The sequence below is a fragment of the Streptomyces sp. NPDC051064 genome, from assembly GCF_044455985.1.
In the GTDB taxonomy this organism is placed as follows: Bacteria; Actinomycetota; Actinomycetes; order Streptomycetales; family Streptomycetaceae; genus Streptomyces.
Window position 1 is genome coordinate 1 of sequence record NZ_JBITFK010000015.1, and the last position, 100040, is coordinate 100040.

General features: G+C 71.3%; 72 protein-coding genes, 1 other RNA gene and 1 pseudogene. 43 read left to right on the forward strand and 31 right to left on the reverse strand.

Translation table 11 applies throughout. From position 1 onward, the window contains the following. Window positions 1-159: 159 nt before the first annotated feature. Genes ACIBCU_RS36185 through ACIBCU_RS36205 form a run of 5 tightly spaced genes read right to left on the reverse strand, consistent with a single transcriptional unit; the run spans window position 160 to window position 5631 of the window. On the reverse strand, window positions 160-1473 hold the full coding sequence (locus ACIBCU_RS36185) for a DUF58 domain-containing protein (protein ID WP_399236742.1): 1314 nt from the start codon (window positions 1471-1473) through the stop codon (window positions 160-162). Between the two features lie 10 nt (window positions 1474-1483). After that, a complete protein-coding gene (locus tag ACIBCU_RS36190) occupies window positions 1484-2503 on the reverse strand; it encodes an AAA family ATPase (protein ID WP_399236744.1) in 1020 nt (339 codons plus the stop codon). After that, window positions 2500-3729, reverse strand: coding sequence for a DUF4350 domain-containing protein (locus ACIBCU_RS36195; protein WP_399236746.1), 1230 nt, complete (start codon window positions 3727-3729; stop codon window positions 2500-2502). Before ACIBCU_RS36195 ends, ACIBCU_RS36190 begins: the two co-directional genes overlap by 4 nt. Then, complete coding sequence (locus ACIBCU_RS36200; protein ID WP_362927062.1) at window positions 3726-4418, reverse strand: DUF4129 domain-containing protein; 693 nt, start codon at window positions 4416-4418, stop codon at window positions 3726-3728. The genes ACIBCU_RS36195 and ACIBCU_RS36200 overlap by 4 nt, the downstream gene beginning before the upstream one ends. Before the next feature lie 4 nt (window positions 4419-4422). Continuing rightward, window positions 4423-5631 carry a glycerophosphoryl diester phosphodiesterase membrane domain-containing protein gene (locus ACIBCU_RS36205; RefSeq protein ID WP_362927061.1) on the reverse strand — a complete coding sequence of 403 codons (1209 nt, stop codon included), beginning with the start codon at window positions 5629-5631 and terminating at the stop codon, window positions 4423-4425. Window positions 5632-5771: 140 nt separating this feature from the next. Between ACIBCU_RS36205 and mtnA the strand changes: the two genes are divergently transcribed. The 7 genes from mtnA (at window position 5772) to ACIBCU_RS36240 (ending at window position 14290) form a co-directional block, all read left to right on the forward strand. Further along, on the forward strand, window positions 5772-6920 hold the full coding sequence (gene mtnA / locus ACIBCU_RS36210; protein WP_399236748.1) for an S-methyl-5-thioribose-1-phosphate isomerase: 1149 nt from the start codon (window positions 5772-5774) through the stop codon (window positions 6918-6920). 4 nt (window positions 6921-6924) lie between these two features. After that, window positions 6925-7614 (forward strand): two-component system response regulator MtrA, encoded by a 690-nt coding sequence (gene mtrA / locus ACIBCU_RS36215; protein WP_187281934.1) that lies wholly within the window; start codon window positions 6925-6927, stop codon window positions 7612-7614. A gap of 1 nt (window position 7615) precedes the next feature. Next, window positions 7616-9649, forward strand: coding sequence for an MtrAB system histidine kinase MtrB (gene mtrB, locus ACIBCU_RS36220; RefSeq protein WP_362927059.1), 2034 nt, complete (start codon window positions 7616-7618; stop codon window positions 9647-9649). Then, on the forward strand, window positions 9639-11498 hold the full coding sequence (locus ACIBCU_RS36225) for an LpqB family beta-propeller domain-containing protein (protein WP_399236751.1): 1860 nt from the start codon (window positions 9639-9641) through the stop codon (window positions 11496-11498). The genes mtrB and ACIBCU_RS36225 overlap by 11 nt, the downstream gene beginning before the upstream one ends. A 109-nt stretch (window positions 11499-11607) precedes the next feature. Further along, window positions 11608-12324 carry a ComF family protein gene (locus ACIBCU_RS36230; RefSeq protein WP_399236753.1) on the forward strand — a complete coding sequence of 239 codons (717 nt, stop codon included), beginning with the start codon at window positions 11608-11610 and terminating at the stop codon, window positions 12322-12324. 329 nt (window positions 12325-12653) lie between these two features. Then, window positions 12654-13343: a ribosome hibernation-promoting factor, HPF/YfiA family gene (gene hpf / locus ACIBCU_RS36235; RefSeq protein WP_362927056.1), complete on the forward strand. Its 690-nt coding sequence runs from the start codon at window positions 12654-12656 to the stop codon at window positions 13341-13343. 194 nt (window positions 13344-13537) lie between these two features. Then, window positions 13538-14290, forward strand: a complete 753-nt coding sequence (locus tag ACIBCU_RS36240; protein WP_399236755.1) for a response regulator — start codon at window positions 13538-13540, stop codon at window positions 14288-14290. Window positions 14291-14313: 23 nt separating this feature from the next. Here the strand turns inward: ACIBCU_RS36240 and ACIBCU_RS36245 are convergent, their stop codons facing one another. Both ACIBCU_RS36245 and ACIBCU_RS36250 read right to left on the reverse strand, forming a co-directional pair. Next, window positions 14314-15489: a winged helix-turn-helix domain-containing protein gene (locus tag ACIBCU_RS36245; RefSeq protein WP_399236757.1), complete on the reverse strand. Its 1176-nt coding sequence runs from the start codon at window positions 15487-15489 to the stop codon at window positions 14314-14316. A 10-nt stretch (window positions 15490-15499) separates the two neighbouring features. Next, the gene (locus ACIBCU_RS36250; RefSeq protein ID WP_399236759.1) at window positions 15500-16090 is read right to left on the reverse strand and encodes a GNAT family N-acetyltransferase; all 591 of its coding nucleotides are present in this window, start codon (window positions 16088-16090) and stop codon (window positions 15500-15502) included. Window positions 16091-16331: 241 nt separating this feature from the next. Between ACIBCU_RS36250 and secA the strand changes: the two genes are divergently transcribed. Beyond that, window positions 16332-19148 (forward strand): preprotein translocase subunit SecA, encoded by a 2817-nt coding sequence (secA, locus tag ACIBCU_RS36255; protein WP_362927052.1) that lies wholly within the window; start codon window positions 16332-16334, stop codon window positions 19146-19148. Between the two features lie 248 nt (window positions 19149-19396). On the opposite strand, the gene ACIBCU_RS36260 is transcribed toward secA, so the two are convergent. Next, window positions 19397-19813 carry an Rv3235 family protein gene (locus ACIBCU_RS36260; protein ID WP_362927051.1) on the reverse strand — a complete coding sequence of 139 codons (417 nt, stop codon included), beginning with the start codon at window positions 19811-19813 and terminating at the stop codon, window positions 19397-19399. 280 nt (window positions 19814-20093) lie between these two features. On the opposite strand from ACIBCU_RS36260, the gene ACIBCU_RS36265 reads away from it, so the two are divergent. The 3 genes from ACIBCU_RS36265 to ACIBCU_RS36275 all read left to right on the forward strand — a co-directional run bounded on the left by ACIBCU_RS36265 (window position 20094) and on the right by ACIBCU_RS36275 (window position 26750). Further along, window positions 20094-20600 (forward strand): DUF6912 family protein, encoded by a 507-nt coding sequence (locus ACIBCU_RS36265; protein WP_362927050.1) that lies wholly within the window; start codon window positions 20094-20096, stop codon window positions 20598-20600. 63 nt (window positions 20601-20663) lie between these two features. Next, window positions 20664-21335: an HAD family hydrolase gene (locus ACIBCU_RS36270; RefSeq protein ID WP_362927049.1), complete on the forward strand. Its 672-nt coding sequence runs from the start codon at window positions 20664-20666 to the stop codon at window positions 21333-21335. 384 nt (window positions 21336-21719) lie between these two features. Next, entirely contained in the window at window positions 21720-26750 is a 5031-nt protein-coding gene (locus ACIBCU_RS36275; protein WP_362927048.1) for an NAD-glutamate dehydrogenase, read from the forward strand. A gap of 86 nt (window positions 26751-26836) precedes the next feature. On the opposite strand, the gene ACIBCU_RS36280 is transcribed toward ACIBCU_RS36275, so the two are convergent. Together ACIBCU_RS36280 and ACIBCU_RS36285 are read right to left on the reverse strand one after the other, a co-directional pair. Continuing rightward, the gene (locus ACIBCU_RS36280; RefSeq protein WP_362927047.1) at window positions 26837-27634 is read right to left on the reverse strand and encodes an ABC transporter ATP-binding protein; all 798 of its coding nucleotides are present in this window, start codon (window positions 27632-27634) and stop codon (window positions 26837-26839) included. Beyond that, entirely contained in the window at window positions 27627-28568 is a 942-nt protein-coding gene (locus tag ACIBCU_RS36285; RefSeq protein ID WP_399236763.1) for an ABC transporter permease, read from the reverse strand. Before ACIBCU_RS36285 ends, ACIBCU_RS36280 begins: the two co-directional genes overlap by 8 nt. A 145-nt stretch (window positions 28569-28713) precedes the next feature. On the opposite strand from ACIBCU_RS36285, the gene ACIBCU_RS36290 reads away from it, so the two are divergent. Beyond that, window positions 28714-29319, forward strand: coding sequence for a TetR/AcrR family transcriptional regulator (locus ACIBCU_RS36290; RefSeq protein WP_356708762.1), 606 nt, complete (start codon window positions 28714-28716; stop codon window positions 29317-29319). 32 nt (window positions 29320-29351) lie between these two features. Here ACIBCU_RS36290 and ACIBCU_RS36295 read toward each other — a convergent pair whose 3' ends face one another. After that, window positions 29352-32783 carry a CDP-glycerol glycerophosphotransferase family protein gene (locus ACIBCU_RS36295; RefSeq protein ID WP_399236766.1) on the reverse strand — a complete coding sequence of 1144 codons (3432 nt, stop codon included), beginning with the start codon at window positions 32781-32783 and terminating at the stop codon, window positions 29352-29354. 100 nt (window positions 32784-32883) lie between these two features. Between ACIBCU_RS36295 and ACIBCU_RS36300 the strand changes: the two genes are divergently transcribed. From ACIBCU_RS36300 to ACIBCU_RS36325, 6 genes are all read left to right on the forward strand, one after another. Further along, window positions 32884-34893 carry a CDP-glycerol glycerophosphotransferase family protein gene (locus ACIBCU_RS36300; RefSeq protein ID WP_399236768.1) on the forward strand — a complete coding sequence of 670 codons (2010 nt, stop codon included), beginning with the start codon at window positions 32884-32886 and terminating at the stop codon, window positions 34891-34893. A gap of 91 nt (window positions 34894-34984) precedes the next feature. Then, on the forward strand, window positions 34985-35719 hold the full coding sequence (locus ACIBCU_RS36305; RefSeq protein ID WP_393765691.1) for a methyltransferase domain-containing protein: 735 nt from the start codon (window positions 34985-34987) through the stop codon (window positions 35717-35719). An 11-nt stretch (window positions 35720-35730) separates the two neighbouring features. Then, the gene (locus ACIBCU_RS36310) at window positions 35731-36600 is read left to right on the forward strand and encodes a TylF/MycF/NovP-related O-methyltransferase (RefSeq protein ID WP_399236770.1); all 870 of its coding nucleotides are present in this window, start codon (window positions 35731-35733) and stop codon (window positions 36598-36600) included. Window positions 36601-36699: 99 nt separating this feature from the next. Continuing rightward, window positions 36700-40152 carry a CDP-glycerol glycerophosphotransferase family protein gene (locus ACIBCU_RS36315; protein WP_399236772.1) on the forward strand — a complete coding sequence of 1151 codons (3453 nt, stop codon included), beginning with the start codon at window positions 36700-36702 and terminating at the stop codon, window positions 40150-40152. Then, window positions 40149-42995: a CDP-glycerol glycerophosphotransferase family protein gene (locus ACIBCU_RS36320; protein ID WP_399236773.1), complete on the forward strand. Its 2847-nt coding sequence runs from the start codon at window positions 40149-40151 to the stop codon at window positions 42993-42995. The genes ACIBCU_RS36315 and ACIBCU_RS36320 overlap by 4 nt, the downstream gene beginning before the upstream one ends. Then, the gene (locus tag ACIBCU_RS36325) at window positions 42992-44140 is read left to right on the forward strand and encodes a glycosyltransferase (RefSeq protein ID WP_399236775.1); all 1149 of its coding nucleotides are present in this window, start codon (window positions 42992-42994) and stop codon (window positions 44138-44140) included. The genes ACIBCU_RS36320 and ACIBCU_RS36325 overlap by 4 nt, the downstream gene beginning before the upstream one ends. A gap of 35 nt (window positions 44141-44175) precedes the next feature. Here ACIBCU_RS36325 and ACIBCU_RS36330 read toward each other — a convergent pair whose 3' ends face one another. The 5 genes from ACIBCU_RS36330 to ACIBCU_RS36350 all read right to left on the reverse strand — a co-directional run bounded on the left by ACIBCU_RS36330 (window position 44176) and on the right by ACIBCU_RS36350 (window position 53886). Further along, window positions 44176-46410 carry a CDP-glycerol glycerophosphotransferase family protein gene (locus ACIBCU_RS36330; RefSeq protein ID WP_399236777.1) on the reverse strand — a complete coding sequence of 745 codons (2235 nt, stop codon included), beginning with the start codon at window positions 46408-46410 and terminating at the stop codon, window positions 44176-44178. 180 nt (window positions 46411-46590) lie between these two features. After that, on the reverse strand, window positions 46591-47505 hold the full coding sequence (locus ACIBCU_RS36335) for a carbohydrate ABC transporter permease (protein ID WP_362927038.1): 915 nt from the start codon (window positions 47503-47505) through the stop codon (window positions 46591-46593). A 100-nt stretch (window positions 47506-47605) separates the two neighbouring features. After that, window positions 47606-48985 (reverse strand): carbohydrate ABC transporter permease, encoded by a 1380-nt coding sequence (locus tag ACIBCU_RS36340; RefSeq protein ID WP_399236779.1) that lies wholly within the window; start codon window positions 48983-48985, stop codon window positions 47606-47608. Between the two features lie 4 nt (window positions 48986-48989). Beyond that, window positions 48990-50321, reverse strand: a complete 1332-nt coding sequence (locus ACIBCU_RS36345) for an ABC transporter substrate-binding protein (RefSeq protein WP_399236827.1) — start codon at window positions 50319-50321, stop codon at window positions 48990-48992. Between the two features lie 241 nt (window positions 50322-50562). Beyond that, window positions 50563-53886 carry an FHA domain-containing protein gene (locus ACIBCU_RS36350; protein ID WP_399236781.1) on the reverse strand — a complete coding sequence of 1108 codons (3324 nt, stop codon included), beginning with the start codon at window positions 53884-53886 and terminating at the stop codon, window positions 50563-50565. Between the two features lie 419 nt (window positions 53887-54305). On the opposite strand from ACIBCU_RS36350, the gene ACIBCU_RS36355 reads away from it, so the two are divergent. The 4 genes from ACIBCU_RS36355 to ACIBCU_RS36370 all read left to right on the forward strand — a co-directional run bounded on the left by ACIBCU_RS36355 (window position 54306) and on the right by ACIBCU_RS36370 (window position 59505). Continuing rightward, the gene (locus ACIBCU_RS36355; protein ID WP_399236783.1) at window positions 54306-55937 is read left to right on the forward strand and encodes a serine/threonine-protein kinase; all 1632 of its coding nucleotides are present in this window, start codon (window positions 54306-54308) and stop codon (window positions 55935-55937) included. A gap of 146 nt (window positions 55938-56083) precedes the next feature. Then, window positions 56084-57322 (forward strand): serine/threonine-protein kinase, encoded by a 1239-nt coding sequence (locus ACIBCU_RS36360; protein WP_399236785.1) that lies wholly within the window; start codon window positions 56084-56086, stop codon window positions 57320-57322. Between the two features lie 69 nt (window positions 57323-57391). After that, a complete protein-coding gene (prfB, locus tag ACIBCU_RS36365) occupies window positions 57392-58498 on the forward strand; it encodes a peptide chain release factor 2 (RefSeq protein WP_399236787.1) in 1107 nt (368 codons plus the stop codon). Between the two features lie 359 nt (window positions 58499-58857). Beyond that, window positions 58858-59505 (forward strand): LPXTG cell wall anchor domain-containing protein, encoded by a 648-nt coding sequence (locus ACIBCU_RS36370; RefSeq protein ID WP_362927030.1) that lies wholly within the window; start codon window positions 58858-58860, stop codon window positions 59503-59505. A gap of 103 nt (window positions 59506-59608) precedes the next feature. Here the strand turns inward: ACIBCU_RS36370 and ACIBCU_RS36375 are convergent, their stop codons facing one another. The 11 genes from ACIBCU_RS36375 to ACIBCU_RS36425 are packed head-to-tail and all read right to left on the reverse strand — an operon-like array spanning window position 59609 to window position 71243. Continuing rightward, on the reverse strand, window positions 59609-60892 hold the full coding sequence (locus ACIBCU_RS36375) for an MFS transporter (RefSeq protein WP_399236790.1): 1284 nt from the start codon (window positions 60890-60892) through the stop codon (window positions 59609-59611). After that, entirely contained in the window at window positions 60889-62199 is a 1311-nt protein-coding gene (locus tag ACIBCU_RS36380; RefSeq protein WP_362927028.1) for a hydrolase, read from the reverse strand. The genes ACIBCU_RS36375 and ACIBCU_RS36380 overlap by 4 nt, the downstream gene beginning before the upstream one ends. Beyond that, entirely contained in the window at window positions 62199-63452 is a 1254-nt protein-coding gene (locus tag ACIBCU_RS36385; protein ID WP_399236792.1) for an ATP-grasp domain-containing protein, read from the reverse strand. Before ACIBCU_RS36385 ends, ACIBCU_RS36380 begins: the two co-directional genes overlap by 1 nt. A 53-nt stretch (window positions 63453-63505) precedes the next feature. After that, complete coding sequence (locus tag ACIBCU_RS36390) at window positions 63506-64453, reverse strand: transketolase (RefSeq protein ID WP_362927025.1); 948 nt, start codon at window positions 64451-64453, stop codon at window positions 63506-63508. Then, a complete protein-coding gene (locus tag ACIBCU_RS36395; protein WP_399236795.1) occupies window positions 64450-65295 on the reverse strand; it encodes a thiamine pyrophosphate-dependent enzyme in 846 nt (281 codons plus the stop codon). Before ACIBCU_RS36395 ends, ACIBCU_RS36390 begins: the two co-directional genes overlap by 4 nt. Next, a complete protein-coding gene (locus tag ACIBCU_RS36400) occupies window positions 65295-67148 on the reverse strand; it encodes a M20/M25/M40 family metallo-hydrolase (protein ID WP_399236797.1) in 1854 nt (617 codons plus the stop codon). Before ACIBCU_RS36400 ends, ACIBCU_RS36395 begins: the two co-directional genes overlap by 1 nt. Next, window positions 67145-68218: an N-acetyl-gamma-glutamyl-phosphate reductase gene (gene argC, locus ACIBCU_RS36405; protein WP_362927022.1), complete on the reverse strand. Its 1074-nt coding sequence runs from the start codon at window positions 68216-68218 to the stop codon at window positions 67145-67147. The genes ACIBCU_RS36400 and argC overlap by 4 nt, the downstream gene beginning before the upstream one ends. After that, on the reverse strand, window positions 68211-69530 hold the full coding sequence (locus ACIBCU_RS36410) for a DegT/DnrJ/EryC1/StrS family aminotransferase (RefSeq protein ID WP_399236799.1): 1320 nt from the start codon (window positions 69528-69530) through the stop codon (window positions 68211-68213). Before ACIBCU_RS36410 ends, argC begins: the two co-directional genes overlap by 8 nt. Continuing rightward, complete coding sequence (locus ACIBCU_RS36415) at window positions 69527-70156, reverse strand: DegT/DnrJ/EryC1/StrS family aminotransferase (protein ID WP_362927020.1); 630 nt, start codon at window positions 70154-70156, stop codon at window positions 69527-69529. The genes ACIBCU_RS36410 and ACIBCU_RS36415 overlap by 4 nt, the downstream gene beginning before the upstream one ends. A gap of 20 nt (window positions 70157-70176) precedes the next feature. Continuing rightward, entirely contained in the window at window positions 70177-71058 is an 882-nt protein-coding gene (locus ACIBCU_RS36420; RefSeq protein ID WP_362927019.1) for a RimK family alpha-L-glutamate ligase, read from the reverse strand. Next, window positions 71055-71243, reverse strand: a complete 189-nt coding sequence (locus ACIBCU_RS36425; RefSeq protein WP_356708712.1) for a lysine biosynthesis protein LysW — start codon at window positions 71241-71243, stop codon at window positions 71055-71057. Before ACIBCU_RS36425 ends, ACIBCU_RS36420 begins: the two co-directional genes overlap by 4 nt. A gap of 230 nt (window positions 71244-71473) precedes the next feature. Between ACIBCU_RS36425 and ACIBCU_RS36430 the strand changes: the two genes are divergently transcribed. Next, window positions 71474-72403, forward strand: a complete 930-nt coding sequence (locus ACIBCU_RS36430; RefSeq protein ID WP_362927018.1) for a hypothetical protein — start codon at window positions 71474-71476, stop codon at window positions 72401-72403. Between the two features lie 36 nt (window positions 72404-72439). Here ACIBCU_RS36430 and ACIBCU_RS36435 read toward each other — a convergent pair whose 3' ends face one another. Next, complete coding sequence (locus ACIBCU_RS36435; RefSeq protein WP_399236802.1) at window positions 72440-73129, reverse strand: methyltransferase; 690 nt, start codon at window positions 73127-73129, stop codon at window positions 72440-72442. Between the two features lie 432 nt (window positions 73130-73561). Here ACIBCU_RS36435 and ACIBCU_RS36440 point away from each other — a divergent pair, with 432 nt between their 5' ends. Continuing rightward, complete coding sequence (locus tag ACIBCU_RS36440) at window positions 73562-75418, forward strand: helix-turn-helix domain-containing protein (protein ID WP_362927016.1); 1857 nt, start codon at window positions 73562-73564, stop codon at window positions 75416-75418. Here the strand turns inward: ACIBCU_RS36440 and ACIBCU_RS36445 are convergent. Next, the gene (locus ACIBCU_RS36445; protein WP_362927015.1) at window positions 75394-76764 is read right to left on the reverse strand and encodes a transposase; all 1371 of its coding nucleotides are present in this window, start codon (window positions 76762-76764) and stop codon (window positions 75394-75396) included. The genes ACIBCU_RS36440 and ACIBCU_RS36445 overlap by 25 nt on opposite strands. Before the next feature lie 308 nt (window positions 76765-77072). Here ACIBCU_RS36445 and ACIBCU_RS36450 point away from each other — a divergent pair, with 308 nt between their 5' ends. Further along, window positions 77073-78608, forward strand: coding sequence for an arginine decarboxylase (locus tag ACIBCU_RS36450; protein ID WP_362927014.1), 1536 nt, complete (start codon window positions 77073-77075; stop codon window positions 78606-78608). Between the two features lie 4 nt (window positions 78609-78612). Further along, window positions 78613-80172, forward strand: a complete 1560-nt coding sequence (locus ACIBCU_RS36455; protein ID WP_399236805.1) for a class I adenylate-forming enzyme family protein — start codon at window positions 78613-78615, stop codon at window positions 80170-80172. Window positions 80173-80203: 31 nt separating this feature from the next. Here ACIBCU_RS36455 and ACIBCU_RS36460 read toward each other — a convergent pair whose 3' ends face one another. Beyond that, on the reverse strand, window positions 80204-80395 hold the full coding sequence (locus ACIBCU_RS36460) for a hypothetical protein (RefSeq protein ID WP_362927012.1): 192 nt from the start codon (window positions 80393-80395) through the stop codon (window positions 80204-80206). Window positions 80396-80665: 270 nt separating this feature from the next. Between ACIBCU_RS36460 and ftsE the strand changes: the two genes are divergently transcribed. From ftsE to ssrA, 5 genes are all read left to right on the forward strand, one after another. Next, on the forward strand, window positions 80666-81355 hold the full coding sequence (gene ftsE / locus ACIBCU_RS36465) for a cell division ATP-binding protein FtsE (RefSeq protein ID WP_031100680.1): 690 nt from the start codon (window positions 80666-80668) through the stop codon (window positions 81353-81355). A 23-nt stretch (window positions 81356-81378) separates the two neighbouring features. Beyond that, window positions 81379-82299 (forward strand): permease-like cell division protein FtsX, encoded by a 921-nt coding sequence (ftsX, locus tag ACIBCU_RS36470; RefSeq protein WP_356708698.1) that lies wholly within the window; start codon window positions 81379-81381, stop codon window positions 82297-82299. A 68-nt stretch (window positions 82300-82367) separates the two neighbouring features. Then, window positions 82368-83555: a S41 family peptidase gene (locus ACIBCU_RS36475; protein ID WP_362927009.1), complete on the forward strand. Its 1188-nt coding sequence runs from the start codon at window positions 82368-82370 to the stop codon at window positions 83553-83555. Window positions 83556-83573: 18 nt separating this feature from the next. Further along, entirely contained in the window at window positions 83574-84062 is a 489-nt protein-coding gene (gene smpB, locus ACIBCU_RS36480) for an SsrA-binding protein SmpB (RefSeq protein ID WP_362927008.1), read from the forward strand. Between the two features lie 132 nt (window positions 84063-84194). Next, window positions 84195-84582, forward strand: a transfer-messenger RNA (tmRNA) gene (gene ssrA / locus ACIBCU_RS36485). A 65-nt stretch (window positions 84583-84647) separates the two neighbouring features. On the opposite strand, the gene ACIBCU_RS36490 is transcribed toward ssrA, so the two are convergent. Further along, complete coding sequence (locus ACIBCU_RS36490) at window positions 84648-85838, reverse strand: MFS transporter (RefSeq protein ID WP_399236809.1); 1191 nt, start codon at window positions 85836-85838, stop codon at window positions 84648-84650. Between the two features lie 83 nt (window positions 85839-85921). On the opposite strand from ACIBCU_RS36490, the gene ACIBCU_RS36495 reads away from it, so the two are divergent. The 12 genes and pseudogenes from ACIBCU_RS36495 to ACIBCU_RS36550 form a co-directional block, all read left to right on the forward strand. Then, window positions 85922-86893, forward strand: coding sequence for a LysR family transcriptional regulator (locus ACIBCU_RS36495; protein ID WP_362927006.1), 972 nt, complete (start codon window positions 85922-85924; stop codon window positions 86891-86893). Window positions 86894-87059: 166 nt separating this feature from the next. After that, window positions 87060-87713, forward strand: a complete 654-nt coding sequence (locus ACIBCU_RS36500; protein ID WP_399236811.1) for a hypothetical protein — start codon at window positions 87060-87062, stop codon at window positions 87711-87713. A gap of 69 nt (window positions 87714-87782) precedes the next feature. Further along, a complete protein-coding gene (locus ACIBCU_RS36505) occupies window positions 87783-89912 on the forward strand; it encodes a bifunctional polysaccharide deacetylase/glycosyltransferase family 2 protein (RefSeq protein ID WP_399236813.1) in 2130 nt (709 codons plus the stop codon). Continuing rightward, window positions 89909-91180, forward strand: a complete 1272-nt coding sequence (locus tag ACIBCU_RS36510) for an acyltransferase (RefSeq protein WP_399236815.1) — start codon at window positions 89909-89911, stop codon at window positions 91178-91180. The genes ACIBCU_RS36505 and ACIBCU_RS36510 overlap by 4 nt, the downstream gene beginning before the upstream one ends. 154 nt (window positions 91181-91334) lie before the next feature. After that, a complete protein-coding gene (locus tag ACIBCU_RS36515; protein WP_399236817.1) occupies window positions 91335-92666 on the forward strand; it encodes a nitrate/nitrite transporter in 1332 nt (443 codons plus the stop codon). Between the two features lie 130 nt (window positions 92667-92796). Next, window positions 92797-93942, forward strand: a complete 1146-nt coding sequence (locus ACIBCU_RS36520; protein ID WP_362927001.1) for a uroporphyrinogen-III synthase — start codon at window positions 92797-92799, stop codon at window positions 93940-93942. A gap of 20 nt (window positions 93943-93962) precedes the next feature. Beyond that, on the forward strand, window positions 93963-94526 hold the full coding sequence (locus tag ACIBCU_RS36525) for a GNAT family N-acetyltransferase (protein ID WP_399236819.1): 564 nt from the start codon (window positions 93963-93965) through the stop codon (window positions 94524-94526). A gap of 195 nt (window positions 94527-94721) precedes the next feature. After that, window positions 94722-95309, forward strand: coding sequence for a CGNR zinc finger domain-containing protein (locus ACIBCU_RS36530; RefSeq protein ID WP_399236821.1), 588 nt, complete (start codon window positions 94722-94724; stop codon window positions 95307-95309). A gap of 121 nt (window positions 95310-95430) precedes the next feature. Further along, window positions 95431-96018: a sigma-70 family RNA polymerase sigma factor gene (locus tag ACIBCU_RS36535; protein WP_399236823.1), complete on the forward strand. Its 588-nt coding sequence runs from the start codon at window positions 95431-95433 to the stop codon at window positions 96016-96018. After that, a complete protein-coding gene (locus ACIBCU_RS36540) occupies window positions 96015-96875 on the forward strand; it encodes an anti-sigma factor family protein (protein ID WP_399236825.1) in 861 nt (286 codons plus the stop codon). The genes ACIBCU_RS36535 and ACIBCU_RS36540 overlap by 4 nt, the downstream gene beginning before the upstream one ends. 104 nt (window positions 96876-96979) lie before the next feature. Continuing rightward, a complete protein-coding gene (locus ACIBCU_RS36545; protein WP_362926996.1) occupies window positions 96980-99349 on the forward strand; it encodes a UvrD-helicase domain-containing protein in 2370 nt (789 codons plus the stop codon). Between the two features lie 407 nt (window positions 99350-99756). Then, window positions 99757-100040: pseudogene (locus tag ACIBCU_RS36550) on the forward strand (NAD-dependent malic enzyme); the annotation flags it as partial.

Below are 100040 nucleotides of genomic sequence, written 5' to 3' on the forward strand. Positions count from 1 at the left end.
GCAGGGGGGACCCTGTGGGAGAGTAGGACGCCGCCGAACAATTATTCCGGGAAAGCCCCGTGCCCTTGTGGCACGGGGCTTTTCTGCGTTCACGGACTGAATCAGAGTTGGCAGGCGGCCCTCCGCTCCGCGGATTGGAGGGCCGCCTGCCCGTACCTTCTACAGTCGGCCGGCCGCTTTCAGCGCGAGGTAGGCATCAGCCAGGGCGGGGGCGAGGTCGTTGGGTGCGGCATCGACGACCGTGACGCCATGACGCCGGAGCTGGTCCGCGGTGCGGCGGCGCTGAGCTTGTGCCTGCGTGCCCGCGGCGGCCTCGTAGATCGCGTCCACTGTGCCTCGCGCGTGGGTCATCACTTCGACGTGGGGGTCCGCCACCGCTGCGACCAGAACCGTGTGTCGCTGGGTGAGTTGCGGGAGAACGGGCAGGAGGCCCTCCTCGATAGGTGCGGCGTCCAGACTCGTCAGGAGGACGATCAGGGAGCGGCGGGGAGCGCTCGCCAGTGCGGCCGTGCTGAGACCACGCGCGTCGGTCTCCACGAGTTCGGGCTCCAGAGTGGCCAGGGTGCTGACGAGAGTCGACAGGACGTCCCCTCTCGCTGTTCTCCCCTGTACCTGGGCCCGGACACGCCGGTCGTAGGCGATCAGGTTCACACGGTCGCCGGCGCGGGTGGCGAGCGCGGTGAGGAGGAGGGTCGCGTCCATGGCTGCGTCGAGTCGCGGCACGTCACCTACCCGGCCCGCCGATGTGCGGCCGGTGTCGAGGACGACGAGGATGTGGCGGTCGCGTTCAGGGCGCCAGGTGCGGACAGCGACCGCGGACTGGCGGGCAGTGGCCCGCCAGTCGATGGAACGGGTGTCGTCTCCCGGGACATAGGCGCGCAGGCTGTCGAACTCCGTGCCTTCTCCACGTGTGAGAACGCTGGTCCGGCCGTCGAGTTCACGAAGCCGGGCCAGACGCGAGGGCAGGTGCTTCCGGCTCGCGAAGGGTGGCAGCACGCGGACCGTCCAGGGGACGCGGTGGTATCCCTGCCGGGCCGCGAGACCGAGGGGACCGAACGACCGGACAGTGACGCGGTCGGCCTGGCGGTCTCCACGCCGCGACGGATGCAGGAAGGTGGTCAGGCGGTGGCGTTCCCCGGCGGGTACGCCGAACTGATGGCGGGACGAAGCCTGTTCGGACTCCGAGGTCCAGCTGCTGGGGGGCCACGCATCGCGGAGGTGGGCTCGGAGCCGGCGCCGGGACGGATTGGTCACTGTGAGTTGCACTGCTGCGGTGTCGCCGAGTCGAACGGATGTATCACCGGATCGGGTGAACTGCAGCGTACGCACTGGCGCAGCAAGGGCGTAGTCGCACAGAATTGCCAGTGAGAGCGGGACATTGACCGCGAGCATGCCCGTCCAACTAGGGGCCAGGATGCCTACGGGGAGTGACCCCAGAGCCGCCACCAGGGCGGCCCGTCCGGTGAGGGCCATGGTCACCGCCTCACCGGGGGACGGGGACGTGGGCGAGGACAGAGGTGATGACGGAGTCCGGGGTGACTCCCTCCATCTCCGCTTCCGGCCGCAGCTGTATGCGATGACGAAGTGTGGGCAGAGCGAGGGCTTTCACATCGTCCGGGGTGACGTAGTCCCGGCCCGTGAGCCAGGCCCATGCCCGTGCGGTGGAGAGCAGTGCGGTGGCTCCTCGGGGGGAGGCCCCGAGGGTGAGTGAGGGGGATTCACGCGTGGCACGACAGATATCCACGACGTAGGCAGCGATCTCGGGGGAGACCGAGGTCCTGGCAACGGCGGCGCGTGCGGCTTCGAGGTCGGCGGGGCCGGCGACGGGCTGTATGCCTGCTGCCTTGAGGTCACGTGGGTTGAACCCGTCCGCGTGGCGAGTGAGCACGTTGATCTCGTCCTCGCGTGAGGGAAGGGGGACTGTCAGTTTGAGGAGGAAGCGGTCCAGCTGAGCCTCGGGCAGCGGGTAGGTGCCCTCGTATTCGACAGGGTTCTGGGTGGCCGCCACCAGGAAGGGGTCGGGCAGCGGCCGTGGGGACCCGTCGATGGTGACCTGACGTTCCTCCATGGCCTCCAGCAGGGAGGACTGCGTCTTGGGAGGGGTTCGGTTGATTTCGTCGGCGAGCAGGAGATTGGTGAACACCGGTCCGGGCTGGAAGGAGAACTCGGCGGTCCGGGCGTCGTAGACGAGTGAGCCCGTGACGTCGCTCGGCATGAGGTCGGGGGTGAACTGGACGCGCTTGGTGTCCAGTTCGAGCGAGGCGGCAAGTGCGCGGACCAGGAGGGTTTTCGCTACTCCGGGCACGCCCTCCAGGAGGACGTGGCCTCGGCAGAGGAGAGCGACGACCAGTCCGGTGACGGCCGGGTCCTGGCCGACCACGGCCTTGGCGATCTCGGAACGGAGGGCTTCCAGGGATGCGCGGGCGCTGTCGGAGTTCGCCGGGGCCACAGGGGCCCCGGCGGTTGCCGCAAGCTCGGCGGTCTCCGGGGTCGGGGCGCTCATGACGTGCGTACCTCTCTTTCGAGGGCGTCGAGTTGATCGGTCAGAAGGACGAGCGCGGCGTCATCAGCCGGCGCAGGGCCGAAGAGGAGGTCGCCGAGGTCGCTGCCCGGGTTGCTCAGGCGTGTGGCGACGGCGGGAAGGAGTACCGCGCGGGAATCGGCGTCATGGGGGGACACACCGAGGAGGGCGGAGATGCGGGTTCGGGTGGCGGAGCGCAGTTCGGCCGCGGCGCGGTCGCGGGCGTCGGCCTTGCGGTAGAGGCGGGCCCGTCCTTCAGCGGATTCGGAGGCCCGGATGGCCACAGGCAGGTGCTCGGTGACCAGAGGGCCGAGGCGACGGGCGCGCCAGACAGCGGCGAGCACGGCGGCGAGGGCCAGTTGGAGGGTGCCCCAGAGCCAGCCGGAGGGGATGAGGCCGAGGAAGCCGCTCTCTCCTTCGGTTCCGCCGTCACTGTCGTCGTCCCGGCCGGCCGCGCCGCCTTCGGCTGCGGAGGGATCGTCGAGCGAGGGGAGGTACCAGACGAGATGCGTGCGGGAGCCGAGGAGTTGCAGGCCCAGCGAGGCGTTGCCCTGCTGGTCGAGCCGGTCGTTGTAGAGGAGGTCGGGGGAGCCGAGCAGCACGGTGTCGCCGGCGTTCTGCCCCGGCAGGAGGAGGAGGGAGGCGAGCCCGTCGTCCGGGTAGCAGGCGGTGGCTCGGCGTGCGTCCGTCGCGTAGTGGATGCCGCCCATGTCGGTGGTCCCCGCAGTGCGGGCCGCGGGGAGTTCGCAGCGTGGGGGGCGTGCGGTGACCGGTCCGTGGGCTTCCGGGTGGACGCCGGGGGCGAGCCGGGCCACGGAGGGGGTGCCAGGGGCGACGAGGACGGTGCGGCCCCCGGAGCCGGCGGTCGCCGCGTGGAGGCGCCGCTGCTGGTGTGCGGTGAGCACGTTGGGTCCGGCGACGAGCAGGGTGGTGTCGGGGCCCACAGCACCTGTGGCCTCGTCGAGGGTGGTGGCGACCTCGACGGATACGCCGCGGTCCTTGAGGAGTTCGGCGACGGCCCGGCTGCCGTAAGGGTCCGCGGAGCGGGGATCGAGCCGGCCGTGCTGGCCGCCGGAGCGGACGGCGGCAAGGGCGACCCCGGCGATGACGAGGATGAGGAGGGCGAGCAGCAGCCCCCGGACGCGCTGCCAGATCTGTTGGGGGCTGCGGGATTCCGAGGTGGTGGGAACGGCCGCGACGGCGGTCATCCGGCGGCCCCTCGGGCCGTGCCGGTGGTCAGCAAGGGCTTGGCGGCCTCGATTTCGAGGTCGAGGGTGCACAGGGTCAGGTATGCGGCCTCGTCGGCGGTGCGGCCCCCGTATGTGACGTCGTCGAAGACGCGGGCGGCGGCGCGGAGCCGGTGGGCGTGTGCGGGCATCAGCCGGCCCGCCTCGGCGGCCGCCTCGTCCGCGGTCCGGCCGGGGCGTGGATCGAGCACGGCCCGGTCCTCCAGGGAGCGCACGAGGGCGCGCATCCGTTCCTGGACGGCTGAGGTCCAGCGCCGGGCTTCGGCGTGCGCGGCGGCGGCGGTGCGGTGGTCGGCCGCGCTGCGGGTGGTGCTGTCGAAGAGCGTCTCAGGGGAACGGGGAGCGCGCCGCGGTGTGCCGAGCCTCCACCACAGGGCGGCCCCCAGGCCGACCACGGCCAGAGCAAGCACGACGAGTCCCAGCGGGCCGCCGGGGGCGGCGTCGGCGGCGCCGGCGAAGAGGTCACCGATCCAGTCCCAGAAGCGGTCGAGGCCGCGTTCGAGGAGGTTCGGGTCGTGCTCGTGGTACATCGGGTCGGACAGTTCGTCCTGCGCCGCCTCGCGGGCGGGGAGGCGTGAAGTGTCCACGGGTATGTCCTCGCCCGCCCGGATGAGTCGTACTGCTGCGGTGGTGCCCCCCGCCCCCGTCACCGCATCAGCTCCTGGGGGTGTCGTAGCCGGGCACGCCCGCGGCCCGGGCCAGTTCGAGGTCGAGGGCTTCGCGGCGGATGCGCTGGTCGACGTAGAGCAGGGCCATCACTCCGGCGGTGAAGGGGTACGCGAGTGTCGAGACGATCACTTCGCCGATGCCCGTGATGATGAGGAAGGGCCAGCCGAAGTCCGTCGAGCTGCTGTTGAGGAACTCGCTCAGGCCGTCGCTGTCCACCGTCACCGCGATGATGCCGAACGGAATCGCGATGATCAAGGTCAGGACGACGACCAGCAGGTAGGTGAGGGCCAGGATGCCGAACGTCCGCCACCAGTTCCCTCTGACCAGCTTGGCGGACCGGCGGAGCGAAGTGATCACGGACTGTCGTTCCAGCATCAGCGCCGGCGCCGCGAGCGTGAAGCGGATCATCAGCCAAAGAACGACGCCGCAGGAGACGAGGAAGCCGAGGAAGGTCAGGGCGAGTCCGCCCGCACCGCCGCCGAGAGCCAGGCCGGGAAGCAGGCCCACCGCCATGATCGCGGCGCTCATCAGGCTCAGCAGAAGGGTCAGCCCGAGGAGCGGGAGGAGCCGGGGGCGAGCTTCGGCCCATGCCTCGGAGAGCGTCAGGCTCCGGCCGAGCACGGAGCGGCTGATCACCACGGTGAGGACCGAGGTCGTGATGAGCGTGGCGATCATCGCGACGATCGTGCCGGGGGCGCTGTTGATCAGCTGGGACTGTGCCGAGTCGGCGGCCTGGCGGAGCGCCTCCGCCCCGGTCGCGTTCGGGTCGACCGACTCCTGCTCGGGCAGCACATAGCGCTGCAGGAGGATGATCACGATCTCGGCGATCACGGAGACGGTGAGGCTGATGCCCAGCACCGTGCGCCAGTGGGTGCGCATGGTGGACACCGCGCCGTCGAGGATCTCGCCGACCCCCAGGGGGCGGAGCGGGATGACGCCGGGCTTCGCAGCCATGGGCGGGCGGCCCCACCCGGATCCCTGCGGCATGCCGCCCCAGCCCGGAGCGGGCGGTGGCGCGCCCGGGCCGGTGCCGGGGGCGCTCGGCGGCGACCACTGCCCCGGAGGCGGCTGTGCGGGAGACCACTGTCCGGCGGGCCCGCTTCCGTCGACGGGAGCGGAGGGTTTGGGAATGCCCGTCTCCTGGCCGTCGGAGGGGGCGGATCCGGGCGAAGCCCAGCCCGGAGAGTCGTTCATCGTCGCTCCTTCACAGTCCTGTCCGCTCATCGGGGCGGCAGGTTGCCAGCCATCGTGCCACGCGTCGGTCCGGTGCGGGTCTGGCGCTGTATCTCCTTCTTGCCTTCGTGCACGGGCGGTTCAGCGGGCAGACTGGGCAGATGGCTGATCAGGACGCGCAATCGCCGGTGGGTATCGAGCCTCCGGCCCTCTCCGTACTCCGCTGGGACGAGCCCCCGGAAGGTCCTGCGGTGGTGCTCCTCGACCAGACGCGGCTGCCGGCCGAGGAGGCCGAGCTGGTGTGTGCCGATGTGCCCGCGCTGGTGCGGGCGATCCGGACTCTCGCGGTGCGAGGGGCACCTCTGCTGGGTATCGCCGGGGGGTACGGGGTGGCGCTGGCCGCTGCCCGGGGTGAGGACGTGGCTCAGGCGGCGGAGCTGCTGGAACAGGCGCGGCCCACCGCGGTGAACCTCGGGTACGGGGCGCGGCGGGTGGCGAGGGCGTACCGGGCGGCGGCCGGGAGCGGGTCCGGCCCGGAGGCGGCTGCCGTGGCGGCCCTGGCCGAGGCACGGTCACTGCATCAGGAGGACGCGGCGGCCAGTGGTCGGATGGCGCAGTACGGTCTGGAGCTGCTCGGGGAGCTCCTTCCGGGCGGAGGCGGGCACCGGCTGCTGACCCACTGCAACACCGGGGCGCTCGTGTCCGGTGGTGCGGGGACCGCGTTCGCGGTGGCGCTGAGGGCGCACCGGAAGGGCAGCCTGCGGCAGCTGTGGGTGGACGAGACCCGGCCGCTGCTCCAGGGCGCCCGGCTGACGGCGTACGAGGCGGCGCGGAACGGGATGCCGTACAGCTTGCTCACGGACAGCGCGGCGGGTTCGCTGTTTGCGGCGGGGGAGGTGGATGCCGTAATCATCGGGGCGGACCGCATCGCCGCGGACGGCTCGGTGGCCAACAAGGTGGGGAGCTATCCGTTGGCGGTGCTCGCGAAGTACCACCACGTGCCGTTCCTCGTCGTGGCGCCCACGACCACGATCGATCTGGAGACGGTGGACGGCACATCGATCGTCGTGGAGCAGCGTTCCGCGGCGGAAGTGACAGAGTTCACATCCAGGCCGGGTGCTCCGGCCGGGGGCGAGGGTGGCGGGACGGTCGTCGCGCCCCTGGGAACCCATGCGTACAACCCCGCATTCGACATCACGCCGCCCGAACTGGTCACGGCGGTCGTCACGGAGGAGGGCGTCATTTCCCCGGTCACGGGGGTCGGACTGGCAGAGCTGTGTGCCAGGTCATCGCAGGTAACGATTAGCTAATGGGATGATGTCGTTTATGAAGGGACGCGTCCTTGTCGTCGACGACGACACCGCACTGGCCGAGATGCTCGGCATTGTGCTGCGGGGAGAAGGTTTCGAGCCGTCGTTCGTAGCGGACGGCGACAAGGCACTGGCCGCATTTCGTGAGGCCAAGCCCGACCTGGTGCTGCTGGACCTCATGCTGCCCGGAAGGGACGGCATCGAGGTCTGCAGGCTGATCAGGGCCGAGTCAGGTGTGCCGATCGTCATGCTCACTGCCAAGAGCGACACGGTGGATGTGGTGGTGGGCCTGGAATCCGGGGCCGACGACTACATCGTCAAGCCGTTCAAACCGAAGGAGTTGGTTGCCCGGATCAGGGCGCGTTTGCGGAGGTCCGAAGAGCCCGCGCCGGAACAGCTGGCGATCGGTGACCTGGTCATCGACGTGGCGGGCCACTCGGTGAAGCGGGAGGGGCAGTCCATCGCCCTCACCCCGCTGGAGTTCGACCTGCTGGTGGCCCTCGCCCGCAAGCCGTGGCAGGTCTTCACCCGTGAGGTGCTGCTCGAGCAGGTCTGGGGCTATCGCCACGCCGCCGACACCCGTCTGGTGAACGTGCACGTCCAGCGGCTGCGCTCGAAGGTGGAGAAGGACCCGGAGCGGCCGGAGATCGTTGTGACCGTCCGTGGTGTCGGTTACAAGGCCGGACCGAGCTGACATGACCCTGGGCAGCGCTGCTCCGCCACCCGGGGTGCCCGGGGCCCGTACGGAGCGGGCTGCCGGTCCGGCACGGAGTGCTCCTCGTTTCGGCCGGGCCCCGTTGGGCGGCCGGTTGTTCCGCGACCGGACGCCCGGCGGCCCCGTGCCCCGGCTGCTGATGCGGTGGATCCGTGGCCCGCTGCTGCCGGCTGTCCGCCTGTGGCGGCGCAATCTGCAGCTCCGCGTCGTGGCGGGCACGCTGCTGATGTCGATCGCCGTGGTGCTGCTCCTCGGTTTCGTCGTGATCGGGCAGGTCCGTAACGGCCTGCTCGAGGCGAAGGGCAAGGCCGCGCAGACACAGGCGGCCGGCGGCTTCGCGGCCGCCCAGACGAACGCCAACGCGCCTCTCGTCCCGGGTGACCAGAGCGAGGAGGGCGCCGACGGCATGACGGCCAACACCTCCTGGCGCACCGAGCTCGTCGACCAGCTCGCCAGTGGTGGCACGAACGCCTTCAACGTGGTGGCGCTCAGCCCCGACTCCGCCGGGCACGGCACCACCAGCCGCGCCCCGCGCGGCTCGGGCAGCGTGGACGCGTCCAGCATCCCGCAGAAGCTGCGGGACGACGTGGGCAAGGGCGCGGGAGCCTTCCAGACGTACTCGCTGATCAAGTACTCGCACGGGAAGCACGCGGAGCCCGGGCTCGTCGTGGGCAAGCGGCTCTACGACGTCGACCACAACCCGTACGAGCTGTACTACCTCTTCCCGCTCACGCAGGAGGAGAAGTCGCTGACCCTGGTGACGACGACCCTGGCCACGGCCGGCCTGTTCGTGGTCGTGCTGCTCGGTGCCATCGCCTGGTTCGTGGTGCGCCAGGTCGTCACGCCCGTACGGATGGCGGCGGGGATCGCCGAGAGGCTTTCCGCGGGGAGGCTCCAGGAGCGGATGAAGGTCACCGGTGAGGACGACATCGCGCGCCTCGGCGAGGCCTTCAACAAGATGGCGCAGAATCTCCAGCTGAAGATCCAGCAGCTGGAGGAGCTCTCCCGTATGCAGCGGCGTTTCGTCTCGGACGTCAGCCATGAGCTGCGCACCCCGCTGACGACCGTGCGGATGGCCGCCGACGTCATCCATGAGGCGCGTGTCGACTTCGACCCGGTCACGGCCCGGTCCGCGGAGCTGCTGGGGGACCAGCTCGACCGCTTCGAGTCGCTCCTCTCCGATCTGCTGGAGATCAGCAGGTTCGACGCGGGCGCCGCGGCGCTGGAGGCCGAGCCCATAGATCTGCGTACGGTCGTCCGGCGGGTGATCGGCGGTGCCGAGCCGCTGGCGGAGCGCAAGGGCACCCGGATCCGGGTGGTGGGTGACGAACAGCCCGTGGTCGCGGAGGCCGACGCGCGCCGGGTCGAGCGGGTCCTGCGCAATCTCGTCGTCAACGCCGTCGAGCACGGCGACGGACGGGACGTCATCGTGCGTATGGGTGTCGCGCAGGGTGCTGTGGCCGTGGCGGTCAGGGACTACGGCGTGGGGCTCAAGCCGGGCGAGGCGACCCGGGTCTTCAACCGCTTCTGGCGGGCGGATCCGGCACGTGCCCGCACCACCGGCGGCACCGGTCTGGGGCTGTCGATCGCAGTCGAGGACGCCCGGCTGCACGGAGGCTGGCTGCAGGCATGGGGCGAGCCCGGTGGCGGCTCGCAGTTCCGGCTGACCCTGCCGCGCACGGCGGACGAGCCGCTGCGCGGTTCGCCGATACCGCTGGAGCCGGAGGACTCCCGGCGCAACCGGGAGGACCGTGAGCGTGCTGAGGCGGTGCCGGCGGTGCGCGAACAGCGGCTGATGTCCGTACCGAGCCAGACAGGTTCCACGGCGCGTTCGCACCTGGCGGTGCCGGCGCACGGGCCCGCGGCGCCGCGTGTGGCGACGTCGGTCGACCCGACGGCTCTGCCGGGCAGCGGAGCACGTGTGGTGTCGCGTCCGGCCGGGGGCCGGCCTGGCGGGGGCGCCGACCCAGAGACGCAGGATCCGGAGCAGGAGGACACGACTCGTGGACACTGACCGCCGTCGGGGCGGGCGGGCGGCGCGGTTGTCCGTGCTGCTCGGCTGCGGCGTCATGGTGCTCGCCGGGTGCGGAGCGATGCCGGTCACCGGCGACGTGAAGGCGGTCGACGCCTCGCAACCCGGCGATTCCCAGGTTCAGGTGTACGCCGTGCCGCCGAGGGAGGGCGCCACGCCCATCGAGGTCGTCGACGGCTTCCTGGAGTCGATGACCAGCGACGACCCCGATTTCGAGACGACCCGCAAGTATCTGACGGCCCAGGCGGGCCGGAGCTGGCAGCCGGGCGAGGGCACCACGGTGCTCGCGAAGGCGCCCAACCGCAACGGTCCCACGATCCACGACAAGGCACGCGGGGCCGCCGAGACCACCTACACGCTGACCGGCGAGCAGGTGGCGGCGGTCGACGCGCAGAGTTCGTACCGGCCGCTGGCCCCGTCTGAGTACTCCCAGATGCTTCATCTGGTCCGGGAGAAGGGGACGGACGGCAAGCAGGAATGGCGCATCGACATCGTGCCGGACGGCCTGGTGCTCGGGCAGTCCGACTTCAAGCGCCTCTACCGGCCCGTGAACAAGTACTACTTCGCCGCCGGGCGGACGGACGACGAGGCCGCGCTGGTCGCCGATCCCGTCTACGTACGGAACCGCACGGACCCCGTCACTCGGATGGACACGGCCACGCAGACGGTGCGAACGCTGCTGGAGGGCCCGTCGAACTGGCTGCGGCCGGTGGTCGATTCACGCTTTCCCGCGGGTACGGCGCTGAAGAGCGGGGTCACCTCGCTGACGACCGACGACCAGAACGTCCTGAAGGTGCCGCTCAACAAGAAGGCCGACAAGGTCGGGCCGGACGTCTGCCGGATGATGGCGGCCCAGGTGCTCTTCACGCTGCGCGACCTGACGTCCGCCCGGGTGGGGCAGGTGGAACTGCAGGGTCAGCAGGGTCCGCTGTGCTCCCTCGGGGCCGACGAGGCCGAGGATTTCTCCTCGGGCAAGGGTTCGGACGAGCCCGACAGCCAGTACTTCGTGGACGACAAGGGGCGCGTGCAGCGCATCCCCGGAAGCAGCAGGGGCAGTGGCGATCCGGAGCCGGTGACCGGTCCGCTGGGCAGCGGGACGGTGGCCATGAGCGCCGTGGGTGTGGCCAGGGACGAGGAACTGGCCGCCGCGGTCTCGGAGAACCAGCAGCATCTCTACGTGTCCTCCCTCACCGAGGAGGGCGAGCTGGCCGCCCCCGTGGTGACCAGTAGCGCCAAGAAGGCCGCGGACCGGCTGTCGGAGCCGAGCTGGGACGGCAAGGGCGATCTGTGGGTCGCCGACCGTGACCCGTCGGATCCCAGGCTGCTGCGTCTGGTCGACGGTGCCGGAGCGCCGCAGGAGGTGTCGGTGCCCGGTCTGAGCGGCGGGCGGATCGAGGCCCTGCGGATGTCCTCGGACGGGGTGCGGATCGCCCTGCGGGTTTCGAGGGACGGGCACACGACGCTGCTCATCGGCCGGGTCGAGCGTCATGGCTCGGGCGGGACCGAGCAGGTATCGGTGGAGGACCTGCGCCAGGCCGCGCCCCAGCTGGCCGATGTGACGGCTGTTTCCTGGTCCGGCCGCAGCCGTCTCGTGGTGGTCGGCAAGGAGGAGGGTGGTGTGCAGCAGGTGCGCTACGTCCAGGCCGACGGATCCACCTCGTCCTCCGGGGTCCTGCCCGGTGTGAACCAGGTGACGGCTGTCGCGGCTGCCGACGACGACCAGCTCCCGCTGATGGCGGACACCGAGAGCGACGGGATAGTGAAGTTGTCGCCGGGGGACAACTGGCAGACGGTCCTCAAGGAGGGCTCCTCGCTGGTCTACCCGGGCTGAGCGGTGCTGCCCGTCGGGGCAGCCCGCACCGTCGGCGCGAGGACAGGCCTGTCCACAGGGGTTTTCCACAGGGATGGCCGAGTGCCCGTCGGCCGGTCACAGTGGGACCGTGCGGGGTTGGTGGCAGGAGATCGTGGGACTGGTGCTGCCCGTGGCCTGCGGGGGCTGCGGCAGACCGCGGACAGAGCTGTGCGAGGAGTGCGCCTCCGGTCTGGAGGCCGGGCCGCGCCGTGTGAGGCCGACGCCCGAGCCGGCGGGTCTGCCGGCGGTCCACGCGGCGGCGCCGTACGAGAACGCCGTACGCGCGATGCTGCTGGCCCACAAGGAGCGAGGGGCACTCGGCCTCGCAGGGGTGCTCGGCGGAGCGCTGGCGGCCGCCGTGAGGGCCGGAGCGGGGCATGCGGGCGACGCGGGCCCGCTGCTGCTGGTTCCCGTGCCGTCGGCGCGGCGGGCCACGGCCGGACGCGGCCATGACCCGGCGCGCAGGATCGCGGCCGCGGCGGCGGCCGAACTGCGGCGTGGAGGCACGCGGGCGCGGGTGTCCGCCGTGCTGCGGCAGCGGCGTGGGGTGGCCGACCAGGCGGGGCTGGGGGCCCGGGAGCGGCAGGCGAATCTGGCGGGTGCTCTCGTCGTCGCGGACGGCGGCCGGAGGCTGCTCGACGGGGGCCGCGTCGTGCTGGTGGACGACCTGCTGACGACGGGATCGTCGCTGGCGGAGGCGGCCCGCGCGGTCCGTGGAGCGCGCCCCGGCGACGGCCCGGAGGAAGGGCTCCGTGCCGCGGTTGTCGCAGCTTCTCCGTCTGCCTTCGAAATAAACCGGAACTGACAGATTACTTGCGTCGTTGCAGGTAGTGAGTGGGTAAAGGGGCCCGATCGGAGGTACGCGTGAGTAGCGGGTGCCGAGACGGTGGTGGTCAGGCTATGTTCGGTTGTGAGGGACGGTGAATTCCGTGCCTCCGCGAATGCGCCACCAGGTTTCGGGCAGGTAACTCACTGGTACGCCAGAAGCATGGAAATCGGTGGGGTGGAGACCCTGCCGATGGGGGAGGAGGAGGTGACAGCCACCGAGTCCGCGGCTCCGGCGATCACCGGAGCCTGGTGCAAAAGGGAGATGCTCCGCCGCCGAAGCGGAGCGATCCGGGAACGGAGTTCTGCGTGGACATCGTCGTCAAGGGCCGCAAGACCGAGGTGCCCGAGCGGTTCCGCAAGCACGTGGCCGAGAAACTGAAGCTGGACAAGATCCAGAAGTTCGACGGCAAGGTGATCAGCCTCGACGTCGAGGTGTCCAAGGAGCCGAATCCCCGTCAGGCCGACCGTGCGGCAAGGGTGGAGATCACGCTCCGCTCGCGCGGCCCGGTCGTCCGGGCGGAAGCGGCAGCAGGCGACCCGTACGCAGCGCTGGACCTGGCCACCGACAAGCTGGACACCCAGCTGCGCAAGGAGCACGACAAGCGCTACAGCAGGCGCGGCAACGGCCGTCGGTCCGCAGCCGAGGTCGGAGAGGTCGTGCCGGACGCCGCCTCGTTCAACGGGGACGGCGAACTCATCCCGACGGAGCCGGAGCCGTCCGTGCCCACGACCAGGATCGGCTCGCTCGAGGTCCAGGGCGAAGGGCCGCTCGTGGTGCGCGAGAAGACGCACGTGGCAGCGCCGATGACGCTCGACCAGGCGCTCTACGAGATGGAGCTGGTCGGGCACGACTTCTACCTGTTCGTCGACTCCGAGACCAAGGAGCCCAGTGTCGTCTACCGGCGGCACGCCTATGACTACGGTGTCATCCACCTGAGGACCGACCCGCTGGCCTCCGACGGGGCAGGCGGCGCGGGCGGTGCGCTCGGCGGCTGACACCCACCGCTCACAGCCGATCGCGGTGCCCCTGGAAGCGTCCGCGCGCCTCCAGGGGCACCGCGCATGACCGCGGGGGCGCCGCTTCGGCGGCCAGGCATGAAATCATGGCGCCCCAGGCCAATCAGTGCTCTGTGCACTGACGTTGGCGGACAGCCTGTGACCTCAGGCAGTGGCCTTCAGGGGGAGGAACGATGGCGGACACCTTCGGGCCCGTGCGCGGGACGAACGACGCCGACAGCACTGCCGGTACGGACTCCGTTGCGGACGACGGCAGTTCCCGCAAGGAACCCATCAGGGTCCTTGTGGTGGACGATCATGCGCTGTTCCGCAGAGGTCTGGAGATCGTCCTCGCGCAGGAGGAGGACATCCAGGTCGTCGGAGAGGCGGGGGACGGGGCGGAAGCGGTCGACAAGGCGGCGGACCTGCTGCCCGACATCGTGCTGATGGACGTGCGGATGCCCAAGCGCGGCGGCATCGAGGCCTGCACCTCCATCAAGGAGGTGGCCCCCAGCGCGAAGATCATCATGCTGACGATCAGCGATGAGGAGGGCGACCTCTACGAGGCGATCAAGGCGGGCGCCACCGGCTATCTGCTCAAGGAGATCTCGACCGACGAGGTGGCCACGGCCATTCGCGCGGTGGCGGACGGCCAGTCCCAGATCAGCCCGTCGATGGCCTCCAAACTGCTCACCGAGTTCAAGTCGATGATTCAGCGCACTGACGAGCGCAGGCTCGTCCCCGCGCCGCGGCTCACCGAGCGGGAGCTGGAAGTGCTCAAACTCGTGGCCACCGGCATGAACAACCGTGATATCGCCAAGGAATTGTTCATTTCCGAGAACACGGTGAAGAACCACGTCCGCAACATTCTGGAGAAGCTCCAGCTGCACTCCCGGATGGAAGCCGTGGTCTATGCCATGCGGGAGAAGATCCTCGAGATCAGGTAGCGGGAGGGCGCGGTCCGTCCGGCCTATGCGAGGGCGCGGGCGATTTCCCCCATGAGCGGCTCGCGCAGCTCAGGTGCGTCGACGCGCTCCAGCCGCACATCCGTGCAGCCGACCCAGGATGCCGCCTCCACGAGGGCCTCGGCCATGGGCATCACGGACTTCGCGCCGTCCAGGGACACCTGCCGGGCGACCAGCGTGGCCCCGTCCCTGGCCGGATCGACCCGGCCCTGCAGCCTTCCGCCCGCCAGCAGCGGCATCGCGAAGTAGCCGTGGATCCGCTTGGGCCGGGGGACGTATGCCTCCAGACGATGGGTGAAGCCGAAGATCCGCTCCGTACGCGCCCGTTCCCAGATCAGTGAGTCGAAGGGGGAGAGCAGCGTCGTACGGTGCCGTCCGCGCGGCTCCGAGGCGAGGGCCTCCGGGTGGGCCCAGGCAGGCTTCGCCCAGCCCCGCACCGAGACCGGCACCAGCCCGGAGTCCGCCACCACGGCGTCGAACTGCTCGGCCTTGAGCCGGTGGTAGTCGGCGATGTCCGCCCGGGTACCCACACCCAGCGACCGTCCCGCCAGGGCGACCAGCCGGCGCAGGCACTCCGTGTCGTCCAGGTCGTCGTGGAGCACGGCGTCCGGGATCGCGCGCTCGGCCAGGTCGTAGACCCGCTTCCAGCCACGCCGCTCGGTGCACACCACCTCGCCGTACATCAGGGCCCGCTCCACGGCGACCTTGGAAGCGGACCAGTCCCACCACTCCCCGCCGTTCTTCGCGCCGCCGAGCTCGGTCGCCGTCAGTGGACCCTCGGCGCGCAGCTGCTTGATCACCGTCTCGTACGCCCCGTCGGGCAGGTCGTGGGTCCAGTGCGGGCGGGCCCGGTAGGCGCGGCGGCGGAACGCGAAGTGCGGCCACTCCTCGACGGGCAGGACACAGGCGGCATGCGACCAGTACTCGAACGAACGGCCGCCCGACCAGTAGGCATCGTCGACCGCGCGGCGGCCGAGCGCGCCGAGGCGGGCGTAGGGCACGAGCTCGTGCGACCTGGCCAGGACCGAGATGGTGTCGAGCTGGACCGCTCCGAGACGGCGCAGCACTCCCGGGACCCCGCCCCGGCGGTCCGGGGCGCCCAGGAGGCCTTGGGCGCGCAGGGCGATGCGGCGGGCCTGGTCGGCGGAGATTTCCAGGACGGGCGGCGGCACAGACGTCATGTGTCGAACCCTAGAGCGCGCCACTGACATCGGGGGCCGGCCGGTAGGGATGCGTGCCGGGCAGCCCCAGATCGGCCGGGAGCAGCGCGGCGTTCCACGTGTCGCGCCGTATCCCCTTGTTGAACAGGGCGGACCGCTGGTCACCCTCCATGCGGAAGCCCGCACGGAGAGCGACCGCACGGGACGGGGTGTTGCCGATCTCGGCCCGCCACTCGATGCGGTCCGCGGCGAGGGCGGTGAACGCCCAGTGGGCCACCTCGATCAGCGCTTCCGTCGCGTAACCGGTGCCGCGGTGCTCCTTGGCCGTCCAGAAGCCCACCTCGTACGTGCCCGGCAGGATGCGGCGCATGACGCCGAGCGCGCCGACGAGCTGCCCGTCGTCCCGCCGCAGTACCGCGAAGTTGTACGTCGTGTCCTCCTGCCAGCCCGCGGGCGAGAGCTTCCCGGTGAAGAGCTCCGCGTCTGCACGCGTGTACGGCGAGGGGACCACTGTCCACCGCTGGATGTCAGGGTCCTGGCACGCGGTGTGGACCGCCTCCGCGTCCCCGGGCGCGAAGGGGCGCATGAGCAGGCGTTCCGTGGTGAGAGTGGTGGGTTCCATGCATGGATTCTGGTGACGGGGAGCACGGGACGCGAGCACTTTTCGGCGCTTCCCGGCACCTTCCGTCCACTCCGGCCGTTGTCCTGGAAGGGCGCGGTGGGGAGAACGCGGCGGCAGCCCTCCCGGCGTGGCGGGGTCCTCGCTTACGATGGCCGTTGCGGTGGGGTCCACCTGCCGTGCCCGCGCCAGAGTCCATCACACGACCCAGTGCCAGGCCCGACCGGCAAGGAGACCAGCCTCAGTGTCCGTCTTCAACAAGCTCATGCGTGCAGGCGAAGGCAAGATCCTGCGCAAACTGCACCGCATCGCGGACCAGGTCAGCTCCATCGAAGAGGACTTCGTCAACCTCTCCGACGCCGAGCTGCGGGCGCTCACCGACGAGTACAAACAACGGTACGCGGACGGCGAGAGCCTGGACGACCTGCTTCCCGAAGCATTCGCGACCGTCCGTGAGGCCGCCAAGCGCGTTCTCGGACAGCGCCACTACGACGTCCAGATGATGGGCGGTGCCGCCCTGCACCTCGGCTATGTGGCCGAGATGAAGACCGGTGAGGGCAAGACCCTCGTCGGTACCCTGCCCGCGTATCTCAACGCGCTCTCCGGCAAGGGCGTGCACCTGATCACGGTCAACGACTACCTGGCCGAGCGCGACTCCGAGATGATGGGCCGGGTGCACAAGTTCCTCGGCCTCGAGGTCGGCTGCATCATCGCCAACATGACTCCGGCCCAGCGCCGCGAGCAGTACGCCTGCGACATCACGTACGGCACGAACAACGAGTTCGGCTTCGACTACCTCCGCGACAACATGGCGTGGTCCCAGGACGAGCTCGTCCAGCGCGGCCACAACTTCGCCATCGTCGACGAGGTCGACTCGATCCTGGTCGACGAGGCCCGTACCCCGCTGATCATCTCCGGCCCGGCCGACCAGGCCACCAAGTGGTACGGCGACTTCGCCAAGCTGGTCACGCGTCTCACCAGGGGTGAGGCGGGCAACCCGCTGAAGGGCATCGAGGAGACCGGCGACTACGAGGTCGACGAGAAGAAGCGGACCGTGGCCATCCACGAGCCCGGCGTCTCCAAGGTCGAGGACTGGCTCGGGATCGACAACCTCTACGAGTCGGTGAACACCCCGCTCGTCGGTTACCTGAACAACGCGATCAAGGCCAAGGAGCTCTTCAAGAACGACAAGGACTACGTCGTCATCGACGGCGAAGTCATGATCGTCGACGAGCACACCGGCCGTATCCTCGCCGGCCGCCGCTACAACGAGGGCATGCACCAGGCCATCGAGGCGAAGGAAGGGGTGGACATCAAGGACGAGAACCAGACGCTCGCCACGATCACCCTGCAGAACTTCTTCCGTCTGTACGACAAGCTCTCCGGCATGACCGGTACGGCGATGACCGAGGCGGCCGAGTTCCACCAGATCTACAAGCTCGGCGTCGTGCCGATCCCGACGAACCGGCCCATGGTCCGCGCCGACCAGTCGGACCTGATCTACCGCACCGAGGTCGCGAAGTTCGCCGCGGTCGTCGACGACATCGCGGAGAAGCACGAGAAGGGTCAGCCGATCCTGGTCGGCACGACCTCCGTCGAGAAGTCCGAGTACCTCTCGCAGCAGCTGTCGAAGCGCGGTGTGCAGCACGAGGTCCTCAACGCAAAGCAGCACGACCGGGAAGCGCCGATCATCGCCCAGGCCGGCCGCAAGGGTGCCGTCACGGTCGCGACGAACATGGCCGGCCGCGGTACGGACATCAAGCTGGGCGGCAACCCCGACGACCTGGCCGAGGCGGATCTGCGTCAGCGCGGACTCGACCCGGTCGAGCACGTCGAGCAGTGGGCGGCCGCGCTGCCCGCGGCACTGGAGAAGGCCGAGCAGGCCGTCAAGGCCGAGCACGACGAGGTCAAGGAGCTCGGCGGGCTCTACGTCCTGGGCACCGAGCGGCACGAGTCGCGGCGTATCGACAACCAGCTGCGCGGTCGTTCCGGCCGTCAGGGCGACCCGGGTGAGTCCCGGTTCTACCTGTCGCTGGGCGACGACCTGATGCGGCTGTTCAAGGCGCAGATGGTGGAGCGCGTCATGTCGATGGCGAACGTGCCCGACGACGTCCCCATCGAGAACAAGATGGTGACGCGGGCGATCGCCTCCGCGCAGTCGCAGGTCGAGCAGCAGAACTTCGAGACGCGTAAGAACGTCCTGAAGTACGACGAGGTGCTCAACCGGCAGCGTGAGGTCATCTACGGCGAGCGCCGCCGCGTCCTGGAGGGTGAGGACCTGCAGGACCAGATCCGCCACTTCATGGACGACACGATCGACGACTACATCCGGCAGGAGACGGCCGAGGGCTTCGCGGAGGAGTGGGACCTCGACCGGCTGTGGGGCGCCTTCAAGCAGCTCTACCCGGTGAAGGTCACGGTCGAGGAGCTCGAGGAGGCCGCGGGCGACCTGGCCGGCGTGACCGCCGACTTCATCGCCGAATCGGTCAAGGACGACATCCACGAGCAGTACGCGGAGCGGGAGAAGACGCTCGGCTCGGACATCATGCGTGAGCTGGAGCGGCGCGTGGTCCTCTCGGTCCTGGACCGCAAGTGGCGTGAGCACCTCTACGAGATGGACTACCTCCAGGAGGGCATCGGCCTCCGGGCCATGGCGCAGAAGGACCCGCTGGTCGAGTACCAGCGCGAGGGCTTCGACATGTTCAACGCCATGATGGAGGGCATCAAGGAGGAGTCCGTCGGCTACCTGTTCAACCTGGAGGTCCAGGTCGAGCAGCAGGTCGAGGAGGTTCCGGTGCAGGAGGGCGCGACCTCGCTGGAGAAGCAGGACGCGCCGGTGGCGGCCGCGGCCGGACGCCCGGAGATCCGGGCCAAGGGCCTGGACGCTCCGCAGCGTCCTGACCGGCTGCACTTCTCCGCTCCCACGGTGGACGGGGAGGGCGGCGTCGTCGAGGGTGACTTCTCCAACGGTGACGGTGCGCGGTCCGAGGGAGACGGGATGACGCGTGCGGAGCGCCGTAAGGCGCAGAAGAGCGCGAGTGGGCGGCGTCGTAAGAAGTAGCGCGGCTCGCCCTGACCTGGCCCGGACGCCTTCGTGGTGTCCGGGCCAGGTGCGGTTCGTGGCCTTCCGCGGCGCTTTCCGGGGGTGGGGGTGTGGCTGGGGCCACCCGGGGCCCTCCGAGGACGGAGGGGCGCTCCTGCGGCCCTCCGGGGCCGTTGTGCGGCTCTGGCGCGGTGTGTCCTCGATCTCCCCCGGACTCCGTCCGGGGGTACCCCCAACGGGCTTGAACCGGCAAGCCCGTCCCGGGGTCATCTGACGGCGGGGAGCCGTTCGCCGCCCAGGTCGATCGCGGCGCAGCGCCAGCGGAGGTCGGGGCCCTGCTCCAGGCGGAAGGCCATGGCGCGGACCTGCTCGCCCGTGGCGATGCTGGCGAAGGCCTCGACCACGCCGTCGGCCGGCTGGCTGCCGTGGCAGGTGCGTACGACCGGGCGCCGGCAGCCCGCGCCGAGCGGGGCGTCAGGGGCGAGTTCGGCGAGCTGGTCGTAGGCCTCGCCGATGGTGTGGCCCAGCATCCAGTGCACCGGGCGCTGGCCGCTGAGGACGGCGAGCAGGCGTTCCGCGAACCACTGGTGCGGGCGCAGCGGCCGCCGGGGCCGTTGCGCCGGTACCGTGCCCGGCCTGCTGCTGTCGCGTCGTCCGGCCGGCCTCGTCCTGTCCTTGCTCATGCTCGTAGCCCCCGTGGCTGCTGTCCGGTGCCCGGGTGAGTACCGGGCGGTAACTTGTGCTGGGGATCTTCTACGGGGCCGGTCGTCGGCTCCGCAAGCGGCGGCTGGGGCCGGCCGGGCACGCAGTGGGATCACCTATCCGGGTGATGGGCCCCTGGCCGCAAGGGAACGGCGGGGGTGACGGTCGTCGCGCGGTGGACAGCGACGGACGGATCGGTCGCCCCGAAGGGGGACGTCGCACGTATCCTGAGGGCGTCATCGACTACGAAAGCGGTCAGCCATGCGTGTGTACGTCCCCCTGACCCTCTCCGGTCTTGCCTCGGTGCACAGGGCGGGCGAGGTCGGTCCGGGGCCGCTCACCGCTTATGCCGTGACGCCCGGTCTGCGCGAGTGGTACGTCTCCGACGACATCGAGGAGCTGGAGTACGCGGCGCTCAACCGGGCCGCCTCCGCCTCGCTGCGGCTGATCGCGGGCCGGCCGGAGGAGACCAGGCGCCGGGTCGTCGTCGCCCTCGACGTGCCGGACGGGTCGGTGGTCGCCGATCCGGACCACGTCCTGGACGCCTCCTCGCTCGGCGAGGTGCGGATCGCGCACGCGGTGGCGCTGGCGAAGGCCGCGGCCGTGCACGTGGACGCCGACGACGCCGAGAAGGACGTCGCCGCGGCGGCAGCGGCACTGGGGGCGGCGGACCTCGGCGACGACGACGCCCAGTTCACCGTGGACGGCGCGGAGGACCACGAGCTGCTGTGGTTCGGGATCCAGGAGATCCCCGGCCTGATCGCCTGACCTGCCGGGCGCACCGCCGCCTGTGCACGGGTGACTGTCGTACCGGGCGAGTATTTTCTACTCATGGCGACATCGGGGAAGCACCGCACACATCTGGTCTGGGACTGGAACGGCACACTGCTCGACGACATCCAGGCGGTCCTCGGGGCGTCGAACGCCGCCTTCGCGGAGGTCGACCTGGAGCCGCTCACGCTGGACCAGTACCGCGAGATGTACTGCGTGCCGATACCCAAGTTCTACGAGCGGCTCATGGGCAGGCTCCCCACCCCCGCCGAGTGGGAGCGGATGGACGGCCTCTTCCACCGCCACTACACCGAGCAGCGGACGGCCTGCGGACTGACGGAGGGCGTCGAGGAGCTGCTGGCCCGGTGGCAGCGCGGCGGCCGCAGCCAGTCGCTGCTCAGCATGTACGGCCATGAGCACCTGGTCCCGGTGGTCCGGGGATACGGCATCGAGCGTCATTTCGTACGCGTCGACGGCCGTACGGGCCCCTCCGGCGGCAGCAAGGCCCAGCACATGGAGCGCCACTTCGAGGTGCTCGGGGGTATAGCCCCCGAATCCGCCGTGGTCATCGGTGACGCGGTGGACGACGCCGTGGCAGCGGCGCATGTCGGCGCGCGTGCCGTGCTCTACACCGGGGGTTCGCACAGCCGCAGCAGCCTGGAGGCGGTGGGCGTGCCCGTGGTGGACACCCTGGCCGAGGCGGTCGCGCTGGCCGAGCTGATGGCGGACTGAGCGGATCTGCTCGCCTGTGTGTCCTTTGTGTGTCCGTACGTGCAGCAACGATTCGGTGCGATGTCCAGAGTGTCAAAGTTCGGGGTCTTCTTTTGTACATATGCGGCTCATGACGGTTGTGGGTGCAGGAGGGATAGCCTGGTGCGGTGATCAGCGCGATACGCCTCGGGGGCAGCGAAGCCCCCGGCCTGCGCCCGGAGTGCCACAGCACCCGGGCGATGCGTGATCTCCGCGTCCCGGGCCCTCCGCCGAAAATGGCCGATATGGTCCGGGACATCTCCCCAGGCGGCATAGCGTCGAGTCAGACCGGAAACCCCGCGTCGTGGCGGTACGTCGCCTTCTTCACCTACGTCACGCAACGGCGCGCGACAGGAGCCAGAGGACATGCAGACCAAGCTGGACGAAGCCAAGGCCGAGCTGCTCGTACGGGCGGCCCGGGTAGCTGACAACAGTCCGGGCGGTGGTGTCGGTGGCCCGGGAGGTGGCCTCCGGGTGCACCTTGCCGACGGGACCGGCGGCGAAGCAGAGGAAGCCACCGAGGCCGGCCCGGACGGGCGGTCGGGCAACAGGACGCTGCTCGCCTATCTCCAGCGCTACTACCTGCACACCGCTCCGGAGGACGTCAGCGACCGCGATCCGGTCGACATCTTCGGGGCCGCTTCCTCCCACTACCGTCTCGCCGAGAACAGGCCTCAGGGCACCGCGAACGTCCGGGTGCACACCCCGACCGTCGAGGAGAACGGCTGGACCAACAGCCACTCCGTCGTCGAGGTCGTCACCGACGACATGCCCTTCCTGGTCGATTCGGTCACGAACGAGCTGTCCCGGCAGGGCCGCGGCATCCACCTCGTGATCCACCCCCAGGTCGTCGTCCGGCGCGATGTCGCCGGCAAGCTGATCGAGGTGTTCGCCGACCCTGCCAGGAACAACGGGGCGAAGCGCTCCGGCGGCCGTAAGGAGGCCGGGTCCGAGCTTCCGCACGACGCGCTCGTCGAGTCCTGGATCCACGTCGAGATCGACCGGGAGACGGACCGTGCGGACCTGAAGCAGATCACCGCGGATCTGCTGCGTGTCCTGTCCGACGTACGGGAGACCGTCGAGGACTGGGAGAAGATGCGCGACGCCGCCCTGCGGATCGCCGACGACCTCCCCTCGGAGCCGCTCGACGAGCTGGACGACGAGGAGGTCGAGGAGGCCCGCGAGCTGCTGCGCTGGCTCGCCGCCGACCACTTCACCTTCCTCGGGTACCGGGAGTACGAGCTCCGTGAGTCCGACGCGCTGACGGCCGTCCCCGGCACGGGCCTGGGGATCCTGCGCTCCGACCCGAAGCACGCCGAGGACGAGGCGCACCCGGTGAGCCCGTCCTTCGACCGGCTGCCCGCGGACGCCCGCGCCAAGGCCAGGGAGCACAAGCTCCTCGTCCTGACGAAGGCGAACAGCAGGGCGACCGTGCACCGCCCCAGCTACCTGGACTACGTCGGGGTGAAGAAGTTCGACGCCCACGGCAATGTCGTCGGCGAGCGTCGCTTCCTCGGCCTGTTCTCCTCCGCCGCGTACACCGAGTCGGTGCGCCGGGTGCCCGTGGTGCGCCGCAAGGTCGCCGAGGTGCTGGAGGGCGCCGGCTTCACACCCAACAGCCACGACGGCCGCGACCTGCTCCAGATCCTGGAGACCTACCCGCGCGACGAGCTCTTCCAGACGCCCGTCGACCAGCTGCGTTCCATCGTCACCTCCGTGCTGTACCTCCAGGAGCGCCGCCGGCTGCGGCTCTACCTGCGCCAGGACGAGTACGGGCGCTACTACTCCGCCCTCGTCTACCTGCCGCGCGACCGCTACACCACCGGCGTGAGGCTCCGCCTGATCGACATCCTCAAGGAGGAACTGGGCGGCACCAGCGTCGACTTCACCGCCTGGAACACGGAGTCGATCCTCTCCCGGCTGCACTTCGTCGTCCGGGTCCCGCCCGGTACCGAGCTTCCGCACCTCACCGACGCGGACGCGGACCGGATCGAGGCGCGCCTCGTCGAGGCCGCCCGCTCCTGGGCCGACGGATTCCAGGAGGCGCTGAGCGCCGAGTGCGGCGAGGAGCGCGCCGCCGAGCTGCTGCGCCGTTACGCGCACTCGTTCCCCGAGGGCTACAAGGCCGACCACTCGCCGCGTGCCGCCGTGGCGGACCTGGTCCACCTGGAAGAGCTCAAGAGCGAACGCGAGGACTTCGCGCTCAGCCTGTACGAGCCGGTCGGCGCCTCCCCGGCCGAGCGCAGGTTCAAGATCTACCGGACGGGTGAGCAGGTCTCGCTCTCCGCCGTCCTCCCCGCGCTCCAGCGGCTCGGTGTGGAGGTCGTGGACGAACGTCCGTACGAGCTGCGCTGCTCCGACGGCACGCACGCCTGGATCTACGACTTCGGGCTGCGCCTGCCGAAGAAGGCCACGGGCAACGACTACCTCGCCGACGACGCCAGGGACCGCTTCCAGGAGGCGTTCGCGGCCATCTGGACCGGCGAGGCGGAGAACGACGGTTTCAACTCCCTCGTGCTGGGCGCCGGCCTCGACTGGCGTCAGGCCATGGTGCTGCGCGCCTACGCGAAGTACCTGCGCCAGGCGGGTTCGACCTTCAGCCAGGACTACATGGAGGACACCCTCCGCAACAACGTCCACACCACCCGGCTCCTGGTCTCCCTCTTCGAGGCCCGGATGTCCCCGGCCCGCCAGAAGGCCGGCACGGAGCTGACGGACGGTCTGCTGGAGGAGCTGGACGGCGCCCTCGACCAGGTCGCCTCGCTGGACGAGGACCGGATCCTGCGGTCCTTCCTCACGGTCATCAAGGCCACGCTGCGGACCAACTACTTCCAGCTGGCCGACGACCACGAGCCGCACAACTACGTCTCGATGAAGTTCGATCCGCAGGCCATCCCGGATCTTCCGGCACCGCGCCCGGCGTACGAGATCTGGGTCTACTCGCCGCGGGTCGAGGGCGTCCACCTGCGCTTCGGCAAGGTCGCCCGCGGCGGTCTGCGCTGGTCGGACCGGCGGGAGGACTTCCGTACGGAGATCCTCGGCCTGGTCAAGGCGCAGATGGTCAAGAACACCGTGATCGTGCCGGTGGGCGCCAAGGGCGGGTTCGTCGCCAAGCAGCTGCCGGACCCGGCCGTGAACCGTGACGCCTGGCTCGCCGAGGGCATCGCCTGCTACAAGATCTTCATCTCGGCGCTGCTCGACATCACCGACAACATGGTGACGGGCGAGGTCGTGCACCCGGCGGAGGTCGTCCGTCACGACGAGGACGACACCTATCTCGTCGTCGCCGCCGACAAGGGGACCGCGAGCTTCTCCGACATCGCCAACGACGTCGCCGTCGCGTACGGCTTCTGGCTCGGTGACGCGTTCGCGTCCGGCGGGTCGGCCGGCTACGACCACAAGGGCATGGGCATCACCGCCCGCGGTGCCTGGGAGTCCGTGAAGCGGCACTTCCGCGAGCTGGGCCACGACACCCAGACCGAGGACTTCACCGTCGTCGGCGTCGGCGACATGTCCGGTGACGTCTTCGGCAACGGGATGCTGCTCTCCGAGCACATCCGGCTGGTGGCGGCCTTCGACCACCGGCACATCTTCATCGACCCGAATCCGGATGCCGCGACGTCGTACGCCGAGCGGCGCCGCCTGTTCGACCTGCCCCGCAGCTCCTGGGCGGACTACAACAAGGACCTGCTGTCCGCGGGCGGCGGCATCCATCCGCGTTCCGCCAAGTCGATCCCGGTCAACGCGCACATCCGCGCGGCGCTCGGCATCGACTCGAAGGTCACGAAGATGACGCCCGCCGAGCTGATGCAGAACATCCTCAAGGCGTCGGTCGACCTCGTGTGGAACGGCGGCATCGGTACGTACATCAAGTCGACGGCGGAGTCGAACGCCGACGTCGGGGACAAGGCCAACGACGCGATCCGGGTCAACGGTGCGGAGCTGCGGGCCCGTGTCGTCGGTGAGGGCGGCAACCTCGGGGCCACCCAGCTCGGCCGGATCGAGTTCGCCCGGGCCGGCGGCCGGATCAACACCGACGCGATCGACAACAGCGCCGGTGTGGACACCTCCGACCACGAGGTGAACATCAAGATCCTGCTCAACGGTCTGGTCCGTGAGGGCGACATGACCGTGAAGCAGCGCAACAAGGTGCTCGCGGAGATGACCGACGAGGTCGGACAGCTCGTGCTGCGCAACAACTACGCGCAGAACGTCGCGCTCTCCAACGCCAGCGCCCAGGCGCCGTCGCTCCTCCATGCCCACCAGCGCTTCATGCGCAGGCTCGGCCGCGAGGGACACCTGGACCGGGCCCTGGAGTTCCTGCCGAACGACCGTCAGATCCGTGAGCTGCTGAACCACGGCAGGGGGCTCAGCCAGCCGGAACTGGCCGTGCTGATCGCCTACACGAAGATCACGGCGGCCGAGGAGCTGATCTCCACCAGCCTGCCGGACGACGCGCACCTGCAGAAGCTGGTGCACGCCTACTTCCCGAAGCAGCTGAGCGAGCGGTTCCCCGAGGCGGTCGACGGGCATGCGCTGCGCCGCGAGATCATCACGACGGTGCTGGTCAACGACACGGTGAACAGCGGTGGGTCGACGTTCCTGCACCGGCTGCGTGAGGAGACAGGGGCGTCGCTCGAGGAGATCGTGCGGGCGCAGTTCGCCGCCCGCGAGATCTTCGGCCTCTCCGGCGTGTGGGACGCCGTGGAGGCGCTCGACAACACGGTGGCCGCCGATGTGCAGACCCGGATCCGGCTGCACTCGCGCCGGCTCGTCGAGCGCGGCTCCCGCTGGCTGCTCGGCAACCGGCCGCAGCCGGTCGGGATCGCGGAGACCATCGAGTTCTTCCGGGACGGCGTCGAACGCGTCTGGAGCGAGCTGCCCAAGCTCCTGAGGGGCGCCGACATCGAGTGGTACCAGTCGATCCTCGACGAGCTCACCGCCGTGGGCGTCCCGGACGGGCTGGCGGGCCGGGTGGCGGGATTCTCGTCGGCCTTCCCGGCGCTGGACATCGTGGCGATCGCCGAGCGCACGGGCAAGGACCCGCTGGCCGTCGCCGAGGTGTACTACGACCTCGCCGACCGGCTGGGGATCTCCCAGCTGATGGACCGGATCATCGAGCTGCCGCGGGGCGACCGCTGGCAGTCCATGGCCCGCGCCTCCATCCGCGAGGACCTGTACGCCGCGCACGCCGCGCTCACGTCGGACGTGCTGTCCGCCGGCAACGGCACGTCGTCGCCCGAGCAGCGATTCAAGGCGTGGGAGGAGAAGAACGCGGCGATCCTGGCGCGTTCGCGCGCCACCCTGGAGGAGATCCGGGGGTCGGAGTCCTTCGACCTGGCGAACCTGTCCGTGGCGATGCGGACGATGCGTACGCTGCTGCGCACGCACGCCTGACCCGGAGCGGCCTGCGGGGCCGCGACGCATGAAGCCGTCCGCCGGACGGGCCCGACAAGGCCCGTCCGGCGGACGGCTTCACCACGTCACTTCTTGGGCCTGGGCTTCGCGGGCCCGGTGAACTCCTCGTACGCGGCCACGACCTCCTTGGCCGGCCCGTCCATCCGCAGAGTGCCCGCCTCCAGCCAGATCGCCCGGTCGCAGGTGTCGGTGATCGACCTGTTGCTGTGGCTGACGAGGAAGACCGTGCCGGCCTCCTCGCGGAGCTCCATGATCCGGTCCTTGCTGCGTCGCTGGAACTTCGCGTCTCCGGTGGACAGCGCCTCGTCGATCAGCAGCACGTCGTGGCTCTTGGCGGCCGCGATGGAGAAGCGGAGCCTGGCGCCCATGCCGGAGGAGTAGGTCCGCATGGGCAGGGTGATGAAGTCGCCCTTCTCGTTGATGCCGGAGAAGTCGACGATGTCCTGGTAGCGCTCACGGATCTGTTCGCGCGTCATGCCCATGGCCAGGCCGCCGAGCACGACGTTGCGCTCCCCGGTCAGGTCGCTCATCAGCGCGGCGTTCACTCCGAGCAGCGAGGGCTGGCCCTGGGTGTGGACCCGCCCCTTCGACGCGGGCAGCAGCCCCGCGATCGCCTTGAGGAGCGTCGACTTCCCGGATCCGTTGGAGCCGATCAGGCCGATGGCCTCGCCCTTGTACGCGGCGAAGCTGACGCCCTTCACCGCGTGCACCTGGCGGGCGCCCCGAGGCTGCCGGCGCGACACGATCCTGTTGAGGGCGGAGGTGGCGCTGCCCTTTCCGGTGCGGGCGCCGTTCACCGTGTAGGTGATGTGGACGTCGTCGACGACGACGGTGGGCACACGGGTGTCGAGGGTGTCAGCCACGTCCGTACCTCTCCTCGGCCTTCCAGAAGTACACGAAACCGCCGATGCCGCAGACGAGCGCCCAGGCCGTCGCGAGGGCCCACACGTGCGGGGGCAGCTGCGCGCCGGTGAAGCTGTCGATCAGGGCGTAGCGCATCAGGTCGATGTAGATGGCCGCCGGGTTGCACTCCAGTGCCAGCAGGACGAGCCGCGGCACCCGGTCGGCGGTGAGCAGGGTGTCGAGGCTCCACATGACGCCCGACGCGTACATCCAGGTGCGCAGGATGAAGGGCGTCAGCTGGGCGATGTCGGGTGTCCTGGCGGCCAGCCGGGCCATCACCATCGAGATGCCGGTGTTGAACAGCGCCTGCAGGGCGAGCGCGGGGACCGCGAGCAGCCAGGACGGCCGCGGGTACTGGCCGAACACGAGGAGGATCAGGAAGAGCGCGCCCAGCGAGAAGAGCAGCTGCTGGAGCTGCTGGATGGCCAGGGCGATCGGCAGGGAGGCGCGCGGGAAGTGCAGGGCCCGGACGAGTCCGGTGTTGCCGCTGATGGCCCGGGTGCCGGCCGTGATCGAGCTGGCGGTGAAGGTCCAGATGAAGACGCCGGTGACGAGGAAGGGCACGTAGTCGGGGACTCCGTGCTTGGTGTTCATCAGGACGCCGAAGATGAAGTAGTAGACCGTCGCGTTGAGCAGCGGGGTCATGATCTGCCAGATCTGGCCGAGCTTCGCCTGGCTGTACTGCGCGGTCAGCTTGGCCGTGGCGAAGGCCGTGATGAAGTGCCTCCGCCCCCAGAGCTGCCGGACGTACGCGCCGAGCGTGGGCCGCGCCCCGCTGACGTTCAGCCCGTGCCGGGCCGCGAGGGCGGCCAGCTCGCCGGGTTCGTACACGGGGAGGAGGGGGGCTGGAGATGCGGTGTCCACCGGGGCCGGCGGGGCTGCTGTCTGGCTCACCACGGTCGCTTTCGACGGGGGGCGGGGGGATCAGGGCGGACGGTTCCGGCTCGATGGGACGGGACCGTATCGTCGCAACGCTGAGACTAGGACGTTTGTGCGTCGCAACGCAACCGTTTCGTCGTTACGGTCTATCATTCGGGCCATGACCACCCAACGGCGAACCGGGCGCCGCACCCCGGCAGGTGCCGCGGTGCTGCGGGAGGACGTGACCGACGCGATCCGCGGCGCCGTCTTCGAGGAGCTGGCCGCCGTGGGATTCGCACGGATGTCGATCGAGGGCATCGCCCGGCGCGCGGGGGTGGGCAAGACCGCCGTCTACCGCCGCTGGAAGTCCAAGCTGCATCTCGTCCTGGACCTGGTCGCGGCCGTCGCCGCGCAGGGCATGCCGGCGCCCGCGACGGGTTCGCTGTACGGGGATGTGCGCGCCGTGCTGGAACTGGCCGCGTACGCCCTGCGCCACCCTGTCGCCTCACAGGTGATCCCCGACCTGCTGGTCGAGGCGGCCCGCAACCCGGAGATCTCCGACGCCATCAAGGCGGCCCTGCTGGACCAGCAGCAGGGCGTGGCCGCCGTGGTCGTGCGGGCGGCGGTGGCACGCGGTGAACTGCCCGAGGGCAGCGATCCCGACCGGGCGCTGGACCTCATCGTCGGCCCGCTGTACTGGCGCCTCGTCGTGGTCCGGGGCGATCTGCCCAAGGGATACCTCGACGACCTCGCGGCCTCGGCGGTCCGGGCGCTCAGGGCCTGACCGCTCAAGGCCCGACCGTTCAACTCCTGACCTCAGGGCCTGACGGGGCGCGGCCTGGCGTCACGAGGCCTGACGAGGTGCGGCGAGCCGGAGCCCTCGTAGAGCAGCCGGTCCGCGACCCGGCGGGCGGCGTCGCCGCCGACGGGCCCGCAGTAGTCGCGCCGGAAGCTCTCGTACGCCTCCGCGTGGACGTCCGCCGAAGCCGGTGAGGCCCGCAGCGCCTGAGCCACCTCCTGGGTGGTGACGAGCAGCGGCCCGGGGGCCCGGGTCTCGAAGTCCAGGCAGAAGCCGCGCACGGTGTCCCGGTAATGCTCCAGGTCGTACGTGTGGAAGAGCATCGGACGGCCGGTGTGCGCGAAGCCGAACACCAGGCCCGAGTAGTCGGTGACCAGCACATCGGCGATCAGCAGGAGCTCGGTGGAGTCGGGGTGCGTGGACACATCACGCAGGGCGGGGTGCGGGGGGACGCTGCCCGTCACCCGGGGGTGCCTGCGGACCAGCACGGTGGTGCGGCCGTCCAGAGACCGCGCCAGTGCGGGCAGGTCGAGCGCCGGATCCCAGCGGTACAAGGGGGAGGATCCGGCGGGAACACCGGCCGGAGCGTGGGCGAGGTGGTCGCGGTACGTCGGCGCGTACAGCACCACGCGGTGGCCGGCCGGGATGCCCAGCCGCCGGCGCACCAGCTCGGCAGTCCTGTCCCGGCCGGGTGCGAACAGCAGGTCGTCGGCCGGGGAGCCCGCCTCCAGCACCTCGCCGCGGTAGGCCAGGGCGCGGCGGAGATGCGGGGTGGCGAAGGCGCTGGGGGAGACCAGGACCGACCACTGGGCGGAGCGGTGCTCCAGCGTGGCGAGGTGCTGGTGGTCGGCGTACAGGGTGCCGGTGAGGTCGAGGCCGAACCGGCCGAGCGGGGAGTTGGGCCAGGTCTGTACGACGGTCTGGTCCGGGCGGCGCTCGAACCACGCGGGCAGCTGACCTGCCGCCACGATCCGGCGGGCCCGCGCCAGTGCCTCGTACCAGGCGGTGCTGTGCGCCACGACGGGGATCGCGGTGGACGGGACGCGCGTCGCGGCCCCTGGGGAGCCGTCGGTGACCCACAGGTGCCCGGCATCGGCGCTCCGGCGCACGAGCTCGGCGTGCACGGCGCGCGGGGGGCCCTCTCCGGTGTAGAGCACGACGTCCCGGAGCGGCAGCCGTCGCTGCGCCGGGTGGTGCGCCGTCCGCAGAATCCCCTGGTGGTACGCGCTCCGCTCCGCGTCGTCGAGCGCCGGCGCGCAGCGCACGGTCAGCCGGTCACCGTGTCGGCGGTCGAGGCGGAAGCGGGCGCCCAGGGCGCTCACCGGCAGGAGTGCGGCGAGCGTCGCTCCCACGCGCACGGGCCGGCCGTCCAGGAACACCTCCCAGTCGCCTTCGCGGGGTGGGGCCGCGAGCACGGCGGCGAAGCGGTCCTTCTCCTCTCCGACGGGGACGGCCGGGGGGACGGCCACCGTCTCCCCGAGGACGCTGTGCCGCAGTTCGAGTCCGCCGGTCCCGGTCCCGTCGATGCGCAGCCCGCCGTCCGGAGCGGGCCCGGCCCGGTCCACGCGCGGCTCCCCGGACACGTCCACCACCAGGTGGCCCGCCGCGTCCGCGAAGGCGGGCGGCGGCAGGTCCGGGGCCGCGGCGAGCGGCACGCGGACGCCGTCGGTCAGGAGCGCCGCCCGCCACCGGGCCCCGCCCCCCCGGGCGGGCTCGTGGGGTCCGCCGGAGGCCGGTGCCGCCTCCGCGGCGAGCGCCGCGAGCGGGATCAGGGCGCTGAAGCCGCCCCCGTCGCCGCACGACACCGGGCAGACGTGCTCCGCGCCCCCCTCACGGGTCAGGAGGAGGGCTGTCGGCCGGGCGTCCCCGTACAGCCTGCCGGTCAGCTCCAGGGTGTCCGGTCCGCCGTCGTGGCCGGTGGCCGCCGCGGGCAGCCGGGACACGGCCAGCTCCAGCCGGCCGTCCCGGTAGCCGAGCACCGCGCGCCACCCGCCGCCCAGGTCGTGGACCAACGGCTGCGCGGCCGCCGCCTCCGCCGCCCGCACCGCCGCCCGCCGTACGACGCCGTGGCCGGCCACCACCACGCCCACCAGCCAGTTGCCCGGCCCCAGCCGCCCGGGGTCGAGGACCATGTCGAAGCCCGCGTGGTCGTAGCTGTGCAGCTCCTGACCTGAGTCGGCGGTCGCGCGGTCCGTCCGTACCGAGCGCACCGGGACGGCACGCGGCCGTCCGCCCCCCGCCTCCCGCACCAGGCCCGCCTTCAGCGAGTGCCGGGCAGCCCGGGCCGGAAGGTTGCGGATGTACGCGTATCCGCGAAGCCGCAGCCTGCCGTCCTCACCCCACGACGACTCCACCAGCCGTGCCACGGCGGGCAGATCGCCCCGGCCCAGGCGCGCCGAGGCGCTGCCGCCGGCCCCCGGGTGCACGGCGCGCCGCCTTCCCGGGGGGCCCGCGACGGCGAACGTGCCCGCCCCGTTGGCCCGTTCGGACTCCAGGACCGCAAGCAGTTCGTCGACGCGGCGCTCACGCACCAGCTGCCAGCGGATGCGCGCCTCGGCGGGCAGCCCGGCCAGGGCCGCGTCGCCCGCCCGGTCGAGGAAGGCACCCGCGTCCGCCATGAAGGCGGAGCGGTAGGCGGGCCCGCCCATCGGCAGCCCCTCGAGGAAGTACACGAAGTCGTCGCGCAGGCACGACGCGTCGTAGCGCAGTCGCTGTGCGGCGTCGCGGTCCGCGAGGAAGGCGCTGACCTGTTCACAGGCGGCGATCCGGTCGCGTACACCCCGGACGTCCGTACGCCGCCGGGTGATCGACCCCTCCCGCACCCGCCAGTAGTAGACGTGTCCGCGCAGCACGTCCACCGTCCCGGCGAGGTAGTGCGCCGGGATCATCACCGGGGTGTCCTCGTAGAGCTTGCCCACCGGGAAGGTGAAGGCGTGCCGGTCCCAGAAGGAGCGCCTGAACACCTTGTTCCAGGCGACGCGGTCGGCCAGCAGCCGGGCATCGCGGGTGATGTGGGTGCGGGGGCGGTCGGCGGTCAGCCAGCGGTACTGCCAGGCCTGCTGCCTTCCCTGCTCGTTGAGCCGCCACACATTGCCTGTCACCAGATCCGAGCCGGTCGACTCCAGGGACGCCAGCATCCGTTCGTACGCGTCGGGGACGAGGACGTCGTCGCTGTCGGCGAACGCCAGGTAGGGCACTCCGCCGGTGGTGCGGGCGATCCCCGTGTTGCGGGCGGCGCTCAGGCCCGCGTTGGGCTGGTGGACGCAGCGGAAGCGGCCGTCCCGGGCGGCGAAGTCCTCCGCGATGCGGCGGCTCCCGTCCGTCGAGCCGTCGTCGACGAGCACCACCTCGATGTCCTTCAGGGTCTGCCCGGCCAGCGAGACGAGGCACTCCTCCAGATAGTCCTCGACGTTGTGCACCGGGACGACGACGCTGAGGAGTGGCTTCATGAACGGCTCAACCCGGGGGAGCGCCCCGGGTCACGCCACTGACCCGAACGGGTGACGATCCCTGGGGTCGGCCGTACGGTCACCATTACGCTCGGCTGCCATGCTGCTCACCGTCGTCGTGTCCGCCCGTCGCGTTCAGGGTTACCTGAGGGCGGCCCTGGAGTCCGTGACCGAGCAGCCGTCGCCGGAGAGCGGGCAGGCGGACCTGGAGCTGGTCGTGGTCTGCGCCCCCGACGGCGAGCTGGAGCTCGCCGTCGCACGGGAGTTCGCCGGGCGTGACCCCCGGGTGCGCGTGCTCGTCCCCGACGGCCCCTGGGACACGGGTGCGGCCCGCAACACCGGCGCGGAGGCGGCGCGCGGAACCTATCTGCTCTTCCTCGACGGTGACGACCTGCTCCTCCCCGGAGCGGTGGCGGAGATCTCCGCGCGGCTGGCGGAGGACCGGCCCGACGTGCTGCGCCTGGGCCACGACCGGGTCGACTGGTGGGGCACGACAGAGCCGGGTGACGGCCTCCCGGCCGCCCGGAACCAGCTCTTCCGACGCTCCTTCTGGGACGCCCGACGGCTCCGCTTCACCGAGGGCCCGTACGACGACGTCGTGCCCGTCCACCGTGCGCACTTCCTCGCCTCCGACGCGGGCTCCCTCGCTTCGCTCGACCGGGTCTGCGTGCGCCACCGGGTGCGCCGTACCGGCACGTCGGCCACGACACCGGGCCGCGCGCACTTCGCGGTCATCGGCGCCTACGAGCGGCTGACCGCCGAGACCGGGGGCGACCCGCGGATCCCGGCCGTGCGCACCGCCCACCTGACCGCCGTGCTCGACGACTCCGGCCGGATCGTCCCGGGCGACCGCGCCGCCTTCTTCCGGGCGGCGGGGCTACCCGGCCGGTACGCGGCCCACCGGAGCAGGGGAGCGGTCCGCGCCGTGCGTGCCCGGGCGCGAGCCGCCGCGCGCGCGGGCAGGAAGTCGCTGCGCGCCCGCGTGATGAGGGCCCTCTACCGCGTCGATCTGCGCCGGCCGCTGGATCCCTGCCTCGCCGTCTACGGGGCCTACTGGAACAGGGGCGTCGCCTGTAATCCGGCCGCCGTCTACGCCAAGGCCCGTGAGCTGGTCCCGCACATCCGCGGCGTCTGGGTCGTCTCCTCGCGCCACCGCGACCGGATGCCGCCCGGAGTGCCGTACGTCATCGAGGGGTCCCGCGCCTACTGGCGGACGATGGCCACCGCGACGTACCTCGTCAACAACTCCAGCTTCCCCGGCGGCTTCACCAAACGGCCCGGCCAGGTCTACCTCCAGACCCACCACGGGACCCCGCTGAAGACGATGGGCCTGGACCAGCTCCCGTACCCCGCACTCACCAAGGGCGTCAGCTTCGAACGGATCGTCGCGCACACCGACCAGTGGGACTTCAGCCTCTCCGCCAACCCGCACAGCACCGAGGTCTGGGACCGGGTCTACCCGTCCTCGTACGAACAACTGCCGTACGGGTACCCGCGCAACGACGTCCTGTGCAACGCCACGGCCGAACAGACCGGCAAGATCCGTGCGGAGCTCGGCATCGCCCCCGGATCGACCGTGCTGCTGTACGCGCCGACCCACCGCGACTACCGGGAGGGCTTCCTCCCGCTGCTCGACCTGGAGCGTCTCGCGCGTGATCTGGGGCCCGGCTGTGTGCTGCTGGTGCGTGCCCACTACTTCTACGCGCGATCGGCCGGGACGGCGGCGGGGGGCCGGGTCGTCGACGTCACCGGCCATCCCGTCGTGGAAGAACTCTTCCTGGCCGCCGACGCGCTGATCACGGACTACTCGTCCCTGATGTTCGACTACGCCTGCCTGGACCGCCCGATCATCACCTACGTGCCCGACTGGGAGGCATACCGGGCCGCCCGCGGCACCTACGTCGACCTGCTGTCCGGCCGCGCGGGCGACACCCCCGGGGCGGTCGCCACCACGGAGGACGAGCTGCGCGAGGTGCTGGTGAGCGGAGCCTGGAGGTCCCAGGACGCCGAAGCACTGCGCGCCGCTTTCCGCCGCCGCTTCTGCCCGTACGACGACGGGCACGCGGCGGAGCGCGTGGTGCGCAGGGTCTTCCCTGTGGGTTCGAACTGAACACCGGCATCACCCGTACGGGGCGCTCCCTCCGTACGCCACCGTCGTTGTGCTCAACAGCGCGCGCACACGGCAACGTTGGGAGAAGCTCATGCACCGGTCCGCCTACGAGCAGATGCAGCTCTGCATCGAGGAGTATCTGCCCAGGACCCGCAGGCACCGCGTCGTGGACCTCGGCTCCCGGATCTCCGGCAAGCAGACCCGCACCCACCGCGGGCTCCTGGCCGACCACGACATCGACTACTTCGGCGTCGACGTCCTCGACGGCCCCAACGTCGACGCGGTCATGGAGCAGCCCTACCGGATCCCCGCAAAGTCGCGCAGTGCCGATGTGGTGCTGTCGGGCCAGGCGTTCGAGCACATCCCCTTCTTCTGGGTGTCGATGATGGAGATCGCCCGGGTGCTCAGGCCCGGCGGCTACGCCTTCATCACCGCCCCCTCGCGCGGCCACGCCCACGACGCGCAGGACTGCTGGCGCTACTACCCCGACGGCTTCCGCGCGATGGCCGCCCACTCCCGCCTCGAACTCTGCGAGGCGTACACGGACTTCCCGCCCGCCAACGGCATCTGGCACGACTACGCCTCCATCGACACCAAGGCCGCCTACTGGGGCGACTCCGTGGGCGTCTTCCGCCGGCCGCTGCCCCACCGCCGGCCGGTGACCCGGCTGAAGAACAGCCTGGCGGACCTCGCCGTGCGGGAGACGGCCGTGTGGTGGGCCAACCGGGCCGGCGGAGTGGACCGGGTTCCGCTGCCGCGCCCGCTGGACGGACGGGAGCGGTGCGGGCGTCCGGACAGTCGTACGGTCCCATCAACCACAGGTTGACGAAAGGTGACATGAGCCGCAAAACGCGCGTACTGTCCGACCCCATGGCTTGGCGCAACGCCGTCAACGGCGTCCTTCAGCAACTCACTGGGTACCAGCTCAGGCGCGCGACCCTGCCCGCCCCCCGCTCCGCCCCCACGGGGCCCCCGGCCGCGGTGCCGAAGCCGCCCGCACCGCCCGCCCAGGCGGTGGCCAAGAAGCCGCCGCAGTTCCCCGCGGACTACGACGACGAGGCGAAGGACGTCATCCGCGCGGTCAAGCCGTACACGATGACCTCCCCGGAGCGGCTCAACGCCTTCGTCCTCGCGACGCGGCACATCGTCAAGCACGGCATCCCGGGTGACATCGTCGAGTGCGGGGTGTGGCGCGGTGGCTCCATGCAGGCCTGCGCCAGGACCCTGCTGTCGCTGGGTGAGACGGAGCGCGACCTCTACCTCTTCGACACGTACGAGGGCATGACGCCGCCCACCGCGGAGGACCTGCGGCGGGACGGCAGGCCGGCCCAGGAGCTGCTGGACGCACAGGGCAAGGACCGGCCCATCTGGGCCGTGGCCTCCCTGGAGGACGTACAGGCCGGGTTCGAGCAGGTCCCGTACCCGAAGGACCGCATCCACTACGTGCGGGGCAAGGTGGAGGACACCGTCCCCGGGCAGGCGCCGGAGCAGATCTCCATCCTCCGCCTGGACACCGACTGGTACGCGTCGACGAAGCATGAGCTCACACACCTGTACGGGCGTCTGGTGAGCGGCGGGGTGCTGCTGATCGACGACTACGGTTACTGGCAGGGATCACGCCAGGCAGTGGACGAATTCCTGGAGGAGACCGGGGAACAGCTTCTGCTGCTGCGCATGGACGAGGGCCGCATCGCCGTCAAACCCTAGGTGCAGCGCCCCGTTGCGAGCCCCGTGCCTCCCCGGCACGGGGCTCGTTCCATACAGAGGAAGTCCGTTCGTCCGTCCGGAAGGATCGTGCGCAGCGTCATGGCACCCCGTCTCACCGTCGTCGTCCCGCTCTTCAACGTCGAGGAGTACCTCGGAGCCTGTCTGGACTCGCTCGCCGGGCAGACCATGGCCGACCTGGAAGTCGTCATGGTCGACGACGGTTCGACGGACGGCAGCGCCGACGTGGCACTGCGGTTCGCCCGGCAGGACTCCCGCTTCCGGCTGATCCGGCAGAAGAACGCCGGGCTGGGGGCGGCGCGCAACGCGGGCGCCGGACAGGCCCACCCGGACGCGGACTTCCTGACGTTCGTCGACAGCGACGACGTCGTGCCGCCGGGCGCCTTCGCCAGGATGCTCGGTGAACTGGACGCCTCCGGCTCGGACTTCGCGACAGGCAACGTACTCAGGCTCCGGGCGAACGGGGTGCTCGAACAGTCCCCCATGTTCCGCAGGCCGATGGAGAAGGCACGCCGGGCCACCCATGTCACCCGGGACTGGATCCTGCTCGGCGACCGCATCGCGTGCAACAAGGTGTTCCGCAGGTCCTTCTGGGACCAGCACGGCTTCGCCTTCCCGACCGGGGTCCTGTACGAGGACATCGCCGTGGTCCTGCCGGCTCACTTCCTGGCCCGGAGCGTCGACGTGGTGGAGGAGCCGGTCTACCACTGGCGGGACCGCGACGGCTCGATCACCACCCGGCGCGCGGTGGCCCGGGGCATCCGCGACCGGGTCACGGCGGTCTCCACGGTCAGCCGGTTCCTCGCCGACCGGGGCATGACGGAGGCGAAGCGGCGCTACGACGAGCACGCGCTCTCCGGTGACCTGTGGCTCTTCATCGAGGCGCTCCCGGACGGTGACGAGAGCTTCCACGACGCCTTCCTCACCCACGCCAACGCCTTCGTCTCGACGGTCGAACCCGCGGTCCTCGACGCGCTGCCCCTGCATCTGCGGGTCAAGTGGCAGCTCATCCGGGAGCGCAGGACGGCGGAGCTGCTCGCCCTCCTGGCCCACGAGTCCACCGACCGCGACACCTTCCACGTCCGGGGGCGGCTGCGGCCCGGGGCCCGGTACCCGGGCGTCGTAGCCCCCCTCCCGCACAAGGTCACCGCACTGTCCGCCGAGGACCTCCCCGTGCACGCGCATCTCACCGAGGCCGTGTGGAGGGACGGGCTGCTGCACCTCAAGGGGTACGCGTACGTCCGCAACGCCCCGGGGAGGTCGGCCGGGGCAGGCTGGCTGAGGTCGGGCCGCCGGCTGATCCCCCTGCGGCTGCGCAGGACGGCGACGGACGAGGCGACGGCCGGATCGGGCCGCTCGCTGCACCGCTACGAGCGGTCCGGCTTCGAGACCGTCGTCGACCCGCGCCGGCTCGTCACCCGGGGCACGGCACGGGGCGCCCGCACGCTCTGGAAGCTGGAATCCGTCGTCGTCGGCGCGGGGCGCCCGCGGCGTGGCCCGATGCGGCTGCTCAACAATCCGGCAGCGCCCGCCGTGCGTTACGTCGACGAGCGCACCCGGGTCGTCCCGCTGCTCTCCGGGAACAAGCTGGAGCTCCGCGCCGAGCGGGTGGACGCCGTGCTCGCCGGACACGGTCCGACGGAGGCCGGGGACGGGATCCGGATCGCGGTGCGGCTGCTGGGCCAGGACGCGCCGACGGCTCTGCGGATCCAGGAGTGGCGTACGAAGGAGACCCGCGAGTTCCCGCTGGGGCCCGGCGAGGGCACCGACGGCCGTACCCTCATCGCCGAGGTGCCGCTGGTGGCGTTCGGGGGCTCCGACGGCGACTGGGGTGTCCAGCTGGCCGGCGGGACGCGACGGCTCACGGTCGCGGCCCGTCCGGAGACCGACGCCGGCCGGTATCCGCTGCCCGGCGGCCGTGAGGTCTACGCCGCCGCCAATCCCTCCGGGGACCTGGTGCTCACCGACCGGGACGTGCGGCCCGTCGTCACGCGCGTGTCATGGACGGACGACGCCGGCCTGGTCCTGGAGGGGGCCTTCCCGGCGGTGAGGTACGACCCGGTCGAGCTCGTCCTGCGCCACAGCGGCCACCATGAGGAGCACACCTTCGCCCTGGAGCGGACGGGTGCCGGTTTCCGTACGGTGCTGACCCCCGGGGCGGTCGACGGGGCAGGCGGTACCCTGCCGCTCGCCGAGGGCCGGTGGTACCCGTTCCTCCGGGAGCGCGGTGAGACCGACCCGGAGCTCTACCTGCCGCTGCGCGTGGTGCACCAGCTGCACGCGGAACTGCCGCTCGGGCGCGCGTCGGGAGGACGCCTCTTCACCCTGGAGCGGCGCTTCCACGACCGGCTCTCCCTGTGGTCGGGCAGCGCCCTGCCACCGGCGGACCGGGGGGCGTACGGGCAGCGCCGGCTGCGGGAGCGGTACGTGGGCGCGCGCGGCGGGGAGCTCCGGGACGCCGTGCTGTACTCCAGCTTCGACGGGCGCCAGTACTCGGACTCGCCCCGCGCCGTCCACGAGGAGCTGGTCCGGCGCGGCACCGGCGTCGAGCACCTCTGGGTGGTGCGGGACCAGCAGGCCGTCGTGCCCGCCGGGGTCCGCGCCGTGGCCCTGCACAGCGCCGAGTGGCATGAGGCGCTCGCCCGCAGCCGGTGGATCGTCACCAACACCCAGCTGCCCGAGTGGTTCGAACGGGCGGAGGGACAGTTCGTCGTCCAGACCTGGCACGGCACCCCCCTCAAGCGCATCGGCCGTGACCTGGCGGGCACCGCTTTCGCGGACACCGCGTACATGGAGTCCATGCCCCGCCGGGCCGCCCAGTGGAGCGTCCTCGTCTCGCCGAACCGCTTCTCCACGCCTGTCCTGCGCCGCGCGTTCGGGCACACGGGCGAGGTGCTGGAGTGCGGCTACCCGCGCAACGACCTGCTGTACGCCTCCGACCGCGCGAAGGTCGCCGCCGCGGTCCGGCAGTCGCTCGCCGTCCCCGAGGGCAAGCGCGTCGTCCTGTACGCCCCCACCTGGCGCGAGGACCGGCCGAAGCGGAGCGGGCTGTACGGGCTCGACCTCCAACTGGACCTGGAACAGGCGCGGAAGGCGCTCGGGGACGACCACGTCCTGCTGGTGCGGCGCCACTACCTGGTCGGCGGGAGCATCCCTTCGAACGACTTCGTGCGCGACGTGTCACGCCATCCCGATGTCGCCGAGCTGATGCTGATCAGCGATGTGCTGGTCACGGACTACTCGTCCCTGATGTTCGACTTCGCGCAGACGGGACGCCCGATGCTGTTCCACACCTACGACCTGGAGCACTACCGCGACACCCTGCGCGGCTTCTGCTTCGACTTCGAGAACCGGGCGCCCGGCCCGCTGATCACCGACTCGGCGGCCGTCGTCGAGGCGCTGCGCGACCCGGAGGCCGCGACGGCGGGCCACCGGGAGGCGTACGCCGGCTTCCGCGAGTCGTTCTGCGATCTGGACGACGGGACGGCGGCCGCCCAGGTAGTGGACCGGATGCTCAAGGGGGCGCAGGCATGAGTACGCCCGACTTCAGCTGTGTGATCACCGCCGCGGAGGGCGGGGAGGCAGCACTGACGGCGTCCGTGGAGTCCGTGCTCGACCAGAGCCTGCGCGCCGTCGAGGCCCTCGTCGTCCTGCCCGCCGGAGCCCCCGCCGCCCTGCGGAGTGCGGCCGGTTCGCTCGCCGGGCGCTCCCCGGACCGCATCCGCGTGCTCGACCCCGGTACGGACTCCGTCGCCTCGCTGCGCAACGCCGGCCTGGACGCGGCGCGCGGCACGTACGTCCTCGTGCTCGATGTCGGCGAGCGCCTCCAGCGGCACGCGTGCCGCAACCTCTGGGAGGCCGGGGCGCGGACCCGTGCCGACCTGGTCGCCGGGCGCTGGGCCCGGCTCACCGGGGAGGGGACGAAGGAACGGGAGCCCTCCTGGCAGCACCCGCTGTTCCTCCGCTCCCGTACGGTCGTCCGGTTCTCCGAGGCACCCGAACTGGCCGTGCACGACGCCCTGGTGACCGGGTTCTGCGTGCGGCGCGCGGCACTGGAACGGCACGCGCTGCGCTACGACGAGGACCTCACCCACAGCGGGATCCTGTTCGGCCCCCTGGCGGCGTCCGTGGTCGGCCGGATCGCCCTCGTACGCCGCCGGATCGTCTCCGGGCGGGCCGTGCCCGACGCCGGCCGGGACCTCGCCGGGCTCGTCGAGGCGCACCGGCGTGTCTGTCATGTGCTGGTGGCCCAGGGGCTGGCGGACCTGCGTGAGCGGCGGGACGGCGCCTTCCTGCTGGACCACCTCGTGCCGCTGGTGCGCAGCTTCCCCGAACTGCCCGCCGCGGCACGCGAACGCGTCGCGGCGACGGCGGCCCGGGTGCTGCCCGGATCCGTTCCCGAGCCGGTCCTGCTCACCCTCCCGCCCGTCGAGCGCGTCGGCGTCCGACTGCTGGAGCGGGGGGACGAGGACGGGGTGCTCACCGCGGCGTACGCGCTGCGCAGGAGGGGAGTCGTGGCCGCGCCCCTCATCACGGCGGACGACGGGCGGGTGTACTGGCCGGGCGGCCCCGATCCCGTGCTGGACGTCACCGAACTCGGCCATCGGTACCGGGCGTTCGGTGAGCTGAAGCTGATGAACAGGCTCACCCGCTACGAGGCCGACGGCCGCCGGGTCCTGCTCGAGGGCCGGCTCGTGCTGCCCGCGCACACCGGGCCCGACCCGGAGGGCCCCCTCACGGCCCATCTGGAGTTCCGCGTACGCGACGGCTCCCGCGCCTTCCGCGCCCCGGTCGACGAGCTGCGGCCGGACGCCACCGGGATCAGCTGGTCCGTGCGGGCCGACCTGACGCGTTTGCTGCGCCCCTTCGGCCTCCGCGACACGGTGTGGGACGCGCGGATGGTCGTGGAGGACGGCCGCACCCGTTCGGTGAGCGATCTCTTCGCCGCCCACGACCTCGTCGGCCCGTCGGACCGTTCCCCCGCCTCGCCCCGGCTGGGCAGGACGACCGGGGACACCTGGCAGCCGTACATCACGCTCCGGGACCATCTGGCGCTGCGGCTGGAAGCCCGCCACCGGCCCGCCCGTACGGCCCGGCGGCTGGTCCACTACGCCACTCACTTCCGCCCCGCCCGCCGGGCCAGGCTCCTGCTGCGGGCTCTGCGCAAGCGCCGGGACAGACTGCACGCCAGGGGCTTCAAGGTCTCCGTCTACCGCTCCTGGCTGCTCCGGCTGCCCGTGCGCAGGGGCTCCGTGGTCTTCGAGAGCCACATGGGCACCTGCTACGGCGACAGCCCCCGGGCCGTCCACGAGGAGGTGCGCGCGCGGGGGCTCCCGCTGCGCTGCGTCTGGTCGTACGCCGACTCCCCGGCCGGGTTCCCCCCGGACGCCAGGCTGGTCCGCCGCTGGTCCTGGCGCTATCTGTGGGCCCTGGCACGGGCGGAGTACTGGGTCGACAACCAGGGGTTCCCCCAGCACCTCGACAAGCCCTCCGGCACGGCATACCTCCAGACCTGGCACGGATCGGCGTACAAGCGCATGGGGTTCGACGAGACCCGGGTGCGCATGCAGAACGCCCCGCAGCGCGAGCGGCTCCAGCAGGCCGTGCACCGGTTCGACCACTTCCTCGTACGGTCCGAGCACGACGAGCGCACGCTGGCCCGCGCCTACCGGCTGCCCGGGAGCACGCTGCTGCGCACCGGCTACCCGCGCAACGACGCGCTGCTCGCCGCGCGGGCCCGGGACGAGGCCCGGGGGAGGCTGCCGCGCCCGGCGCTCGCGGCCGAACTCGGGCTGCCCGACCACCGGAAGGTCGTGCTGTACGCGCCGACCTTCCGGGGCGGGCCGGGCAAGCGCAAGCGGCAGCGGCTGCTCCTGGACGCGGCACGCTTCGCGGAGCGCTTCGGCGACACGTACACGCTGCTGGTGCGGGCGCACTACCTGGAGGCGGCGAGCCTGCCCGCCTGCCCGCCCGGGACGGTCGTGGACGTCTCGCGCCACCACGACGTCAGCGAACTCCTCGCGCTCGCGGACGTCCTGGTCACGGACTACTCGTCGATCATGTTCGACTACGCCCTCCTGGACCGCCCGATCGTCCTCTTCGCCCCCGATCTCGACACCTACGCCGCCGAGCGGGGCAGCTACTTCGATCTGCGGGAGAAGGCGCCGGGCCCGGTGACGGCGACCGAGGAGGAGCTGTTCGCCGTGCTGGCCCGGCTGAAGACCGCGGACACCGGCTTCCAGGAACAACGAGCCGCCTTCGCCGAGGAGTTCGGAGCGTACGACCGGGGGGACGCGGCCCGGGCGGTCGTCGACACCGTGTTCGCCCGGCATCTCGTCCCGTCCCGTACCGCCCGCACCGGGGAGCCCCGTCGATGAACCGCAGCCGTGATGTCTTCATCGTCTCCAACAGCACCGACGAACTCGGGGGTGTGACCGGCTGGATGCACCGGACCGCCCAGCTGTTCCAGGAGGCCGGCCACCGGGTGCACACCATCGGCATCCACGCCGCCGAGCGGAAGATGGCCCTGCCCGAGCCGCCGGGTTATCCGGTGACCGCCCTGTACCCGGCGCACCCGCCGACGCCCTGGACGCCCAAAAGCGCCAGGGACCGCTTCCGGTTCGCCGCCCGGCGCGCGGAGGCCGGCCGTGCGGCCCGGAAGCGGCTGGCGGTCGACCGGCTCTCGGAGATCTTCCGGGCGGCCCGGCCCGGGGGAGTGGTGATCGTCAGCCAGGTCTGGGCGATGGAGTGGGTCGGCGAGGCGGACACCGGCGGCATGCGGGTCATCGGGATGAGCCACGAGTCCTACGACTACTCGCGGGCGAGCCATCGCTACCGCTGGATCAAGAACCACTACCCGCCGCTCGACCGTTGGCTCGTCCTCACGGAGGAGGACGCCGACAAGTGGGCGGGCGACGGGATGAACAACGTGGGCTTCATGCCCAACGCCCTCGCCGCGCTGCCCGAAGTGCCCTCCCCGCGCCGCGAGAAGTCGGTCGCCAGCATCGGACGGCTCACCGACCAGAAGGGCATCGACATGCTCCTGGACACCTGGGCGCTGGTGGCTCCGCAGCGCCCGGACTGGCGGCTGGACGTGTACGGGGCCGGCGAGGACGAGGCGGACCTCAGGGCGCAGTGCACCGGACTGGGGCTCGATTCCTCGGTCGGGTGGCGGGGACGCACCGACGACGTCCCCGGGGCGCTCGCCGCCTCCTCCGTCTTCGTCCAGTCCTCACGCGGCGAGGGCTTCCCGCTGGCGCTCCTGGAGGCCATGGCGAGCGGGGTGCCGTGCGCGGCGTTCGACTGCGCGCCGGGCGTGCGGGAGATCGTGCGGGACGGCGAGGACGGGCTGCTCGCGCCCGCGGGTGACATCGGCGCGCTCGCGGACCGGCTGCTCCGGCTCACCGGCAACCCCCGGATGCGGGACGCGATGGGGGACCGGGCGCGGACCAACGTCCAGCGGTTCTCCGAGGCGGAGATCATGGGCCGCTGGGAAGAGCTGTTCGCCTTCCTGGAGCGCTGAACGCCCGGGGGTGTCCGACACCCCGGGGCAGGGCCTCACCCGTTGCTGTACTCCCGGACGGTCACCTGCCGGGGGACCTCCGCGGGCCCGCAGCTCGGCTGAGGGGCGGCCAGCGGCAGGCCCGAGGTGTCGTCCAGGAAGACCCGGCGCACCACCCGCTCCGCCGCGTGCCCGTCGTCGTACGGGCAGAACCTGGCCCGGAACGCAGCCCGGCGCTGCGTGGACCGGGGCCCGCGCCAGTGGTCCGTGGCGAAGATCTCGTGCAGCTCCTCCTGGTCACGGGCGACCGCGCCGGGCGGGAAGGCCGCCGGATCGAAGTACGTGCCACGGGCCGCCTCGTACGCCTGGGCGTCCTCCAGGTGCAGGACGACCGGCCGGTCCAGGTTGACGTAGTCGAACATCAGCGACGAGTAGTCCGTGATCAGCCCGTCGGAGGCGAGACAGAGCTCCTCGACGGACGGGTGGGCGCTCACGTCGATGATCCGTGGGTGCCGGATGTGACCGGCGGTGGCCCGGGCCGTCGCGTCCAGGTAGTGGGAGCGGGCCAGGATCACGAAGTGCGGCCCCAGGACGCGGACCAGCTGTTCCAGGTCCAGGGAGTGCCGCTGGGCGCGCCGGTAGTCCCGGTGGGTCGGCGCGTACAGCAGGGCGGTGCTGCCCTCCGGGACCCCCAGGCGCTCGCGCAGCCGCGCGGCCTCCTCGGGGGTCGTGCGGCGGAAGACGTCGTTGCGCGGGCTGCCGTACTCCAGCGTGGTGTAGCCCGACGGGTAGGTGCGCTCCCAGACGAGGGTGGAGTGCTGGTTGGCCGAGAGCGAGTAGTCCCACTTGTCGACGTTGCGCAGCAGCTGGTCGAAGTCCATGGAGCCGGCCGCCGCCGGGCGGTGCACGAGGTCGGTCCCCATGGTCTTCAGCGGGGTCCCGTGATGGGTCTGGAGCAGCACCTGCCCGCGTCTCTTCACGAGCCTGCGGTCGAAGTTGACGTTGTTCACGAGGTATTTGGAGCGTGCCAGCGCCGTCCAGTAGGCGGCCGTCCCCGGGTGCAGCACGCGTGTGGCCTCCGGCACCGAGTGGGCGTCCTCCGGACGGCAGATCCAGGACGTGCGCAGCCCGGGCACGAGGGCCCTGGCCGTGGCCTCCAGCGCGGCGGGGCTGCAGGTGTAGCCGCGGTGCCAGTAGGCGGCGAACACGGCGTCCCCGCTCCGGACGGGCAGCCGCAGCTGGACGCGGTAGTGCAGCTGGAGCGCCGCCGCGCGCACCGCCCGGCGGGTCGCCGAGGCCGCGCGCGCGAGCCTGCCGTGCAGCCGCTGTGCGGCCCACAGGGCGCGGTACGTGCGGTGGGCGCCCAGCCGGAACAGCGCGTGCCGCAGCCGGGTACGGCGGGACACGGGGGCGCCGGGGGCGCGGTAGCGGCGGCAGTGGGCGCGGGCGCGGCGGAAGAACTGGGCCCGGCTGCCGCGCGGCAGCCGGCCCCGGGAGGTGAAGAGGGTCGAGAAGTGGTCGAGCATCCGGCGGAACATCACCGGCCGCCAGACGGCGAGTTCCGGGCGGGCGTCGATGAAGGCGAAGACCCGGTCGTACTGGTCGAAGACGTCGAAGTGCCGGTGGGTGGTGGTGGAGAGGATGTTGCCCCGGCGCCGCTGGCGGTACTGCACGCAGACGCTGTCCAGCACGGCGATCGACCCGGCGGCCATCAGCACCGGGTAGGTCCAGGGGGTGTCCTCGTAGTAGCCGGGCGGGAAGGTGAAGCCCTCGGCCTCGATGAACTCGCGGCGGTAGGCCTTGTTCCAGACGACCATCAGGACCTTGAGCAGCTCGGGCCGCTCCGTGAGCCGGAAGGAGGCGGGGCCGGTCTCGGCGAGGTGCTGGGCGAAGGTGTTGCGTACGCTCTCGCCCGACCAGTACGTACGGGCGTAGTCGTAGACCAGGACGTCGGGGCCGCCGGTGGCTTCCAGGCGGTCGGCGATGGCCTGGAGCGCCTCGGGGGAGAAGGTGTCGTCGCCGTCGAGGAAGAGCAGGTAGTCCCCGGTCGCCCTGGCGACCCCGGCGTTGCGGGCCGGCCCGAGGCCGGAGTTGCGCGGCAGGTGGACGGCGCTGACCCGGGGGTCGCGTACGGCGTACTCGTCGGCGATCGGGCCGCAGGCGTCCGGCGAACAGTCGTCGACCACGATGATCTCGTAGTCCTTGAAGGACTGGTTCAGCACGGAGTCGAGACACGCGTGCAGATACGCCTGGACCCGGTACGCGGGCACGATGACACTGAACCGGGGCACAACACATCCAGGGGTCGCTCGCGGGAGGGCAGGTGGCCCGCAAACGGCCGATGGGGTGACTTGGTTACGTGGAATATGGCATTCGGGGGAAGTACGAGGTAGGGCGGCCCGATCACGAGTGAACGAGCCGCCCTGGTATTGACGAACGTATGTGCTGAAGTGCCGCTTCGCGGCAGCGCGCTACTTGACGGCGCCCGCCATCACGCCGGAGACGAACTGCCGCTGGAAGGCGAAGAACACCGCCAGCGGGATCACCATGGACACGAAGGCGCCGGGCGCCAGCACGTCGATGTTGTTGCCGAACTGCCGGACCTGCTGCTGCAGGGCCACGGTGATCGGCGGGGACTCCGAGTCCGCGAAGATCAGCGCGACCAGCATGTCGTTCCACACCCAGAGGAACTGGAAGATCCCGAGCGAGGCGATCGCGGGGCCGCCGAGCGGCATCACGACCCGGGTGAACAGCCGGATCTCGCCCGCGCCGTCCAGCCGCGCGGCCTCCAGCAGTTCGCGCGGGATCTCGGCGAAGAAGTTCCGCAGCAGGAAGATGGCGAACGGCAGGCCGAACGCCGTGTGGAACATGACCACGCCGAAGGTCGTCTCGAAGATCCCGATGGTGCCGAAGAGCTCGGAGACCGGGATCAGGGCGACCTGCACGGGGACCACCAGCAGCCCCACGACCACCAGGAACCACCAGTCGCGGCCGGGGAACTCCATCCAGGCGAAGGCATATCCGGCGAGCGATCCGATGACGACCACCAGGAAGGTGGACGGGACGGTGATCATGACGGTGCTGAAGAGGGAATCGGTGATGGTCGAGTTGTCCAGCAGGCGCTGGTAGTTGTCGAAGGTGAGCTCGGAGGGTGCGGTGAAGACCTTCCACCAGCCGCTCGCCGCGATGTCCTCGGGCCCGCGCAGCGAGGAGAGCAGCAGCCCGATGGTCGGCATCAGCCAGAACAGGCCCACCAGGATGAGGAAGACCCGCATGGCGCCACCGCCCGCCCGGGCGGCGATCCGGGCGCCGAGGGACTGCTCGGCCTTCGCGGCCGACCCGGCCCGGGAGACCTTCTTGGCCTGTACCGCCTCGGTCGTCGTCACCGGCGCCCCTCCTTCCGCATGCGGCGGATGTTGCTGTGTCTTCCCGGGGGGCGACCCCCGGACCCCCGGCAGGAGGCTGGTGTCGCGCAGGCATGAATCGTCACCGGCGCCCCTCCTTCCGCATGCGGCGGATGTTGAACAGCATCACCGGGATCACCAGCAGCAGCAGGAGTACGGCGATGGCACTGCCGACCCCGAGATCCGCGTCCGTGCCGAACGAGGAGCGGTACAGCTGGAGCGCCAGGACGTTCGCGTCGTCCTGGGACGAGCCCGGCGCGATGATGAAGACCAGGTCGAAGATCTTCAGGACGTTGATCATCAGGGTGACCAGGACCACCGCGAGCACGGGCGCCAGCATCGGCACCGTGATCCGGCGGAACACCTGCCACTCGTTCGCGCCGTCCACCCGCGCCGCTTCGAGGAGTTCGCGTGGCAGTCCCGCCAGGCCGGCGGCGATCAGCACCATCGCGAATCCCGCCCACATCCAGACGTAGCTGCCGATGATCCCCGGCGTCACGAGGGACGGCCCGAGCCAGTCGACCCCGTTGTACGGCTCCCGGAAGTTGTCCGCCGGCAGCCGGAGCAGGGACCCGTCGGCCGAGGCGGGCAGGGTGAACACCCCGTCCGCGCCGGCCGTCGCCGAGGCGACGACCTTGCCGTCCTTCACCGCCTCGACGGTGATGCCCTTGAGGCCGAGCTCCTTCGGATCGACGACGTTGGGTTTGCCGCCGCCGCCCTTGGTGAAGTCGAGCCACGCCGTCCCGGTGATGCCCTCACCCGACGCGGCGGCCGCCTTCGCGGGCTTCGCGTCGCCCGGCATCTTCGCGGGCACCACACCGACCAGCGGCAGGTTCACCGGTTCACCGGCCCCCACCGGTTCCTTCGTGACGAAGGAACCCCCGCCCCCGGCCTTCAGCGGATGGACGGGCAGCGGATGCGCCTTCGGGAAGCCCGAGGACTGCGCGAACGTGTCGTGGACGCCCACCGCGACGGCGTTGGCGACCCCGCGCTCCGGCGCCTGCTCGTACACCAGGCGGAAGATGATGCCGGCGGCCAGCATGGAGATCGCCATCGGCATGAAGACGATCAGCTTGAACGCCGTACCCCACCGGATCCGCTCGGTGAGCACCGCGAAGATCAGGCCCAGCACGGTGGCGACCGTCGGCGCGAACACGACCCAGATCGCGTTGTTCTTGACCGCGGTCCGGATGGTGTCGTCCGTGAACAGCGCCTTGTAGTTGTCGAGGCCCGCGAAGCCGGTGCCGGACTGGTCGAGGAACGAGCGGTAGACGGAGTACACGATCGGATAGACGACGAGTGAGCCGAGCAGCACCAGGGCCGGCAGCAGGAACGCCGCCGCGACGGCCCTCCGGGTGCCGGTCACGCTTCCGCGTGGGCGCTTGCCCTGGCCCGTTCCCGTGTCAGGACGCTTGTCGGCGGGGGGCGCGCTGTCCGCGCCCCCCGCTGTCACTGTGGTCATCCCGTCAGCTCGTGAACGCCTTGGCCGCGTCGGACTCCAGTTTGGCCTGGGTCCCCGCGATGTCCTTCGGGTTCTTCAGGAAGTCCTGGAGCGTCTTCCACTCACCCTTGCCGGGCGTCCCGCCGAACGACTGCGGGGCCTGGTCGGACATGTCGAACCGGACGTCGTCACCGGCGTCGATCAGCGCCTCGGCCATCGTGCGCTGCACGTCGTTCGGGTACGCGGCGGTGTCCAGGGACTTGTTGGGCGAGATGAACCCGCCGGCCTCGGCCCAGATCTTCGCCGAGTCCTTCGAGGCCAGCCAGGTCAGCAGCGCCTGGGCGCCCTTGCTGTCCTTCAGCGCCACGGCCGCGTCCCCGCCCGTCACCACGGGGGAGTCCGCGCCGACCGCCGGGAACGGGAACACCTTGGCGTCCGTGCCGATCTTCGCCTCGGTCTGCGCGATGTTGATGGAGACGAAGTCGCCCTCGAAGACCATGGCGCCCTTGGGCTGGTCGCCGCCGGTGAACGTCTGCGTGACGGATGCCGGGAACTCGGTCTGCAGCGCGCCGTCCGCGCCGCCGGCGATGAGGCTCGGCTTGCCGAAGAGCTCTGCGAGCGTGGTCAGGGCGTCCTTGACGGACGGGTCCGTCCACTTGATCTCGTGCTTGGCCAGCTGGTCGTACTTCTCCGGGCCGGCCTGCGAGAGGTAGACGTTCTCGAACCAGTCGGTGAGCGTCCAGCCGTCCGCGCCGCCGACCGAGACCGGGGTGACACCGGAGGCGGAGACCGTCTCGGCCGTGGTCAGGAAGTCCTTCCAGGTCTTCGGCTCGCTCGCGCCCGCGTTCTCGAACGCCTTGGTGTTGTACCAGACCAGGGACTTGTTGGCGGCCTTGAAGTAGACGCCGTACTGGGTGCCGTCGACCGCGCCGAGGTCCTGCCAGACCTGCGAGTAGTTCTGGCCCAGCTGGGCCCGCGCCTCGTTGCCGACCGGCTTGGCCCACTTCTTGGCAACGGCCTGCTGGATCGCGCCCACCTGCGGGATCATCGCGACGTCCGGGGGCTGGCCGCCCGCGATCTTCGTACCGAGGAAGTTGACGATCGGGTCCTGTGCCGGGACGAAGGTCACCGTGGCGCCCGTCCGTGCCTCGAATTCGTCGAGGACCTTGGTGAAGTTGGCCTGCTCGGGCCCGGTCCAGACCGCGGCCACCGATATCTTCTCGCCGTCCAGCTTCGGCAGAGTGACGCTCGACGCACTGCCCTCGCCCTTGCCGGCGTCGTCGCCCGGCTTGTCCTTGCCGGCGCCGTCGTCACCGCATCCGGTGAGGGCCAGCGCCCCGATCGCGGTGAACACCATTGCGGCCCTACGCATTCGAAGGGTTCTGCGCATCCCTGCCCCGTCTCTCCTGCGCGCGCATGAGCGCGGACCGGCACCAACGGGAGGACCCCGCGGTGCCGTTCACGTCTCACATCGTGCGGTTCACATCGTCCGTGCGCACAGTCCTATGCCCGGCACCCCAGGGCCGCAATACCGCCGCCTGGGCCAACTCCGTGATCGTGATGGGCTCGTGACGTCGTGAGGGGGCGCGGGCCGGACCCTAGGGGATCAGCGGAGGGAGGGGTACCGCGTTCACCGAACGGGCCGCCCTCTCCAGGGCGCTGGCCAGCAGGGCCAGGTCGGTGGGGCCGTTGCCCAGTTCACGGACCGGCCGGCGGGTCGGCGGATCCCCCATCCGCTCCCACTCCAGCGGTACGACGGTGGGGCGCAGGGTCGCCGTGCGCGGGATGCGGCCGGTGACCCGGCCGCCCTGGAACGGGGTCACCCGGCCGTCCGGGTGCCCCAGCCTCCCCCTGCCGGGCGAGGCCTCGTCCGGGGACGGGGGGACGACGGGCGGGTCGAGCACGATGCGCAGCCGGGCGCCCCGGGCCAGCTCCGTGTCCTCGGTGCGGTCCGGGCGGGCGGAGGTGGCGACCAGATGGACGCCGAGCCGCCCGCCGTCCCTGGCCACGGCCTCCAGCACCCGGACCACGGACCCGGCGGAGGGGCGGCCGGGGCTGCCGAGCGCCGGGGCGACCAGGGCGTCGAAGTCGTCGGCCAGGACGACCAGCCGGGGAAGGGGGGAAGGCCCAGGGTCCACCGGGCGGGCCGCGGCGGGCCGTAGCCGAAGAGTGCCGCTGGCGGGCGATTCCAGGTCACCGCGCTGTTCGGCCGAGCCGGCGGCGCGACGGCCGGTGAGCCCCTGCGACTCCTCGTACCGTGCGTGCCATTCCGTGAAGTCCAGGGTGCCGAGCAGCTCGGCACGGCGCTTGAGCTCGCCGCCCAGCGCCTGTGCGAACTCCCGCATGCGTACGGGGTCGGAGGCCACCAGGTGCGTGAAGACGTGCGGGAGCTCCGTGCAGGGGCGCAGTCCTTCGCCGCGCTCCCCGTGCTCGCCGCCCGCCCCGTCGATGAGGAGTATGCCGAGCCGGTCGGGGCGGGCTGCGGAGGCCAGGGAGGCGGCGGCGGCGCGCAGCAGCTCCGTACGCCCGCTGCCCGCGGGGCCCTCGATCAGCAGATGCGGTCCCTCGTCGGCCAGGTCGACGGAGAGCGGGCCCCTGGGGCCGGCGCCGAGGACGATCACGGGCCGGCCCGCGTAACCGGAGGACGTGGGCGCGGGGCCGGGCTCCGCGGAGCCGCTGTCGCGTCGCTGCGCGCCGATACGGGGGGAGGAGCCGCTCCCGCCCGCGGGACTGTAGGCGGAGCGGCCCGAGCCCGAACTGGTCGGCCCGCTGCTCCGGTACGGGGTGTGCCCGGAGTCGGGGGACTCGCGCTGCGCGCCCACCCGCGGCCCGGTGCTCAGGGTGCGGCCCGAGCTCGTCGTGTAGAGGTCCGCGGAGCCCTGCGCGGGGGTGCGCACCGTCGCGCCCGGCTGATCCTCGGCCGTGGAGGCCCAGCGGGCCATCAGGGAGGCCGGGGTGGCCCTGGCGAGGCCCAGCTCGTCCAGCAGGCGCGCGGAGGGGGGCAGGGCCGCCGCTATGGGCCGGCCGGGCAGGCCGGTCGCGCCCTCGTCCCGCAGCGGGGCCAGGGCGCGCCCGAACCGCTCGGCCCAGGCCGCCGACACGGCGTCCACCGCGGCGACCGTGCCGTGGCCGGCGGCCTGGCCGCCCGCCGTGCGCAGGAGCCGCAGCGCGGTCGCGACATCGCCGCTGAGCATGGCCACCGCACCGCACTCGCGGAAGGCGATCGAGGCCCGGCACGCGGTGTCGTAGGTCGCGGCAACCGGGGACGTCGGGGAGGCGGCCGGGGTCTCCGCCAGGCAGATCAGATGGATTCCGGCGGCGGCTCCGGCACCGGCCAGACCCGCAGTGGTCTCGCGCAGGGCCGCGGAGCCGGGGTCGCCGTCCACGATCACCACGGTGTACGGCCCGGCGTGGAGCCGGGCCGCATCGGCCACGGCGGTCCGGTCGGCGCTGGCCCAGCCGTGTCCCAGTGGTCCCTCCTCCATGCGGCGCACCAGCTCCGCCGCGCGGGCGCCCGCCTGCTCACGGTCGTACGCGAGGAGGAGGCGGCAGTCCTGGCCGTGCATGGGGCGCAGATGGGGCAGCCAGCCGAGCCAGGACCACTCGCGCCGCCGCTCCTCCAGGCTCCGGGTCCGGTCCGTGCTGATCAGCACGATCTCCAGGTCGAAGGGGGAGTGCAGCGCGGCGAGCTGCGCCACCGTCGAGCGGGCGAGGCCGGAGAGCCGGGCCCGGGGGCCCGCGAGCCCGAGGGAGCCGGCCTCCCGCAGTCCGACGGTGACCGGCACGGCGGGCAGATCGGCCCGCTCCGTCGTCCCGAGCCGTACGACCAGGGCCTCGGGGTGCGCGGTGTCGCGCTCCCACAGACGGGGGCCGGGGCCGAGCGCCGTGAGGAGCACGGTCGCGGGGTCCGGCCAGGTCCCGGCGGGGGCGGAGGGGGAGCGCGGGGGTACGGAGGGGGCGTGCGGGGCGGACACGGGCTCCGGGCCGGCCGCCGGTGAGTCACCGGACGGCATGCCGTGCGCCTGCTCGCCCTTGCCGCTGGTGAGCCGCCGGGCCCAGGCGCCTATGCCGCGCCTGGGCGCCTCCCCGGGGACGAGCGCGGAGCCGCGGCCGTGGGTGACCTGCACGGAGGCCTCGCCCTGATGGGCGTCGTGGCCGGACGGGCCGTCGTCGTACGCCTCGTGCCCGGTGGGGGCGGAGTCGTACGCGTGGCCGTGCCCGCCGGCCGGTCCCGCGTCGGGCTCCCCGGCGGGTCCCGGGGCGCCGCCCGCGTCCGGGCGGGCCACCCGCAGATGGCCCTCGCCGTCCGGCGTCGTCGTCAGCGTGGGCGTGCGGTCGCCGGGGGTGAGCCGGAGCGTCGACTCACCGAGCCTCAGCAGGGCGCCGGGGACGAGCCGGACCGGGCGGTCGTGGACGTCCGTGCCGTCCAGCGAGGTGCCGTTGGTGGAGCCCAGGTCGGCGACGGAGACACGGCCGTCGTCCGAGACCGTCACGGCGCAGTGCAGCCGTGACACGTCGGGATCGTCGAGCGGGACGTCCGCGTCGGCGGAGCGGCCGATGCGGATCTGCCCGCCGTGCAGCAGGTGGACCCCGCCGGCATCCGGTCCCGCGATCACGTGCAGCCGGGCCGGGACGGCGTCGTCGGCCGCCTCGTCCTCGCCGGGCACCTGGAGCGAGAGCACCGTGCCGTCCACCAGGGGCGGCTCGCCGAGGGCGCAGCGCTGCGGGTCGAGCCGCTCGCGGCCGGCGTACAGCACGGTGGCGCCGCCGCCCAGGGAGTTCTCCGGACCGGACACCGCTGTGGCCAGGGCGGAGGCGACGGCCGCGAGAGCCGTCCCCGCCGGGGCGGTCACGAGCACGTCGCAGGCGCGCGCCGGGGTCTGGCCGCTGCGCGGCGCGAGGACGGTCAGCCGGATCTGCATCGCCGTCAGCGGTCCCTTCTGCGCGGGGCGCCCGGCAGGGGAAATGCCCTGTGATTCCCCCCACCCGGCACGGACGCGTCGTCCGGTACAGGTCGTCACGGAACGTGAGGCTCCAGACCCCACAGTTCTGTGCTGGAGGCATCCTCGCACCTGCCACTGACAACACGCCCGGGGGTGGCCGCTAAGTGATCTTGAATGGCCGAGTGTGGGTGTAAAAGTGCCTGCTTGGTCCTGCCGGGGACGTGCTGCACACTCGTTCGGCAACCAACTCTTCCGTATGGGCGTCTTCCCGTGAACGCAGCGGCAACACGACCGGAGGACGACCGACCGGTGCCCCGTACGACGGCATTAGAGTGGGCCGGAACATCCGGCGGGCCCCGGGGGACCGCAAGCACAACGATCAGCAGGGAGCGCGTGACGTGCGGCCAGTCGGCAGCAAGTACCTGCTCGAGGAGCCGCTCGGACGCGGCGCCACGGGCACCGTCTGGCGAGCCCGCCAGCGGGAGACCGCGGGCGCCGAGGCGGCCGTCGCCGGGCAGCCCGGCGAGACCGTTGCGATCAAGGTGCTCAAGGAGGAGCTCGCCAACGACGCGGATGTCGTGATGCGGTTCCTGCGCGAGCGCTCCGTGCTGCTGCGGCTCACCCACGCGAACATCGTGCGCACCAGGGACCTCGTCGTCGAGGGAGATCTCCTCGCCCTGGTGATGGACCTGGTCGACGGCCCCGACCTGCATCGGTACCTCCGCGAGAACGGCCCGCTCACCCCGGTCGCCGCCTCGCTGCTCACCGCCCAGATCGCGGACGCGCTGGCCGCGAGCCACGCCGACGGCGTCGTGCACCGCGACCTGAAGCCCGCCAACGTGCTGCTCGACGAGCGCAACGGCGAGATGCACCCGATGCTCACCGACTTCGGCATCGCGCGCCTCGCGGACTCCCCGGGGCTCACCCGGACCCACGAGTTCGTCGGCACGCCCGCCTACGTGGCGCCCGAGTCGGCCGAGGGCCGTCCGCAGACCTCCGCCGTGGACATCTACGGCGCGGGCATTCTCCTGTACGAGCTGGTCACCGGCCGTCCCCCGTTCGCGGGCGGTACCGCGCTGGAGGTCCTGCACCGGCACCTGAGCGAGGAGCCCCAGCGCCCCAGCACCCTCCCCGAGCCGCTGTGGACGGTCATAGAGCGCTGCCTGCGCAAGGACCCGGACCAGCGGCCCAGCGCCGTGAACCTCGCCCGTGCGCTGCGTACGGTCGGCGCCGGCATCGGCGTGCACGCGAACTCGGCGCAGATCGCGGCCGCCGAGGGCGTGGGCGCCCTGCTCGCGCCCGACCCGGCGCCCGCCGCCGTCCCGGAGACCCCGGGCGCCGCCGACCCGACCCAGGTGCTGCCGAGCAACGCGGGCTCGTACGACCCGTCGGCCGCGACCAGCGTGATGCAGCAGACCCCGGGCGGGGGCGGCCAGGCGGACCCGACCGCGATGATGCCTCCCGTCCCGCCGCGCCCCGACGGTCCGCCGGGGCCGGACGAGCCGCACCCGTGGCAGTCCCAGCTCCGGGCCGCCCGGGACCGCAACGAGCAGACGCAGGTTCAGTACCTCGACCCGAGCCAGGACCCGCTGCGCCGCCGCCCCCAGCGTCAGCAGCCGCCGCAGGACAGGCAGCCCCAGGGCCGGCAGCCGCAGCGCGCCCAGCAGTACCCGCAGCAGCAGCCCCAGCGCTACCAGCCGCAACCCCAGCAGCAGCGGCCCCCGCAGCCGCAGCGCCAGCAGTACGCGCCCCCGCAGCAGCCCCCGCCCCAGGCCCCGGCCCCGCGCCAGCCCCGGCAGCGCAGCGCCAACCCGATGCGCATCCCCGGCCTCGGCTGCCTCAAGGGGTGCCTGTTCACGGTGGTGCTGCTGGTCGTCGCCGCCTGGCTCATCTGGGAGCTGACACCGCTGCAGGACTGGGTCGCCCAGGGCAAGAGCTTCTGGGACGCCATAGGGGACGGCATCGGCGAGGTCACCGGCTGGTTCGAGGACCTCGGCGGAAGCGGCTCCGGCGGCTCGACCGGTCAGTAACAGCCCCTACTCTGTGTCTTTGTCGACTTCTGTGGGCCCAATTCGCCCACAGAAGTGAAGGTTGGCGCCATCCAGGGCACGCAACACCCCGTTCGCCGCGTAACTTTGTCGACCGGGGGTCAACGCCAGCCGCTGAGGGAGCAGTCTTGGCACGGAATATCGGCAGCCGGTACACCGCCCACCAGATCCTGGGGCGCGGCAGCGCCGGCACGGTGTGGCTCGGCGAGGGGCCCGAGGGCCCGGTCGCCATCAAGCTGCTCCGTGAGGACCTCGCGTCCGACCAGGAGCTCGTGGGCCGCTTCGTGCAGGAGCGCACCGCGCTGCTCGGGCTCGGGCATCCGCACGTCGTCGCCGTCCGCGACCTCGTCGTGGACGGCACCGATCTGGCGCTGGTGATGGATCTGGTGCGGGGCACCGATCTGCGCACCCGTCTGGACCGGGAGCGCCGGCTCGCGCCCGAGGCCGCCGCGGCGATCATCGCGGACGTCGCCGACGGTCTCGCCGCCGCGCATCGCGCAGGCGTGGTCCACCGCGACGTCAAGCCGGAGAACATCCTGCTCGACATGGAGGGACCGCTCGGCCCCGGCGGTTCGCACCCCGCGCTGCTCACCGACTTCGGTGTCGCCAAGCTGATCGACACCCCGCGCCGCACGAAGGCCACCAAGATCATCGGTACGCCGGACTACCTGGCCCCCGAGATCGTCGAGGGCCTCCCGCCGCGCGCCGCCGTGGACATCTACGCCCTCGCCACCGTGCTCTACGAGCTGCTCGCCGGCTTCACGCCCTTCGGGGGCGGCCACCCCGGGGCCGTCCTGCGCCGCCATGTGACCGAGACGGTCGTCCCGCTCCCCGGTATCCCGGAGGAGCTCTGGCAGCTCCTCGTCCAGTGCCTGGCCAAGGCCCCGGCCTCCCGTCTGCGCGCCTCCGAGCTCGCGACCCGGCTGCGGGAGCTGCTCCCGCTGCTGTCCGGGATACCCCCGCTCGACGTCGACGAGCCGGACAACGAGACCGAGCCGCAGGCATACGACGAACAGCAGTACACGCCGTCCCCCGAGGAGCCCCGCCGCCGCGGCGCGGTCCCGCTGGTGCCCGGCTCCTCCCCGGACTCCAACCGGGACACCCACACGAGCATGCGCGTCCCCGCCCCCGACGAGCTCTCCGGCGGCCCCCTCGGCACGGCCCGCGCGCCGCGCGCCCCCGGCCGTCCGCGCCCCGGCTCGGCCCGGAACAAGTCGGCGGCCGTCCGGAAGCGGAGGATCACCCTGGGTGTCGCCGCTGTCGCCCTGTGTGCGGCGATAGGGGTGGGCGGCTGGTTCGCCACGAGCGGCGACGACCCGGGTGCCACCCCCGAGGACACGCGGAATTCGGCTCCGTCGGCCCCCTGAGAGCCGCCCGGAAGGGGCCGGGCTCCGGGGGAGGGACAGGTTCACTCGTCCAGCCGTTACGCTGGACCCGTGGCAGTCGTCGATATTTCCGAAGAGCTGAAGTCCCTCTCCTCGACCATGGGGTCGATCGAGGCCGTCCTGGACCTGGATGCGCTGAGGGTCGACATCGCCGCGCTCGAGGAGCAGGCGGCGGCGCCGTCCCTCTGGGACGACCCGGAGGCGGCGCAGAAGATCACCAGCAAGCTTTCGCACCTCCAGGCCGAGGTCCGCAAGACCGAGGCCCTGCGCAGCCGCATCGACGACCTCGAGGTCCTCTTCGAGCTCGCCGAGGACGAGGGTGACGCCGACGCACGCGCGGAGGCGGAGACCGAGCTGGAGTCCGTCCGTAAGGCCCTGGACGAGATGGAGGTCCGCACGCTTCTCTCCGGCGAGTACGACGCGCGCGAGGCCCTGGTCACCATCCGCGCCGAGGCAGGTGGCGTCGACGCCGCCGACTTCGCCGAGAAGCTCCAGCGCATGTACCTCCGCTGGGCCGAGCGGCACAACTACAAGACCGAGGTCTACGAGACGGCCTACGCCGAAGAGGCCGGCATCAAGTCGACCACCTTCGCGGTGGAGGTCCCGTACGCCTACGGCACGCTCTCCGTCGAGCAGGGCACCCACCGGCTCGTCCGGATCTCGCCGTTCGACAACCAGGGCCGCCGCCAGACGTCCTTCGCGGGCGTCGAGGTGCTGCCCGTGGTCGAGCAGACGGACCACGTCGAGATCGACGAGTCCGAGCTCCGCGTCGACGTGTACCGCTCCTCGGGCCCCGGCGGCCAGGGCGTCAACACCACGGACTCCGCGGTGCGCCTGACCCACCTGCCGACCGGGATCGTCGTGTCCTGTCAGAACGAGCGCTCGCAGATCCAGAACAAGGCGTCCGCGATGAACGTCCTCCAGGCGAAGCTCCTCGAGCGCCGCCGCCAGGAGGAGCAGGCCAAGATGAACGCCCTCAAGGGTGACGGCGGCAACTCCTGGGGCAACCAGATGCGTTCCTACGTCATCCATCCGTACCAGATGGTCAAGGACCTGCGTACGGAGTTCGAGATCGGCAACCCGGAAGCGGTCTTCAACGGCGAGATCGACGGCTTCATCGAGGCCGGCATCCGCTGGCGCAAGCAGAGCGAGAAGTAGCGGCGGCCGTAAGGCTGTCGGGCCCGGACAGGCTTTCCTGTCCGGGCCCTTCCGCGTTCTCACCCCGCCGGGAGAGCAGGGGAGTTGAGGGGGAGCTGTGGTGAATGAGTCACAGTCGTGATTCCGAATACCCGTCAAGAACCCTCATAGTGGCCCGAATGCCCCCGGAACGGCCTTGACGTAGTCCTTAACTCTGGACAGGGTGCTAGAGCAGCACGCGTATGTCTGGGACAGGTGTGAACGGGGGCGGGCGGGATGACCACGGTACGGCGTGGCCCTGCAGAGAGTGTGACCCCGCAGGGCCGTGGACCGCATATGGCTGCTCCATCGACAAGATCAGCTACTGGGGGTAGCAACAGATGACCAAGAAGACGCGAATCCGCGTCGCGCGGATAGCCGCTGGTGCGGTTATCGCTGCGGGTGCCTCGCTCACGGCCGCGGGCGCGGCCCAGGCGGCGGGCATCGGGCTCGGCCTCGGGGTCAACGAGGCCGGGGTCAGCGCCGACGTCGACGTCGATCTGGGCCTCGGCGACGAGCCGCCGAACCCGGGCGACACCATCGAGCCGCCGAACCCGGGTGAGGAGCCGCCGACGGAGGAGCCGCCGACGGAGGAGCCTCCCACCGAGGAGCCGCCGACGGAGGAGCCCCCCACCGAGGAGCCTCCCACCGAGGAGCCCCCGACGGAGGAGCCGCCCACCGAGCAGCCTCCGACCGACGAGCCGACCGACGAGCCCACCGACGGCCCGACGGACACGCCCACCGACGGTTCCACGGACGCGCCCACCGGTGCCCCGTCGGACCCGTCCTACCCGGACGCCGGTGACAACACCGACACCGACAGCGTCGGCAACCAGCCGGTCGAGCAGGGCAAGGGCAAGGACGAGCTCGCCGAGACCGGTGCGGCCGAGACCACGTTCCTGCTGATCGGTGCCGCGACGATGATCGCCGGTGGCATCGGCTTCCGCATCCTGCCGCGTCTGGCCGGCGGCGGTCGTACGGCCGCCTAGCAGCCGACGGCGGTACACGCACGCACAGAGGGACCCGGTCCGCTTTCGCGGGCCGGGTCCCTCTGCGTGTGGGGGGCGTGTGGGGGGGGGATGGAACGAACCGTCAGGCCGTGGTGTCGGCCGCCTGCCGGGTTTCCGTGGCGGGGGACGCCTCGGCCTTCGCGGACGCCGGGGTGCTCTCCTCCGAGGCGCTCTCCTTCTTCGCGGAGGAGAAGCTGACGGCGGCGCAGACCACCGCGATCGCACCGACGACGTACCAGTTGAGGCCCGGGATGTCGGTGGAGTGCGAGAGGTCGTAGAGCGCGCCGGCGGCGAGGGTGCCGACCATGTTGCCGAAGCTGCGGAAGAAGTGCATGGCGCCCATCGCCCGCGCGAGGCGGTCCGCCGGCATCCGGTTGGCGACCCAGAGGTCGAAGGACGGCGTGAACAGGATGTCGCCGAAGACCACGACCAGGCAGCCCACGACCACCCACACCGAGGTCTGTCCGGCTCCGAACAGGGCGTACGCCGCCGCCATCGCGAGGAACGCGACACCCATGACCTGACCGGGCCGCAGGTGCTTCGACATGTAGCGGAACGCCGGGTACTGAAGCACCAGGAGCGCCAGGCCGGTGATCCAGAAGGGGGTGGAGACCGGCAGGTCCGCGGCGAACTCCTCCATGTGCAGCGGCATGCCGACCAGGAAGCTGATCGACAGGATCCAGAAGACGCTGGAGAGCAGGAAGTAGCTGCCGCCACCGCCGAGCTGCAGGCCCTTGAGGATCGCCACGTTGACCAGCGGGGTGTCCTTGGGCGCCGGGGCTGCCTGCCCGCCCGCGTCGGCCGGGATGAACGAGGCCGCCGCCGCGCAGTAGCCGGCGAACAGGACGAACACCACCAGGAACAGGACCGTCATCGAGGAGCCGAGGAACAGACCGCCGATCACGGCGCCCGCGATGACACCGAGCTGGCAGGACATCTGGAACGAGGAGAAGGCCTTGGGCCGGTCCGCCTCGGGCAGCGTGCCGAGGATGTTCTTCAGCCCCGGGAAGGAGATCCCCGAGCCGAAGCCGACGAAGAAGGCCAGCAGGCTGTAGAACGGCACCCCGTCCGCGAAGCCCATCCCGCCGAGCGCGACGGCCTCCACGGCGATGCCCGCGATGATGCTCGCGCGGGTTCCGAACCGGGCCGCGACACCCTCGTAGAAGAAGGTCGCGCTCAGCCGTCCCACGTACGTCAGGAACATCACGAACCCGGCCCAGAAGCCGCTGTACTCCACGCCGAGCGTCGAGATCAGATGCGGGAACCAGATGTAGTTGCCGATGTGGGCGAGCGCGATGCCGGAGTTGACGCCCAGCAGCACCTTGCGGGTCTGCGGGCTCAGGACATGGCGTTCCTGGCTGCTCATGCGGTGACCTTTCCTCGGGTGGGGGTGGCGCGCAGGTCCTGGATGGCCGCCACGACCGCCGCACGGTCCACGGCCACGCCCCGCACGTACGTGGCCCGGGGAAGCTGCGACAGGGGCTGACCGGCCGCGGCCGGGGCGATCAGGTTGAACGTGGCCGGGCGGCCCTCCGCGATGAGATCCGTGCCGGGCTCGCGTCCGGACAGTTCGTCGAAGAAGCCACGGGCCGTGGTCGTCGCCGTACGCAGCAGCGCCTCGCGCAGACCGGGCTTGCCCAGGTCGTCGCCGGCCAGCAGGTCCAGCTCGCCCTTGAGCGCGTCGCCGTGGAACGCACCGGTGTTGCCGCAGTCGGTGCCGATCAGCAGCGCGCCGCGTTCCAGTGCCGCCAGGCTGTTGTCGCGCATGTTGACCAGCGCGGCGGTCCGGGTGTCCTGGACCTCGTACTGGATGCCGAACGGCTCCTCGATCTTCGACACGTAGTCGAGGTTGGCGAGGTCCTGGGTCTCGCGGAACCCGGGCCGCTCGTACTCGCGCAGGAAGTCCTCGCGCTCCATGATCATGGGGCGCAGACCGCTGAGCGTGGACACGAACCGGGCGCCCTCGAGCGCCTGCCAGTCCGCGGCCGACAGCATGAGGTCGCGCACCGGGTGGGCGAAGATGCGGAAGCCGAAGGCGTAGGCCTGCATCACCTCGTCGCGGGTGTTGCAGTCGATGACCGTCTTCAGGCCCTGCTCGGCGGCGAGCCGGGGTACGTGTGCCAGGAGGTTGCCCGGGAGCCGGGAGAAGCGCTTGGTGCTCTCCGGCTGTTCGGCGCCCTCGGTGTACATGACCTTCAGGAAGGTCGCGCCGCGGGCCTTGTTGGCCGCGAGCACCGTCGCCAGGTCCTCCTGGACGCTCAGCATGAAGACGGGGGCCGGGAATTCGACGCCGTGGCCGTAGTGGCCGTCGAGGTCCTTGGTCGCCGTGGCCGCGTAGCCGCAGTGGGCCACCTCGGGCCAGGGGAGGGGTGACTCCTGCCTGCCCTTCTCCCAGCCCTCCTTGACGAGCGGGAAGCCGAACATGTCCACGACGTGCGTGACCCCGTGGTAGAGGTACTGCATCGCGGAGATGCGCGGGTCGTCGAGCGAGTCGTCGAAGTTGGCCGGGAGCGCCAGGTGGGCGTGGGCCTCGGTGAAGCCGGGCCACAGCTCCGGGGTGTCCGCGTCGTTCACGTCGCGGTCGGCGACGGCCCGGACGGAGGAGAAGTGACCGTCGTCGACGGTGACGTCGTACAGGGTGGCCGGATCGAGTTCCGGAATCGCGACGCGCATCAGCGGGCCACCTGGACCTTGATGGTGAAGTCGATGTCGTCGAGGGCGGCCCGGACGCGGCCGGTGGCCTCGTCGCGGTTCTTGCCGGTGTAGATGAGGTGGCCGAGCCAGTCGAAGTTGCTCTTGGAGAGCCGGGACACGGTGCGGCCGGGCTTGGCGTAGGCGAGCGCCTCCTCGAAGCCCGGGGTTCCCTTGAGCTTGTCGAAGCCGATGGAGACGAGCTCCCCGTCGACGGGCGAGCCGAACCAGTGGCCGCCCGCGATGACGTCACCGGGGACCGGCAGTTCGGGCGTCTCGCCGAGGGCCTGGCGGATGACCTCCAGGTAGGGGTTGACGCCGCTGGAGAGCTCCATCAGCTGCGGCACGATGCCACCGGTGAGCCGGCCGTTCACCTCGCAGAGGACGGGACCGTCGGCGGCGAGGAAGTACTCGGCGTGGATGAAGCCGAAGTCGACACCGAGACCCTTGAGCACCTTCTCGTTCATCGCGAACAGCTCGTCCTGCAGCGGGTGGCCGCTGAAGTAGGTGAGACCCATCTCGATGAAGTACGGGAAGCCGCTCAGGTTGCGGTCGGTGATCCCCAGGTTGACGATCTCGCCGCTCTGCAGCACGCACGCCTCGACCGAGACCAGCTCGCCCTCGATGAACTCCTCGACGACGATCTCCGGGATGCGGGTGACGCCGCGGCCGTAGTCGTCCACCGTCGCCAGCTCGGCCAGGTAGTCGGTGAGCTCCTGGTCGTCGCGGAGGAGGAGCACGTGCAGGCTGGCGGTGCCGTCGGACGGCTTCACCACGCAGGGGAAGCCGATCTCGTGGACCGCGGCCGCCATGTCCTTCGGGTCCGAGACGGCGACGAAGCGCGGCTGGCGGACGTCGGTGTTCTCCAGCGTGAGGCGGGTGCGGTGCTTGTGGCGGGCGTTGAGGGCGCCCTCCACGCTCATCCCGGGCAGACCGAGCGAGCGGGCCACCGAAGCGGCGTGCACCGTGTGGTACTCGCTGTAGGTCATGACGCCGTGGACGGGCTTCCGCGCGTTGATCTCCTTGGCGAGCCGCTCCAGCTCGTCGATGGAGAAGGCCTCGGTGCTCTTGATCACGTCGCACTTGTCGTGTGCGAAGGCCGCCTCGGCCAGCGGCGAGGCGCCGAGGTAGAAGTCGGGGTCGGCGGAGACGAAGGTGACGTCGTGGCCCAGCTCCAGGGCGTTGGCGATGCCGGCGATGCCGTTCGGGTTGCATTCGACCATGAGGATGTGCATGAGAAATCCTTAGTTTCGAAGGGGGTTCGGAGAGTTCCGGAGAGTCCGGGGGCCTAGTGATCAGACCTGCGCAGCTCGGCCGTGGCGGAGAGGACGGCGGGCAGATCGAATCCGAGCCGGGCCATCACCTCGTGGTGGTCGCCGCCCTCGGCCGGCCAGGAGTGGCCCGCGTTCACACCCACGACCTCGCACCGGGGCATCAGCAGCGCCAGGGCCTCGGCGACACCGCCCTCGCGCCGGTGCTCCTCGACGACCACGAACCGGCTGTGGTTCCCGGCCAGTTCGGCGGCCGCCCGGGTCAGGTTGTCGTGGTCCAGGTACACGAGGTGGGCGTGGGCGAGCTCCGGGTGCCGCTCCCGTGCTTCCAGGGCGAGGCGGGTGCCCTCCTCGCCCACGGAGACCAGGCAGGGTTCGCCGCTCGTGCCGGTGGAGTCCCAGGCGACCAGGGGGAGTTCGCCGTCCTGGCCGGGCAGCGAGGTGTATGCCGCGTTGCGTCCGGTGCGGATGTAGTGCGGCTTCCCCGAGCGGGCCGCGGCGCGTACGACCGCCCGCATCTCGGCCTCGCCGTACGGCGCCGCGATGGTCACGCCGGGCACGCTGCGCAGGACGGCCAGGTCCTCCAGGCAGTGGTGCGTCGTGCCGAACCAGGCCCCGGAGACACCGGCGTACGGTGCGACGACGGTGACCCCCGCGTTCAGATAGCCCAGCGTCAGCTTGAGGCTCTCCGCCGCCCTGAGCGCCGCGAACGGCGCGAAGGTGGAGAGGAACGGCCGGTAGCCGCCCACCGCCAGCCCGGCGGCCATGTCGACCATGGCGCCCTCGGCGATGCCCAGGTTGAAGAACCGGTCGGGATGGGCCCGCTGGAACGGATGGTTCTTGCCGCCGAGGTCCGCCTCCAGGCAGACCACCCGGGGGTCCTCCTCGGCGATCCTGGTGAGCTCGTCGCGGTAGGCGTCCCGGCCCGGGAGCGCCGTGCGGGGCTCCGTGATCGTCGCCGTCATCGGATCGCTCGCTTCCACTTGGCGGCGCGCGCCGCGTCGATGGTGACGTAGTGGGAGGCGGCCTTGCCCTCCACGGCGGGCACGCCCTTGCCCTTCACCGTGTCGGCGACGACCGCGAGCGGCCGGGTGGCGCCCGAACGGTCGCCGGACAGCACCTCGGTGAGGGCGGTGAGATCGTGACCGTCCACCTCGGCCGTCTCGAATCCGAAGGCGGCGAAGCGCTCGGCGAGCCGCGGCAGGGGCGAGACGTCAGCGACCATGCCGTCGTTCTGTCCGCCGTTGCGGTCGACGACCAGCACGAAGTTGCCCAGCCGCTGGGCGGCCGCGACCTGGCAGGTCTCCCAGACGAGGCCTTCCTGCAGTTCTCCGTCGCCCGTCACGGCGATGCCGAGACCCGGCTTCCGGCCGAGCCTGCGGGACATCGCCCAGCCGGCCGCGTACGGCACACCGTGTCCGAGGCTCCCGGTCGGGAACCGCACACCGGGGACCTTGGGCCCGGGATGGCCGGTGTACGGGTGCCCGGCCATGCCGTACAGCGGCGCCGGGTTCTCGGGCAGGCTGCCGTTCACGTACAGCGCCGCGTACAGCCCCGCGGCGGCGTGGCCCTTGCTGAGGACCACCTCGGTGCCGTCCCCGGACGAGGCCCGGTGCAGCGCCGCGATCAGGATGTCCAGCACGGACAGGCTGCCGCCGAGATGGCAGCCGCGCGGACTCGCCGCCATGTCGACGACGAGCCCGCGGGCCTCCAGCGCCCGCTCGGCCAGCAGGATGTGGCCGGCGTCGGGGGCGCCCACGGTGTCCGCCGTGTCGGCGGAGTCCAGGGTGTCGGTCAGCAGGGTCATCATCGGCTCCCTTCCGGCAGGGCGAACCAGCGGGCCACCGCGTCGGCCAGGAGCGACCGCGCGGTGCGGTACTCCTCGGCGCCGATGCGCTCCTCGTCGGTGTGGTCGAGCGCGGAGTCGCCGGGGCCGTAGGCGACCATCGGCACCCCGCGCCAGGTGGTGGCGAGGGTGTTCATGTCGGAGGTGCCCTTCTTGACCACGAACCTCGGCCGGATGCCGGCCTGGCCGAAGGCGCGGGAGAAGACCTTCACCAGGGAGCTCGTGCGCCCCCCGCTGTGGCCGGGGGTGGCCCGCTCCACCGCGATCTCGAGGGCGTCGTCGCCGTGCGAGAGGGCGGCCGTGCGCAGGGCGTCGAGGTCGGCGCCCGGCGGTACCCGGAAGTTGAGGATGCCGACGGCACGGTGCCGCTCCCGGCCGGTCTCGCAGCGGACGTCGATGACGGCGCTGAGGGCGTCCGGAGCCTGCTCCAGCACCGAGGTCCTGATGGACTCGACGGCGCGGATCAGTGTGTCGGGGGCGGAGACGGCGTCCATGCCGGCCGAGTGACCGCTGTCGACCCAGGCCGTGACCCGCAGCTTGAACAGGCCGTAGTAGCCGAGCGTCAGCTTGTCGCTGCCACTGGGCTCGCCGATGACGACGGCGTCGGCCGGATAGTGGTCCCGGGCGTGGAAGGCGCCCTTCGAGGAGGAGATCTCCTCCTCGACCGCGCCCACCACTCGCAGCCTGCCGTCGGCGGGGACCTCGGCGGTGGCCAGCACCTCCAGGAAGGCGGCCAGGCTGCCCTTGGCGTCCACGCTGCCGCGGCCGTGCAGTTCGCCCTCGCGCCACTCGGCGGGCCAGTGGTGCGGAACGGTGTCCAGATGGCCGAGCAGCAGCAGGCCCCGGTCCCCGGCGCCCTTGGTGGCCACCAGGTTCCCGGCAGCGTCGATCTTGGCGTCGATGCCCCGCTCGGTGCACCAGTCGACCAGGTAGGCGGCGAGTTCGTGCTCGTCCCCGGAGACCGACGGCACCCCGACCGCACGGCCGAGCAGCGTCAGGTCCGTCTCCGGGGCGCTGCCGCGCCAGAAGCGGGTCCAGCCGGCCGGATCGGCCAGCGTGTGCGGGCCCGTGATGGCGATGTCGGCGCTGCCGCCCTCCAGTGCCATCTCGGCGGCGCGCACCTTCTGCCGCATCCTGCCGCCGGCGTACCGGGCCGCTTCGCCCTGGTGCGCGTGGGGCAGCGTCGAGGCCGGGTCCGAGGGGTCGGTGAGCAGCCCCGCGGTGCCGGTGACCAGGCGCAGGTGGTCGGCGCCCAGCGCGTTGGACAGGGCGGCGGCGAGTACGTCGGCGTCCACGTTCAGCGGGGCGCCGCCGTCCCGGTCACGTACCGGAGCGGAGAGGCACACCACGTCGTACGCCTCCAGCAGCGCCTTCAGCCGGGCGGTGTCCGTCTCGACCGGTACGCCTGCCCGGTGGTCGCGGACCACCCGGGTGCGGCCCTCGGGGCTCACCGTCTTCAGCGGCCGGTTGGCGCGGCCGGTGACCAGGCCGCCGCGTGCGGCGACCGCGGTGAACACGTCTAGACCGAGCGCGCGCAGGCCGTCCTCGACGGCGGGCAGGGTGACCCGCTCGTAGGCGTCGACCAGGTGCGTCATCTCGGCGGGCGGGCAGTAGCGCACCGCGTCGCCGTTGGCGAGCCGCAGTTCGGGCATCGGCCGGCCGAGGGCGGCGTAGTGCTGCTCGATGCCGACGGCACCCCCCGCGACCAGCAGCAGACGGGCGCCGCGGGCGACGAGTGCGGCCAGTTCGGTGTGGATGGTGCCGCGGTCGAGGGTGGCGCTGCCGACCTTGACCACGTACAGGGGGCGGGTCACGGCGCCACCGCCGCGCAGCTGAGACCGGTCCACTCGGTGTAGCCGAGGGCCAGGTTCATCGCCTGGACGGCCTGGCCGGCCGCGCCCTTGATGAGATTGTCGATGGCGGAGATGGACACGCACTGGTTCCCCTCGACGGAGACCGCGACCTCGGCGATGTTCGAGCCGACGACGGCCTTGAGCATCGGGAAGTCCTGCGGGGCCTTCGGCGACGGCCGCACCCGCACGAACGCCTTGCCCGTGTACGCCTTGGCGTAGGCGCGCTTGACGTCGAGCGGGCTGACGCCGTCCTTGAGCCGGCTGTACGCCGAGATCAGGATGCCGCGCGGCACGTCCAGGCTGTGCGTGGAGAAGCGCAGCTCGGGTGCCGTACCGGTGAAGTGCTTCAACGCCTGGGTGATCTCCGGCAGATGACGGTGCCCGTGCAGCTTGTGGACCCGGAAGTTCCCGGAGCGCTCCGCCGGCTGCTCGGAGCCGCCGCGGCCGCCGCCGGTGGAACCGGTCTTCGCGTCGACCACCACGTCCTGTTCGGCGAGGTCCTCGGCGAAGAGGGGGTACAGCGCGTAGACCGTGGCGACGGCCATGCAGCCGGGCAGGTTGATGAACCTGCCCTCCGGCAGGGACTCCGACAGGTCCGGTACGAAGTAGTCGAAGGCGTCGGCCGGCGGATGGGCCACCGATGCCGGGTAGTGCTTCGCCAGCTCCTGCGGGTTGTCCAGCCGGAAGTCCCCGGCCAGGTTGAGCACGTACTTCGCGCGGTCCGCGATCTGCGGGAGCCGCTCGGGCAGCGCGCCGGTGGGCAGGCAGGTGATCGCCACGTCGACCTCGCCCAGCTGGTCCAGCGGACGCAGCTTGATGCCGGCGAGCCGCGGATGGTTGCGCAGCCACGGGTGGACGGCGCCCACCTGCTTGCCCGCACCGCGCTCGGCGGACAGGAACGCGAGTTCCACATGGGGGTGGTTGAGGAGCAGCCGGATGACTTCGCCGCCGGTGTAGCCGCTCGCGCCGATGACGGCGACGCGGATCTTCCCGTCGGAGAACGTGCTCTGGAAGGTCGTCTGCTCAGCCAAGGCGGGCCGCCTTCTCATAGGGACGGCGGTAGTCGCCGGCCTCGACGAGCTTGCGGATGGCGTCCGGGCGCCGGGCGACCTTGGTGAAGGCGTCCGCGTAGCGCAGCGCCCGCTCGTACTCGACCGGTGAGCGCAGCTCGCGGCAGAGGACCAGGGTCGAGTCGAGCATGGCGAGGGTCGCCGGGAAGTCCTCGGGCCTGTGGTCGCGTACCGCGCCCGGGTTCAGCGTGAACGGGTAGCCGTTGCCGAAGCCCGCACGGTGCACGAACGGCAGGTGGCAGGGGATCGGGGTGTTCTGCCACTCGCGAGCCGGTACGCCCTCGGCGACGAGCAGCTCGTGCACCGCCTCCTTGACCGCCCACACCGGGAGGTCCTCGAGACCGACGGCCTCGGGGACCAGGGTGATGCGGTACATGTTGTAGGCGTGGACGTGGCCCTCGGGGACGTACGGCGCCCGGAAGAATCCGGTGGCGTCGATCGTGTCCGCGATCAGGCGCGCGTTTCGGGCCCGTACCTCGTCGTAGTACGGCAGGCGCTCCAGCTGGCTGTGGCCGAACGCCGCGGCGACCCACGACATCTCGTAGTCGATGCCGTTGCGCAGGGTGAAGTCGGACGCGCGCCGGTGGGCCTCCTCGGTGGAGAAGAAGGCGATACCGCCCTCGCCGCCGAGCGGGAAGTTCTTGTCGGCCATCAGGCTCTGTCCGGCGGCGTCGCCGAACGAACCGGCGATACGGCCGCCGATGCGGGCCGAGTGGGCGTGCGAGGCGTCCTCGACGAGCGCGATGCCGTGCTTGTCGGCGAGGGCGCGCAGCGCGGGCACATCGGCCGGCAGGCCGTGCACGTGTACGGGCATGATGGCGCGGGTCCGGCCCGTGACGGCTGCTGCCGCCGCCGCGGGGTCCATGCAGTACGTCCGCGGGTCGATGTCGACGAACACCGGGACGGCGTGGGCGGCGACGACGGCCTGCGCGGTGGCGATGAAGGTGAACGCCGGGACGATGACCTCGTCGCCCGGCTGCACGCCGGCGCCGACGAGGGCCAGGTGCAGGCTGGAGGTGCCGCTCGCGGTGGGCAGCGCGTACTCGGCGCCCACATAGGCGCGATAGGCCTCGGCGAAGTCGGCGACGACCTTCTCGGGCGCTCTCCGCTGGGAGAGCATCAGGTTGAAGACGTCCTCCTTGGTGATGACCGGGAAGAGCGTGCGGCGCAGCTCCTTGGGGATCAGCGCCTCGCCGCCGAGGGCGGCCAGCTCCGATGTGAGCTCCTCGGCGGAGGGCAGCGGAAGCGGGGCGGAGGGAAAGTCGGTGATCATGACGGGGCTCCGGTGGTGAGGGGACGCACGGCCTGTGTGAGGGCCATGCGGGCGCAGGCCGCTACGAGCGGGCTCAGTCGGTAGTTGAACTGCACGCCGGGGATCAGCTCCGCCTCCGACTCCTCCTGCGTCCACATCGTGCGCAGGTCGTGGGCGCCGAAGATCTTGAGCCGCTCGGCGCGTGCCCACACGGTGCGGTCGTCGGTCAGTACGGCGGCGGCGGGACCGAAGCCGAGACCGGTGAGGTCGACGACCAGGGCCGGTGCCCGCAGGGCCCGGGCCTGCTCGTCGAGCAGGTGGGCCCGGCCGGCGTCCAGCGAGATGTGCTCGAAGACGGCGGGACCCGGCTCCTCCGCCACGCCGACGCCGAGCCAGTTCAGGAACGCGGCGTCCTTGGGGGACAGTTCAGGCACGCTGACGGTGTCTCCGTGCCCGATGCCCTGACCGGCGAGCGCCGCGTGCACGGCTGCGCTGCGACTGTTGACGAGTACGGCGTGGGCGCGCCCGGTCCGCTTGGTCAGCAGGCGTTCCAGGCCCGGCAGTTCGCGATCGCTCTTCTCGATGCTCATGACCACACCGGAGGTCATCACCCGGGTGAGCACGGTGGCTGTGTCGAACAGTTCCATGAGATCTGTCTTCCTTCGTGTCACGCGGCCGCGGGAAGCGTGGTGTCGCTGCACAGTTCCGCGATGTACGCGGCCAGATGGCCTGCCACGTTCACGCCGTGTACGGCGGAGGAACGGGCGAAATCGGGATTCGCGTTCACTTCGAGGACCAGGAGCTCGCCGGTGGCGAGATCCTCGATGAGATCGATTCCGTAGAAGCCCTCGCCCAGTGCGTCGACGACCTGCGCACAGAGCTTCTCGATCGGGCCGGTGATCTCCAGTCGTTCGATCCGGGCGCCCAGGTGCGTGTTGGTGCGCCAGTTGTCCGAGACCCGCTGGATGGCGACCACGGGGGTGCGCCCCACCACCACGACCCGGAGGTCGTGACCGGGCTTGTCGACGTAACTCTGCACCAGGACGGGGAACAGCTTGCCGGCGGCGTCCGCCGACTCACGGCCGCCCACCCACGCCTCCAGCGAGTCGGTGTCGGTCACCTTGGTGACCCCGCGCCCCCAGGAACCGCTGACGGGCTTGACGACGGCCGGCATGCCGAGTTCCGCCACGGCCCCGCGCACCTGGTCGTAACTGAAGGCGTGGCGGGACACCGGGTGTGGAATGCCGTGCCGGGCGAACAGCAGGGCCTGAAGGCCCTTGTCGTTGCAGGTCTCGATGGTGGCGGCACGGTTGAGGGCCGTCACGCCGGTGAATTCGAGTCGCCGGGCGACCCCGACCGCCTCGCGGTGGGACAGGTTGCGGATCACCGCGAAGGCGGGCGGGGGCGTCACCCCCGACACCACCTCGGCGAGGTCCTCCGCCAGCAGCGGCCGGACGTTCAGTCCCTCTTCGCGCAGTGCGTTGAGGAGAAGCTTCTCGTCCGGCCGCAGCATGGTGACCGAGAGCAGTACCTCGGGGGCGTCGATCACTCGCCCCAGTCCTCTTCGACCTCGGGGGCCAGCGCGACGCGTACGACGGCGTCGTCCTTCTCGACGATCTCGTGCTCCTGCCCGCAGGCGCCGCAGGCGGTTATCTCGCCCCGCTCCCAGTCGTCCTGGATATCGAAGTCCGTGTCGCACACGAGGCACTGCGGTACGGAAATGGTTGCAGGCATTGCGGTCCTCTCGTCTCGTCGGGCACCGGGCCGGTGACCGCAACGAACATCCCGTTCCCGTGGCGAGGCGGCAAAGGGCGAGGAGGAATTCCGTCAACTGCCCCGGAATAAGTCAACTGTGCGCTGCGGGACTGACGGAGGACGGCAGACCTGACGGAAGGAAGGAGGACTTGACGGAGAGCGGGAGTGCGACTGTCGCGTGGGTGCGGGCTCCTCTAATCTCGGCTCCCATGATCAGCCCATTGGCAGCCGCGCTGTTGCGGCAACTGGCCGCCGAAGGCGTGGCCGGCTGGCTGGCGGAAGACGCGTCGGCACCCTTCGCACCGGCCCGGCTGCGCAGGTTCGCCGCGGACGGGAACTTCAGCGGTCTTCTCTCCGCCTCTGGGTCCGCCGACGCCGTACGCGAGGCCTGCGACGCGCTCCTGTGGGTGTACGAGGCGGCGGACGGCGATGCCGGACTGGTGTCCGCCGCGGTGGACCGCGACACGAGCCTCGCGGTGGACAGGCCCAATCTGCTGGTGCGTATCGCGCCCGACGGCCCCGGCCTCCGGGCGGTCACCGCGACGGTCGCCGCCGGGCTCGGCGTCGACGTGTCGCCCGTCCGATCGCTGGACAGCTGTGTCGAGGCCATGGACGCGTACTTCAGCGGTCTGGAGCTGGCGCTCGCCGCGGGGCTGAGCCTGCGCCGGCTGGCCGCCGTCATCTCGGTGCCGGTGGGGGAGATCGACGCGGAGGTCGACGCCCGGCTGGCCCGGCTGGCGTCGCCGGAGGCCCTGCGGCATCGGGGCACGGCGGCGCTGGCGGTCGCCAGGCTGGCGTTCCGGACGCGTGAGGAGCGGCTGGGCGACGCGTGGTGGCGGGTGCTCCGCGCCGCCGGTGCGCGCCCGCCCCGACTGGTGTGGACGGCGCCCCTGCCGCACCGGCTGACCGCACTGGTGGGGTGGCGGACCGCGCAGGCGGTGTCCGTGGAAGTGCTGGAGGAGGCCGTGGCCCACGGGGTGCCGAACGGCGACACGCTGCTGAAGGCGGACGAGGCGGGGCGGGCCGCCCTCGCGGCCCTCGACGAGGTGGGCATCGACATGACGGAGGTGTTCCGGGCCCTCGACGAGACGCGCCGGGAGGACACAGGCGCGGTGAGACAGGAGCGCCCGGCCGGATGACCCGGCCGGGCGCTCCGCACGATGCCTGCGGCGTGCTCAGTCCGACGCGGCGACGACCTGGAGCAGCACGTGCTCGACCACGTCGCTGCTGTACTCCCCCTCGGTGATCCGCTTGCTCGCGACGGTACGCAGCTCGCGTCCGCACTCGGCCGCGATCTCGTACAGCCGCGCGACGTCGCCGCGGTCGCTGAAGTGCAGCAGCACCCTGCCGTCCGCGGTGACGGCGCCCGGGCCGTCGGTCAGGAAGCGGCGGTGGGCGCGGTAGCCCGGATCCACGTACGCCGCCTCGTGGATCGACCCGTACGAGTACGCGTCAGGGGCGCGCACGTAGTTGGAGCTCCAGAAGACGGTGTCGAACCGCTCGCCGCCCAGCCCGGAGAACAGGTCGCTGTGCACGGCGTCGAGCCGTTCCCGCACGCCATGACGCGCGGCGTTCATCTCCGCGTTCCGTACGGCGGGCAGGCTGATGTCGGCGGCGACCACACGCGTACAGCCGGCCAGCGCGCTCAGCACCGCGATGACCCCGGTACCGCAGCCGATCTCCAGGAACGAACCGCTCGGGGCGTCGGGCGGTCCGTCCGCCAGTCCCAGGAACCCGAGCGCCGTCTCCGTGGACGGCGAGAAGACCGGTGCGAACACCTCGTCCATCAGGTCCCACTCATGGCCGGCCATGCGGAAGACGACCGGCCGGTCCTCCCGGGTGAGGGAGGCCCGGCTGCGCTGCAACGATCGCTCGTAGCACTGGACTTGTGGCACGGCCTGTGTCACGACGTGTGTCCCGGCTTGTGTCACCCTGGGCCCCCGTTCGGTCCGTCATCGGTCGAGCGCCCGGTGCGGCGCTCCGGTCATGACCATGCCTTCGGCGGGATCACCGCAGGAAGGTGCTCCGGTCACAGCCTCGGGGACCGGGGCGGTGACCCGGCCACCCTCGACCCGCTCTGACCAGGGGCTTGACTTCTCACCTGGGGTGGTTGACCGATCCAGCTCGCAGGTTTTAGGTTCACGGAAGGATGTTCGCGGTCCTACGTCCCGGAGACCCCGGGGCGGCCCTGGGGGAGGGAACGACCATTGCCGAGCGAAGACCCTTCAGTACGTGAGGCTCTGTTCAGGCTGTTCGAGTTACTGGCGACGGAAGCACCCCCGGAGCGCTTCGAGGAAGTGATCCGCACCGCCCTGCCCGACCCCGCGGACACCGCGTCGGCCGCGCTGCTCGACCGGGCGAGGGGCCTCGCCCTGGACATCCACAGTCTCTTCGCCCGCCGGCACCAGCGCGAGGCCGGGCTCGCCGCCCTGGTCGACACCGCGAGGGAACTGACCCTGCCCTACGAGCTGGACGTGCTGCTCAAGGTCATCACCCGTCGCGCCCGGCTGCTGCTCAACCTCGACATGTCGTGGATCAGCTTCCACGATCCGGCCGAGGACTGTTCGTACGTACGGGCCGCCGACGGGCACGCCTCCGCGATCACTGTGGGCTTCCGGATCCCCGGGACCGGAGGTCTCGGTAACCGGTCCAGGTCGCAGTCCATCCCGTTCTGGTCACCCGACTACCTGGACGACGACGGCTTCCCGCACTCCGGGGCGATCGACGACGTGGTGCGTGCCGAGGGGCTGCGGGCCCTGATGTCGGTGCCGCTGCACGACGGCGACCACGTCTTCGGGGCGCTGTACGTCGCCGACCGGAAGGTGCGCCACTTCGCGCCCGACGAGATCACACAGATGTCCTCGCTCGGCGACCTGGTCTCCGTGGCGATCAAGAAGGCCCGGCTGCTCGCCCAGGCGAGGGACGAGATATCCGAGCTGGAGCTCGACTCCTCCCGTGCCATGGACTTCTTCTCGGCGGCCCGCCATCTCCGTGAGACCCAGAGCCGCTTGATCGACCTCGTGCTGCGCGGCCGTGACCTGCACGAGCTCACCGCCGCCGCTGCCGGGGCGCTCGACGGCACCCTGCTGGTGCGTGACGTCGCCGGGCGCGATCTGGCGGCCACCGGTGTGGTCACCGCCCTCGACGAGGACGCGCTGCTCAAGACGGTCCTCGACGCGCACACCGAGCGGGCCCCGATCCGGTCGGCCGAGGGCCTCTGGTGCTGCCCCGCCGCCGCGGGCGACGAGATCCTCGCCACCCTCGTCTTCGAACCACGGGAGGCAGCCACCGACATCACCGCCCAGCTGCTGAGGATCGTCGCCCAGGCCGTCGCCGTACAGCTGCAGGTGCAGCGCAGCGCGGCAGCCGCCGAAGGGCACATGCGGGACCAGCTCTTCCACGAGCTGCTCAGCTCCTCGCGCTACACGCCGGAGCAGCTCGCCGAGCGGGCCCGGAGGCTCGCCGTCGACCTGACGGAGCCTCATGTGGCCGTGGTGGCACGCCCGGAGGGCGGGGCGCAGGGCAAGGCCGTCGTGTGGGCGTCCTCGTACGCCTACCGGCTCTCCGGTCTGAAGACCACGGACGGGGGGTGCATCGTCCTGCTGCTGCCGGGCACCGACCCGGGGGCGGCGGCGCGCGCGGTGTCGAGCGAGCTGTCCTCGGTCCTCGGCCATCCGGTGACGGCAGGTGCGGCCGGGCCGATCACCAGCGCCGTGACGATCGTCCAGACGTACCAGGAGGCGCGGCGCTGCCTGGACGCGCTGACCGCGCTGGGGGGTGACGGAGCCACCGCGTCGCCGCAGGAGCTGGGTTTTCTTGGCATGCTCCTGTCCGAGCAACCGGACACCGTCGCCTTCATCGCGTTCACCATCGGGCCCGTGCTGGACTACGACACCCAGCAGTGCACCGAGCTGGTGCGTACCCTCGAGGCCTACTTCGCCGCAGGGAGCAGCCCCACCCGTGCGGCCGAGAGCCTGCATGTGCACCCCAACACCGTCTCGCGGCGGCTGGAGCGCATCACCGATCTCCTGGGCGCGGGCTGGCAGGAGCCCGTGCGCGCCCTGGAGGTCCAGCTCGCCCTACGGCTGCACCGCGCCCGGCACACGCTCCGCAAGGGCGGCGCGCCGCCTCACGCCGAGGCGCCCGCGACATAGGGGCTGGGCATGCGCCCCGGCCGGACCGTGCGGACCTGCCCCTGCACGGGGGAGACGGAAGGCACCAGCGTGGGCCCGGTGGAGTGCGGATGGTCCCGTGACCAGGTCTGGTGGGGCATCGTGACCGGGGTGTGCGCGGCGACCGGGAAAGGCGCCCGCAGCGTGTTCTCGCCCCAGCCCGTCCCGCCCAGCAGCGCCGCCGCGTGAGCGACGGAGGCCAGGGTGATGTGCCGGTGCCAGCCACGGAAGGAGCGGCCCTCGAAGTCCCGCAGCCCGACCCGCTCCCCGACCTCGGTGAAATCCCGCGAGACCCGGCGGGCGAGCCTGCTCATCCGCAGGAGCGCCGGCACGGGGGCCTGGGTCATGTCGGTGAGCAGCAGTTCCCCCGCTGGCCGCAGCGGATCGTTCCACACCCCGAGCAGCAGCAGGCTGCGCTGCCCCCGCCCCGGCACGACGGTCCGGGCGAAGGGCGCCCGCTGCGCGAACGCCACCGGCACGGCGACGACCAGCGCGCCCGATCCGTCCTGGCGCACCGCGTGGCGCAGGCCCTTGACCGCTTCGACGATCTGCTGTGCGGACACCGCGCCGGCGCCGTAGCCGGGGAGTGCCGGATCGGCCACGGCCAGCCGGCTCGACGGCCCGATCCTGGCCAGTACGGGGACACCGGAGTCGCCGAACTCCCGCATCAGCATGGGGAGGTCGTGCCCGCAGGCGTTCAGCAGCAGCGGCCTGCGCGGCACCGGCCAGCGGTTCATCGTCTCCAGGACCGTCGCGACCGCGCACTCGTCCGGCGACTCCGCGACGGTCTCCGCGGGAATGTCCGCGCGCCGCCGCCTGGAGCTGTCCTGCAGCCAGTACTCCGGCAGATGCAGCCGCCAGTTGACCGGGACGCTCATCTCCTCCGAGGCGAACCACAGGCCGAAGGCCCGCTGTCCGGGCGCCTCCCCGCTCGCCGCCGGAACCGCGGTCACCCCCACCGACTGGTCACCTGCCTTGGGGATGGACATCTGCTGCAGCACCCACGCCTGGGGCGGCACGGTCCGCTGCACATAGCAGGCCAGCGCCTCCCGGACCGGCGCCCAGTCCCAGGTGGAGCTGGAGATGAAGTGCTGGAGGCTCTGCTCGGCGGCCGAACCACCCACGAGGGAGGCGATGTTGCGCATGGTCTTGCGCCCGCCCACGGTCAGCAGCCCGCGCAGGTACTGCTCCCCCTTCGCGCGCTGGTCCCTCCTCCGCAGCGAGGCGGAGAACACCGCGGCGGCGAGTTCGGAGACCACATCGGACGGCTCGGCGCCGTCCGGGAATCCGGCGAACACATCCTTGGTCTGTTCCAGGTCTCCACTCATACGTCAACGGTGGCCCTCGAAGGGGGTGGCGGACGAGGTGCGCCGGGCACCAGATCGCTCCCGGTGATGGTGGGCGGACCACCACCACCCCGGCTCTCCGCGGTCCCGAACCCCCGATGTGCGGCCCGGCAGGGTGTGGCGTGACCACCACTCCCGCTGCCGAGGTGACGGAGCAAGTGACGGAACACCTGACGAAGTCACCCGCATCTGACGGGGCCGGGCCGCGGCCCTGTCGTACCCCGGCGGGGTTACGGAGAGTGGGTCCACGGCACCCTCGCGGGTGTTCCCTCACCTCCTGGAGCACTGCCATGCCAGAAGCCGGCAGCGGTACCGCTGTACGTCCGGGGCCCGGGGCCCTGCCCGCCTCGGCGAGCGGTGCACCGCTCGCCGAGGCGGTGCTCTCCGTCGCCCGCCGGGACATCGCCTCGTTCCACGCCCTACCCCTGTCGCACGGGGGTTCCATCAGGAACTCGAAGATCCGTGATGTCTACGAAGCGCTGTTCGGGCAGGCGCAACTCGCCTCGGAGGTGTCGTACAGCGGCACGATGCTCGACTCGTTCTTCCGACCGCGCGGACCGCTGCGCGCCGCGCAGCAGCTCGCTGCGGCGAGCTTCGGCGCGGACTCCACCGTCTTCCTGTCCGCCGGGACCAGCACCGCCAACCGGGTCGCGCTCGGCGCCCTGGTGCCGCCCGGCGGCCGGGTGCTCGCGGACCGCAGCTGCCACCAGTCCGTGCACTTCGCGCTCGGCGACATGAACGCCACGACGGAGTACGCGCCGATGCGCCGCTGCTGCGCCGACTGCCCGCGGACCTTCGCCGATCTGCGGCAGCTGCTCGACATGTTCGCCCTCGCCGTCGCCGAAGGCGTGCCGTACGACACGGTCGTGCTGTCCGCCGTCTCCTACGACGGTGTCCGCTACGACATGCCGGCGCTGCTGGGCGCCCTGGCCGAACTGCACCCCGCCGTGTCCGTCCTGGTCGACGAGGCCTGGGGCGCCGTCCACCGCTACCATCCGCGGCTCCAGCCGCTGACCGCCCTGGAGGCGGTGAGGCAGCTGCGCGAGTCCGATCCCGGGCTGCCGATGACCGTCGCGGTCACCCACTCCGCGCACAAGTCCATGTCGGCGCTGCGGCAGGGCTCGTACCTGCATCTGATGGGTGACGGCGAGATGCAGGAGCGGATCGCCCAGACGCTGTTCCAGTTCCACACCACCTCGCCGAGCTGGCCCGTGCTGGCCAGCCTCGACCTGGCCAGGCTGCAGGCGGAGGCGGAGGGAGAGGCGCTGCTGGACCGCTCGCTGAACCTGGCCAGGACCCTGCGCACCGAGATCCGGACGGACCCCCGGCTATCGGCCTACCGCACGCTCGGACCCGAGGGACATCTGGGCGAACCGGGCCTGCTGGTCCACGACGACCCCACCCGCGTCCTGGTGGACATAGGCGCGCTGGGCATCACCGCGGCGGAGTTCCGCCGCATCCTGTTCGACGAGTACGCCCTGTACGTCGCGCGGGAGAGCGGCGACGCCGTCGTCTTCCACGTCCACATCGGCGTCGACGAAGGGATACTCCTGCGGCTGCTGGACGCCCTGCGCACCGTCCAGCGCACCTACCGGGCCGCTTCCGAGGCCCTGGCGGGGGATGTCGCCGAGCACTTCATCATCGCGTACCCGCCGGGCATCCCGATCACCGTGCCCGGCGAGAAGCTCTCGGACCGGACCCGCGGCGAGCTCGACGCGCTGCGCACCAGCGGGGTCGAGATCTACACGTTGCGCCAGGGACGCACAGCGGCGGTCGCCCCCCTGGGCGGAACGGCGGACACGGCGGCCACAGCGGATACGGAGTGAACAGATGCTCAAACTCGCGGACATTCGCAGGAACGCCGCCCGGCGCCCGGACGACACAGCGATCGTCGACGGCCCGGACCGGCTGACCTGGCAGCAGTTCGAGGACCGGACGGCCCGCGTGACGGCCGGCCTGCACGCGGTCCTGCCTCCCCGACGCCCGGCCCGGGCGGCGTTCGTCGCCGAGAACAGCTGGCAGCTGGTCGTCGTCATGGCCGCCTGTGCGAGCCTCGGCATCCCCTGCGTCGGGCTCGACCACACCGCGTCCCCCGAGGCGACGGCGCGCGCCCTGGAGCAACTGCGGCCCACCGTGCTGATCAGCACCACGAGGTGCCGGCCGCTCCTCGAGAGGGCGGGCGTACCCGACCTCGACCGTGACGACGTGCTCACGGTCCACCTGGACGGCTCCACCGAGGGAGCCCTGACGTACGCCTCTCTCGCGGCCGCCGGCCCACGCGAAGTCAAGCCGGTGGAGCAGCCGTTCGCGACGTACTGCTTCACCTCGGGTACGAGCGGTACGCCCAAGATGGTGATCCGGAACTTCTCCTTCGAGGAACGCCGGCTCACCGCACTGGTCGACCGGTTCGCGTTCGGCCCGGACGACGTCCATCTGGTGACGGTCCCGCTGTACCACTCCTCGGGGCCCGGCTGGGCGCGGGTCTTCCTGGCGCTCGGGGGCAGAATCGTCCTGTGCCCGGAGGGGGACGGGGCGGACATGGCCCGGCTGATCCGGACGGAGGGCGTCACCACCAGCTTGATGGTTCCGCCGGTTCTCGCGACCCTGGTCTCGCACCCCGACTCCCGGGACCTGGCCGCCACGTCCCGGCTGAGGTTCGTGCTCTCCGGTGGGCGGCAGCTCAACCGGTGGCTGATCGGCAGGGCCTGGGAGCGCCTCGGGCCGGTTCTGCACCTGTACTACGGCACCACCGAAACCGGTCTGAACACCCTGATCACCCCGGACGAGCTGCACACCGTCCCCGGCAGGGCCGGGCGAGCCTGGGAGGGCAGCACCCTCGCGGTGGTCGACTCCCAGGGGCACCTGCTTCCGCCGGGCGTGCGGGGCCGTGTCGCCATCGCGAGCTACCAGCTCATGGACGACTACGCCAACGCGCAGCCCGTGTTCCTGGACCTCGACCCCGGCGACGGCGACGGACCACGGCGCTTCCTGCTCACCGGGGACAGCGGGGTGCTCGACGCGCAGGGGCACCTGGAGCTCACCGGCCGTACGGACGGCGTCTCCAAGGTGGACGAGACGGCGCCGCTGGATGTGAACGTCTTCGGTCTCGAGTACGACCTGATGGACCTGCCCTGCGTGCGGGACACGGTGGTCCTCCGTGTCGACCTGCCCACGCTCGGTGACGCGCTGGTGGTGCCCTTCGTCCCGGTCTCCGCGGAGCGTGAGCCGGGAGGCCGCCGGGCCGTCCGGGCCGCCTGCGCCGGCCGGGTGCCCTGCCTTCCCGCCCACGTGCTGCCGGTCGCGTCGATCCCGTACAGCCCGACGGGCAAGGTGCGGGCCGCCGAGCTGCTGGATCAGGTGCTCCCGCGGGTGCTCGCCGGAGAGGGGTGAGAAGGATGCGTGACCGGGTGTGACCGCCCGGTCACACGGCCTGGTGCACGAGCAGTGCCAGGGCGGCCGTAAGGATCACCATCAGGGCGATCAGCATCGCGGGGTTCAGCCCTGCGAACGGGCCGTTCTCCTGCATGCGCTCCCGGCTCGCCCGGCAGACGCTGCACCGGCCCTCGCTCACGGGAGCCGCGCAGTTCGCGCACACCAGTCGGTCATAGGTCATGCGCTTTCCTCCTCCCGCGCGGCGGAGCCGCCTACGCTTTCTCTCCGCACAACGCTCCGGGAAACCCAACCGTTCCCCTACCACTGTGCCAGGTCGCGGGGGTTTCGGCGCGGCTCGCGGGTACAGCTCGCGGGTACAGGTCGGGCACGCCCTGGTTCGTGCGCCGTCGCGTTCCGTTACATAACGCCCATTGCCGGACGCCGACTGCACGCGTGAGTCCGGTTCGCGTATGGTCACGCTCACCTACTCCCGGCCGACCGTGGTGCATCCGTGATCCGATTCGACAACGTCTCCAAGACCTACCCGAAGCAGAGCCGTCCAGCTCTCCGGGACGTCTCACTCGACATCGAGAAGGGTGAGTTCGTCTTCCTGGTGGGCTCCTCCGGCTCCGGCAAGTCCACCTTCATGCGGCTCATCCTCCGCGAGGAGCGCGCCAGTCAGGGCATGGTCCATGTGCTCGGCAAGGACCTCGCGCGGCTGTCCAACTGGAAGGTGCCGCAGATGCGCCGCCAGCTGGGCACGGTCTTCCAGGACTTCCGGCTCCTCCCCAACAAGACCGTCGCCGAGAACGTGGCCTTCGCGCAGGAGGTCATCGGCAAGCCCCGCGGCGAGATCCGCAAGGCTGTGCCCCAGGTTCTCGACCTCGTGGGCCTCGGGGGCAAGGAGGACCGTATGCCCGGTCAGCTCTCCGGTGGTGAGCAGCAACGTGTCGCGATCGCGCGGGCGTTCGTCAACCGCCCCATGCTGCTGATCGCGGACGAGCCGACCGGCAACCTCGACCCGCAGACCTCCGTGGGCATCATGAAGCTGCTGGACCGGATCAACCGGACCGGCACCACCGTGATCATGGCGACCCACGACCAGAACATCGTCGACCAGATGCGCAAGCGCGTCATCGAGCTCGAGCAGGGCCGTCTCGTCCGTGACCAGGCGCGTGGCGTCTACGGCTACCAGCACTGAGCATCGAGTACTGAAAGGACGCCATGCGCGCCCAGTTCGTCCTGTCGGAGATCGGCGTCGGTCTTCGTCGTAACCTCACGATGACCTTCGCGGTCGTGATCTCCGTCGCCCTCTCGCTCGCCCTGTTCGGCGGTGCGCTGTTGATGCGCGAGCAGGTCAGCTCGATGAAGACCTACTGGTACGACAAGGTCAACGTCTCGATCTTCCTCTGCAACAAGAACGACGCCAAGGACGTGCCCAAGTGCGCCAAGGGCGCCGTCACGGCCGAGCAGAAGAAGGAGATCAAGGCCGACCTGGAGAAGATGGAGGCCGTCGAGAAGCCGGTCCTCTTCGAGACGGTCGACCAGGCGTACAAGCACTACCAGGAGCAGTTCGGCGACTCGCCGATGGCCGGCAACATCACGCCGGACCAGATGCAGGAGTCGTTCCGCGTCAAGCTGAAGGACCCGCAGAAGTACAAGGTCGTCGCGACGGCCTTCGCGGGCCGTGACGGGGTTCAGTCCGTCCAGGACCAGCGGAGCATCCTGGACAACCTCTTCGGGCTGATGAACGGCATGAATGTGGCCGCGATCTTCCTGATGGGGCTGATGCTGGTCATCGCGCTGATGCTCATCGTGAACACCGTCCGCGTCTCGGCGTTCAGCCGGAGACGTGAGACGGGCATCATGCGGCTGGTGGGGGCCTCGGGCTTCTACATCCAGATGCCGTTCATCATGGAGGCCGCCTTCGCCGGCCTGATCGGCGGACTGCTCGCCTGCGTGATCCTGATAGCGGCGCGGTACTTCCTGATCGACGGCGGACTCGCGCTCCAGGAGAAGCTGAATCTGATCGACTTCATCGGCTGGGAAGCGGTTCTCACGAAGCTTCCGCTGGTCCTCGCGATCGGGTTGCTGATGCCCGCCGTTGCCGCTCTCTTCGCGTTGCGCAAGTACCTCAAGGTGTGACGAGCGCCCCGTCCCGCATACGGCCAACGGACCGTGTGCGGCCGGGGCGTTGTCCTACACTCGGCCACATGCCGGGCCTTACGTACCATTTGAAACCCCGCGGTCTCTGCCGCGGGGCGGCCCTGACGTTGGTCTTCGCGAGCGTGCTGGCCACCGCCGCGGCCACCGGGTCCCTGCCCCGTGAGGACGGTGCGGGCACGGACATAGAGGCCCGTACGGTGTCGTCCACCGTCGGTTCCGTGGACCGTGAGGAGATCGCGGACGCCGTCGCCGACGCGGAGGCCGACGGCAAGTCCGGTACGGACGCCGCCGAGGAGGTCGTCAGCCGCAGCGGGGACCGCTGGGGCGCGGTCTACGACGAGCGGGAGTACGAGGAGTTCGAGCAGGCCCTCGACGGCTCGTACACCGGGGTGGGGATCTCCGCCCGCCGCTCAACCCACGGCGAGGTCACCGTGACCGGGGTCCGGGCCGGCGGGCCGGCGGAACGGGCAGGGGTCCGCAAGGGCGACCTGCTGCGCACCGTGGACGGCCGTCCGGTCGAGAAGCGCCCCGTCGCCGAAGTGGTCGCGCTGTTGCGCGGGGACCGGACGAAGGCGGCGGAAGGCTCCTCCGTGGCCCTCGGGCTGAGCCGGGGCGGGCACTCCTGGGCCACGACCTTGCGCAGGGCCAGACTCAGCACGGATCCGGTGAGCGTCCGGCGCCTCGGCCGGGACCCCTCCGCCGCCGTCCTGATCAAGGTCGCCGCGTTCACCAAGGGCACGGGCACCGCGGTCCGCGACGCCGTGGACCGGGCGCCCGGGGACGCGGGGATCCTCCTGGACCTCCGGGCCAACGCGGGCGGCCTGGTCGGCGAGGCCGTCACCGCCTCCTCGGCCTTCCTGGACGGCGGGCTCGTCGCCACCTACGACGTGCACGGTGAGCAGCACGCCCTGTACGCCGAGCCCGGCGGGGACACCGGCCGGCCCGTGGTCGTCCTGGTGGACGGCGGCACGATGAGCGCCGCCGAGCTGCTGACCGGGGCGCTGCAGGACCGGGGGAGGGCGGTGACCGTGGGATCACGCACCTTCGGCAAGGGCTCCGTGCAGCTGCCCAGCAAGCTCCCGGGCGGTTCGGTGGCCGAGCTGACCGTCGGGCACTACCGCACCCCGGCGGGCCGCACCGTCGAGGGGAGCGGCATCACGCCGGACGTCGGGGCGGGTCCGGAGGCCCAGCAGCGGGGCGAAACAGTATTGAGTGGCCTCGGGGGTGGGTCGTAGTGCGAAAATGACCGCACTATGGCCAAGGAAAAAGACACCGGGCGCAAGATGATTGCGCAGAACAAGAAGGCGCGGCACGACTACCACGTCCTCGACACCTACGAGTGCGGTCTCGTGCTCATGGGCACGGAGGTCAAGTCGCTGCGGATGGGCAGGGCGTCGCTGGTCGACGGCTTCGTCCAGATCGACAACGGGGAGGCGTGGCTGCACAACATCCACGTCCCTGAGTACGTGCAGGGCACCTGGACCAACCACTCGGCCAAGCGCAAGCGCAAGCTGCTCATGCACAGGGCCGAGATCGACAAGCTGGCGTCCAAGTCGCAGGAGACGGGCCACACGATCGTGCCGCTCGCGCTGTACTTCAAGGACAGCCGCGTCAAGGTCGAGATCGCGCTCGCGAAGGGCAAGAAGGAGTACGACAAGCGCCAGACGCTGCGCGAGAAGCAGGACACGCGGGAGACGAACCGCGCGATCTCGGCGGCCCGCAGGCGTCAGCGCAGCGCGTAGCCGGACCGGCGCGGCGCGTGCTCCGGGTCCCGCGCCCCGGAGCCGCAGGAATACAGTGGCATCCGCGTGCGTTGGTCACGTACGATGGGCCGTGCACCCCACAGAGGGTGTGCGCATTTGAAAAAACAACATGGGGATGATCGGTTTCGACAGCGGATGTCGAAGCAGGGGAAGCGAGTCGAGGAAGCGGCAATGATCTCGTAAACCATATGTCGCAAACAATAATCGCCAATTCCAAGCGCGATTCCTCCGCCTTCGCCCTCGCTGCCTAATTAGCAGCTAAGCGAAGACTCTGCGGAGTGTCAGCCCGGGGTTGATCCCGACCCGGATCCTGGCATCAATTAGGGATCTAAACTTCTAGGCCCGGTCACGGGGCCTGGAAGGAAATCAAACAGTGACTGGGCCTGTCGGAGGCTTGTTCGCGTGACCTCCGGGGCCGAGAAAAGCGTAGCGAACTGCACTCGGAGAAGCCCTGGTTCCGCACCGTTGGACGCGGGTTCGATTCCCGCCATCTCCACAATTCCCATGTGAACGAGGACCCCGTTGCCCCTGGCAGCGGGGTCCTCGTTTTTTATGTGGATCCCTTCAGGCTCTGCGCGTTCCCACGGACGCCACGGCCAGGGCGAGGGCCGCCGCGCACACCGGTGCCGCGTAACCGCTCACCGTCCCGGCGTGCTCCACCGTCCAGCCGCCCGCCGCCGAGCCGGCCGCTATGCCGCCCAGCAGCGCGGTGACGGCCAGCGTCATGCCCTCGTTGAGCTGCGCCTGCGGGGTGAGCCGCTGGATCAGCGTCATGCCGGTGACCATGGTGGGCGCCGTCGCCGCCCCCGCCAGCAGCAGGCAGCCCGCCAGGACGAGCAGCGAGTCGGTCGTGGCCGTGGCGATCAGGGGGAGCGACATCAGAAGGGTCATCCCCGTCAGGCAGAGCAGTAGCCGGCGTCCGACGGCCGCCGCCGGGCGCAGTGACCCGTACAGCAGCCCGGCGACGCAGGAGCCGCCGGCCTGGAGCGCGAGGATCGCGCCTCCGGCGTGGGCGATGGAGACGACCTCCATCGCCCCGAAGACCGCCCCCGTCGCGAGGAAGACGGCGAGCAGGGCGGGGATGCCCGGGGTGCGCAGGGGAGAGGCCGCCCGTGTGCGGGGGGCCACCGGTGGCTCGGTCGCACGCTGCGCGGCGAAGACCAGGACGCCGGTCATGAGCAGGATCGCGCCGGTGAGAGTGCCGGCCTCGGGGAAGAGCGCCCCGCACAGGGACGCCGCGAGGACCGGGCCGAGCATGAAGCACAGCTCGTCGGCGGCCTGTTCGAAGGAGTTCGCCGTGTGCAGGGCGGCCGGGTCGCCCCGGTGCAGATGGGCCCAGCGGGCCCGTGACATGCCGCCGGTGTTCGGGGTGGTGGCCGTTGCGGCGTAGGCGGCGAAGAGCGTCCAGACCGGTGCGTCGTAGTGCACGCAGAGGACCAGGGACAGTGAGCCGAGCACGGCGACCGCGGTGGCGGGCACGGCGATCCTGGCCTGCCCGTACCGGTCGACGAGGCGCGCCGTCCAGGGGGCGACCACGGCGGTCGCGGCCAGTCCGGTCGCGGTGACGGCCCCGGCCAGGGCGTACGAGCCGTGTGCCCCGGCGATCATGATGACGGCGCTGACGCTGAACATGCCCATGGGGAGCCGGGCGAGGAGATTGCCCGCGGTGAACGCGCGCGCTCCGGGGGTGACGAGGAGCCGCAGGTAGGGATTGGAGGGGGCGAGCGGGGCCGGGGTGGCGCTTTCATGAGGCACGCGTCCACCCTCGGATCGAGCGGCCCGAGGCGTCCAACACCTGATCGGACCCCATTGACGCACTTCTGTTGTAAATTGGCTCCGTGGCCGCGACCGACACCGATCCCCGTCTCCTCCGCGCCTTCGTCACGGTGGCGGAGGAGCTGCACTTCACCCGGGCCGCCGCCCGGCTCTACCTCGCCCAGCAGGCGCTGAGCCGGGACATCCGCCGACTGGAGCGGGAGCTGGGCCGGGAGCTCTTCGTCCGCACCACCCGGCAGGTGTCGCTCACCGCCGACGGGGAACGCCTCGTCCCGTACGCCCGCCGGGTGCTCGACGCGCACGCCGCGCTCTCCGCCGCCTTCGCGGACCCGGCGGACCGGCCGCTGCTCGTCGATCTCAACACCGACGGGATGACGGCGGCCCGGGTGCTGGCCCGCGCACGGGAGCTCGCGCCGGAGTGCGAGCTGATGGCGCGCTTCGAGAGCGGGCTGACCTGGGCGGCCGGTGAGGTGCTCGCCGGGCGGCTCGACGTCTCCTTCGGGCGGGCCGCCGGGCTCGGTCCCGCGGTGCTCGCCCAGCTCTCCGTACAGCCGGTGCGGTACGAGCCGATGGCTGTCCTCCTGCCGCACGGTCATCCTCTGGCCGGGCGTGAAGAGGTCGCCATGAGTGACCTGACCGGTGAAACCGTCTACGCCGGGGCGGGCAATGCGCGCACGCTCGAGTGGACGGATCTCGCGGCCGCACTCTTCGCGGAGTGGGGTGTCGTCATGGCCCCACCTGCCCCGCTCGCCGTCGGAGTGTCCGAATTCCAACGGGTGATGGCGAAGACCGGGAACCCCGTGCTCGCCGTCGCGGGCTTCCCGCCGTTGCCGGGGACGGTGTTGCGCCCGCTCGTGCGGCCGGTGCCGCTGTCGCCGCTGCTGATGGTGTGGCGCAAGGGCCTCGACCACCCCGGCCTCTCCGCGTTGCGTGCCGCGGCGGCCGAACTCGCCGCAACAGAAGGATGGATGGTGCGACCACCGACATCGTGGCTACCGGAAGCCGACGTGTCACTTATGAGTCACTGTTCATGAACAACAGGTCGTACAGCCCTCTTCCGGTCGTCGGCGTGCGCTACATTCAGTGCTTCGGGTGCACGGTGGCAGGTGGCGCGCGGACAGGGTGGGGGCCCAGTTCGTTGGCATGAATCAAGTCATTCCCGCGCATCTGCTTCATTGAGTGGGGGATGTGCGAACACCTGTGGAAAATTGGCGTGAAGGTACCCGGACCGGGCACACGCATGAGCCGAACGACGTCACCGTCCAACTGGACGGACTCGGGCGTCAGCTCTCCGAACTACCCGTCGAACCCGGCCCTCCGGACCTTTCCGACGGGCCGGTGTTCGTCGACGAGAGCGGTCGCCGGAGCAAGACGTACAGGCGTGTGGGCTGGGTGCTCGCCGCGATCTGTGCGGTGTACGCGGTGACCCTGGTGGTCGCCGTGCTCGGAGGGAACTCCAGCGCTCCCTGGCTGCCGCTCTCCGGGCAGGAGGGGAAGCGCGCGGAAGAGGTCGAGGTCCGGCCCGCTCCGAGTGACGCCGCCGTGTCCGAGAGCCCCGGAGCGACGCCCAGCGCCTCCGCCTCGGCCTCCGGCACCGGGGTGGCCCCTCCGTCGGACGGCGCCTCCGTGTCCGGCTCCGCCGGGCCCGGAGCGAGCGCCTCGGCCTCCTCGTCCAGCAGGCCTCCCCGGACCGGCACCTCTTCGGCCCCCGTCGTCCCGGGCGACTCGGTCTCCCAGCAGCCGACCGGTGACCCGTCGCCGCCGGCCACCACCGAGCCGTCCGTCGACGACAGCCCGCCGGCCTCCCCGGACACCTCGGAATCACCGGTGCAACCACAAGAAGGCGCTCAGTAGATGACAACCCCCGTTTCGCGGGGCAGACACAACCGGAAGAAGAAGCGGACCGTAAGACGCAGACTTCCCATGCGCTATCTGCTTCCGTCACTCCTTCTTGTGGCCCTGCTCGCCATGCTCATGCTGCGCGGATACGTGCACAGCGAGATCCTCGCCGACCACCGTGTCCAGCCACCCGCTCCCACCACCCAGGTACCTGACAAGGTGCTCGAGGGCGGCCCGGTCATCGACGCCCGCGCGGCGGGCGAGGAAGCCGAGACGCTCCGGATACCGGACCACAAGATCGTCCTGACCTTCGACGACGGCCCCGACCCGGTCTGGACCCCGCGGGTGCTGGACAAGCTCAAGGAGTACGACGCGCACGGGGTCTTCTTCGTCACCGGCACGATGGCCTCGCGTTACCCGGACCTCGTGCAGCGGATGGTCGACGAGGGGCACGAGATCGGGCTGCACACCTTCAACCACCCCGATCTCTCCTTCCAGTCCACCAGTCGCATCGACCGGGAGCTTGCCCAGAACCAGCTGGTACTGGCGGGCGCGGCCGGCATCCGCACGTCGCTGTTCCGGCCCCCGTACTCCTCGTTCTCCGACGCCATGGACAACAAGTCCTGGCCGGTCACGCAGTACATCGGCAGCCGCGGCTACCTCACCGTCGTGAACAACACCGACAGCGAGGACTGGAAGCGCCCGGGCGTCGGAGTGATCTCCAAGAACGCCAGTCCCAAGCACGGCAAGGGCGCCATCGTCCTGATGCACGACTCCGGTGGTGACCGGTCCCAGACCGTGGCCGCCCTCGGCCACTTCCTGCCCAAGATGCAGGACAAGGGCTACGAGTTCACCAACCTGACGTCGGCGCTCGGCGCCCCCAGCGCGCACACCCCGGTCACCGGGTTCGCGCTCTGGAAGGGCAAGGCGTTCATAGGAGCGGTGGGGATCTCCGAACACGTCACCGGTGTCCTGGTGGTGGGCCTCGCCGTCATCGGCGTGCTGGTGATGGTCCGCTTCGGTCTGATGCTCCTGCTGTCCTTCCTGCACGCCAGGAAGGTGCGCCGCAGGAACTTCAGCTGGGGCGAGGAGTTCACCCGGCCCGTCTCGGTCCTCGTCCCCGCGTACAACGAGCGTGAGTGCATCGAGGCGACCGTCCGGTCGCTGGTGGCGAGCGACTACCCGATCGAGGTCGTCGTCATCGACGACGGCTCGACGGACGGCACGGCCGACCTCGTCGAGGCGATGTGGATCCCGAACGTCCGGGTCGTGCGCCAGCGCAACGCCGGCAAGCCCGCGGCCCTCAACAACGGCATCGCGCACGCCCGTTTCGACATCGTCGTGATGATGGACGGCGACACGGTCTTCGAACCCTCCACCGTGCGCGAGCTCGTGCAGCCGTTCGCCGATCCGAGGGTCGGAGCGGTCGCCGGCAACGCCAAGGTCGGCAACCGCGACTCGCTGATCGGCGCCTGGCAGCACATCGAGTACGTGATGGGCTTCAACCTCGACCGCCGGATGTACGACCTCCTGGGGTGCATGCCCACCATCCCCGGTGCGGTCGGCGCCTTCCGCCGGGAGGGGCTGGACCGGATCGGCGGCATGAGCGAGGACACCCTCGCCGAGGACACCGACGTCACCATGGCGCTGCACCGCGACGGCTGGCGCGTCGTCTACGCGGAGAACGCCCGCGCCTGGACCGAGGCTCCCGAGTCCGTGCAGCAGCTGTGGTCGCAGCGCTACCGGTGGTCCTACGGCACGATGCAGGCCATCTGGAAGCACCGCCGCGCGGTCATCGAGAAGGGGCCCTCGGGCCGCTTCGGACGGGTGGGCCTGCCGTTCGTCTCCCTGTTCATGGTCGTCGCCCCGCTGCTGGCGCCCCTCATCGACGTCTTCCTGCTGTACGGGCTGGTCTTCGGCCCGACGGGGAAGACGGTCGCGGCCTGGTTCGGCGTCCTGCTGGTGCAGGCCGTCTGCGCCGCGTACGCCTTCCGGCTCGACCGGGAGCGCATGACGCATCTGATCTCCCTGCCGCTCCAGCAGATCCTCTACCGGCAGCTGATGTACGTCGTGCTGCTCCAGTCCTGGATCACCGCTCTCACCGGTGGCCGGCTGCGCTGGCAGAAGCTGCGCCGCACGGGCGTGGTGGAGGCACCGGGCGGCACACAGAACCGCCGTAAGTACACGGACAAGGACCGGAGGCCGGTGGCATGACCTTCCCCGACCAGGGGCACGCGCCGGCCGGTGCCGCGTACACCGCGCCGCTGCCCGTCCCGCCCGCCCCCGCGGCGTATCCGGAGCACGTCCCCGCCGCCCCGGAGACCGTGGGGCAGGCTCCCGCGCCCCGCGCCAAGCCCGGGCGTGATCGCTACCTCGATCTGCTCAGGGCCGTGGCCCTCGTCCGCGTCGTGGTCTTCCACCTCTTCGGCTGGGCCTGGCTGACCATCCTCTTCCCGTCCATGGGCGTGATGTTCGCCCTGGCCGGTTCGCTGATGGCCCGCTCGCTGGCCCGGCCGGCGGGCAGCGTCATCCGCAGCCGGCTGCGCAGGCTGCTCCCTCCGATGTGGGCGTTCTCGCTCGTCGTCGTACCGGTGATCTTCGCGCTGAGCTGGAAGCCCGTCCGGGAGGAGGGGCTGTGGTGGTTCATCAAGCTCGGCAGCTACCTCTTCCCGCTCGGCTCGCCTCCGTATCCCGAGGAGAGCGGTTCCACCGGCGGGTGGCTGGAGCTGAGCTGGGCCGATCAGGCGGCGGGACCGCTCTGGTACATCCGGGCCTACCTCTGGTTCGTGCTCGCCTCGCCGCTGCTGCTCAAGGCGTTCCGCAGGCTGCCCTGGGTCACGCTGCTCGCCCCGGTCGCCCTCACCGCTGTGATCGGCACCGGCCTCGTGACCGTCCCCGGCACCTTCGGCGAGGGGCTCGTCGACTTCGCCGTGTTCGGATCCTGCTGGATCCTGGGCTTCGCCCACAACGACGGACTGCTGAAGGAGGTCCCGCGCTACCTGGCGGTGTCGTCCGCCGCGATCGTCATGGGCTTCGGCCTGTGGTGGGCGTCCGGGCACCTCACCGAGGAGGGCTGGAACCTGGACGAGATCCCGCTGGCCCAGGCCACCTGGTCCCTCGGCTTCTGCGCGATCCTCCTGATCTACGCCCCGTCCTGGCAGAAGCTTCCCGGCAGGTTCGCCGGCTGGGACAGCCTGGTCACGCTGGCGAACAACAGGGCCGTGACGATCTACCTGTGGCACAACCTGCTGCTGATGGCGGCCGCGCACCTCGTGGACGAGCTCTGGAACATCCCGTGGTTCGGCGACACATTCGGTACGTATATAGAACAGTCGTACGAAGTGCTGGTCCTGATCGCGATCTGGCCGCTCATAGGGCTCGCCATCCTGGCCTTCGGCTGGGTCGAGGACGTCGCCGCCAAGCGCCGGCCGCGCCTGTGGCCGAACGGGGCGGTCCGGGCGGGCGGGTCGCGCAGGGCCTGATCCGGACGCCAGGGGTGCGGCTTGGCCGGGCTCACCGCACCCCCGGCGGCCGAGTGAGAGCAAGGTTGCGCACCGGTCACCTCACGGCACCGCACCGAAACGCGGGCTCCCTAACGTCGGCAGGACAACACCCCGACCCCTGTGGAGGCGCGTGATGGCCGGTCGTTGGATCGAGCAGTGGGAGCCGGAGGACGAGACCTTCTGGCGAGAGACGGGCGAGAAGGTCGCCCGGAGGAATCTGTGGTTCTCCGTGCTCTCCGAGCACATCGGGTTCTCGATCTGGTCCCTGTGGTCCGTCATGGTCCTGTTCATGGGGCCGGAGTACGGCATCGACCCGGCCGGGAAGTTCTTCCTGATCTCCACGGCCACCCTGGTCGGCGCCATCGTCCGGGTGCCGTACACCTTCGCGGTCGCGCTGTTCGGCGGGCGCAACTGGACCGTCTTCAGCGCACTGTCGCTCCTGGTGCCGACCCTCGCGGCCTTCTGGGTGATGGAGCCCGGCACCTCGTACACCACGTTCCTCGTCGTCGCCGCGCTCACCGGCATCGGGGGCGGCAACTTCGCCTCGTCGATGACGAACATCAACGCCTTCTTCCCGCTGCGCAAGAAGGGCTGGGCGCTCGGGCTCAACGCCGGCGGCGGCAACATCGGCGTCCCGGTCGTCCAGCTCATCGGGCTGCTGGTGATCGGCACGGCGGGCGCCGCACACCCGCGGATCGTGCTCGGGGTGTACGTACCGCTGATCGTCGTCGCCGCGCTCGGCGCCGCGCTGCGCATGGACAACCTCCGGCCCGTCCAGAACGACACCGGGGCGGCGCTCCAGGCCGTACGCGAGCCGCACACCTGGATCATGTCGGTGCTCTACATCGGCACCTTCGGCTCGTTCATCGGCTACAGCTTCGCCTTCGGACTCGTCCTGCAGACCCAGTTCGGCCGTACTCCGCTGCAGGCCGCCTCGCTCACCTTCATCGGCCCGCTGCTCGGGTCCCTGATCCGGCCCGCCGGCGGCTGGCTCGCCGACCGGTACGGCGGCGCCCGGATCACCCTGTGGAACTTCGCGGCCATGGCCGCGGCCACCGGTGTCGTCGTCTACGCCTCCGGCATCGAGTCGCTGGCGGTGTTCCTCGTCGGCTTCATCGCGCTGTTCGTGCTGACGGGCCTCGGCAACGGCTCCACGTTCAAGATGATTCCGGGCATCTTCCACGCGCAGGGCATCGCCAAGGGACTCCGGGGCGAGGAGGCCGCGGCGTACGGACGACGGCTCTCCGGGGCCGCCATGGGACTCATCGGGGCGGTCGGCGCCCTGGGCGGCCTCGCGATCAACCTCGCGTTCCGTCAGTCCTTCGCCACCTCGGGCGCCGGAACGGCCGCCTTCTGGTGCTTCCTCGGCTTCTACGCCGTCTGCTTCACCCTCACGTGGGCGGTATACCTTCGGCGTACCGCAGCGGTGGCCACGAAGCCGCAGCTCAGCTATGCCGAGGTGTGAGGGTGGCCACAGCGCGTCGCAGGACGTAACGGGCGGGAAATACAGGAGGACCGAGACTGTCACGCAGGGTTGACAGTCTCGGCCCTCCGTATCAGCGGGCAACAGCGGGACGAGAGCCGGGTATCACGCCATGCACGACGACGACGCACAGCACGGGCCCCTGGCGGGCTTCACGGTCGGGGTGACCGCAGCCCGTCGCGCGGAGGAGCTGGGGACGCTCCTCACGCGCAGGGGCGCCGCGGTCCTGCACGCGCCCGCGCTGCGGATCGTTCCGCTCGCGGACGACAGCGAACTCCTGGCCGCCACCAAGGAGCTGATCGACAACGCGCCCGACGTCGTGATCGCGACCACCGCCATCGGCTTCAGGGGCTGGGTGGAGGCCGCCGACGGCTGGGGCATCGGTGACCAGCTGCTCGAACTGCTGCGCGGTATCGAGCTGCTGGCCCGTGGTCCCAAGGTCAAGGGCGCCATCCGGGCGGCCGGGCTCACCGAGGCGTGGTCGCCGCAGTCCGAGTCGATGGCCGAGGTGCTGGACCGGCTGCTGGGCGAAGGCGTCTCGGGCCGCCGGGTCGCCCTCCAGCTGCACGGCGAGCCGCTGCCGGGCTTCGTCGAGTCGCTCCGTGCGGCGGGCGCCGAAGTCGTCGGCGTACCCGTCTACCGGTGGATGCCCCCGGAGGACATCACCCCGCTCGACCGCATGCTCGACGTCACCGTCGCCCGTGGCCTGGACGCCCTCACCTTCACCAGCGCACCCGCCGCCGCGTCCTACCTGAACCGGGCGGAGGCGCGCGGCATGCTCCCGGAGGTGCTGGACGCCCTGAGCCATGACGTCGTCACCGCCTGCGTCGGGCCGGTCACGGCTCTGCCCCTGCAGGCCAGGGGCATCGACACCGTCCAGCCCGAGCGCTTCCGGCTGGGGCCGCTCGTCCAGGTGCTCTGCGCCCAGCTGCCCGCCCGGGCCCGTGCGCTCCCCGTCGCCGGCCACCACGTCGAGATCCGCGGCCACGCCGTGCTGGTCGACGGAGCCCTGCGCCCGGTACCACCGGCCGGCATGGCCCTGCTGCACACGCTGGCCCGCAGGCCCGGCTGGGTGGTCTCCCGCGCCGATCTGCTGCGGGCCCTGCCCGGCAGCGGCAGTGACGAGCACGCGGTGGAGACGGCGATGGCCCGGCTGCGTACGGCGCTGGGGGCGCCCCGGCTGATCCAGACGGTCGTCAAGCGGGGCTACCGGCTGGCGCTGGACCCCTCGGCGGACACCAAGTACGACGCTTCCTGACGGGCCGCTACGGTGCGGGGATGATCAACGACATCCATCCCCTGGCCGACGGCATCCGGCTGAGGCCCGTGGTCCTCGGCGACGCGGAGTCCTTCGCCGAGACCATGACCCGCAGCCGCGCGTACATGCGGCGCTGGGAGCCCGTGCGCCCCGAAGCCTTCTACACCCCCGAAGGCCAGGCCCAGCGGCTGACCGGACTGCTGGCGGACCGGGACGCGGGGCGCACGATGCCCTGGGCGCTGGCCGACGACGAGGACCGGGTCGTGGGGGCGATGACGCTCGCCTCCATCGAGCGCGGGCCGTTCCGCAACGCCCGGATCGGCTACTGGATCGACGTCGACCGGGCGGGCCGGGGCCTTGCCACGGCCGCCGTGACCCGGGTCTGCGAGCTGGCACGGGACGGGCTCGGACTGCACCGGGTCGAGGCCGGGACGGTCCTGGACAACACGGCCTCACAGCGGGTGCTGGCGAAGTGCGGGTTCGAGCTCTACGGCACGGCGCCGCGCTATCTCCACATCAACGGCTCGTGGCAGGACCACCGGATGTTCCAGCGCATCCTGCACGACGGCCCGCCGCAGCGCTGAGCGGTGCCTCCCGGGAGTGCCGGTGGCCGCCCAGGGGGTAGCGCGATGGCCGGGCGGTGACGAGCTCGGCGAGCGGGAAGCCGGTCTTCCCGGCACGGTACGGCGGTGTCCGGAGGGGTTCCGGGCCGGGCCGGATGCGGGCACTCTGGGGGTGACTCTCCCCCCACAGGTGACCCCCGAGGCGGTGACAGGCTCATGGCGGCGGGCACGGGCGCGTACGACCGGCGGTTCGACTCGGGGCGTGTCTGTCTGGACCTGGTGGCGACGGGGCCGGCCTCCGGCGCGTGCGAGCGGCTCGACTGCCCGGCGCGTCTCGCCGAGTGGCTGATGGCCTCGGCGCTGGTCCCGTGCGGGACGACGCTGGCGGCGGTCGACGAGACCTGGGTGGCGCGCTTCCGGCAGTTGCGTACGGGAATCGACCGGCTGATGACGGCTCAGCTGACCGGCGGGAGCGCCGACAGCGCCCTGGACCGGGTCAACGCGCTGGCAGCGGGCGCCCCGCCGGGGCTGCGGGCCGTGCGGGGCCAGGGCGGGGCGCTCGTGCGGGCGCCGATCGCGGACCCGGGGTGCGGGGAGCTGCTCGCCGCGGTGGCCCGGGACGCCGTCGACCTGCTGACGGACCCGGTCGCGCGGGCGGGGCTGCGCCGGTGCGAGGGCGATGACTGCCGGCGGCTCTATCTGGACACGTCGCGGGGGCGGCGGCGCCGCTGGTGCTCCAGCGAGGTCTGCGGCAACCGGGAGCGGGTGGCCCGGCACCGGCGCCGGGTGAGGGCAGTGACGTGAGGCCGTGAACGGTCCCGAATGCTCGCTGCCGAAAGAAAGTTGCCCGGCTTCTGAATGAACCGGCGCCCGCAGCCGTACCGATGGCCACAGAGCTCGACAGGGTCTCGACCGGGAGGTTCGGGTGCGCAAGGATGCGGCCGTGGCCGATGACCGTCCGCACAGGGCTCGACATCGCAGTGCACCGCCCCGCCCTCCCTCCGACGTCCCCGACGAGGAGTTGATGCGGGCGCTCTACCGCGAACACGCCGGTCCGCTGCTGGCCTACGTCCTCCGTCTTGTCGCGGGTGACCGTCAGCGGGCCGAGGACGTGGTGCAGGAGACGCTCATCCGTGCCTGGAAGAACGCCGGTTCGCTCAACCGGGCCAACGGCTCCGTCCGCCCCTGGCTGGTGACGGTCGCCCGGCGCATCGTCATCGACGGCCACCGCAGCCGGCAGGCCCGGCCCCGCGAGGTCGATCCGTCGCCGCTGGAGGTCATCCCCGCGGAGGACGAGATCGACAAGGCGCTGTGGCTGATGACGCTCTCGGACGCGCTCGACGATTTGACCCCGGCCCACCGGGAAGCATTGGTCGAGACCTACTTCAGGGGCCGTACGGTCAACGAGGCCGCGGAGGTGCTCGGCATCCCCAGCGGGACCGTGCGGTCCCGGGTGTTCTACGCACTGCGTTCCATGAAGCTCGCACTGGAGGAGAGGGGGATCACGGCATGAGCGACCAGGAATGGCAGCCCTTCGGTCCCCGGCGCCCCTCGGGCCACTCCGGTCCTCCGGACGACCCCTTCGCGCCCCCCGCGCCGGGCCCGGGGCACGACGCCGCCGGCGCCTACGCGCTGGGCATCCTGGATGACGCCGAGGCGAGCGCCTTCGAGGCCCATCTGGCCGGCTGCGCGCCGTGCGCCGCCCAGCTCGACGAGTTCGCCGGGATGGAGCCCATGCTGGCGATGCTCGCGGAGTCGCCGGCCACCGTCCCGGGCGCGCGCCCGGTGCCGCACGTCCCTGAGCCCCCCGCGCCCCGGGTGCTGGCCGGTCTCGTCGACGAGGTCGCGCGGAAGCGCTCGCAGCGGCGGCGCCGCGCCCGGTATCTGATCGCCGCGGCGGCCGTCCTCGTGATCGGCGGCCCGGTGGTCGCGGTCACCGCCACGGCCGGCGGGGACGCGGGCCGGCAGGTCGAGGCGGCCGACCCGCATCCCACGAGCCCCGCCGAGGACGCCTTCTTCCACCACATGCCGGAGAAGCTGACGGCGACCGACCCCGCCACCCGGGTCGATGCCACGGTCGGCATGGAGCCCAAGGCCTGGGGCACGCACACGGTCCTTGAGCTCAAGAACGTCGAAGGCCCGGAGAAATGCAGCCTGGTCGCCGTGTCCAGGACCGGCGACGAGGAGGTCGTCACCTCCTGGTCCGTACCGGAATGGGGATACGGGATCGAGGATTCCTCCCACCCGGACGCGCGCCACCCGCTGTATGTGCACGGGGGCACCGCGATGGCGCGCGCGGACATCGACCATTTCGAGGTCCGGACCTTCGACGGCGAGCGGCTGGTGGAGATCGACGCGGCCCCGGCCTGAAACCGGACGAAAGACCCAGAACGCGATCCGGGTGGCAGGTGCGCTCGGGGCCCCCTTTCGCGTACGGTTGACGGCTGCCCGATGCACGTCAGAAGGGGGCCTCGGTGGCCGCGCAGGATGCCGCTGTCGATTCGTTGCGGGACCGGGAAATCGGTGTCGAACAAGAACATCTGGACCGGGTCTACCGCCGTCTCGAAGAGAAGATCGACGAGGCGGAATTTCTCATGCAGGACGCCAGTAAACGGGGCCAGGTAGGCACCCCCGGGGCACTCGCCGAAAGGGACGCCCAGGTCTTCCGTGCCGGCGTCCACCTCAACCGGCTGAACAGTGAGTTCGAGGACTTTCTCTTCGGGCGGATCGATCTGCTGCGCGGCAAGGACGGTGAACGCGGCCCGGACGGCGCCTTCACCTCCGTGGAGGCGGCGGACGACGCCGTGGGGGAGGACAGCACCGCCGAGATCGCGGAGACCCTTCACATCGGCCGTATAGGAGTGCTCGACTCCGACTACGCACCGCTGGTGATCGACTGGCGGGCGCCGGCCGCCGCGCCGTTCTACCGTTCGACGCCGAAGGACCCGGGCCGGGTCGTACGCCGCCGGGTCATCCGCTCCAAGGGCCGCAGGGTCCTCGGCGTGGAGGACGACCTGATGCGTCCGGAGCTGACCGCACGGCTGAAGGGCGACGAACTGCCCGTCATCGGTGACGGCGCCCTGATGGCCGCGCTGGGCCAGGCCCGCAGCCACACGATGCGGGACATCGTCTCGTCGATCCAGGCCGAGCAGGACCTGGTGATCCGTGCCCCCGCCGCCTCCGTCACCGAGGTCTCGGGCGGCCCCGGCACCGGCAAGACGGCGGTGGCCCTGCACCGGGCCGCGTACCTCCTCTACCAGGACCGGCGCCGGTACGCGGGCGGCATCCTCGTCGTCTCGCCGACCCCGCTCCTGGTCGCGTACACCGAAGGGGTCCTGCCCTCGCTCGGCGAGGAGGGCCAGGTCGCGATCCGCGCGGTCGGTTCGCTGTCCGACGAGGCCGCGGGTGTGGAGGGCGCGACCACGTACGACGAGCCCGCTGTCGCCCGGATCAAGGGCTCGTCCCGGATGCTCCACGTGGTGCGCAAGGCGGCCCGTGGGGCGCTGGAGCAGCCCGCGCCACGGCCCGCCCCGCAGGAGGGCCAGCTGGACTTCGGGGAGGCCCCCGCCGAGGCGGGGACCCCCACCCGGCTGCGGGTGGTGGCCTTCGGCGCCCGCGTCGAGCTGGAGGCCGACGAGCTCCGGCGGATCCGGCACAACGTCCTCGGCGGCACGGCACCGGTCAACCTGCTGCGCCCGCGGGCCCGCAAGCTGCTCCTGGACGCCCTGTGGAACAAGTCGTCCGGCCGGGGCCGCTACACCGACCCCGAGCTGGTCGCGGAGCTGCGCTCCTCGTTCGACGAGGACGTGTCCACCGAGACGCCCTTCCTCACCTTCCTGAACGCCTGGTGGCCGGAGCTCACCCCTCGCCAGGTGCTGGCCGCGATGTCCGACGAGCGGCGGCTGAGCAGATGGGCGCGCCGGATCCTCAACCAGGGCGAGGTGCGCCGGCTCGCCCGTTCGCTGAAGCGGCTGGACGAGGACGGCAAGGGTCCGCTCTCCGTCCACGACGTGGCGCTCCTGGACGAGCTGCAGACCCTCCTGGGCACCCCGGCCCGCCCGAAGAGGCAGCGGGAGGCGGACCCGCTGGACCAGCTCACGGGTCTGGAGGAGCTGATGCCGCAGCGCGAGGAGACGCAGCGCGAGCGGGCCGAGCGGCTGGCGGCGGAGCGTACCGAGTACGCCCACGTCATCGTCGACGAGGCGCAGGACCTGACGCCGATGCAGTGGCGGATGGTCGGCCGCCGCGGCCGGCACGCGACCTGGACGATCGTCGGTGACGCGGCGCAGTCCTCCTGGTCGGACCCCGACGAGGCGTCCGCCGCCCGTGACGAGGCGCTCGGCAACCGGCCGCGGCGCCGGTTCACCCTCACGGTGAACTATCGCAACCCGGCGGAGATCGCCGAGCTCGCGGCCAAGGTGCTGGCGCTGGCCATGCCGGGGATGGAGTCCCCGGCGGCGGTCCGCTCGACCGGTGTCGAGCCGCGCTTCGAGACGGTGCGGGACGGGGACCTCGCCTCGACCGTCCGCGAGGAGGCCCGCAGGCTGCTCGGTGAGGTGGACGGCACCGTGGGTGTGGTCGTCGCGATGAACCGCCGCGCCGAGGCCCGTGCCTGGCTGGCGGAGCTCGGCGAGCGTGTCGTGGCACTGGGGAGCCTGGAGGCGAAGGGCCTGGAGTACGACGCCACGGTGGTCGTCTCACCCGCGGAGATCGCCGACGAGTCCCCGGCCGGGCTGCGGGTGCTGTACGTGGCACTCACCCGTGCGACGCAGCAGCTCACCGTGATCTCCGGGGAGCGCGACATGCCGGACGAGGACGGGGTTCCGGACCTGCTGAGGGACTGAGGGAGGGGTCGCCGGCGCCTGCGTGCGGAGTGCTTCCCGGAGTCAACCCGTCGCACGGGAATCACTTTTCCGGGGTGTTTGTTAGCCTGGTGTCGGCACCGGCTCGATCCAAGCCCCCGGGCCCAACCTTAGTCGCTACGAGCGACCACTTGCCGCGAGGCGAGCATGGCGGGCCGGTGTCACCTGACTCGAAGAAGACAGACCCGCGTCACCTGTTGGTGGTGCGGGTCTGTTGGTGTTTACGGGGTTACGCATCACCGCTACTTCTCGTATGGTGGAAGAAACTTTCCGAAAGGTGGCAGTCATTACCTGCTACCGGTCGGTAGGTGCGACGATCGGAACGCACGTACGGGGCCGAGCCCCATCTGCGTGCGGCAACGAAGCTCAGGAAAGCGAAGGACTCGGCCATGGCAACGGCGCCCAGCGTCTCGTACTCGATGACGGTCAGGCTGGAGGTGCCCGCGAGCGGCACAGCGGTCTCCCAGCTCACCACGGCCGTGGAGTCCTCCGGAGGTTCGGTCACCGGCCTCGACGTGACCGCCTCCGGCCACGAGAAGCTGCGGATCGACGTCACGATCGCGGCCTCCTCCACCTCACACGCGGACGAGATCGTCGAAGGCCTGCGCGACATCGAGGGCGTCATCCTCGGCAAGGTCTCCGACCGTACGTTCCTGATGCACCTCGGCGGCAA

Bases quoted from the DNA above. Each gene is read 5' to 3' on its own strand.
- ACIBCU_RS36185 (WP_399236742.1), bottom strand. From the start codon at position 1,473: ATGGCCCTCACCGGACGGGCCGCCCTGGTGGCGGCTCTGGGGTCACTC.
- ACIBCU_RS36190 (WP_399236744.1), bottom strand. From the start codon at position 2,503: ATGAGCGCCCCGACCCCGGAGACCGCCGAGCTTGCGGCAACCGCCGGG.
- ACIBCU_RS36195 (WP_399236746.1), bottom strand. From the start codon at position 3,729: ATGACCGCCGTCGCGGCCGTTCCCACCACCTCGGAATCCCGCAGCCCC.
- ACIBCU_RS36205 (WP_362927061.1), bottom strand. From the start codon at position 5,631: ATGAACGACTCTCCGGGCTGGGCTTCGCCCGGATCCGCCCCCTCCGAC.
- mtnA (WP_399236748.1), top strand. From the start codon at position 5,772: ATGGCTGATCAGGACGCGCAATCGCCGGTGGGTATCGAGCCTCCGGCC.
- mtrA (WP_187281934.1), top strand. From the start codon at position 6,925: ATGATGTCGTTTATGAAGGGACGCGTCCTTGTCGTCGACGACGACACC.
- mtrB (WP_362927059.1), top strand. From the start codon at position 7,616: ATGACCCTGGGCAGCGCTGCTCCGCCACCCGGGGTGCCCGGGGCCCGT.
- ACIBCU_RS36240 (WP_399236755.1), top strand. From the start codon at position 13,538: ATGGCGGACACCTTCGGGCCCGTGCGCGGGACGAACGACGCCGACAGC.
- ACIBCU_RS36245 (WP_399236757.1), bottom strand. From the start codon at position 15,489: ATGACGTCTGTGCCGCCGCCCGTCCTGGAAATCTCCGCCGACCAGGCC.
- ACIBCU_RS36250 (WP_399236759.1), bottom strand. From the start codon at position 16,090: ATGGAACCCACCACTCTCACCACGGAACGCCTGCTCATGCGCCCCTTC.
- ACIBCU_RS36260 (WP_362927051.1), bottom strand. From the start codon at position 19,813: ATGAGCAAGGACAGGACGAGGCCGGCCGGACGACGCGACAGCAGCAGG.
- ACIBCU_RS36265 (WP_362927050.1), top strand. From the start codon at position 20,094: ATGCGTGTGTACGTCCCCCTGACCCTCTCCGGTCTTGCCTCGGTGCAC.
- ACIBCU_RS36270 (WP_362927049.1), top strand. From the start codon at position 20,664: ATGGCGACATCGGGGAAGCACCGCACACATCTGGTCTGGGACTGGAAC.
- ACIBCU_RS36275 (WP_362927048.1), top strand. From the start codon at position 21,720: ATGCAGACCAAGCTGGACGAAGCCAAGGCCGAGCTGCTCGTACGGGCG.
- ACIBCU_RS36290 (WP_356708762.1), top strand. From the start codon at position 28,714: ATGACCACCCAACGGCGAACCGGGCGCCGCACCCCGGCAGGTGCCGCG.
- ACIBCU_RS36295 (WP_399236766.1), bottom strand. From the start codon at position 32,783: ATGAAGCCACTCCTCAGCGTCGTCGTCCCGGTGCACAACGTCGAGGAC.
- ACIBCU_RS36300 (WP_399236768.1), top strand. From the start codon at position 32,884: ATGCTGCTCACCGTCGTCGTGTCCGCCCGTCGCGTTCAGGGTTACCTG.
- ACIBCU_RS36305 (WP_393765691.1), top strand. From the start codon at position 34,985: ATGCACCGGTCCGCCTACGAGCAGATGCAGCTCTGCATCGAGGAGTAT.
- ACIBCU_RS36310 (WP_399236770.1), top strand. From the start codon at position 35,731: ATGAGCCGCAAAACGCGCGTACTGTCCGACCCCATGGCTTGGCGCAAC.
- ACIBCU_RS36315 (WP_399236772.1), top strand. From the start codon at position 36,700: ATGGCACCCCGTCTCACCGTCGTCGTCCCGCTCTTCAACGTCGAGGAG.
- ACIBCU_RS36320 (WP_399236773.1), top strand. From the start codon at position 40,149: ATGAGTACGCCCGACTTCAGCTGTGTGATCACCGCCGCGGAGGGCGGG.
- ACIBCU_RS36325 (WP_399236775.1), top strand. From the start codon at position 42,992: ATGAACCGCAGCCGTGATGTCTTCATCGTCTCCAACAGCACCGACGAA.
- ACIBCU_RS36340 (WP_399236779.1), bottom strand. From the start codon at position 48,985: ATGACCACAGTGACAGCGGGGGGCGCGGACAGCGCGCCCCCCGCCGAC.
- ACIBCU_RS36345 (WP_399236827.1), bottom strand. From the start codon at position 50,321: ATGGTGTTCACCGCGATCGGGGCGCTGGCCCTCACCGGATGCGGTGAC.
- ACIBCU_RS36350 (WP_399236781.1), bottom strand. From the start codon at position 53,886: ATGCAGATCCGGCTGACCGTCCTCGCGCCGCGCAGCGGCCAGACCCCG.
- ACIBCU_RS36370 (WP_362927030.1), top strand. From the start codon at position 58,858: ATGACCAAGAAGACGCGAATCCGCGTCGCGCGGATAGCCGCTGGTGCG.
- ACIBCU_RS36375 (WP_399236790.1), bottom strand. From the start codon at position 60,892: ATGAGCAGCCAGGAACGCCATGTCCTGAGCCCGCAGACCCGCAAGGTG.
- ACIBCU_RS36380 (WP_362927028.1), bottom strand. From the start codon at position 62,199: ATGCGCGTCGCGATTCCGGAACTCGATCCGGCCACCCTGTACGACGTC.
- ACIBCU_RS36385 (WP_399236792.1), bottom strand. From the start codon at position 63,452: ATGCACATCCTCATGGTCGAATGCAACCCGAACGGCATCGCCGGCATC.
- ACIBCU_RS36390 (WP_362927025.1), bottom strand. From the start codon at position 64,453: ATGACGGCGACGATCACGGAGCCCCGCACGGCGCTCCCGGGCCGGGAC.
- ACIBCU_RS36395 (WP_399236795.1), bottom strand. From the start codon at position 65,295: ATGACCCTGCTGACCGACACCCTGGACTCCGCCGACACGGCGGACACC.
- ACIBCU_RS36410 (WP_399236799.1), bottom strand. From the start codon at position 69,530: ATGATCACCGACTTTCCCTCCGCCCCGCTTCCGCTGCCCTCCGCCGAG.
- ACIBCU_RS36415 (WP_362927020.1), bottom strand. From the start codon at position 70,156: ATGGAACTGTTCGACACAGCCACCGTGCTCACCCGGGTGATGACCTCC.
- ACIBCU_RS36425 (WP_356708712.1), bottom strand. From the start codon at position 71,243: ATGCCTGCAACCATTTCCGTACCGCAGTGCCTCGTGTGCGACACGGAC.
- ACIBCU_RS36430 (WP_362927018.1), top strand. From the start codon at position 71,474: ATGATCAGCCCATTGGCAGCCGCGCTGTTGCGGCAACTGGCCGCCGAA.
- ACIBCU_RS36445 (WP_362927015.1), bottom strand. From the start codon at position 76,764: ATGAGTGGAGACCTGGAACAGACCAAGGATGTGTTCGCCGGATTCCCG.
- ACIBCU_RS36450 (WP_362927014.1), top strand. From the start codon at position 77,073: ATGCCAGAAGCCGGCAGCGGTACCGCTGTACGTCCGGGGCCCGGGGCC.
- ACIBCU_RS36455 (WP_399236805.1), top strand. From the start codon at position 78,613: ATGCTCAAACTCGCGGACATTCGCAGGAACGCCGCCCGGCGCCCGGAC.
- ACIBCU_RS36460 (WP_362927012.1), bottom strand. From the start codon at position 80,395: ATGACCTATGACCGACTGGTGTGCGCGAACTGCGCGGCTCCCGTGAGC.
- ftsX (WP_356708698.1), top strand. From the start codon at position 81,379: ATGCGCGCCCAGTTCGTCCTGTCGGAGATCGGCGTCGGTCTTCGTCGT.
- ACIBCU_RS36475 (WP_362927009.1), top strand. From the start codon at position 82,368: ATGCCGGGCCTTACGTACCATTTGAAACCCCGCGGTCTCTGCCGCGGG.
- smpB (WP_362927008.1), top strand. From the start codon at position 83,574: ATGGCCAAGGAAAAAGACACCGGGCGCAAGATGATTGCGCAGAACAAG.
- ACIBCU_RS36505 (WP_399236813.1), top strand. From the start codon at position 87,783: ATGCGCTATCTGCTTCCGTCACTCCTTCTTGTGGCCCTGCTCGCCATG.
- ACIBCU_RS36510 (WP_399236815.1), top strand. From the start codon at position 89,909: ATGACCTTCCCCGACCAGGGGCACGCGCCGGCCGGTGCCGCGTACACC.
- ACIBCU_RS36515 (WP_399236817.1), top strand. From the start codon at position 91,335: ATGGCCGGTCGTTGGATCGAGCAGTGGGAGCCGGAGGACGAGACCTTC.
- ACIBCU_RS36520 (WP_362927001.1), top strand. From the start codon at position 92,797: ATGCACGACGACGACGCACAGCACGGGCCCCTGGCGGGCTTCACGGTC.
- ACIBCU_RS36525 (WP_399236819.1), top strand. From the start codon at position 93,963: ATGATCAACGACATCCATCCCCTGGCCGACGGCATCCGGCTGAGGCCC.
- ACIBCU_RS36530 (WP_399236821.1), top strand. From the start codon at position 94,722: ATGGCGGCGGGCACGGGCGCGTACGACCGGCGGTTCGACTCGGGGCGT.
- ACIBCU_RS36540 (WP_399236825.1), top strand. From the start codon at position 96,015: ATGAGCGACCAGGAATGGCAGCCCTTCGGTCCCCGGCGCCCCTCGGGC.